This window comes from Shewanella sp. H8, assembly GCF_040285065.1.
Taxonomy (GTDB): domain Bacteria; phylum Pseudomonadota; class Gammaproteobacteria; order Enterobacterales; family Shewanellaceae; genus Shewanella; species Shewanella polaris.
In genome coordinates this window covers 2,537,541-2,652,883 of sequence record NZ_CP157213.1, presented here as the reverse complement: position 1 = coordinate 2,652,883, position 115,343 = coordinate 2,537,541, and the positions used below count along the sequence as shown (strand labels likewise).

100 protein-coding genes, 1 pseudogene and 1 riboswitch (2 of these 102 cut by a window edge) are annotated in these 115,343 nt (G+C 40.1%); of the genes and pseudogenes, 66 read left to right on the top strand and 35 right to left on the bottom strand.

Going from position 1 to position 115,343, the window contains the following annotated elements; translation table 11 throughout:
• From fabF to ABIS04_RS11445, 13 genes are all read left to right on the top strand, one after another.
• On the top strand, positions 1–109 hold the 3' portion of the coding sequence (fabF, locus tag ABIS04_RS11505; protein WP_137226784.1) for a beta-ketoacyl-ACP synthase II. It extends 1,133 nt beyond the left edge of the window; 109 of the gene's 1,242 nt are visible here — the last part of the coding sequence; its start codon lies beyond the left edge, outside the window; its stop codon occupies positions 107–109.
• Between the two features lie 115 nt (positions 110–224).
• Positions 225–713, top strand: a complete 489-nt coding sequence (locus ABIS04_RS11500; protein ID WP_137226785.1) for an acyl-CoA thioesterase — start codon at positions 225–227, stop codon at positions 711–713.
• Between the two features lie 13 nt (positions 714–726).
• Positions 727–1,602, top strand: coding sequence for an NAD(P)-dependent oxidoreductase (locus tag ABIS04_RS11495; protein WP_350431157.1), 876 nt, complete (start codon positions 727–729; stop codon positions 1,600–1,602).
• A gap of 398 nt (positions 1,603–2,000) precedes the next feature.
• Positions 2,001–2,336 (top strand): cytochrome c3 family protein, encoded by a 336-nt coding sequence (locus ABIS04_RS11490; RefSeq protein WP_137226787.1) that lies wholly within the window; start codon positions 2,001–2,003, stop codon positions 2,334–2,336.
• Positions 2,337–2,935: 599 nt separating this feature from the next.
• Positions 2,936–5,737 (top strand): molybdopterin-dependent oxidoreductase, encoded by a 2,802-nt coding sequence (locus ABIS04_RS11485; RefSeq protein WP_350431156.1) that lies wholly within the window; start codon positions 2,936–2,938, stop codon positions 5,735–5,737.
• Positions 5,737–6,642 (top strand): uroporphyrinogen-III C-methyltransferase, encoded by a 906-nt coding sequence (cobA, locus tag ABIS04_RS11480; protein WP_350431155.1) that lies wholly within the window; start codon positions 5,737–5,739, stop codon positions 6,640–6,642. Before ABIS04_RS11485 ends, cobA begins: the two co-directional genes overlap by 1 nt.
• Positions 6,635–7,813: a glycosyl transferase gene (locus tag ABIS04_RS11475; RefSeq protein ID WP_350431154.1), complete on the top strand. Its 1,179-nt coding sequence runs from the start codon at positions 6,635–6,637 to the stop codon at positions 7,811–7,813. Before cobA ends, ABIS04_RS11475 begins: the two co-directional genes overlap by 8 nt.
• A complete protein-coding gene (locus tag ABIS04_RS11470) occupies positions 7,801–8,409 on the top strand; it encodes an ANTAR domain-containing protein (RefSeq protein ID WP_350431153.1) in 609 nt (202 codons plus the stop codon). The genes ABIS04_RS11475 and ABIS04_RS11470 overlap by 13 nt, the downstream gene beginning before the upstream one ends.
• Positions 8,410–8,713: 304 nt before the next feature.
• Entirely contained in the window at positions 8,714–11,317 is a 2,604-nt protein-coding gene (gene nirB / locus ABIS04_RS11465; protein WP_350431152.1) for a nitrite reductase large subunit NirB, read from the top strand.
• The gene (nirD, locus tag ABIS04_RS11460) at positions 11,314–11,640 is read left to right on the top strand and encodes a nitrite reductase small subunit NirD (RefSeq protein WP_350431151.1); all 327 of its coding nucleotides are present in this window, start codon (positions 11,314–11,316) and stop codon (positions 11,638–11,640) included. Before nirB ends, nirD begins: the two co-directional genes overlap by 4 nt.
• Before the next feature lie 10 nt (positions 11,641–11,650).
• A complete protein-coding gene (locus ABIS04_RS11455) occupies positions 11,651–13,117 on the top strand; it encodes a NarK family nitrate/nitrite MFS transporter (RefSeq protein WP_350431150.1) in 1,467 nt (488 codons plus the stop codon).
• Positions 13,118–13,229: 112 nt separating this feature from the next.
• On the top strand, positions 13,230–15,017 hold the full coding sequence (locus tag ABIS04_RS11450) for a bifunctional protein-serine/threonine kinase/phosphatase (RefSeq protein ID WP_350431149.1): 1,788 nt from the start codon (positions 13,230–13,232) through the stop codon (positions 15,015–15,017).
• 246 nt (positions 15,018–15,263) lie between these two features.
• Positions 15,264–15,896 (top strand): LuxR C-terminal-related transcriptional regulator, encoded by a 633-nt coding sequence (locus tag ABIS04_RS11445; protein WP_350431148.1) that lies wholly within the window; start codon positions 15,264–15,266, stop codon positions 15,894–15,896.
• 77 nt (positions 15,897–15,973) lie between these two features.
• On the opposite strand, the gene ABIS04_RS11440 is transcribed toward ABIS04_RS11445, so the two are convergent.
• The gene (locus ABIS04_RS11440) at positions 15,974–17,734 is read right to left on the bottom strand and encodes a PDZ domain-containing protein (RefSeq protein WP_350431147.1); all 1,761 of its coding nucleotides are present in this window, start codon (positions 17,732–17,734) and stop codon (positions 15,974–15,976) included.
• Between the two features lie 203 nt (positions 17,735–17,937).
• On the opposite strand from ABIS04_RS11440, the gene hinT reads away from it, so the two are divergent.
• The 16 genes from hinT to ABIS04_RS11360 all read left to right on the top strand — a co-directional run bounded on the left by hinT (position 17,938) and on the right by ABIS04_RS11360 (position 30,683).
• Positions 17,938–18,291, top strand: a complete 354-nt coding sequence (hinT, locus tag ABIS04_RS11435) for a purine nucleoside phosphoramidase (RefSeq protein WP_350431146.1) — start codon at positions 17,938–17,940, stop codon at positions 18,289–18,291.
• Complete coding sequence (locus ABIS04_RS11430; protein ID WP_350431145.1) at positions 18,291–18,800, top strand: PaaI family thioesterase; 510 nt, start codon at positions 18,291–18,293, stop codon at positions 18,798–18,800. Before hinT ends, ABIS04_RS11430 begins: the two co-directional genes overlap by 1 nt.
• Complete coding sequence (locus tag ABIS04_RS11425) at positions 18,797–19,264, top strand: PaaI family thioesterase (RefSeq protein WP_350431144.1); 468 nt, start codon at positions 18,797–18,799, stop codon at positions 19,262–19,264. The genes ABIS04_RS11430 and ABIS04_RS11425 overlap by 4 nt, the downstream gene beginning before the upstream one ends.
• A gap of 63 nt (positions 19,265–19,327) precedes the next feature.
• Positions 19,328–19,720, top strand: coding sequence for a YcfL family protein (locus ABIS04_RS11420; protein ID WP_350431143.1), 393 nt, complete (start codon positions 19,328–19,330; stop codon positions 19,718–19,720).
• A 168-nt stretch (positions 19,721–19,888) separates the two neighbouring features.
• A riboswitch (TPP riboswitch) is annotated at positions 19,889–19,995 on the top strand.
• A gap of 57 nt (positions 19,996–20,052) precedes the next feature.
• Positions 20,053–22,254, top strand: coding sequence for a TonB-dependent receptor domain-containing protein (locus tag ABIS04_RS11415; RefSeq protein ID WP_350431142.1), 2,202 nt, complete (start codon positions 20,053–20,055; stop codon positions 22,252–22,254).
• 55 nt (positions 22,255–22,309) lie between these two features.
• Complete coding sequence (locus tag ABIS04_RS11410) at positions 22,310–22,570, top strand: hypothetical protein (protein ID WP_350431141.1); 261 nt, start codon at positions 22,310–22,312, stop codon at positions 22,568–22,570.
• 5 nt (positions 22,571–22,575) lie between these two features.
• The gene (pnuC, locus tag ABIS04_RS11405) at positions 22,576–23,286 is read left to right on the top strand and encodes a nicotinamide riboside transporter PnuC (RefSeq protein ID WP_350431140.1); all 711 of its coding nucleotides are present in this window, start codon (positions 22,576–22,578) and stop codon (positions 23,284–23,286) included.
• A 36-nt stretch (positions 23,287–23,322) separates the two neighbouring features.
• Positions 23,323–24,321, top strand: a complete 999-nt coding sequence (locus ABIS04_RS11400; RefSeq protein WP_350431139.1) for a phosphotransferase — start codon at positions 23,323–23,325, stop codon at positions 24,319–24,321.
• 69 nt (positions 24,322–24,390) lie between these two features.
• The gene (locus ABIS04_RS11395; protein ID WP_350431138.1) at positions 24,391–25,236 is read left to right on the top strand and encodes a DUF6279 family lipoprotein; all 846 of its coding nucleotides are present in this window, start codon (positions 24,391–24,393) and stop codon (positions 25,234–25,236) included.
• 88 nt (positions 25,237–25,324) lie between these two features.
• Positions 25,325–25,924 carry a DoxX family protein gene (locus ABIS04_RS11390; protein WP_350431137.1) on the top strand — a complete coding sequence of 200 codons (600 nt, stop codon included), beginning with the start codon at positions 25,325–25,327 and terminating at the stop codon, positions 25,922–25,924.
• A 109-nt stretch (positions 25,925–26,033) separates the two neighbouring features.
• The gene (locus ABIS04_RS11385; protein WP_350433425.1) at positions 26,034–26,582 is read left to right on the top strand and encodes an NAD(P)H nitroreductase; all 549 of its coding nucleotides are present in this window, start codon (positions 26,034–26,036) and stop codon (positions 26,580–26,582) included.
• Positions 26,583–26,602: 20 nt separating this feature from the next.
• On the top strand, positions 26,603–26,761 hold the full coding sequence (locus ABIS04_RS11380; protein ID WP_350431136.1) for a hypothetical protein: 159 nt from the start codon (positions 26,603–26,605) through the stop codon (positions 26,759–26,761).
• 473 nt (positions 26,762–27,234) lie between these two features.
• Positions 27,235–28,143 carry a hypothetical protein gene (locus ABIS04_RS11375; RefSeq protein WP_350431135.1) on the top strand — a complete coding sequence of 303 codons (909 nt, stop codon included), beginning with the start codon at positions 27,235–27,237 and terminating at the stop codon, positions 28,141–28,143.
• A gap of 162 nt (positions 28,144–28,305) precedes the next feature.
• The gene (locus ABIS04_RS11370) at positions 28,306–29,379 is read left to right on the top strand and encodes a DUF262 domain-containing protein (RefSeq protein ID WP_350431134.1); all 1,074 of its coding nucleotides are present in this window, start codon (positions 28,306–28,308) and stop codon (positions 29,377–29,379) included.
• Entirely contained in the window at positions 29,366–29,917 is a 552-nt protein-coding gene (locus tag ABIS04_RS11365; RefSeq protein WP_350431133.1) for a hypothetical protein, read from the top strand. Before ABIS04_RS11370 ends, ABIS04_RS11365 begins: the two co-directional genes overlap by 14 nt.
• A 109-nt stretch (positions 29,918–30,026) precedes the next feature.
• Positions 30,027–30,683, top strand: a complete 657-nt coding sequence (locus ABIS04_RS11360; protein ID WP_350431132.1) for a hypothetical protein — start codon at positions 30,027–30,029, stop codon at positions 30,681–30,683.
• 260 nt (positions 30,684–30,943) lie between these two features.
• On the opposite strand, the gene ABIS04_RS11355 is transcribed toward ABIS04_RS11360, so the two are convergent.
• Both ABIS04_RS11355 and ABIS04_RS11350 read right to left on the bottom strand, forming a co-directional pair.
• Positions 30,944–32,017, bottom strand: a complete 1,074-nt coding sequence (locus tag ABIS04_RS11355) for an IS91 family transposase (protein WP_350431131.1) — start codon at positions 32,015–32,017, stop codon at positions 30,944–30,946.
• Positions 32,014–32,904, bottom strand: a complete 891-nt coding sequence (locus ABIS04_RS11350; protein WP_350431130.1) for a site-specific integrase — start codon at positions 32,902–32,904, stop codon at positions 32,014–32,016. Before ABIS04_RS11350 ends, ABIS04_RS11355 begins: the two co-directional genes overlap by 4 nt.
• A gap of 217 nt (positions 32,905–33,121) precedes the next feature.
• Here ABIS04_RS11350 and ABIS04_RS11345 point away from each other — a divergent pair, with 217 nt between their 5' ends.
• The 5 genes from ABIS04_RS11345 (at position 33,122) to ABIS04_RS11325 (ending at position 36,046) form a co-directional block, all read left to right on the top strand.
• Entirely contained in the window at positions 33,122–34,375 is a 1,254-nt protein-coding gene (locus ABIS04_RS11345) for a DUF3644 domain-containing protein (RefSeq protein ID WP_350431129.1), read from the top strand.
• A 113-nt stretch (positions 34,376–34,488) separates the two neighbouring features.
• On the top strand, positions 34,489–35,085 hold the full coding sequence (locus ABIS04_RS11340) for a DUF4145 domain-containing protein (protein ID WP_350431128.1): 597 nt from the start codon (positions 34,489–34,491) through the stop codon (positions 35,083–35,085).
• A gap of 97 nt (positions 35,086–35,182) precedes the next feature.
• Positions 35,183–35,377 carry a hypothetical protein gene (locus ABIS04_RS11335; protein WP_350431127.1) on the top strand — a complete coding sequence of 65 codons (195 nt, stop codon included), beginning with the start codon at positions 35,183–35,185 and terminating at the stop codon, positions 35,375–35,377.
• Positions 35,370–35,717, top strand: a complete 348-nt coding sequence (locus ABIS04_RS11330; protein WP_350431126.1) for a threonyl-tRNA synthetase — start codon at positions 35,370–35,372, stop codon at positions 35,715–35,717. Before ABIS04_RS11335 ends, ABIS04_RS11330 begins: the two co-directional genes overlap by 8 nt.
• Positions 35,718–35,749: 32 nt before the next feature.
• Positions 35,750–36,046 (top strand): hypothetical protein, encoded by a 297-nt coding sequence (locus ABIS04_RS11325; RefSeq protein WP_350431125.1) that lies wholly within the window; start codon positions 35,750–35,752, stop codon positions 36,044–36,046.
• A gap of 1,230 nt (positions 36,047–37,276) precedes the next feature.
• On the opposite strand, the gene ABIS04_RS11320 is transcribed toward ABIS04_RS11325, so the two are convergent.
• Positions 37,277–37,993, bottom strand: a complete 717-nt coding sequence (locus tag ABIS04_RS11320) for a glutathione S-transferase (protein WP_350431124.1) — start codon at positions 37,991–37,993, stop codon at positions 37,277–37,279.
• A 237-nt stretch (positions 37,994–38,230) separates the two neighbouring features.
• Between ABIS04_RS11320 and ABIS04_RS11315 the strand changes: the two genes are divergently transcribed.
• The 3 genes from ABIS04_RS11315 to ABIS04_RS11305 all read left to right on the top strand — a co-directional run bounded on the left by ABIS04_RS11315 (position 38,231) and on the right by ABIS04_RS11305 (position 41,458).
• Complete coding sequence (locus ABIS04_RS11315; RefSeq protein WP_350431123.1) at positions 38,231–39,283, top strand: rhodanese-related sulfurtransferase; 1,053 nt, start codon at positions 38,231–38,233, stop codon at positions 39,281–39,283.
• A gap of 235 nt (positions 39,284–39,518) precedes the next feature.
• Positions 39,519–40,925 carry a molecular chaperone gene (gene yegD / locus ABIS04_RS11310; RefSeq protein ID WP_350431122.1) on the top strand — a complete coding sequence of 469 codons (1,407 nt, stop codon included), beginning with the start codon at positions 39,519–39,521 and terminating at the stop codon, positions 40,923–40,925.
• Between the two features lie 65 nt (positions 40,926–40,990).
• Positions 40,991–41,458: a CreA family protein gene (locus ABIS04_RS11305; protein WP_350431121.1), complete on the top strand. Its 468-nt coding sequence runs from the start codon at positions 40,991–40,993 to the stop codon at positions 41,456–41,458.
• Between the two features lie 236 nt (positions 41,459–41,694).
• Here the strand turns inward: ABIS04_RS11305 and ABIS04_RS11300 are convergent, their stop codons facing one another.
• On the bottom strand, positions 41,695–43,071 hold the full coding sequence (locus tag ABIS04_RS11300; protein WP_350431120.1) for an L-serine ammonia-lyase: 1,377 nt from the start codon (positions 43,069–43,071) through the stop codon (positions 41,695–41,697).
• Positions 43,072–43,304: 233 nt separating this feature from the next.
• Here ABIS04_RS11300 and nagZ point away from each other — a divergent pair, with 233 nt between their 5' ends.
• On the top strand, positions 43,305–44,330 hold the full coding sequence (nagZ, locus tag ABIS04_RS11295) for a beta-N-acetylhexosaminidase (RefSeq protein ID WP_350431119.1): 1,026 nt from the start codon (positions 43,305–43,307) through the stop codon (positions 44,328–44,330).
• A 73-nt stretch (positions 44,331–44,403) separates the two neighbouring features.
• Here the strand turns inward: nagZ and ABIS04_RS11290 are convergent, their stop codons facing one another.
• Genes ABIS04_RS11290 through ABIS04_RS11280 form a run of 3 tightly spaced genes read right to left on the bottom strand, consistent with a single transcriptional unit; the run spans position 44,404 to position 49,580 of the window.
• Positions 44,404–45,399, bottom strand: coding sequence for a peptidoglycan binding protein CsiV (locus ABIS04_RS11290; protein WP_350431118.1), 996 nt, complete (start codon positions 45,397–45,399; stop codon positions 44,404–44,406).
• Positions 45,399–48,926 carry a transcription-repair coupling factor gene (gene mfd, locus ABIS04_RS11285; protein WP_350431117.1) on the bottom strand — a complete coding sequence of 1,176 codons (3,528 nt, stop codon included), beginning with the start codon at positions 48,924–48,926 and terminating at the stop codon, positions 45,399–45,401. Before mfd ends, ABIS04_RS11290 begins: the two co-directional genes overlap by 1 nt.
• 54 nt (positions 48,927–48,980) lie before the next feature.
• Positions 48,981–49,580 carry a hypothetical protein gene (locus ABIS04_RS11280; protein WP_350431116.1) on the bottom strand — a complete coding sequence of 200 codons (600 nt, stop codon included), beginning with the start codon at positions 49,578–49,580 and terminating at the stop codon, positions 48,981–48,983.
• A gap of 157 nt (positions 49,581–49,737) precedes the next feature.
• On the opposite strand from ABIS04_RS11280, the gene ABIS04_RS11275 reads away from it, so the two are divergent.
• The 5 genes from ABIS04_RS11275 to ABIS04_RS11255 are packed head-to-tail and all read left to right on the top strand — an operon-like array spanning position 49,738 to position 53,802.
• A complete protein-coding gene (locus tag ABIS04_RS11275; RefSeq protein WP_350431115.1) occupies positions 49,738–50,982 on the top strand; it encodes a lipoprotein-releasing ABC transporter permease subunit in 1,245 nt (414 codons plus the stop codon).
• Entirely contained in the window at positions 50,982–51,701 is a 720-nt protein-coding gene (gene lolD, locus ABIS04_RS11270) for a lipoprotein-releasing ABC transporter ATP-binding protein LolD (RefSeq protein ID WP_350431114.1), read from the top strand. The genes ABIS04_RS11275 and lolD overlap by 1 nt, the downstream gene beginning before the upstream one ends.
• Positions 51,698–52,939 carry a lipoprotein-releasing ABC transporter permease subunit LolE gene (gene lolE / locus ABIS04_RS11265; protein ID WP_137226826.1) on the top strand — a complete coding sequence of 414 codons (1,242 nt, stop codon included), beginning with the start codon at positions 51,698–51,700 and terminating at the stop codon, positions 52,937–52,939. The genes lolD and lolE overlap by 4 nt, the downstream gene beginning before the upstream one ends.
• A 24-nt stretch (positions 52,940–52,963) precedes the next feature.
• Complete coding sequence (locus tag ABIS04_RS11260) at positions 52,964–53,545, top strand: GNAT family protein (RefSeq protein ID WP_350431113.1); 582 nt, start codon at positions 52,964–52,966, stop codon at positions 53,543–53,545.
• A gap of 14 nt (positions 53,546–53,559) precedes the next feature.
• Entirely contained in the window at positions 53,560–53,802 is a 243-nt protein-coding gene (locus ABIS04_RS11255; RefSeq protein WP_137226828.1) for a DUF3624 domain-containing protein, read from the top strand.
• A 58-nt stretch (positions 53,803–53,860) separates the two neighbouring features.
• Here ABIS04_RS11255 and ABIS04_RS11250 read toward each other — a convergent pair whose 3' ends face one another.
• The gene (locus ABIS04_RS11250) at positions 53,861–54,652 is read right to left on the bottom strand and encodes a siderophore-interacting protein (RefSeq protein ID WP_350431112.1); all 792 of its coding nucleotides are present in this window, start codon (positions 54,650–54,652) and stop codon (positions 53,861–53,863) included.
• Between the two features lie 200 nt (positions 54,653–54,852).
• Here ABIS04_RS11250 and ABIS04_RS11245 point away from each other — a divergent pair, with 200 nt between their 5' ends.
• A complete protein-coding gene (locus ABIS04_RS11245; protein WP_137226830.1) occupies positions 54,853–55,284 on the top strand; it encodes a MarR family winged helix-turn-helix transcriptional regulator in 432 nt (143 codons plus the stop codon).
• Between the two features lie 73 nt (positions 55,285–55,357).
• Here the strand turns inward: ABIS04_RS11245 and ABIS04_RS11240 are convergent, their stop codons facing one another.
• Positions 55,358–55,867, bottom strand: a complete 510-nt coding sequence (locus ABIS04_RS11240) for a DUF2062 domain-containing protein (protein ID WP_137226831.1) — start codon at positions 55,865–55,867, stop codon at positions 55,358–55,360.
• A gap of 31 nt (positions 55,868–55,898) precedes the next feature.
• Between ABIS04_RS11240 and ABIS04_RS11235 the strand changes: the two genes are divergently transcribed.
• From ABIS04_RS11235 to ABIS04_RS11215, 5 genes are all read left to right on the top strand, one after another.
• Positions 55,899–58,394, top strand: a complete 2,496-nt coding sequence (locus ABIS04_RS11235) for a DNA internalization-related competence protein ComEC/Rec2 (RefSeq protein WP_350431111.1) — start codon at positions 55,899–55,901, stop codon at positions 58,392–58,394.
• Between the two features lie 37 nt (positions 58,395–58,431).
• Positions 58,432–60,234 carry a lipid A export permease/ATP-binding protein MsbA gene (gene msbA, locus ABIS04_RS11230; RefSeq protein ID WP_137226833.1) on the top strand — a complete coding sequence of 601 codons (1,803 nt, stop codon included), beginning with the start codon at positions 58,432–58,434 and terminating at the stop codon, positions 60,232–60,234.
• A 16-nt stretch (positions 60,235–60,250) separates the two neighbouring features.
• The gene (gene lpxK / locus ABIS04_RS11225) at positions 60,251–61,258 is read left to right on the top strand and encodes a tetraacyldisaccharide 4'-kinase (protein ID WP_350431110.1); all 1,008 of its coding nucleotides are present in this window, start codon (positions 60,251–60,253) and stop codon (positions 61,256–61,258) included.
• Positions 61,248–61,424, top strand: a complete 177-nt coding sequence (locus tag ABIS04_RS11220; protein ID WP_137226835.1) for a Trm112 family protein — start codon at positions 61,248–61,250, stop codon at positions 61,422–61,424. The genes lpxK and ABIS04_RS11220 overlap by 11 nt, the downstream gene beginning before the upstream one ends.
• 275 nt (positions 61,425–61,699) lie before the next feature.
• Entirely contained in the window at positions 61,700–62,431 is a 732-nt protein-coding gene (locus tag ABIS04_RS11215) for a serine/threonine protein phosphatase (protein ID WP_350431109.1), read from the top strand.
• Positions 62,432–62,544: 113 nt separating this feature from the next.
• Here the strand turns inward: ABIS04_RS11215 and ABIS04_RS11210 are convergent, their stop codons facing one another.
• The 5 genes from ABIS04_RS11210 to ABIS04_RS11190 all read right to left on the bottom strand — a co-directional run bounded on the left by ABIS04_RS11210 (position 62,545) and on the right by ABIS04_RS11190 (position 72,712).
• Positions 62,545–63,426, bottom strand: coding sequence for an MBL fold metallo-hydrolase (locus ABIS04_RS11210; protein ID WP_140234420.1), 882 nt, complete (start codon positions 63,424–63,426; stop codon positions 62,545–62,547).
• Positions 63,427–63,569: 143 nt separating this feature from the next.
• Positions 63,570–66,644: an efflux RND transporter permease subunit gene (locus tag ABIS04_RS11205; protein WP_350431108.1), complete on the bottom strand. Its 3,075-nt coding sequence runs from the start codon at positions 66,642–66,644 to the stop codon at positions 63,570–63,572.
• Positions 66,641–69,892, bottom strand: a complete 3,252-nt coding sequence (locus ABIS04_RS11200) for an efflux RND transporter permease subunit (RefSeq protein WP_350431107.1) — start codon at positions 69,890–69,892, stop codon at positions 66,641–66,643. The genes ABIS04_RS11205 and ABIS04_RS11200 overlap by 4 nt, the downstream gene beginning before the upstream one ends.
• Before the next feature lie 12 nt (positions 69,893–69,904).
• Positions 69,905–70,978 carry an efflux RND transporter periplasmic adaptor subunit gene (locus ABIS04_RS11195; RefSeq protein ID WP_350431106.1) on the bottom strand — a complete coding sequence of 358 codons (1,074 nt, stop codon included), beginning with the start codon at positions 70,976–70,978 and terminating at the stop codon, positions 69,905–69,907.
• A 447-nt stretch (positions 70,979–71,425) separates the two neighbouring features.
• On the bottom strand, positions 71,426–72,712 hold the full coding sequence (locus tag ABIS04_RS11190) for a citrate synthase (protein WP_137226841.1): 1,287 nt from the start codon (positions 72,710–72,712) through the stop codon (positions 71,426–71,428).
• Positions 72,713–73,122: 410 nt separating this feature from the next.
• Here ABIS04_RS11190 and sdhC point away from each other — a divergent pair, with 410 nt between their 5' ends.
• From sdhC to ABIS04_RS11145, 9 genes are all read left to right on the top strand, one after another.
• On the top strand, positions 73,123–73,518 hold the full coding sequence (sdhC, locus tag ABIS04_RS11185) for a succinate dehydrogenase cytochrome b556 subunit (RefSeq protein ID WP_350431105.1): 396 nt from the start codon (positions 73,123–73,125) through the stop codon (positions 73,516–73,518).
• Positions 73,512–73,859: a succinate dehydrogenase, hydrophobic membrane anchor protein gene (sdhD, locus tag ABIS04_RS11180; protein ID WP_137226843.1), complete on the top strand. Its 348-nt coding sequence runs from the start codon at positions 73,512–73,514 to the stop codon at positions 73,857–73,859. The genes sdhC and sdhD overlap by 7 nt, the downstream gene beginning before the upstream one ends.
• Positions 73,860–75,626, top strand: coding sequence for a succinate dehydrogenase flavoprotein subunit (gene sdhA, locus ABIS04_RS11175; RefSeq protein WP_137226844.1), 1,767 nt, complete (start codon positions 73,860–73,862; stop codon positions 75,624–75,626).
• A 15-nt stretch (positions 75,627–75,641) separates the two neighbouring features.
• Positions 75,642–76,349 (top strand): succinate dehydrogenase iron-sulfur subunit, encoded by a 708-nt coding sequence (locus ABIS04_RS11170; RefSeq protein ID WP_137226845.1) that lies wholly within the window; start codon positions 75,642–75,644, stop codon positions 76,347–76,349.
• A 201-nt stretch (positions 76,350–76,550) separates the two neighbouring features.
• A complete protein-coding gene (gene sucA / locus ABIS04_RS11165) occupies positions 76,551–79,373 on the top strand; it encodes a 2-oxoglutarate dehydrogenase E1 component (protein ID WP_137226846.1) in 2,823 nt (940 codons plus the stop codon).
• A 28-nt stretch (positions 79,374–79,401) separates the two neighbouring features.
• Entirely contained in the window at positions 79,402–80,595 is a 1,194-nt protein-coding gene (gene odhB / locus ABIS04_RS11160; RefSeq protein ID WP_137226847.1) for a 2-oxoglutarate dehydrogenase complex dihydrolipoyllysine-residue succinyltransferase, read from the top strand.
• A 76-nt stretch (positions 80,596–80,671) separates the two neighbouring features.
• Entirely contained in the window at positions 80,672–81,838 is a 1,167-nt protein-coding gene (sucC, locus tag ABIS04_RS11155) for an ADP-forming succinate--CoA ligase subunit beta (protein WP_137226848.1), read from the top strand.
• Complete coding sequence (gene sucD, locus ABIS04_RS11150) at positions 81,839–82,711, top strand: succinate--CoA ligase subunit alpha (RefSeq protein ID WP_137226849.1); 873 nt, start codon at positions 81,839–81,841, stop codon at positions 82,709–82,711. It begins immediately after the preceding gene.
• Between the two features lie 71 nt (positions 82,712–82,782).
• A complete protein-coding gene (locus ABIS04_RS11145; RefSeq protein ID WP_350431104.1) occupies positions 82,783–83,709 on the top strand; it encodes an AEC family transporter in 927 nt (308 codons plus the stop codon).
• A gap of 88 nt (positions 83,710–83,797) precedes the next feature.
• On the opposite strand, the gene fur is transcribed toward ABIS04_RS11145, so the two are convergent.
• Entirely contained in the window at positions 83,798–84,229 is a 432-nt protein-coding gene (gene fur, locus ABIS04_RS11140) for a ferric iron uptake transcriptional regulator (protein ID WP_137227469.1), read from the bottom strand.
• A 352-nt stretch (positions 84,230–84,581) separates the two neighbouring features.
• Here fur and cobB point away from each other — a divergent pair, with 352 nt between their 5' ends.
• Together cobB and ABIS04_RS11130 are read left to right on the top strand one after the other, a co-directional pair.
• Positions 84,582–85,313, top strand: a complete 732-nt coding sequence (cobB, locus tag ABIS04_RS11135; protein WP_137226851.1) for a Sir2 family NAD+-dependent deacetylase — start codon at positions 84,582–84,584, stop codon at positions 85,311–85,313.
• A gap of 43 nt (positions 85,314–85,356) precedes the next feature.
• Positions 85,357–85,782: an AAA family ATPase gene (locus ABIS04_RS11130; protein WP_137227470.1), complete on the top strand. Its 426-nt coding sequence runs from the start codon at positions 85,357–85,359 to the stop codon at positions 85,780–85,782.
• 324 nt (positions 85,783–86,106) lie between these two features.
• Here the strand turns inward: ABIS04_RS11130 and ABIS04_RS11125 are convergent.
• The 9 genes and pseudogenes from ABIS04_RS11125 to ggt all read right to left on the bottom strand — a co-directional run.
• Positions 86,107–86,760 (bottom strand): annotated as a pseudogene (locus ABIS04_RS11125) (2',3'-cyclic-nucleotide 2'-phosphodiesterase); the annotation flags it as partial.
• Positions 86,761–86,968: 208 nt separating this feature from the next.
• Complete coding sequence (locus tag ABIS04_RS11120) at positions 86,969–88,279, bottom strand: cytochrome c (RefSeq protein WP_350431103.1); 1,311 nt, start codon at positions 88,277–88,279, stop codon at positions 86,969–86,971.
• Positions 88,280–88,290: 11 nt separating this feature from the next.
• Entirely contained in the window at positions 88,291–90,063 is a 1,773-nt protein-coding gene (locus ABIS04_RS11115) for a GMC family oxidoreductase (RefSeq protein ID WP_350431102.1), read from the bottom strand.
• Between the two features lie 2 nt (positions 90,064–90,065).
• Positions 90,066–90,779 carry a gluconate 2-dehydrogenase subunit 3 family protein gene (locus ABIS04_RS11110; RefSeq protein ID WP_350431101.1) on the bottom strand — a complete coding sequence of 238 codons (714 nt, stop codon included), beginning with the start codon at positions 90,777–90,779 and terminating at the stop codon, positions 90,066–90,068.
• A 1,387-nt stretch (positions 90,780–92,166) separates the two neighbouring features.
• A complete protein-coding gene (locus tag ABIS04_RS11105) occupies positions 92,167–94,344 on the bottom strand; it encodes a M3 family metallopeptidase (RefSeq protein ID WP_350431100.1) in 2,178 nt (725 codons plus the stop codon).
• 203 nt (positions 94,345–94,547) lie between these two features.
• The gene (locus ABIS04_RS11100; protein WP_350431099.1) at positions 94,548–94,943 is read right to left on the bottom strand and encodes a phosphate ABC transporter substrate-binding protein; all 396 of its coding nucleotides are present in this window, start codon (positions 94,941–94,943) and stop codon (positions 94,548–94,550) included.
• Positions 94,944–94,954: 11 nt separating this feature from the next.
• Entirely contained in the window at positions 94,955–96,178 is a 1,224-nt protein-coding gene (locus ABIS04_RS11095) for a hypothetical protein (protein WP_350431098.1), read from the bottom strand.
• A gap of 77 nt (positions 96,179–96,255) precedes the next feature.
• Positions 96,256–97,872, bottom strand: coding sequence for a methyl-accepting chemotaxis protein (locus ABIS04_RS11090; RefSeq protein ID WP_350431097.1), 1,617 nt, complete (start codon positions 97,870–97,872; stop codon positions 96,256–96,258).
• A gap of 439 nt (positions 97,873–98,311) precedes the next feature.
• Complete coding sequence (ggt, locus tag ABIS04_RS11085; protein WP_350431096.1) at positions 98,312–100,063, bottom strand: gamma-glutamyltransferase; 1,752 nt, start codon at positions 100,061–100,063, stop codon at positions 98,312–98,314.
• 113 nt (positions 100,064–100,176) lie between these two features.
• On the opposite strand from ggt, the gene ABIS04_RS11080 reads away from it, so the two are divergent.
• Complete coding sequence (locus tag ABIS04_RS11080; RefSeq protein WP_350431095.1) at positions 100,177–101,361, top strand: GNAT family N-acetyltransferase; 1,185 nt, start codon at positions 100,177–100,179, stop codon at positions 101,359–101,361.
• A 36-nt stretch (positions 101,362–101,397) separates the two neighbouring features.
• On the opposite strand, the gene ABIS04_RS11075 is transcribed toward ABIS04_RS11080, so the two are convergent.
• From ABIS04_RS11075 to ABIS04_RS11065, 3 genes are all read right to left on the bottom strand, one after another.
• Positions 101,398–102,015, bottom strand: a complete 618-nt coding sequence (locus ABIS04_RS11075) for a LysE family translocator (protein ID WP_350431094.1) — start codon at positions 102,013–102,015, stop codon at positions 101,398–101,400.
• A gap of 103 nt (positions 102,016–102,118) precedes the next feature.
• Entirely contained in the window at positions 102,119–103,159 is a 1,041-nt protein-coding gene (gene hppD / locus ABIS04_RS11070) for a 4-hydroxyphenylpyruvate dioxygenase (RefSeq protein ID WP_350431093.1), read from the bottom strand.
• A 72-nt stretch (positions 103,160–103,231) separates the two neighbouring features.
• The gene (locus ABIS04_RS11065; RefSeq protein WP_350431092.1) at positions 103,232–104,392 is read right to left on the bottom strand and encodes a homogentisate 1,2-dioxygenase; all 1,161 of its coding nucleotides are present in this window, start codon (positions 104,390–104,392) and stop codon (positions 103,232–103,234) included.
• A 218-nt stretch (positions 104,393–104,610) separates the two neighbouring features.
• Between ABIS04_RS11065 and ABIS04_RS11060 the strand changes: the two genes are divergently transcribed.
• Together ABIS04_RS11060 and ABIS04_RS11055 are read left to right on the top strand one after the other, a co-directional pair.
• Entirely contained in the window at positions 104,611–105,540 is a 930-nt protein-coding gene (locus ABIS04_RS11060; RefSeq protein WP_350431091.1) for a LysR family transcriptional regulator, read from the top strand.
• A 326-nt stretch (positions 105,541–105,866) separates the two neighbouring features.
• Positions 105,867–106,655 (top strand): TIGR00266 family protein, encoded by a 789-nt coding sequence (locus ABIS04_RS11055; protein WP_350431090.1) that lies wholly within the window; start codon positions 105,867–105,869, stop codon positions 106,653–106,655.
• A gap of 109 nt (positions 106,656–106,764) precedes the next feature.
• Here ABIS04_RS11055 and ABIS04_RS11050 read toward each other — a convergent pair whose 3' ends face one another.
• On the bottom strand, positions 106,765–107,178 hold the full coding sequence (locus ABIS04_RS11050; protein ID WP_137226862.1) for a YccF domain-containing protein: 414 nt from the start codon (positions 107,176–107,178) through the stop codon (positions 106,765–106,767).
• Between the two features lie 197 nt (positions 107,179–107,375).
• Between ABIS04_RS11050 and ABIS04_RS11045 the strand changes: the two genes are divergently transcribed.
• On the top strand, positions 107,376–108,353 hold the full coding sequence (locus ABIS04_RS11045; RefSeq protein WP_350431089.1) for a 1-aminocyclopropane-1-carboxylate deaminase/D-cysteine desulfhydrase: 978 nt from the start codon (positions 107,376–107,378) through the stop codon (positions 108,351–108,353).
• 226 nt (positions 108,354–108,579) lie between these two features.
• Here the strand turns inward: ABIS04_RS11045 and ABIS04_RS11040 are convergent, their stop codons facing one another.
• The 4 genes from ABIS04_RS11040 to ABIS04_RS11025 form a co-directional block, all read right to left on the bottom strand.
• Positions 108,580–108,753 (bottom strand): hypothetical protein, encoded by a 174-nt coding sequence (locus ABIS04_RS11040; RefSeq protein WP_167496011.1) that lies wholly within the window; start codon positions 108,751–108,753, stop codon positions 108,580–108,582.
• A gap of 708 nt (positions 108,754–109,461) precedes the next feature.
• Entirely contained in the window at positions 109,462–110,157 is a 696-nt protein-coding gene (locus ABIS04_RS11035) for a ChrR family anti-sigma-E factor (protein ID WP_350431088.1), read from the bottom strand.
• Positions 110,150–110,812, bottom strand: coding sequence for a sigma-70 family RNA polymerase sigma factor (locus tag ABIS04_RS11030; RefSeq protein WP_350431087.1), 663 nt, complete (start codon positions 110,810–110,812; stop codon positions 110,150–110,152). Before ABIS04_RS11030 ends, ABIS04_RS11035 begins: the two co-directional genes overlap by 8 nt.
• A gap of 169 nt (positions 110,813–110,981) precedes the next feature.
• On the bottom strand, positions 110,982–111,572 hold the full coding sequence (locus tag ABIS04_RS11025; protein ID WP_350431086.1) for an LON peptidase substrate-binding domain-containing protein: 591 nt from the start codon (positions 111,570–111,572) through the stop codon (positions 110,982–110,984).
• A 483-nt stretch (positions 111,573–112,055) separates the two neighbouring features.
• Here ABIS04_RS11025 and ABIS04_RS11020 point away from each other — a divergent pair, with 483 nt between their 5' ends.
• Complete coding sequence (locus tag ABIS04_RS11020) at positions 112,056–112,997, top strand: chemotaxis protein CheV (RefSeq protein ID WP_137226867.1); 942 nt, start codon at positions 112,056–112,058, stop codon at positions 112,995–112,997.
• Between the two features lie 14 nt (positions 112,998–113,011).
• Here the strand turns inward: ABIS04_RS11020 and ABIS04_RS11015 are convergent, their stop codons facing one another.
• Both ABIS04_RS11015 and ABIS04_RS11010 read right to left on the bottom strand, forming a co-directional pair.
• Complete coding sequence (locus tag ABIS04_RS11015) at positions 113,012–113,674, bottom strand: hypothetical protein (protein WP_137226868.1); 663 nt, start codon at positions 113,672–113,674, stop codon at positions 113,012–113,014.
• Between the two features lie 69 nt (positions 113,675–113,743).
• Complete coding sequence (locus ABIS04_RS11010) at positions 113,744–114,103, bottom strand: DUF2750 domain-containing protein (RefSeq protein WP_137226869.1); 360 nt, start codon at positions 114,101–114,103, stop codon at positions 113,744–113,746.
• Between the two features lie 240 nt (positions 114,104–114,343).
• Between ABIS04_RS11010 and ABIS04_RS11005 the strand changes: the two genes are divergently transcribed.
• A protein-coding gene (locus ABIS04_RS11005; RefSeq protein ID WP_140234401.1) for a lytic murein transglycosylase crosses the window boundary here: on the top strand, positions 114,344–115,343 show its 5' portion. The gene runs 302 nt beyond the window's last position; 1,000 of the gene's 1,302 nt are visible here — the first part of the coding sequence; it begins with the start codon at positions 114,344–114,346; its stop codon lies beyond the right edge, outside the window.

Sequence of the window (115,343 nt, the reverse complement as noted above, 5' to 3'; positions counted from 1 at the left end):
AGATTTTGTTGCCCACACATCTCGCCGTCATCAATTTGATTATGCCTTATGTAATTCATTTGGTTTCGGTGGTACAAACGGTTCATTATTATTCAAAAGAATGGATTAATATTATTTGCTCAAAAAAAGCGCCGATGGCGCTTTTTTTATCTCTTTTAATGATTGGTATTAATACAAAGTGTATCGTTAAGTTTCGATATATCTTGCGATGACTAGGAGGCTGTATGGCCGGACAAGATAGGCAGATTACATTACGTTTTTTAGCTGAGCCCGCAGATGTAAATTTCGGCGGTAAAGTGCATGGCGGCGCAGTAATGAAATGGATCGATTTGGCTGCTTATGCAGCCGCCGCTGGCTGGAGTGGTAAGTATTGTATTACAGTTTATGCAGGTGGCATCCGCTTTGTTAAGCCTATTCATGTGGGGAATATCGTCGAAGTGACAGGTAAAGTCATTTATACTGGTACGACATCCATGCACATTGCCATAGACGTGAAGGCGGGCGATCCTAAAGAGTCAGCACGTTATTTAACCACGCATTGTATTGTGATCATGGTAGCTGTCGACGATGAAGGGGAACCGACTCCAGTTCCTGAGTGGATCCCACAAACTGCCGATGATATTCGTCTACGTGACGCCGCTTTACGTTTAATGGATATGCGTAAACGCATTGGGGCAGAAATGGAAGCTCACGTTAAACCTTCAGTTGAATAAATAAGGGGAAAGTATGGCTAAGGTAGCATTTATTGGATTAGGCGTTATGGGGTTCCCAATGGCGGGGCATTTAACTCAGCAGGGTCATGACGTCACAGTGTATAACCGTACCAGCGCGAAAGCGAAAAAGTGGGTAGCACAGTATGGTGGTAAGTCTGCTGATACACCTAAAGATGCAGCTCAAGGTCAAGACATTGTTTTTATTTGTGTCGGTAATGATGATGACCTACGCCAGGTAGTATCGGGTGAGCAAGGTGCTGTTCATGGTATGCATTCTGGCGCAATTTTAGTTGATCATACTACGGCGTCTGCAGATGTCGCTCGTGAAATTGCCGCGCAAATTGAACCACTTAATATCGGATTTTTGGATGCCCCAGTTTCAGGTGGTCAAGCGGGTGCCGAAAATGGTGTATTAACCGTGATGATGGGGGGGAAACAAACTCACTTTGATGTGGTTAAACCTGTTATCGCTGCTTATAGCCGTTGTGCAGAATTGTTAGGGCCTGTTGGTTCTGGCCAGTTAACTAAAATGGTTAATCAAATTTGTATTGCTGGTGTGGTTCAAGGCTTAGCGGAAGGGCTTCATTTTGCCAAAAGTGCTGGTTTGGATGGCTTGAAAGTGATTGAAGTTATCAGTAAAGGTGCGGCACAAAGTTGGCAGATGGAGAACCGTTATCAGACTATGTGGCAAGGTCAATATGATTTTGGTTTTGCTATCGACTGGATGCGTAAAGATTTAGGTATAGCGTTAGATGAAGCTCGTCAAAATGGTAGTCATTTACCTGTCACAGCGCTAGTTGATCAGTTCTATTCAGAAGTACAGGCGATGAAAGGTAATCGTTGGGATACCTCTAGTTTACTTGCCCGTTTAGAAAAGTCGCGCAGTTAATATCGATTAATACTTTTGTCGTTCCATTCTAGAATCGCTCGATACTTTTTAAACAAGCCGGTTATGTGAGTAACTGGCTTTTTATGGGTATTTTTCTGTTTCTGGTTAGACTTTGCTAAATTAGTACTTTTTGTTGGTAAGTGGTTTGTTAGCTAAAAACCATCGATTTACATGATGTAGCGCACATATTCAAAGTATTAACACTGCTATTATTATTTGATATAAATTAATTTTGCTTAAAGTGGACTAATTAACTAAGTTTACATTGCCAATCAATTTTAGATTGTTTTGTATATAACGTTGTTGAGTAAACTCTCAAGTAAAGTGTCGTGTTGTAGTGTGGTGATCCGTATCAGATAAAAAGAATGCGGGCACATACTAAATTGGAGGAATGAATAGTGAGCAATAAATTACTAAGCGCATTGTTTGCGGCCGGTTTTGCGGTAATGATGATGTCTTCTGCATCATTTGCTGCTGATGAAACCCTCGCAGAGTTTCACGTTGAAATGGGTGGCTGTGAAACTTGTCACGCAGATGGTGAGCCATCAAAAGATGGTGCATATGAATTTGAGCAATGTCAAAGTTGTCATGGTTCATTAGCCGAAATGGATGAAAACCACAAGCCACATGATGGTATTTTAATGTGTGCAGATTGTCATGCACCACATGAAATCAAAGTAGGCGAAATGCCAACTTGTGATACTTGTCATGATGATGGCCGCGTTGCTAAATAAGCTATTTTAGTCGCTTAAAATTAGTAGCTGAAAAATACCGACATTATGTCGGTATTTTGTTTTTAACGGTATAATAATGAAGTAGACATCCAATACTTTTGTACTAATAAGATTAATTTATTCTCGCTTGTTAGTGGTAATGGTATATCCGCACAAAGAACTCTTCGATAGAAAAACTTCATAAACAAACTTATTCATCAATTTTCAATTTACTTGCGTTAATTAGAACGTTATTCCCTAATGTATTGCCTAAAATTCTCATTCAGCATGTATCAACTCATTCAGTTTTAATCTCGTATAATTTGGAAAAATCATCATTCCTTTTAAAAAATGTTTAATTAAAGGATGAAAGACGGTGAGTTAAACACTCATTTATATTACTCAATATATATTCGCATACCTCTTTATAGGTATTAAAATTCTTTTAATTTCAACTAGATGCGCAACAAAAGTGCGCAGGCATGCACTTTTGTTGCGCAAATGTTGATGTAATAAACTTAACTGAATTTCTATTTCTATTGTAAATCAGCATGTTAACTTTTTGGCACGGCTTTCGCAGTCATTTAATCATGAAATCGTTAATGTGAAAGGGTAGATGTATGTCAACAATCCAGTCTAGTTGTGCTTATTGTGGTGTCGGGTGCGGTGTTAGCGTGTCTTCGACTAAAGCCGATTGGGTTGATGTCGATGTGGCCGATGTATCATTAATGGGTGATAGTAATCACCCTGCTAATCAAGGGCATTTATGTGCAAAAGGAGAGCGTTTACTCGACAGTTTAGCTCAACCCAATGTGCTTCGTTATCCTAAACTTCGTTCAGGTAAACCACTTGATTGGGACAATGCGAGCACCTTGATTGCAGACACGTTTGCGCAAACCATTGCGGAACATGGTCCAGATTCCGTTGCACTTTACTTATCAGGGCAATTACTCACTGAAGATTATTATGTAGCAAACAAGTTTGCTAAAGGTTTTTTACAAACAGCCAATATTGATACTAACTCGCGTTTATGTATGTCGTCAGCGGTTAGTGCTATGCAGCGCGCTTTTGGTGAAGATGTGGTGCCAGGTTGTTATGATGACTTAGAACAAGCAGAGGTCATAGTGCTAGTCGGTGCTAATACAGCTTGGACTCATCCAGTGCTTTTTCAACGGATATTAACCGCGAAAAAAGCCAACAACGCGCATTTAGTGGTTATCGACCCTTTATCAACCGCCACCGCAAAACAAGCTGACTTACATTTAGCCATTAAACCGGGTGCTGACTTAGCGCTTTTTCATGGTTTACTCGGTTATCTAGCAGATCAAAATAGTGTTGACCACGCATACATTGCCGCACACACAGAAGGCTTTGATACTGTGGTTCCCCAGGCGCAACAATTAAGCGCCAATTTAACCCAACTTGCCATTGAAGTCGGTGTTTCAGTCACCCAGCTTACAGATTTTTATCAATTAGTCGTCAATAACAATAAAGTGCTTACGGCATCTTGTCAGGGGGTTAATCAATCAACCATCGGCACCGATGTGACGAATGCGATGATTAATTGTCACCTTGCGCTAGGGCACATTGGTCAAACTGGTTGTGGATTCTTTTCGTTAACAGGGCAGCCTAATGCTATGGGCGGCCGTGAGGTAGGAGGCTTAGCGACTCAGTTAGCGTGTCATATGGGATTTTCACAACCGGAGCAGCAGTTACTAGCTGATTTTTGGCAAACTGACAGAGTAGCAGATCAGAAAGGGTTAGCTGCGGTTGAGATGTTTGATGCCCTTGCCGAAGGTAAAATCAAAGCTATTTGGATTATGGGTACCAATCCTGTGGTGTCTTTGCCCAACAGTGAAAAAATAGCACAAGCATTAGCCGATTGTCCTTTTGTGGTGGTGTCTGAAATCAGCCCAGACTCAGATACAGCCAAGCTTGCTGATGTATTACTTCCTGCTCAAGGCTGGTCGGAAAAATGCGGTACCGTCACAAATAGTGAGCGTACTATTACCCGCCAGCGTGGCTTTATCACAGCCAAAGGACAAGCTAAACCTGATTGGTGGGCGCTTAGTCAGGTAGCGAAAAAAATGGGCTTTGATGGCTTTAATTTTGATGACAACGTTAGTGTATTTAGCGAGTTTGCAGCATTATCAGCTAAGGTTAAACAGGTTTTTCCGACTAAGATGTTTGATCTTACTGGGCTAACAGATTTATCCAAAGCACAATATGATGCATTAGCACCAACTCAATGGCCTATTGCTTTGTCGGCTCAAATTGGTCAACAAAACGTGCGTGTTTTCAGTGATGGTGTATTTGCTACCGCAACGGGTAAAGCTCAGTTTGTTGCGCCAGCCGCTAATGTTTCGCAGCAATTGTTACCGAGTAACACACTGTTACTTAATAGCGGCCGCAGTCGGGATCAGTGGCATACCATGACTCGCACTGGGCATATTGCTAGCTTACGAGCCAGTATTCCAGAACCTGTTGTTCTCATGCATTCATCACAACTCAGCACATTTTCTTTAACAGAAGGTGGCTTGGTCCGAATTGAAGCCATTCAAAATCAAATTAAACAATACTCTGCTGAGCTCACTAACCCTGATTTCATTATCCAACCTTCATTCACGGTCGCTCGCGCCGTTGTCGATGATGAAATACCGACAAATATGGCTTTGATGTCGATGCATTGGTCTGCACAGTTTTCGCTGACCAAAGGAGTGAATCAGGCATTAGATGCACGTGTCGATCCAATATCAAAACAACCAGGGTTTAAGTGTCAACCAGTGACATTAAGTCCTGTTGAACTGGCTCTGCAAGGTGTGGTTTTTGGTCAACACGACTCTTCTGCTCACGGGCTATGTTGGCAAGTAACACAAACGCTGGAGAACGGAGTGTGTCATCACATTGGTTTTACAGATATCGACGACGGTTTTGCCTACCAAGCGACAGCCCATTCACTAAAATGGACCTTAACGATAGATGGCCAGCCTTTATATATCCAATGCAATATGGAGAAAGGGTTACTGAAAGCACTAAAGTTGTTATCTGACACTAAAGTGGATGTCGCGTTAACCCAAATGAATGCGTTTATTGGTAAACCTTTAGATAACCAGCTCATTAAGCAATTACATCAACAAATAAAGGCGGGCAACAGCCCATTAGTGTGTGCTTGTACTGGTGTAACCGAAGCGAAGATTAGCGCCGAAATGAATAACCAATTTAATGATCAAGTGATGAGTGATGGTGTCGCTAACATCAGTTTTGAACAGGCATTAGACAGCACTCAATCATTATTAGGTTGCGGGCGTCATTGTGGTAGTTGTAACAGTGAAGTAAAGCAGTGTGCCAAGCAAAGTTGGCAGGATGCATTATCGTACACCGAAATTGAACATCAACATGCAGTAGAAGAGGAAGTTGCCTAATGAATAGCGTAGACGCAATGATAAAAGGTCATCAGCCAATTAACTCTTTAGGCAGTATTACTGATGGATTACATACCCGTGAACTGCAAGCTGGCGAAGTCGCCATTGTTGGCGCTGGTTGTGGTCAGTTGGATTTGATGACCATTAAAGCTGCTCGAATTGTCGCCCAAGCAGATGCATTAGTGCTTGATAGCCTTGTGAGCAGCGATATTTTAACGTTGGTGACGCCATCTTGTCAGCGCCACTTTGTTGGTAAACGTTGCGGTCAGCCAAGTGTTAAGCAAGAAGATATTAATACATTATTACTGAGTTTGGCTCAGCAAGGATTAAAAGTAGTACGTTTAAAAGGCGGAGACCCACATATTTTTGGCCGAGGTTCTGAAGAGGCGCTTTACTTGGCACAGCAGGGGATCCGGTCACAGTTTATTGCCGGTGTTACCGCGGCGTTAGGTTGTGCATCAAGTACAGGGATTCCATTGACTTTTCGTGGTATGGCGCGCAGCGTAACCTTGATAACTGGCACTAAGATGACCGATGCCGATAATGTAAATGCGCCTACGCAGTGGCAGGCATTATTAGCGGCACAATCGACCTTAGTGTTTTATATGGGTAAAGAACAAGCAGCAAGAATTTCACTAGGGCTAATTGATGCACAATGTTCTGAAGATTTGCCGGTAGCACTCGTTACCAATGGTGGTAGACCAAACCAAATTGTCACTTATGCTACCGTTAGATCTATGGCTGATGCCGCGTTAACCATAAAAGACTCGGGGCCAACATTAATCATTATTGGTGAGGTTGTGAGTGTCGGGCAACAACTTGGGGTTTTACTCGACGATATCGACTTTGCTTCACCATTGTCAGAGTCACAGTCAGAATATGAGTATGAGGCACTATATGCCTAAAATTGGCGAGTTAACCCTGACATCAGCCGATGAGTTTGATTTTCGGTTATTGATTAAAGCCTTGGGTAAGGGTGAGAAAGGCTCGCGGACGTTAACGTTTGCCGAGGCTAGCTTATTGCTTGAAGGTTTTGCCAAAGGAAAAGCGACCCGTGCTCAGATGGCAAGTGCCATGATGTTAATGCGCGTTCGTGGTGAAACGACAGCAGAAGTCGCTGGAATGGTGGCTGGTTTGCGCCATACCCTAGATGAAGGTTGGAGTTCATTAGCGGTTGATATTGATTGGCCTGTATATGCGGGTAAGCGTGAACAATTACCTTGGTTATTATTGGTAGCAAAATTATTGGCGAGCAAAGGCATTCGTGTCATGTTGCATGGCGACAGCCAAGCTTTGCCACATCGTCGCCATGTTGAATCTTGCATAGAAGCATTGAATATAACTTGTTGTACTTCACCGCAAAGCGCTAATACCGCGTTGATGTCAGATAACATTGTGTATGTACGCGCGGGTAATTTAGCGCCAGTACTGGATGAGTGTCGTCAATTACATCAAGAATTGGGTTTACGCAGTTTAATTCAAACGGCAGCGCGTTGTATCAACCCTGCTAATGCGCCGATAAGTCTGCGCAGTTATTTTCATCCGGGGTTAGATAATCTGCACCAGAGTATTTGTGAGGTGTTATTTACAAACGGTGAATACCATGATGCCAGTATTGCTATTTTTAAAGGTTTACAAGGCGAAACAGAATGTAATCCAAGAGTGTCGACCACGATAACGGTCGTCAACGGACAAGCAGAGCATACTGAGGTATCGAGCTTCTCTATTCCTACGATATTAGATGGATTTTCTGGTGCAAAGGTAGGCCAAGCAGAATTGTCTAATGAAATTCTTGCGCTGTTATGGCGCGAAAAACAACCTTATTTGGCAAATGAGCTCACAGCATTAATGTCGCGCACCATGATTGAGCAAGCGCTTAGCAGTATTACGGCTACTTTGGCTGCGGTACTGCTATTACTGAGCCGAAAATCAACTATGACGGAACCCAACAAAAATGTAGTTATTACAGCAGAACAAGCGGTTGATTTAAGCCTGCAATGTTGGGAAAACCGTTTTAGTCCAATAGATAGTCCACTCGAGCAATGGCAAAACAAGGAGTGGTTATGCGCAGTTTAATATTTTGTGATCCGAGTTTTTCCGCCGTACCAGTAGTTGATTGTGATGTTGTGCAATATCAGGCTTGTTTGGCGGCATTTGGCCACGTTACTGTACTGTCTTCTGTAAGCCAAGTTGAGCAACGATTACATCAACAAACATTTGATACTTTATTGGTATTAACCAACACATTAGACAATCAAATCCAAGGCCTAATTCAACGCACTTTAACAAATAAACCTATGGTGATAATTGTTAATGCCAAGACTTGGCAACAGGCAGCGTTAACTGATTTGTTGGATTGTGGTCGCATTACTTTTATCCCAGAAATGTTAACGGTAAACCGATTAACCAGCGTGATAAGTTTAGCCCAAGCTAGGTTTAATGCCGCCAGTAAAACCTTAGCTGAATTTAATAAATTAGATAACGAGATCCGCAGTATAAAATTACTCAGCCAGGCAAAATTGATTGTTATGCAGCAGGGGTTTGACGAAGCTAAAGCACATCAAATTATTCAACAACAAGCGATGCAAAAAGGGTTGTCTTTGGCAAAAATGTCAGCACAAATTATCGCCCTAGTCAGCAAGCCAAATAGTGCCGAAGTAACAGGAAGTTAAATATGATCAATGATGGTGCGCTTTATATTGGTGCAAACACCCCAAAGGTGGACGTGTTATCGCCACGGGATACAGTATGGGAACTACAAAGTAATAATTAATCAATGAGTTAAAGTTTTTTATTTGTTGGCACAGAGCCTGCAATATAACAATATGATACTGAATGACGATAATGGTGAAAGCCACTTGTGCTCAAACAGTAAAATTTTAAAAATCGGGATCGTAACTGGCAATGGCGCCAACTCTTTAAGCGGAGTTGGTGCCATTTTGTTTTTATACGGTCCTTGGCATGAAGGAGTAGGATATGGCAGTCTCAAAACCCAAATTAGTGGTCGTAGGTAATGGCATGGTAGGTCATCACTTTATTGAGCAATTATGTAGTTTAGGGCTCAATGAAACGTTTGATGTGCATGTATTTGGAGAAGAGCCTCGTCCAGCCTATGACCGAGTGCAATTGTCAAAATATTTTGAGACCGGTAGCGCCGATCCCTTGATGCTGACCAGTGCGCAAGACTATCAAGATTGGGGGATTTCGCTTCACTTAAATACCCCAATAACCGCAATTGATATTGCCACTAAAATGGTCACAAGTGGTCAAGGTGACCATTACCAGTATGACCGCCTCGTACTGTCTACTGGATCATTTCCATTTGTTCCACCTATTCAAGGTAACGACCGTGCTCAGTGTTTGGTATATCGCACCATTGAAGATCTTGAGGCCATTCAAGCTGCAGCGCAAAACAGTCAAATTGGGGTTGTTGTTGGCGGTGGATTATTAGGGTTAGAAGCCGCTAATGCCATGAAGCAACTTGGAGTGAAAACCCACGTTGTGGAGTTCGCGCCACAATTGATGCCCGTTCAACTTAATGATAAAGCGGGAGATTTGTTATGTAGCAAAATCGAACAACTTGGCGTGAGTGTACATACCTCAAAAGCCACCACTGCAATTATCGACGGTGAAACGGCATTACATAGAATGACCTTTAATGATGAATCTTATCTTGAAACCGACATGATTGTCTTTTCTGCCGGTATTCGTCCACAAGATTCATTAGCTCGAGTGTCAAATATTAATATTGGTGAACGTGGCGGTATTGAAATTGACGATTACTGTCTAACTTCTGCACCAGATGTTTATGCTATTGGTGAATGTGCATTATGGCAGCAAAAAATATTTGGTTTAGTGGCTCCTGGTTATCAAATGGCCCGTGTTGTGGCTTCCCATATTGCTTCATTAACATCAAATACTGTTTCACAGTCATTTACCGGTGCAGATATGAGCACCAAACTTAAGTTACTGGGTGTTGATGTGGCAGCTATTGGTGCGAGTCGCGGTTTTGATAATGCCCAATTTGTTGAGTTGTCTGATAACCAAACGGGAATTTATAAAAAATTATGGTTAGATGAAACGGGTAAGTTTTTAAAAGGTGCGGTGTTAATTGGTGATAACAGCGATTATAGCCGATTACTTGATACCTATTTATCTCAAGACGAAATAGAAGGTTCTGCGGTTGAGTTATTGCTAGCAGGTGCTGAAAACGAAGCTGATTTAAAAGACACCTCTATCGTGTGTTCTTGTCATCAAGTGACCAAGGGTGACATTGTTGAATCTGTTAATGCGGGTAACCATAAAATTTCCGAAATCAAATCTTGTACTCGCGCGGCATCAGGTTGTGGTGGCTGTGCGCCGTTAGTTCAAAAAATTATTGATCAAACGTTGCAAGCTGCAGGGCTCGATTTTAATGCTGGGATTTGTGCCCATTTTGATCATGACCGACAAGCCTTGTATCACTTATGCCAAGTCGAAGGCATTAATGATTTTAATACCTTAATCACTCAGCATGGCAACCCCTCTGCCAGTGGGCACACATATGGTTGTGAAATTTGTAAACCTGCAGCCGCATCTATCTTTGCAAGCCTCCAAAACCAATATGTACTCAATCAAGATAATGGCCATGTACAACTGCAAGACACCAATGATGCTTACTTAGGCAATATCCAAAAAGACGGTACTTATTCTATTGTACCGCGAGTAGCGGGTGGCGAAATAACCCCAACAAAACTAATCGCTATGGGCCAAATTGCCCAAGAATATGACCTGTATACCAAAATAACAGGTGGACAGCGCATTGATATGTTTGGTGCACCGCTATCGCAGTTACCTGAAATTTGGAAAAAACTCATTGATGCTGGTTTTGAAACTGGCCATGCCTATGGCAAATCACTAAGAACAGTTAAGTCATGTGTTGGCAGTACTTGGTGTCGTTATGGTGTGCAAGACGCAGTCGGTTTCGCTATCGATTTAGAAAATCGTTACAAAGGCTTACGCAGTCCGCACAAATTAAAATTTGCCGTGTCAGGTTGTACTAGGGAGTGTGCAGAAGCCCAAAGCAAAGATATCGGTATTATCGCAAGTGATAAAGGTTGGAACTTATATGTTGCAGGTAATGGCGGTATGCGCCCACGTCATGGGGATTTATTTGCTACCGACTTGTCGACCGAAGATCTCTATAAATACATTGACCGCATCTTGATGTTTTATGTCAAAACCGCAGATAAATTACAACGTACTTCCACATGGATGGATTCGTTAGAAGGCGGATTAGATTATCTAAAATCGGTTGTTATTGATGATGCGCTTGGGATTAATGACGTACTAGAGCAACAGATGGATCTTATTGCCGACACTTACCAATGCGAATGGAAGACCAGCCTTGAGCAGCCTGAATTTTTGGCGCGTTTTAATGAATTTGTAAATCCAGATGAAGCACCGCTAACAAGTACCAATACTTATCAACGTATTCGGGAGCAACGCTTCCCAAATATAAAAGATGCAGGGGCTGGAACCATTGCCATTAAAGATATAACCGATGTAATCGAACAACCCGTTTTGGAGGAATTAGTATGAGTTGGATAAACGTGTGCAACGAAGCAAGTATGCCAAAAGGCACCGGAGTAGCAGCTTGGGTAGCGGGACGTGCAGTGGCTATTTTTAACCTTGGTAATGACGGTTTATTTGCCCTTGATAATGTCGATCCTGCCAGTGGTGTGAGCTTGTTAGCTAGAGGATTAATTTGTGAAATTGACGGTGAGCTTTGTGTTGCTTCACCGCTTTATAAGCAACATTACCGTTTGGATACGGGGCGTTGTATTGAAAATACTGATTTAGTCGCTAAACCATTCGATATTAAAACTGAGCAAGGCAATGTTTTTGTCTTAGCTCAGTCGTAAAGGAGGCAACATGAGTGCTGAAAAATTTAATCTGTTTTCTTTTCACGGCAAAATGAAAATAATGCATTTAAGCTGGATGGCCTTTTTTATTACTTTTGTGGTGTGGTTTAACGCCGCTCCATTAGTCAGCGTAATTGCCGACAGTTTAGGGCTGACTAAATCGCAAATTAAAACATTATTGATCCTCAATGTGGCGTTAACCATTCCCGCACGGATTATTATCGGCATGGTTACTGACAAATATGGTCCAAGGATCACTTATTCAGCATTGATGGGAATTTGTTCTATACCCTGTTTTATGTTTGCAGTGGCAGATACCTTTGAGCAATTAGCCTTGGCGCGTTTTCTGATTGGTTTTATTGGCGCTGGTTTTGTGGTTGGAATTCGTATGGTGAGTGAGTGGTTTCCGGCTAAAGAGTTGGGCACTGCAGAAGGTATTTATGGTGGTTGGGGTAACTTTGGTTCAGCCGCTGCAGCCTTTAGTTTACCCGCTATTGCCCTTGCTTTTGGTGGCCCTGATGGCTGGCGTTATGCCATTGGCATTACCGGTTTAATGAGCTTATTGTTTGCGTTTGTGTATTACTTTAACGTTACCGACACCCCAAAAGGTTCAACCTACTTTAAGCCGAAAAAAGGTGGTGGATTAGAAGTGACTAGTAAAAGTGATTTTGTGCTATTAATCATTATGAAAGTCCCTATGTATGCAACATTAGCCTTGCTAGGTTGGAAATTGTCTCCTGCTGGTGTGAGTATGTTTACTCAAGATGTTACTTATCTAATTTACCTTGGCTTAGTTGTGGTGTTTTTGTTTGATTATTATCAAACGTATCAAGTGAACAAACACTTGTTTTCAATTGAAGTCCCAGAATTTGAACGTTATGAGTTTAAGCAAGTTGCTGTGTTGAATATTTTGTATTTCACTACATTTGGATCAGAGCTTGCTGTTGTGTCGATGTTGCCATTATTTTTTGCCGAAACGTTTGAATTAGGCATGGCACAGGCTGGTATGTTGGCTTCAAGTTATGCCTTTATGAATTTAATGTCTCGTCCTGGTGGTGGCTGGTTAAGTGATAAGTTTGGTCGTAAAACAACTTTGCTTATCCTCACAGCGGGTTTGGCTATCGGTTATTTATCGGTAGCGCAAATTGATTCATCTTGGTCATTAACTTTAGCTGTAATGGTTGTCATGGCTTGTTCGTTCTTTGTTCAAGGTGGCGAAGGCGCTGTATTTGCCGCGGTACCTCTCATTAAACGCCGTTTAACCGGACAAATAGCCGGTATGACAGGGGCTTATGGTAATGTTGGTGCAGTCTTTTTCTTAACGGTTTACTCGTTAGTGTCTACTCAAGTGTTTTTCTATGTGATTGCAGTGAGTGCCATATTTGGCTTCGTGACATTATTTTTTATGAAAGAACCCAAAGGTCATATTGCTGAAGTAAACGAGCAAGGTGAAGTAACGTTAATTAGCGTGAGTTAGTATTTGATTTAAATAATATTTACAGACTTTGTGATTAACACTCAAACTGCTTGTATTCATGCAGTTTGAGTTTTTATTTAACAAACATGTTAACCAAACAACGAGAGCTTATATGGCTGAAAAGTCGTTAGAAAAAACACTGGATAGTACAGATGATATGTTTCCATTTGCAGCAACATTGCAACTTGTTGTTGGTCAAGCTTCCGAAAAAGGCCGCAAGTTACAAAATGAAGATGCAATAGGAATTCGTATTCCTTCTGGGATATCACTCATGTCGAAGGGCGTTGTGAGTGTTATCAGTGATGGTGTCAGTACCGCTGAGGGTGGTGCACATGCTTCAGCCATTAGTGTCAGTAACTTTCTAGCAGATTACTACTCCACTCCAGAGACGTGGAGTGTACAAACATCGAGCACTAAAGTCTTAACGGCATTAAACCGTTGGTTATATGGGTTAGGGCAAGATTATCGGGATGCTAGGCGTGGTTTTGTTTGTACCTTTAGTGCATTGGTATTTAAGTCTTGTTCTGTGCACATGCTGCATGTGGGAGATTCGAGGATTTATCGTTTTCGTCGAGGTGAGTTACTTCAATTAAGTCATGACCACAGTGCCAACATTAGCTCATCAAACCAATATCTTACTCGTGCATTGGGGATGGATGTAAAATTAGATGTTGATTACAAAACCTTGTCGGTAGAAGTCGGTGACCTGTATTTAATGACAACAGACGGGGTTCATGACCAATTTACTGAGTTTGTTATACATCAAGAGTTAAGTGAGTTTTGCCAATCATATCCTCTGTTAACCGATGACTTATGTGAACAATTTTGCCAATCTTTGATTAGAAAAGCGTTTGATTCTGGTAGCAAAGATAATCTTAGCGCGCAGCTTTTAAGTGTGAGTCAATTACCTCAGCAAGCCATAGATGATGTTTATCACAGCTTATCTCAGCAGCCATTCCCACCACCGTTAAGCGAAGGGATGAAGCTAGATGGTTATCGGGTTACTCATATTATTCATCAATCACAACGCAGCCAGGTATATCGGGTAGTCAATGAGCTCGACCAAGTTTTTTGCATGAAAACCCCTTCGGTTAATTACTTAGACGATGCTGCTTATATTGAACGATTCATGTTAGAAAGTTGGACGGGTCAACGTATCAATAGTGCACATGTGGTCAAGGTGGTCGAGCAACAGAAAACGAAGTCTGCCTTGTACTATTTAACTGAATTCTTATCAGGAATAAGCTTAGCAGAGTGGCTGACTCAGCATAAAAAAGCGCCAGTGGAAGAGGTGTTATTACTGCTCAAACAAATCGAATTAGGCATTAGAGCATTTCATCGCCGTGAAACGCTGCATCAAGATTTAAAACCCGATAATATTTTTATTACGCGTGAGGGAGTGGTAAAAATTATCGACTTTGGTTCTTGTTACATTAAGGGTATTGCCGAAATAAGCAGTCCGCTAAAGCGTGATCGCATTCTTGGTACTGCAGATTATACCGCGCCAGAAGTGATGCTTGGTTATCAAGCTGATGGGCGCGCCGATTTGTTTTCTTTGGCGGTTATTGCTTTTGAGATGTTAGCCGGGCAATTACCTTTTAAAGGTAAATTAGAACGTTGTCGAAATCGGCAAGATTATTTACGATTAGAATATGTTAGCGTGCATAAATTAAATCCTATGGTGCCAGAGTGGATTGATCAGGCATTAAGAAAAGCACTTAATATTGAACCTAATTTACGTCAAGCTGATACCTGTGAGCTTATTCATCAATTAACCACAGCAAGTATAAATCGAAATACTAAGCATTTTGTTCCGCTAATTAACCGTAACCCAGTACGGTTTTGGCAAATCACTTCTATCGTTCTGTTTTTAGCATTGATGGCCAGTTTACTTATTTGATTAAGCGATTAACGATAATTGCTGACTTGAGTAATGCATTAAGCTTTTATGTTATCTAATGTATGCATTATCCAATCAAATTAACTAGAATATTGAGTGTTCATCATCATAGTACTAAAGTCTATTTTTGTGTTTATCGTTATCCTTTTGGCTTATTTGCAGATGAGGTGCCGATTGTTAGTATTATCGTATATGAATATAGGCTTGACATTGAGTCATGTATTTTAATCACATGGAGTGTATGAAATGTTTAAAGTCGTAAATTGGATGATAGTGTCAAGGTCTCAACTGTTAACAGACTTATTGGATTGTCGTTGGCCGCAAGAGTTTTTAGTTAAATTATCTAAAAGCCACCCAAGCTCTATGGCCAAAATATTGTCTGTAGAACCGATTTCGATAGTCTTTTTTGACTTATCAAGCATTGACTTACAACAGGTATATCAATTACAGCGTCTTATTGAACGTGAGTATTGTTCTATCCATACAGTCTTTATCAATTTCCCTAAACAACTTGATACTCGGTTTCTTATCCACCCTTCGACGACTTTAGGGGTATTTTATGCTGACAGCAGCTTAAGTGAAATCAGTCTTGGTTTAAATAACATCATGAAAGGTCGAAGAGTTATTCCTCAAGAATTATTACATTCAACCGCGAGCGATGAAAATGACGATGACAGTGAACAGTTAACCATTCGCGAACGCGAAGTATTACAGACTTTATTATCTGGCAGCACTAATCTAGATATTGCTAATCAGTTATTTGTTAGCGAATCAACGATAAAAACCCATTTATATCGAGCTTTTAGAAAGATTGGCGTTTCTAGCCGCGGACAAGCAATTGCGTGGGCGCAAACTCATATGCATGAAGTAAGAATATAATATCTTGACGTGTTTATAAAAGTGCAGGTTTATAAAAATGGGTATCAATCGATACCCATTTTTATGTCTATTTTAGTTTAACAATCAAACCATAATTGTGTTTTTGTGGCATCAATGACGCTAAGCGAAACCGTGTCTAAAGCAGCTTGTTGAATTGGCAATTGTCCTTGCATTAATTCATCACGTCTAAACCAATGTAAGGTAAGCTCCTCGCCAATGGGTAAGTTCTGTAGTTGCTGTTCAAATAGTGCGGTAACTTGTAAGTTATCTGCTGCAATCAGTAAATCTCCAGCGCTAAGGCCAGCTTGATGTGCCGGACTATTTTGGATTACGCTTAACACTTTTAAACCCAATGATTCAGTCTTTGTTTTTGCACCAAAGCCAATGATATACCCTTTAGCGTCACCGCCACCTAAATCAGTATTACCTTCACTGGCACGAAGAGTCATCGACACCCCAACTTGAGCCAATAAAGCTTCAAGCGGAATATCATCACAGTTATTAAGGTAGGCAAATAGATCATCACAAGGGCGATTCAGTATCGTTTCGACAATTCGCTGATGACTAAGCGGATCGGTTCCGATACCGGTTAAGCCGTATTGTTGCCAAAGCGTTCGCATTACATCATCTAGGCTCTGTTTACCTTGGGTTTCAATACGGATGGTTAAATCCAAAAATAACGCAAACAATGCACCTTTGGTGTAATAACTGACAATGGCATTGGCGGCATTTTCATCTTGCTTATAAAATTTGGTCCACGCATTAAAACTTGATTGCATTAACGTTTGCTTAAAACGACCTTGGCCTCGGTATACCCGAGTCATAATTTGGCTGAGCAGGGTAAGATAACCTGCATGATCAATACATTGTGATTTAAAAGTAATTAAATCATCGTAATATGATGTGATGCCTTCATAGGCCCACAATTGAGACGTATATGATTCTTGTGATAAATCAAACGGGGTAAATTCAGCCGGTTTAATTCGTTTTACATTCCATGAGTGAAAATATTCATGACTGCATAATGATAAATAAGTGCGATAGCCTTTATCCACAGGTGCATCAAGTGATACAGGTAAATCGTTGCGAGAGCACATTAAAGCGGTTGATGCTTTATGTTCTAAGCCGCCAAAACCATTATCCAAAACAGTGGTCATGAACACATAACGCTTAAACGGCGCTGGAGTGTCAAATAAATTGATTTGATATTCGCAAATAGCTGTTAAATCATTGGCTAAACGAGTCATGTTGGCTCGGTGTTTACCACTGAGTACGATATCATGTGGAACACCAGCTGCATAAAAAGTTTCAATGGTGAGTTCACCCATTTCAACGGGATGGTCAATTAAGTCATCGTAGTTTTCAGCACTAAAATCACCAAAACCAAATTGCTCTCCAGAGACTCTTGTCATGCTGGTGGCCAATGTCCAATGGGATAATTCAACCAGTGCTGGTTTAGCAATGGTGACGCTATGGTGCACAGACTCAAGTCCTTTTGCCGCTAAAAACACACTGCTGCCATTAAAGAAACCATGGTTAGTATCAAGATGAGCGGTACGAACAGATAAATCCCATGCGTAAATCTGGTAGCACAAGGTAACATCGCTACCTTGGTTATTTAACTGCCAAGTCTGTTTGTCTAATTGAGTAACGCATAGCGATTGTTGATTTTCTTTGGCATCAATTTCTATGATGTTTTTAGCGAAATCGCGGATCATGTAGCTACCAGGTAACCAAGCGGGTAAACAAAATACCTGTGCAGGCGATGCTGCCGTAACCGTTAGAGTAACTTCAAATAAATGAGCTTTTGGGTCGACCGCATGAATATGATAATGCATAAAGAATTCCGAATGAGTGGCAAGTCGCAATCAAAACGATTGAGCTATAATGACCAATGCTGCCAAAATTGACTCACTTAAGCAAACGAATCCCATTTTAGGCAAAATATTACCCATAAAAAGTGTTTTTACTGGAGTGATAGTTCAAAGAGTTGATAGTATTATCAATAGCATCAATGCAGTTATCTAATGAGGGTCCCCTAATGGCCGAAGAAACCATATTTAGCAAAATTATCCGTCGTGAAATTCCAGCGGATATTTTATATCAAGATGAGTTAGTTACCGCATTTCGGGATATTGCTCCGCAAGCTCCTACGCACATTCTGATTATTCCTAACCATTTAATCGCGACAACTAATGATATTAAAGCGTCTGATGAAAAAGCATTAGGGCGGATGATAACAGTAGCAGCCAAACTTGCTGATGAAGCCGGTATTGCTGAAGATGGTTATCGATTAATCATAAATTGCAACAAGCATGGTGGCCAAGAGGTGTTTCATATTCATATGCATCTTTTAGGTGGTAAACCCTTAGGCCCTATGCTGAGTCGTGGATAATGAAAATTAACAGTGATTTTTTTCCGTTAACGGAAGTTGCGACACGCTTTGTTAATCAACTTGCTCAATGTCGTCGTTTAGGACTTACGGTCCAAGAGGCCAGCGAGCATCACGTGCTTATTGAGTTGCCTTACAGCCAAGACATTATTGGTTACCCAGATACAGGGGTAATCCACGGCGGGGTTATTACCACCTTAATCGATACTGCTTGCGGTACATCTGTTGTGTGCGCTATTTTGAAAAAGTATCAGACCTTAGAATTGTCACCAACATTAGATTTACGGGTCGATTATATGAAACCAGCAGAACCTCATAAGTCTGTTTATGCTTTTGCTGAATGCTATCGTTTATCGTCAAGCGTTGCTTTTACCCGTGCCATTGCCTATCAAGACAGCATTGATGAGCCTATTGCTCATGCCGTGGGGTCATTTATGCGCATTAGCCCTGAAATGGTCGGCGAAGAGTTTCGTCAAGCGTTAATGGGTAATTTGCCGGGGGTGAAATCATGAGTGAGTCAACCCAAATAGATCCAGCAAAAGGTTTAGATGTTCAAGATGTGGTTAAACGCGCCATTGAATTGAATGATTACAGCTATTTACTTGAGAAAGTACCTTACTCACAATTCATTGGTATGTCCGTGGCCCGTTTTGGTGACGAAATGGTATTTAGACTACCCGCTAAAGATGACAATATCGGTAACCCAATATTGCCAGCGATACATGGCGGAGTGATTGCTGGTTTTATGGAAATGTCGGCTATTGTGCAATTAATGGTATTTATGCAAGCCAAAAAAGTACCTAAAATTATTGATTTTTCGATTGATTACTTACGTGCGGGTTTACACCAAGATACGTTTGCCGAATGTAAAATTACTCGCCAAGGTCGTCGAGTTGCGAACGTGAGCATTAACTGCTGGCAAACCAACCGTAAACAACTTATTGCCACAGCACGAGCTCATTTTTTACTGGATTAGCAATATAGTGAGCTTTATTGTTCCACAAGATTATTTTAATCAGTTTATTAGAAGGACTATAGTATGAAAATAACATCATTATGCTTTATCGCTTCTGCACTGTTACTGAGTGCATGTGCACACAATACTGCGGGCATTTCTGTCGATTCTAGTGGGCTGGTTAGAGTTGATAGCACTTCATTTGCAAGTGATATTAACGTGACAAATATATCATCACATAGGGTGGCTGATTTACTTAAAGCATCGGCATTAATTCAAAGTAAATCCAGTACCGATTTACGGGTACAATACAAATTTACTTGGTTTGATGCTAACGGATTGACTGTTGAAGACGAAGCAAGCAGTTGGAAGTCGGTTAAATTGCATGGCATGCAACAATTGCAAGTGAGTGGTGTGGCGCCAAATGCCCAAGCAATTCGCTTTGAGATTTACGTACGCGAAACGTTTTCTTATTAATTAGATAACGTCAGTGTTGTTAACCTAACTCAAGTTAACTAACACCTTGAAAATAATTAAAGCTAACACTTTATTTATCTTCAAGGTGTTAGCTTCAATACCCAGAATATTTTGTGTTATTAAAATATATGACTGTTCGTGTAATCAGATTGTAGATAGTTTATAATCGTCGTCGCCAAGGGGTGTTCAGTAAAACTGAACTGAGATGTCTATCAGACAAACCCTTAGAACCTGATCCGGCTTATACCGGCGTAGGAATGGGCCACACAATTGTTATGTGCACCTCTTATTCGCTACTCTTGCCGGATCTCAAAATAATTATTTGAGGTCCTATGTTCACGAAAAATTCTACTGGGTTATCCCACACGCCAATTGCTTTAGCTGTTATTACAGCATTGAGCTCGCCTGTTGCTATGGCTAAAACCGCCGATGTTGAGCGCGTTACACCTGAATCTGAAAAAATGGAAGTGATAGTTGTTAACGCTGACTTTAGTAATATCAGCCTTGATAAAATGCCATCCAGCGTTACCGTTATTGATGCTCAACAATTAGAAGATGAAGGCGCGCAACATTTTGAAGATGTGCTTAATTCAATTGCTAACTTTAATTGGTCTGGTGGTAGTTCTCGTCCTAAATATTTCCAAATTCGTGGTGTGGGTGAACAAGAGCAATATCAAGGCGCGCCAAACTCATCGGTTGGCTTTGTAGTTGATGATATTGATTTATCTGGACTTGGCATGGTGTCGAGTATGTACGACATGCAGCAAGTTGAAGTCTTGCGCGGTCCACAAGGTACCCAATATGGAGCGAATGCGTTAGCTGGATTAATTTACTTAAAAAGTAATGATCCTACTGAATCATTTGAACATGGGGCAAAAGTCAGTTTAGGTGACGACAACCTTCGCACGCTTTCAGGCTTTAGTTCTGGTCCACTCAATGATTCAGGTAAATTACTCTACCGTGTATCACTAGAACAACACAATCAAAATGGTTACCGTGACAACCTTTATCTTAACCGCGATGATACTAATGAACGCGACGAGTTAACGGCAAGGGCTAAGCTTCGTTGGTACGCTACAGACGACCTTCAAGTTGATTTGACCTTATTGCATGCCAATTTTGATAATGGTTACGATGTGTGGACATTGGACAATAATCTTACTAACACGTTAACTGACGAACCTGGGGTTGATAGCCAAAAAACCACAGGGGCAGGAATTAAGTTTATTTATACTGGGATGCAAGAATTCGATTTCACTTCGTTAACGTCATTTGCACAAACAGATCATCACAATGGTTATGATGGTGATTGGGCAAACCCAGACTATTGGGCAAGCAAGCAATGTACTGCATACGATGATGACTATAATTCTATCGGTAGTGAGCCATGTGTTTACGATTATACTTGGGATAAAAAGGGGGACCGTAAAACGGTAACTCAAGAGTTTCGTTTGTCTTCAAAAACGGCTGGACGAATTTGGGCGGGAAGCACCGACTGGTTAGTGGGTGTATACGCGATGAATTTAAAAGAAGATAACGACTTATACTCAGAGTACAACTCTTATCCTGATGAAGTATTACAGTCGAGTTATGATGCGACAAATTATGCCGTATTTGGCCAATTAGACAGTCATCTAGGTGACGATTATTTATTGTCGACTGGATTGCGATTTGAACGTCGTGATAGTGATTATAGTGACAGTAACCAAGATGATTTTGCGCCATCAGAAGATATGTGGGGTGGCCATATAGCGCTTTCTAAAGCCATTAACAATAATCAAAATGTCTATGCTCGTATTGCTCGCGGTTACAAAGCGGGTGGATTTAATATGACACTTCCTGCGGAATTATCTAACAAGAAACAGTTCGACACTGAGATTTTATATAACTATGAAGTCGGTGTTAAATCGAGCTGGTTTGACGGAGAAGTGGATTCCACCTTGGCGCTATTTTATATGGATCGCCAAGATCAACAAGTTGCCGCATCTTTACAAGACCCAGATAGCCCGCAGCGGTTTATTCTGTTTACAGAAAACGCTGGCAGTTCAAATAACTACGGTGCTGAACTCGATGCGAAATGGTATTTGACCGAAAGTATTGAATTTTATGGTAGTTTTGGTTGGTTAGAAACTGAATATGGTCAATATCAATACAATGACAAATACGGTTCTACCATTGATTTATCTGGACGCGACTTAGCGCATTCGCCTAAATTTACTTACAGTGCCGGTATGACGTATGTTGCTGATTCAGGTTGGTTTGCAAATGTGAATGCCAGTGGTAAAAGTCAGTTTTATTATTCTGACAGCAATGAATCGCAGTCAGAAGCCTATACCATTTACAACGCCCGCTTAGGTTATGAAACGCCAACATGGTCGGCATTTTTATGGGGCCGCAATTTGTTTGATGAACAATATGGTGTGCGAGGCTTTTACTTTGGCAATGAACCCGATCAAGATTGGGCAGACAAGCAATATATTCGTTATGGTGACCCACGCCAACTGGGTGTAACTTTAGAAGTTCAATTTATGTAATAACATAAAGCCGTTGTGACTTATGTTTCAACGGCTTTTGATAAGGAATAAAAAAATGAAATTAACTGCAGAAATCAGCATGTATCCGTTTAATGAGAACTATCTTGATCCTATTCAATGGTTTATCGCCAGAGTGGATAGTTATGACAATATTCAACGAGTGACAAACGCGATGGCAACCCAAGTCTGTGGTGAATATGCTGATGTTATGTCAATGTTGGCTGTAGAAATGGAGGCCGCCCATAAAAAGTGGGGCAAAGCCGTGTTTGTGTGTAAATTTTTAGGTGGCGAACTTGACCTTTCACATAGCGAATAAACGTCATGAATGATGTGTTATTAACTATCCAGCAAGCTTTTAATGAGGCGTCTTTTATGACGTTTTGGGAGGCTATTGCGGTTATGTTGGCACTTGCTTACTTAATTCTTGCTATGCGGACTAACATTTGGTGTTGGTCTGCTGCATTTATTAGTACCGCCATTTATACAGTACTATTTTGGAATGTCTCTTTGTTAATGGAGTCTGTGCTGAATATTTATTATATGGGAATGGCGGTATATGGTTATTGGTTGTGGTTGCAAGTCCCGCCTTCACAACAAAGTAATTTGCACAATTCTGAGCTGCATAATGGTACTCAGCACAATATAGAAACACATCACCTTAATATTACTAGCTGGTCTTTTGGAACTCATGCTTGGCTCGTCGGCGCAACATCACTAATATCTTTGCTGGTGGGTTATGGTATGGCTCATTACACGTCGGCAGCATTTCCGTATGTCGATGCGGCAACCACGTGTTTTGCTATAGTAACAACCTATCTCGTGGCGAAAAAAGTGCTGGAAAATTGGCTCTATTGGGTCGTCATTGATTTTGTGTCTATTTACCTTTACTTCCAAAAAGGCTTAATGTTGACATCGGGTTTGTTTGTTTTATATGTCGCGATGGCGGTTGGTGGATACATGATGTGGCGTAAGAAATATCGTCATAATATAATAACGCAAGACAATACGAGCCAAGAGGTGGTTGGAGTATAGCCAACCACAATAGCATTTCATTAGAGAAAATATTAGATGTCCCAGCCCTTGTTATCTCTACCCGTTGATGTACTTGATATCATGATGAAAACGATGCCAATAGCGTTGTTTAATAGACTTGAAACACAATGTACCGCCATATCATTGCTCAACGCAGGGATAAGTAATCTTAATATTAAGTTATTTTGTGATGATGGCGATAAGGTTTTAAGGGTTAATCAACATCACAGTAATTGGTGTGATAGGGCACTTGAAATAGAATGTTGGCAAAAGGCTATTGCGGCTCACATTGCCCCAACCCTAGTTTGGGCCAGTGATGATAACCAACTATATTTAAGTGAGTTTATCGAACAGCCAAGCATCGACTGGTCAATTTTTTCAGCGATTAACAGTTACTCATCTTTGCAGAATGGACAAAACAAGCCAATTTTAACCGTTGATGCTGTTCCTTTACTAACAACTCTATTTAGCACACTTATTACCTTACCAGCACCCAGTAAAAGTATTACCGTGACTGAACAGTGGCAACAATATGCGAAGCAGTTAGACCAATTAAGTTCGTCGCAAATCGCTCCGCAATGGCATGATGCTTGGCAGCAATTGTTACGTTTAAATGGGCTTGTTCGGTGTTGGTTATCGCAGTTAGAAGCCTGTGTGCTACTGCCCACTTTTTGTCATCGAGATTTAACCCCCCACAATATATTGCTTAGCGGTAGTGCCTCTCATCAACTGCTTTGTATTGACTATGAATATGCTGTTGCAAGTCATCCGTTGTTCGATTTAGCTAGCGTAGTGGCAAGCCATCAGTTATCAACGATACAAGTGAACCAATTAATTGATAACGTGATCAGACAATATTGTCAGGCTGCTAGTCTTACCGATGTGGCAGCGGCAAAAGCTGCATTACCCGCCGCAATAAACTGTTTTTGGTTGTTTTCAGCAATGTGGGCATTACTGATGGCAGCCAAAGAGCCACAAAAAGTCACACAATACTTACAATATTTTACACATTACTTTACATTAATCACTTGCTAATATGCTCCGATAACGTAAAAGGTTCTTACAAAGTATAAGTGAAGCACATTTTTGATAAAGGAATTATCTGTGTCTAAAAAATTGATAACCCTACTATTATGCAGTTTATTTTTTGTTGGTTGTTCCACAAAAGTCAGTTATTTTTTTCTAGATTGGGCGATAGAGTGGGAGGTCGAAGAGTACGTAGACTTTACCTCAGAACAACAAGATAAATTTGATATCATTATTGAATCGTTTTTAGTCTGGCATCGCCAACAAGAATTGCCGCGGTATCGTGATCAACTGTCGTTATTATCAACGTTAACTAATCAACAAACAATGACCCCAGAGCTATGGCTTAATCAAGTGTCAATGGCAAAGGCACATTGGCACCGTATTTTTGATTTTGTTATGCCTGAACTATTACCTATTATGGCAAGTTTCACCGATGAACAAGTTAACCAGGTATTAACGCAGCTTAAAAAAGAACAACAAGAATTAATTGAAGAATATGCCGGTAAAGATCAAGCTGAATTGATAAAAGACTCAGACAAAAGAATTGCCAAACAGTTATCTGAATGGACTGGTGACGCTACAGATGAACAAAAAAGTATTATTCATCAAGCTAATACTGAACGTTTAGCCACGTTAGACATGTGGCTTGAGTATCGCCATGAATGGCTAAGTCAATTCGAACAAGCGCTGAAACGCCGTCAGCAAACTGACTATTTTACTCAACAAATGAAGTTATTGATGATCTCGCCTGATCAATTAAAGTCTACAGTTTATCGCGATAATGTTGATGAAAACACGCGTAAATTTGGCACCATGCTGATTGCGCTCAATCAAACATTCAGTCAAAAACAACGTCAGCACTTCGACGAAAAACTAACTGAATTAGTAGATGATTTAACTGAGCTACACTTAGATAAATAATAAAGGTTTATATAAGTAAGTGGCCTAAGCTGAAATGTTTTTTATCTTTAGCGGGTCTCTTACAACAACGATTTAGTCAGGATGATTTATGCAAACACTAAGTGGGTTATATCAACAGTTTTTAAATGCGATAAAACATATAGAAGGCTTTGCGCCATTAGCGTTAAGGATTTATTTAGCGCCAGTACTCATGCAGGCTGGTTACAACAAATTATCACATTTTGAAGATACAGCTGCTTGGTTTGGTAATCCAGATTGGGGATTAGGCTTACCTATGCCAGAAGTCATGGCCGCTATGGCTGCGGGAACTGAATTGTTTGGTGGCTTTTTGTTATTAATTGGACTTGCGACCCGCATCGTCGCATTGCCTATGATGGCCACCATGGTTGTCGCTGCTTTTGCGGTACATTTACCTAATGGTTGGTTAGCGATTGCCGATCCTAGTTCTTGGTTAGCTAATGGACAAGTATTGGCTTCGGCAGAAAAACTATCTGCCGCCAAAGTCATTTTGCAAGAGCATGGTAATTATGAATGGTTAACCAGTTCAGGTAGTATTGTTATTCTAAACAACGGAATTGAGTTCGCCATTACTTATTTGATCATGCTGTTTGCTATTTTTGCGATGGGCGGTGGCCGTTACACTAGCGTAGACTATTTAATCTCACGTCGATTTTTAAACAATACCTAAGTGGTATCGGCCTCATTAGAAATCAATGATTAAACTTTGAATATATCCCACCCTCTAGGTGGGATTTTTGTTAATATCGCCACAATATTTTACTCAAGAGGATTATGCCTTGGACGCTAAACAACTGTTATTGACTCGCCAATCGACGCCTCGCTTAGTTGCCCCAGCACCGAATGCTGAACAACTCACTTTTTTGCTTGATGCTGCAGCAAGAGTGCCAGACCACGGCGCATTAACGCCTTGGGAGTTTATTATTGCGGTAGATGATGGCTTAGCTAAGTTGGCAGATATTTTTGTTGATGCGGCTAAAAAAAGTGGTGCAGACGACACTTTTCTCACTAAAGTCGCCAACATGCCTTATCGTGCACCTATGGTGATTACGGTAGTCGCCAAAACACAAGCGCATGACAAAGTACCTGCTTTAGAACAGCATATTGCAGCGGGTTGTGCGACGATGGCAATGCAGCAAGCTGCTTTTGCGATTGGGATAGGTGCTGTATGGCGTACCGGTGATTTTGCTTTTGATACTAATGTGAATAAGGCATTAGGATTAGCTGCAGACGATCAAATTGTGGGCTTTTTATATGTCGGTACGCCAGCAGTAGTCGCACCCACTAAACCGCTTAAAAGTGGTCAGCAATTTGCGCGTTATTTGTAAGCATTGCAAGGTTGGGGGTTATGACCAATGGCCATCTTCATTTTGATGAATGGCCTGCGGCCACCAACGTCGTGGCGCTTCGCCCACACCAGAGCAAAGGGGTAAAGCGCATTCTTGTTCATAAATCGGCCTTTGTAAACCCACTGCTCTCTAGACGAAAAATGATGAAAAACGCATAATTTTCGATGGGGAACGATCCAGCTTTAACCTCATCTGTAACCGACTTACAAATGTCGGATAAATATCTAGTGTCAGCCATGTCTCCCACCTTTATGTAGTGTGTACTGTGTATAAAACCAGTTGTAATGGTTTTTGGCGTGTTGTTAAGTTGAATCGGCTAATAAGTAAACTAAAGTAGTACTAGTAATAAATCGATAACTTTGTAATGCATTGAAATTAATGTGTTTTTATTTTTTTTCGAATATTGAGTCCACTTTTAACGCGCAAGCTCGCTTTTATTTGCCAGTGGAGTTAAATAAAATGGCTTTACATCAATAAGATACTAAATGTAGGATGATATTAATCAATAACTTAAACGGTCGACTTTAAATCTCTTTTGCCGTTCAATAAGCTGTTATACCCTTAATTTGAGAATATATATTAACGGTGGGGTTATCTATTAATTTTACAAAAAAAGGAATCGATAGTTAAAATGAAAAGGATAAATATAGAGTTATCTCAATCTACAATGTATTGGTATGAATTATTAGTTTCAAATTTCCAAGATTTTGATACACCAAAGCTAATTAAAGATGATTTAAAGAAGCAAAAAAAAGAATTAAATAGTAATTTTAAAAAACATTTTATTTATTTCATTTGCTCTAGAAAAAAAATAAGATTTGATATAACAAAAAAAATAAAAAAGGTATGGTTTAAAGATAAAGTTAGAATACCTCTCATTATTGGAAAAGAAAAAAAGAAAACTTCTATTGATATTACTTTTATAGATAGAGCTACCGGAAAGTTCACCCTCCCCAAAATAGATCTTTATGATAAATTCATTACTATTCATGACTTAGATGGCAACAAAGAAAGTTATCCCATACACAATTTTCTAGAAAAAATGGGGCTTGATATTGGGTTTCCAAGTAAAGTCGAGTATGTCGGTTATACAATGAATCCAGATACAAGACCTACAAATGGTGCACATACGGGGCTAAGTGATGCTTTATATAAAACAGATAATGATGATGTAGACATTCTTTTATATTTTAATACGTTTAATACCATTTGCACTTCTAATCAAAATGGCGTTGATGTGTCTGTTGAGAACGCAAAAGCAAAATGGCTAAGCGTAAAAGATGAAGGCTTTTTTATAGAAAAAAGCTTTATATTTTACTTCGACTCAGTAAATCAATTTAGAAATAAAGAAAATGAAAGTAAGGAGTTAATAAATCTTCTTAAAAAATTTAAAAGTAGGAATAAGATAGATAACGTATTGTTTTACTATGAGTTTATTCGTGATACAGAATATTGGGAGCTTACATCTACTAAATGTCTGCCCACAAGAAGTCATAGGTTTAAAGTATCTCTTAACGGTGGTAAATGGCAGATAACTTAGATATATCAGGGTATAACAAGTTGCTTAAACGGACAAAAAACAGCTGGCTTTTGCTCGTTCCTCGCCAATTTTAGCCAGCTATTTTATTGCCGCTTAGCAAAGCGTTACACGGCAGTTACTCTTCAATTGGGTTTAGCTTAATTAAATATACAAAGGAAGAAAATGAAAGATAGCTTTAAATTCGACAATGACTATGACGAAGGGATCGATATATCGTCAGAAGATTCGTTTTCAAAAATCACTTCATATTCAATTTCATATAATGTTGCAACATTACTAGATTTGATTGAGCACCAAGAACTTGAATTAGAGCCTGAGTTTCAAAGGAATTTTGTTTGGAACAAACAAATGGCAAGCCTATTTATAGATTCGTTATTAATCGGTTTCCCGACCCCTAATTTATTTTTTGGTCGTAACTCCCAAAGAGAAGACTTTATAGTCATTGATGGACTACAAAGATTAAAAACTATTTATTTTTTCATTAGTGGGCAATTTTCTACTGGAGGTAGTTCAAGTCAATTTAGGCTTGAAGGACTTAATGGACGTTCTTGGAATGGTTGCACCTTTAATGATTTACCACTTAATTTACAGCGTAGACTTAGAAATACGATACAAAATGCTACAGTTATAGATGATATTGATTTTAATCCTGAGATTGTTCATGAGTTATTTTTTCGCATAAATACAGGGGGCATACCACTAACTAACCAAGAAGTTAGGAATTGTGTTTACATAGGTCCTTTCAATCGAACATTGCATGAAATAAATCTTAATGAAGATTGGCGTAATATTTTAGGAACGGAAAAACCACATGCTCGGTTAGCTGATATTGAACTAATACTCCGTATATTGTCACTTATCGATAATCATGAAAACTATCGCCCACCAATGCATAAATTCTTGAGTTATTTTCAGAATGAAAATCGTGATGACGATATGCATCGCCTATCAGATTTATTTAATAAAATTTGTAACATCATTGTTTCAAGTTCCCAAAGCAATATTTTTAGAAAAAAACATATTGTAAAGCGATCATTGTTAGAAACAGTATTCACCGCTTTAGGCATTTTGATTCAAGAAGGCCACTCTTTTAATGATGTAGAAAGCCATATTGAAAACTTAGACCGGATACTCTCAGAGCAAAAACTTTTTAGATCTGCAAACTCATCTAGCGCAGTTGTAAGAGAGAAAATTCAAATAGCTCTTAATGTATTTAGGGGTGATGATGAATTTTAACGCACCTGAAATACAAACTTTCAAGAGTAACTTAGACGGATGTATTAGGTCTGCAGTACAACATCAGCCAAGTTCTTATGCAGCTATTAAAATACAAGCTCTAGTGGATATAACGGTTTATATGATGGCATGTCGGTTTCTTGAAGGCTCAGTTAAACATGTCGTATACCAATGTATGGTTATGAGAGGGTTAAATCCTCTTCAGTTAAGTGAGCTTTCTGCCCGACTTAAGCGGTTTAATAACCCAGAATACGCAAATATTAAACAACTAATTGAAGATGAGCTTGGGTATGATATATCTACAGATGTAAATAATGGATATGCCCCAAGGGATATTTCATATTTAAATGAGGTTTGTAAGAATAGGCACAGGAATGTTCATGCAACAGAAGATTCTCGTGACTGGTATAATACAAACCTAAAGAATATAGAAGATTTTAATCGGGAATATGCAGGGTTATTAAATATCGTGAAATATTTAGACGGTTTGGTTTTTGATCAAGAGTCTAATACATATTTACTTCAAATAGCCGTGTAACAAGTTGTTTAAACGGACGTGAAACAGTTGGCTCGCGCTCGTTCCTCGCACATTTTAGCCAACTATTTCACGCCGCTTAACGAGGCGTTAAGTTCTTCAGGAGGATCTTGTGAAAGATTTGGAATCAATGTTAAGTTTAATTTCTAAAGGTATGTCTAAAAAAACAGCTATCATTTTGATCCTGACTGTAGTTTCTATATTATTATCTTTTTCTTCAATTAAACCTTTTGCTGAAGAACTTCCTGTTTTAGTAGTTTTAAGCCTACTTACTGGGTTTTATATTGCTTTATATTTATTGATTTTTGATATTATCTCTTGGGTATTTAATCGGCTGAAGATTATTTTCAAGTTCCTTATAAGAAGCTCAGCTAAAAAATATGCTGAATTTAAATTATCGTTGCAAAGCAAAAAGAAGCATTATCTAGTTCAAAGGTTATTTATTGAAAAAGTAGGTGAAAATGAGATTAAATATCTATCGCTTTTTTTTGGAAAATCTACTGAATCTATAAAAAATCAGCATGGGCTAATCCCTAAAGAAGTAATTACATATTTTGAAGAGTTATGTAGTAATAGTTTGATGAAGAGAGAAACTATTACTAATACAAGCTATATATTTTCTCTGGATAATAGTTTTGCGCAATCTCTACAAAAAAAATTGTATTCAGGATCTCAGCTTTGTTGTTCGTTAACTTTAAACTTCACAGAAATTCAAGCTAATATTGTCACTACTGGTGGCGGATTAGCGAATGGAAACACCAGAACTTAACAAATAAGGATAGGCCGCGCGAAGCCGCGTCCTTATCCCAAGTGTTGAACAAGCCCAAACACCAGAGAGTGACTCTTTATTATGTAAATAACAGCTCGAGAAAACGCGCTGTTTGATGTGATGGTTATCTGGTAACTTTTCTGTAGCCAGCAGGTTCCCTTAGCTCATCTGCTAATGGTTTAACTCGATATATTTTAGTGCGTTAAATTAATCCTCCATGGCATTCAGTTAGGCCATTATCCTTGTTATCATTTTCAACATTAGCTTGAGGGCATTAAGTTTGTCGGTCGTTTCACTATGCCCATAAAGCGCATTGGCTGCTGACAGCAGGGGCAACTGCGCGTTGCTAATCTACGCTTTATCTCGGGAATGATTGGAAACACGGCCCCTGCAACTGCCAGCATAAGCTGTATTTGTAGCCTGAGCTTTTTGGCGTTACCTCTGAGTAATCCATAGTCTCTTACTCGTCTTAATCCCTTCGGTAATACGTGTTGCAGTATTAACCAGAGAAATTCTGTGGCAGGTAGAGTACGAATTTTCTTCGATTTGGTTTGGCTGTCTTCATATTCGAAACCCACTTGACCATCGACAAGACTGACGATGCTTTTATCGGGCAGTACGCCACGATAAAGATAGCGTGATAGATACTGCAACGCAGGCAAGCCTTTGCCCACATGCTGGCAGTCTACCACCCATTTTTTTGGCAGTGAGGCTGGCCGTTTGAGATTCAGTTTTGCCAACTGTTCCAGTAAACGTGCGCGCCACACTTTAGCTAAATTGAAAGCGTTGAACAGGTATTTGCCCTTATTCTTTTTCCAGTGTTGTTGGGTTTTGTTGAAACTGCCCGCTGGAATAATAAAGTGAATATGCGGATGTAAAGCTCGCCGCCGGCTGTGGGTATGTAGCACGCCAGTGAAACCAATATCACCGGCAAGTTTTGGTGAGTTAAGCGCAAAGTCTTTGAGCACACTGGCAGCCACTGAAAACATGGCTGGATAGAGAGCTTCCGGTTGATATTTAGCCACAACACGCAGTTCATATGGCAAAGTAAATGTCACCATAAAGTAATCGACAGGCAAGAGTTTAGCCTGTTGCTTAGCTAACCAATCTGCCGTGGTGTTGTACTGACATTGCGGGCAACTGCGATGCCCACATGACAGTGGAAAGTCAGCGGTATGAGTACAAGCGTGACAAGCCCAGTGGCTGGCTCTTTGGGTGTTAGTGCGGCAGCTGAGCATGGCATTAATCGCTTGGCGCATTGATGGGGTTATTTGGCCATCATAAGCCTGATTAAAGGCATTAAGATGGTCACGTAAAATATCGATGAACGTCATGAGTCACACTCCCACTTAAGTACCAAATTATCAGTGAGCTGGTTAACTGACAGGACAGTGTTCTTGCGGGTGATAGATGTTAGACGGGTATAGCGTGCGGTAGTGTTAAGGCTGTTGTGGCCGAGCAAGTGCTGTACTGAGCGTAAATCTAACCCTTGTTCGAGCAGATGAGTCGCATAGCTGTGACGTAAATTATGTGGGCTAATGGATTTGTGGATGTTGCACTCACGAATGACTCGCTTTAGTGCTTTTTGAATACCGCCTTTATCTATCATTGAACCTGGCTTACCGTCTTTACCGGGAAACACATGGCGAGGATGACGATGAGTTTGCCAGTAATAACGCAGCGCTAACAATGTTCGTTGTGGTAAAGGTACTAGCCTATCCTTGCCGCCTTTGGCGTCACGGATATGCACCTGCATCAACGCTGAATCAATATCGCCAACCTGCAATGAAATGGCTTCGCCGAGGCGTAACCCCATACTGTACAAGGTTAAAAAGCACACTTGATATCGCAGCTTATGGGTGAGACTAATAACAATAGAGACTTCGGCAGGAGTCAAAATATCGGGTAAGCGTTTTACCTGCGGTGGCTTAACAATACTCAGCCACTCCCAGTGTTGGTTAAGGACATATCGATAGAAAAACTGTAATCCATTACGGTCGAGTTTTACGGTACTCCAGGAGTGAGAGGCAATTAAATCAGCAAAATAACGCTTCAAATCATCGGTTGAAAGGTTATCAGGGCAACAGTCAAAATAAGCACTAATACGCCTAACTGCGCGACTATAAGCATCGATGGTAGCAGGCCGCTTGCCTTGCAGCGTTAAATTGGTAAGATGTTGTTCATAAAGAAAATCAAAGCGTTGTTGTTCATGAGTTTCCATGGTGATACTCCTAGGTAATGCCAAGATAGGCAGGGTCTAGTAAGTATTTATGATGGTGCTAAAGATGTGTTTTTATCTTTTCTGCCGCAGAGCGGCTTCGTTCAACAAGACGTTTAAACGGAACTAAAACAGTGGGTTACGTTTTGCTTCACTACACATTATAACCGACAATTTTAGTCCGCTTAATGCGGCGTTAAATGGCACATGGAATCGCGCAATGAGTAGATACGATAAAGTTGATTTAGCTTACGATTTTTTAGTAACAAAAGAAAAAGATACAGAAGCATTTACCATTGCACAGTTAGCTGAAGCTACAGGTTGGAGTACGGGTACATGTAGTACATATCCTTCTAAACGCTGGCACCAATATGTGGTAAAAGATGGAACTCAATATTCTAGCTCTGGTATTTCATATCTTAGTAAAGAAGAGTTTCGGAGTGTACATAGCCAAAAGCTTCAAAAAACTACCGACCTATCAACAAAAGGAATCTTGGTTCATAAAGCGAAAGAATTCGCTTTACTTGCTGTTTCCACTTACAACAACCCGTATACAGAATTTAAGACTTATGGTTTTATTGTAAATATAGTTATTGCTTATACATCACTATTTCATGCAATCTTTGAAAAGCGAGATTCTGATTATTTCTACCTAGACAACGATGGAAATCCAATACTGATCGACGGAGAAGAGAAAGCCTGGGAACTTGGTGAGTGTAGTGATGCTTATTGGCAAGGTGAGTCAAATGCCGAAAAAGCCAATATTAAATTTCTTATTGGCTTAAGGAACAAGATTGAGCATAGAAGTTTACCTGCCATTGATTTAGCTGTTTGTGGAGAATGCCAATCGGCATTAAGCAATTTTGAAACTTTGCTTGTCGAAGAATTTGGCGATGACCATGCTTTGACTGCGAGTTTAGCTATTGCGATGCAATTAACCAGAATAAGTGAGCAAGCTCAACTTGATTCACTAAAACAACTGCAAAAAGAGAATTATAAAGTTGTCCGTGAATACATGGAAACTTATAGAAATGACCTAAATGATGACGTTGTTCAAAGCCAAAAATATAGAATTAGGGCTTTCTTGGTTCCGAAGTTAGGTAATCATGCTACGTCAGCTGACATTGCGGTAGAGTTTTTAAATGTAAATAACTTGAGTGAAGAAGAAGTTGCAAACTATGAGCAAGGTGTTGCTTTTATTAAAGGGATTGAAAATCCTTTTAAATTAAAACCGTCAAAAGTTGTTGAGTTAGTCGCTAAGAAAAGTAAAGGTTTTAATATGACCCTGCATACGAAGTGCTGGAAGTTTTATGAAGCAAGACCTAGAGAAATTGATGCTACTTTTAAAGGTGAATATTCGAGTTATATCGAAGGTTTTGACCACTACTTATATTCAATGAAGTGGGTGAATTTTTTGATAAAAGAATTAAAAAACAAACAAAAAATGGCAGAAGTAAAAGCACAAGCCATTTAACAAGCGCTTTAAACGTAACTAAAACAGTTGGCTCAGTTTCGCTTCGCTGCACATTATAGCCAACAATTTTAGTCCGCTTAAGCGGACGTTATATTTTTACAGGATTATAGATCGTGCCAAAACTGAATAATCAACTAGAACTTAATCGTTGTCCTCATTGTAGTGTTGATAACCCAAACCTACCTCTTGTGTGGCTAACAAACACAAATTCGCACTCCGGTGGCTCGCAACGATTTTGGCGTGTTTATGCGTGCGCAAGCTGCGGAGGTCTTATTACTGCCGCTGCAGTTAAAGACGGAGGAGATATAATAGAATATTACCCATCAGGTTTGGTTATAGACGAATCAATATCCGGTACTGCTGGCGAATATCTCAAACAAGCGACAGATACAATTTATGCGCCAGCGGGGTCTGTAATGTTGTCTGCAAGTTCAGTAGACGCCATGTTAAAAGAGAAGGGCTATCTTAAGGGTAGCCTGTATGCTCGCATCAATTCCGCCGTTGAAGATCATTTAATAACAGAGGAAATGGCCCGCTGGGCACATGACATTCGGCTGGATGCTAATGATCAACGTCACGCAGATACTCAAGCTCAATTACCTACGGATAGTGACGCTAGAAAATGTATCGACTTCGCAATGGCATTAGGTCAATTTCTGTTTGTTCTTCCAGCACGCGTTGAACGTGGTTTAGCGGAGGCTGAAGGTTAATAAATATAACAAGGCACGCCAGTCGCGGCACAAAAAGTTTTGCTTTTTGCGCCGCTGCGTTTAGCGTTAACTGACTCGATGAATATGGAGTATAAAATTGAGCGACGATAAAGATAAAAAAGATAGAACAGAAGAGGAGAACACTCGAACCACTGGTGCGGCGATGGGTGGTGCTATCTTTGGAGCTTCTATAGGCGGCCCTGCGGGAGCAATTTTTGGTGGGATAATTGGTGCTATTTTAGGGGAAGTTGCAAACGACTCTAAAAAGAAGGGAGATAATGATAATGGATAAAGCCATTTTGATCCCTTCGGTTGTTCTTGCAGCGGTAATGATAGGTATCTATCTTTTTCGTTGTTGGCGGTCAGGTAAAGAAGCTAATAATGCTGTCTTAATTAGTTCGGTATTAAACTCTAGTGGTATTGTTTGCGGTTTAGCTTTAGCTGCTAGTCCTTTCTTTCCTTATGTTAAAGGACTCATTGGTGGTATTGATATTTATATTGTCATTGGAGGTGTGGCTGTTTTATTTGTATCAAGTCAAGCTGTCCATAAAGACGTAATTAAATCTACTCGCAATACAACAGTTAACAAGTCAAGTAACTCGGACGGCGATAAAGCTGCTGCCGGTTCTTGAGGCGTTAGCATTACAAGGATTTGATGAATTGTATGACTCCAAAATTTAAAGTGTTTTCTTTGTCTCTAATATTATTTATGGTTTGTGCATGCTCTTCTACGCCACCAATTGTAGTTCATGACGAATACGGTGAGATGCTCGCTGATAATGAATTGTTCGTAAAAGAAGCGAGTGAATGCGCATTAAAAGCTAAACAAGGTGTTAGTGGTGCAACTTTAACTCAAAATTCAGAGAAGCATGATGTAGCTTTTGCTAGTATTCAACTTTTTTCATTTTTTAGCGAAAATGATTCATGCATAAAATCAAAAGGTTGGCGAATTAAAGAGTAATGCTAACACATATGAGCCTTCCGCCAGTCAATAGGAGAGCCTAACTTATTTGACTGCTTTTGCAGTCAAATAAAAATCAATCAACAAATTCATCTACTTCGTCTGTCATTTAGCTGTCAAATCGTCGTGCTTTTCTAAATAACAGCATGCAAACACATATAGAGGCTCTCTTAGTGCGATCTTATCGCTGCCTGACGCTTTCCATTCCTTTGAAATATCAGAGGTACTACGACTAAATGGATTTAGGAGGTAAAGTGACGCAGGAAGCCAAAGCCGAGACATTTATCGGTTAACCCTAAGATGGCACTATTCAAGTCAGAGGTGCTTTGTGCACAGTTAGTTACAGGCTCATTTAAATATGTAGGGCCAGTGTAAACTTTAATTTATTACCGTACATTTCCTAATCTCACAGCTCATTTTTAGACCTTTTGGACTAACAAACTTTTTTCCAACAATGATTCAGTCATGCTTTTAAACGCCTAAATTCAACTCTGAACTTGAGGTCGTTGAAGAAAATAGCGTGAGCCTGACAGGATGTCAGGTTAGCTTTCGGTGGCCATGGATGGTCGATCGGAAGCGTTAGCATTTTCGAATAAGACTGAAGAACAATAAAATGATGTTAAAAGCTGGATAAATGCCCATGGCGACTTTTCGCAGCTCTTGTTTGGTTAAATAGCGAAAATGTAGCTGGAACGGCAGGGGGGATTGCTGTTGATCCCCTTTTGGCCCGTGCAGGGTGGAACCTTGCGATCTAATTCTTATGTGGCCGTATCTTAAACACACTTCTGTTCAACAATGTATAAAGAAACAATCAGACTTTATTCACTGAACTTCAAATCAAAGCGCTAAAAACATCTAATCGTAAAATTCGAGGGGTAATATATTTTGATAAACGTAGTAACCTAGCGGGCCCATCAGAAGGCTGAGCATAGACCACAGTATACGTTGGGCATTTTTGATATGTGCTTTCGAGGTAAAAGCTCGATAGCAAAAGTGAATATGTAAAACCAGTAATGCGATAAGCATTAAGACTAACGTAATATCCATATTGTCCATGTCATGTTCCTTTGCGTTCCAGCAATGACTTATTTTAGTATAATCCTAAATTAGAAATCTGCAGTAAAAAATAAAAATCCATGTTCTTAAACGGTTATTTACTGTAAGTAAGATTAATTTACGTTAAAAATTAACGAATTAATAGTCTATAAACCATTAAAGAGTCATAATTTTTTAATTGTTGCACAAAGGTACTACTTGTCCATCATCGCTTATCGAATATTTGAATTGAATCATATTTTGTTGGGGTAACCACAATGGATATTTGTACATGGTCACATTAAATAGTGGACTATTCACTAACGTGTTCAACCAAGCACTTACTTTTGGGTAGGGCATGGTGTTAAACCATACAGGTTCAACATTAGCAAATTGACGGATAAACGGAAAAATAGCCAAATCAGCTAATGTAGGGCTGTTGGTGCACAAATAGTTTTGTTGCTGTAATTGTTCTTCCAGCAACTGAATAAATTGTTCAGCTTGTTGTCGATACCAAAGCTGACTGTACTCAGGGGATCTATCTGCATATTTGTATTTATCTAACCAGGGTTTAAAGTCATTATCGTTAGCATTAATAAGCGACTCAGTTGCTGGATTATCTAACCAATACTGTAATAATTGATACTCGTTTGGTGTTAAGTATTTTGTATCTGGCGCAGGGTATTGGGTAAAGGCAAAACGCATGATATCAAGACTTTCACTGATAACTTGGTTATCTGCAGTCACTAAGACAGGTACTGTACCTTTGGCCGAAATAGCCAACATCTCATCAGGTTTATTTTTAAGTTCAATCTCGCGTACTAACGGATTTAGTTGACTTAAATGAAGCCCAAGGCGTGCCCGCATGGCATAGGGGCAACGACGAAAAGTGTATAAAATCGCAGAGTTCATTAGGTGTCTATATAATTAAATCTTAATAATAGAGTAACGCTTTCTGGCTCAATACCGCAAAATAAAATCTTAATCACAAAGTAAAAACATGGTTTAAATTGTTTTAGTATTTTTTTGAGTGTGACTTAGGTATACTTTCCGCCGTTTTTTTGAGCCTGTGCACAATGCGCAGGCCTTACTATATGCACTGTAATATGCACTGGAAATTAAGTTCCAGCCAGCGGAGACCTCATTTTTATGCAACAACCTAAACCAGCGTCTAAACAAGCACCTATTCAAAAGGCCATACAAGCATCATCTCAATCCCAAGTTGCTGTGTGTGCGTTATATAAATTTGTTGCGTTGCCTCATTTTGAGGCCGTTCGTCAGCCATTGCTTAGCGTCATGGAACAAAACGACATTAAAGGGACTTTGCTACTTGCTCAAGAAGGCATTAATGGCACGGTTGCAGGAACGTCATCAGCGATTGACATTTTATTGGCTTGGTTGGGCACACAACCTGGTTTAGATAATATCGTGACTAAGCTATCTTTTGACGCTGAAATGCCATTTTATCGCACCAAAGTGAAGCTGAAAAAAGAAATCGTCACTATGGGGGTTGAAGGTATTGATCCACGTAAAGTCGTCGGAACATATGTAAAACCAAAAGACTGGAATGCACTAATTTCAGATCCTGATGTGGTATTGGTTGATACTCGTAATGATTACGAAGTGCAGATTGGCACTTTTAAAAATGCCGTCAATCCAGTAACAGAGACATTTCGCGAGTTTCCTGAATATGTAAAACAAAACTTAGATCCCGCTAAGCACAAAAAAGTGGCGATGTTTTGTACTGGTGGTATTCGCTGTGAAAAATCGACTGCCTATTTAAAAGAGCAGGGCTTTGATGAGGTATATCATCTTGAAGGCGGCATTTTAAAATATCTTGAAGAAGTAGAACAAGAGCAAAGCTTATGGGAAGGCGAGTGCTTTGTGTTTGATAACCGTGTTGCGGTAAATCACAGCCTAGAAAAAGGCCAATATGATCAATGTAATGCTTGTCGTATGCCAATAACTGAAGCAGAAAAGCAAACTGAAGCTTATGTTCAAGGTGTCAGCTGTCCTCATTGTATTGATAAAGTGCCACAAGAACAGCGTCAACGGTTTATTGAGCGTGAGCGTCAAGTACAATTAGCCAAACAACGTGGTGAAGCGCATATTGGCAGTGATGTGAAGCAAGTTATTGATGCGAGACGTCAGAAAAAAGATGCACAGCGTAAAGCGCAAGAAAAAGTAAACAATAAAGGCTAACTAGAGCCTTTGTTGTATTGAAAGCCCATTCTTATTAAGAGTGGGCTTTTTTGTATTTTACAGAGTATCAATTGTTTAATTTAGGTTATTTAAGATGTCATTTAAAAACTTGATACCCAATATACTGCTTCAGACTTCACTTGAGCTTGCGATAAACTGTGATAAATGGTTTAGCAAGCGCCATAAGTGTGTTATTTTGAGCGCTTTTTTCGATTAGACGACTGAAGGTAAGCTCATGTTTGTTGGATTTGATTATGGTAGTGCCAACTGTGCAATAGGGGTAATGATTGATGATGCGGTGACACTACTACCGTTATCAACTCACTCTGACTTTATGCCTTCAACGTTATACGCGATGGATCGTGAGCTAATTGCCGAAGCGGTATATCAAGGTTTGCCTGAACACCAAAAAGCAGAATATTCCCATCTGCGTAGTTCGCAATTAATGCGCGCAAAACAAATGCGTCATGAATTGGATTTACAACCAGACGAGCAAGCCGTTTTTGTTGGTCAAGCCGCTGTTGATGCCTATTTAGATATGCCTGAAGAAGGTTTTTATGTCCGTTCGCCAAAATCATTTTTAGGCGCCAACGGCCTACGACCTGATCAAATAGGCTTGTTTGAAGATATCGTCACATTAATGATGCAACACGTTAAAACCTCGGCCGATAAAGCATTACATGCTAAGTCTCTGACCGCAGCATCTCATGCTGTGATCGGTAGGCCCGTTAACTTTCAAGGCATTGGTGGCGAAGAGAGTAATCGTCAAGCTGAGGCTATTTTACGTCTTGCTGCTTCTCGAGCCGGTTTTACTGAAGTTACCTTCTTATTTGAACCATTAGCAGCAGGAATGGATTTTGAAGCTAATCTGGAAACCGACAATACCGTACTCGTTGTCGATGTTGGCGGCGGCACCACAGATTGTTCTGTTGTAAGAATGGGTCCATCGCACATTAAACAACAAGATCGCATTTCCGATTGCTTTGGTCATTCAGGGCAACGTATTGGTGGTAATGATTTAGATATCGCCCTCGCCATGACGGGGTTAATGCCAAGTTTTGGCGCCGACACCTTAATGATAAATGGTAAGCCGACACCAAGGGCTCCTTTTTGGAATGCGGTAGCGGTAAACGACATTAGCGCCCAACGTGAGTTTGTCAGTTTAGCGTCGCGTAAGTTAGTCGAGTTGTTAATTAAAGAAGCGCAACAACCTGAACTATTAGTCCGTTTACAAAAAGTACAAAAGAATCAAATGAGTTATCAAGTAGTGCGCCAAGCTGAAGCGGCCAAAATTAGTTTGTCAGACAGCGATAGCACCCAATGTGCTTTAGATTTCATCGAAAAGGGATTGCTTGTACCATTAACTGCGGCACAATTTGAACAAGCCATTAATGAACCGCTTAATAAAGTAGAAGCTTTGATGCAACAAGCGATACAAACCGCTATCACTAAAGCAGAGCAACAAGATTATGATATGCCAAGTACTCCTGATATTGTTTATGTCACTGGCGGCACCGCACGCAGCCCTGCGATATATAATAGAATTGCGAGTGTGTATCCTAATGCTAAAGTGGTAGTGGGTGATCACTTTGGCTCAGTTACCGCAGGATTGACTCGGTGCGCTCAAACGGCCTTTAGTTAATTTAAATGGCTGTTAACCAACAAGGTTAACCCAATAATAAACACTTAACACTACAAGGTTTTCCAATGAAAAAATTACTCATGGCAGTGTGTTTAACGACACTGCTTAGCGCTTGTTCTGACAACGAAGTTGGTGATGTTTCACTTGGAATGTTTACTACACAAGATATAAAACTAAACATTTTAAAAGATGAAATTGTATCAGGAGTTACGTGTCACATCGCCTCAATAGAAGAAAACCTCAGCTTTTCAGATCCCAGTGATAGTTCTATCTCATGCAGGCAAACAGGGGAAATAACCGCGGATATGATTGCAAGAATAGATAAGAGTAAATCCGGTGAGGTGGTATTTAAAAAATCAAAAAGTATCTTTTTCAAGACAATGAAAATTAGAAGAATATTTGATGCTGATAATCAAACCTTAATGTATGTCTCATACTCCACCAAAGAAACCTCGGGAAGCTTCAAGCACAGCCTTTCAACAGTTCCACTTTGGGGAACCAAAGCCTATATTGAGCCAACACAAGTTAAATAATAACAAAATAACCTTTTGATTAAGGTTTTTTTTTAGGCATTATTTACAGTGAGGTTATACGCTGTAAATATATAAAAAAGCTAATGTTTTCATCAACTCACTATCACTATTGAATGGTTGGTTTTGTGCCAAAATGATTTATACACCGTATGGAATCACTTTGAGTTTGATACAAAAAAGCCTGTTAGAGTGACTAACAGGCTTTTGCAGTTGAATCTGGTCAGTTTATGGCTGAGTTAACATTCGACGATATTGACTGCAAGACCACCTTTGGCGGTTTCTTTGTATTTACTGCGCATATCCTTACCGGTATCCATCATGGTCTTAATGACTTTATCCAATGATACTTTGTGGTTACCATCGCCGCGTAATGCCATACGTGAAGCGTTAATGGCTTTTACTGCGCCCATAGCATTGCGCTCAATACAAGGTACTTGTACTAAGCCGCCAACAGGGTCACAGGTTAAGCCTAAGTTATGTTCCATACCAATTTCAGCGGCATTTTCAACATGCTCAACCGTACCGCCCATTATTTCAGTTAATGCAGCCGCCGCCATTGAACAAGCCACACCCACTTCACCTTGACAACCTACTTCAGCGCCGGAAATAGAGGCATTTTTCTTGTACAAAATACCAATGGCTGCAGCGGTGAGTAAATAACGACTGCAAACATCAATATCGACTTCTTGCACAAACATATCGTAGTAACACAATACTGCGGGGATAATTCCTGCCGCGCCATTGGTTGGGGCGGTGACAACACGATCGCCTGCTGCGTTTTGCTCGTTAACCGATAACGCAAATAAATCGACCCAATCCATTGCTGTTAATGGGTCAATGTTATTACGACCTTCTGCTTTTAAGCGTCGATATAGTGCAGGTGCCCGTCGACGCAATTTTAGTCCGCCAGGTAAAATACCTTCTTTTTGGTAACCACGGTCGACGCAATTTTTCATGGTTTGCCAAATATTCCATAAGCCTTGCTTTACGTCTTCTTCGGACGCAATACTCAACTCGTTAGCCATCATTAGAGACGAAATACTTAAGCCGTTATCGCAACATAGTTGCAGTAACTGTAATGCACTATTGAAATCATAAGGTGCTTGTTCAATGGGGGTTGCCGGAGAGGCATTTCGTTGGGTGATTTCATCTTCATCAAGCACAAATCCGCCACCAACAGAATAATAAGTTCGTTGAAAAATGCATTCTCCTTTTGACAATGCATATAACGTCATGGCATTTGCATGGGCAGGTAAGGTTTTGCGTCTGTGGTAGGTTACCCCCTCTTCGCGAGAGAATTTAACCTGCTGTCCATTTGCCAAGGTTAATTTTTGACTTGTTGATACGGTTTCTAAAATGGCATCGATACCATCGGTATTAACGGTTTCGGGATCTTCACCCATTAAACCTAAAATAACCGCTTTACCTGTACCATGGCCTTTACCTGTTTGGCCTAACGATCCAAATAATTCTGTTTGTAATTCATCGGTTTTATCCAATAAATTAAGATCTGCGACATGCTGGATAAAAATTTTACCCGCCTTCATCGGGCCTACTGTATGTGAGCTAGAAGGACCGATACCAATTTTGAACATGTCAAATACGCTAATCATGTTGTTTAACCCTTGCTGAGTCGTTTATTGTTTTAGTTATAAGTGAGTATAATCGTCAAATGTAATGTTGGCGGTTTATCTCATATTCTTGGTAGAGTATCCCACACATTAATCGATGACAGTTCATTAGATTTTTTTATGCATTATTTTCACATTAGCCAGCCTTATACATAATGTGTAATGTGACTTGTTTAACCTGACGTAATAGTCAGCTTTATAGATAGGGGAATGGTTTGAGCTATTTAATGATGGATCTTGCAGGCTTAACAGTATCTGCACTTGAAACTGAGCAATTACAGCATCCACAGGTGGGTGGAATTATATTGTTTAGTCGAAACCTAGAAAGTAAAAGTCAATTAATTGAATTGGTTAAAGAAGTTCGTCATATTCGACCTGAGCTGTTAATTGCCGTGGACCATGAAGGTGGCAGGGTTCAGCGTTTTCGTGAAGGCTTTAGTTTAATTCCTGCGATGGGGGATATTTTACCTGCCGCGAAAGGTGATATGACATTAGCTAAACAATGGGCGAAAGAGTGTGGTTTTTTAATGGCTATAGAGTTACTCGCTTGCGATATTGACCTTAGCTTTGCACCTGTCTTAGATGTAAATGGTATAAGTGAAGTGATTGGTAAACGCAGTTTTAGTGCCGATCCTGTTGAAGTGAGTGCATTGGCGGAACAGTTTATTGTTGGCATGAATGAGGCGGGCATGGCCGCAGTAGGTAAGCACTTTCCTGGTCATGGTAGTGTCGCCGCTGATTCACATATTGCGATGCCGGTTGATCCGCGTAGCAAAGAGCAGGTAGAAGCTTTTGATATGTTACCGTTTAAACAGCTCATTGCTAGCCAACACCTGCAAGGAGTTATGCCTGCACATGTTGTTTATACCAATATTGATCCTAATCCTGCAGGTTTTTCTACTTACTGGTTACAAACAGTTTTACGTCAACAATTAGGTTTCGATGGGGTGATTTTTTCTGATGATTTAGGCATGAAAGGCGCCAGTTTTGCTGGTGATTATGTTGGACGAGCCAAAGCAGCATTAGATGCGGGCTGTGATATGATTTTGCTGTGTAATGACCCTATTGGTGTTAATGTTTTATTAACTGAGTTTGATTGGCCTGCGGCAGAACCTATGCACACTGCATTATCGCTAAAAGGCAATAACTCACAAACTTTGCTGGCGCTCGATGACCAAATACGTTGGCAAGCTGCACAGCAATTGACGATGGACATTAACGTCATTGTCCAGTCGTTATGAAGATAAAGTGATCAGTCTATTAAGCAAAAACCGGATCAATTGATCCGGTTTTTTGTATTTTATTATTTGGCGATTAACCGGTATAAGGTACTGGTTGTGCAGAAGAAGAAGAAGGCTCGATTAAATCAATAGGCTTAACATTAGTCGGCTGAGCCATTTTACGAATTTGCATCACAATACCCAGCTGTGGGTTATCAAAATAGTGGATTTCGCCACTGCGAACTCGGCGGTTTTGAATTAACGGAATGCTCTCTAAGTAAGGCGCTAATTGCTTTTTACCTTCAATCTCGAGTGCGGCATATTCGTTAAAGGTCAATGGGCTTGATTCAACCATCTTTTGGGTTACTTTACGCAAGACCAAATTATTTTCAATATACAGATAATGGCTGAGATAAATGTTAATTGAACCGTCTAACTCCCATACTGGAGTGATTTTTGGCGCCTCATAAAAACTGCCTAATGCACTGAAGTCGGTGCTAGGCATAGCATCAATTTGAGTTGGCTTTTTAACACTTAAACCATGATATTCAAAACTTTTAGAGAAATCCTGGCCGCCAAAAATTCGGATAGGTTTTGAACGTCGGCGTGATTGCATATTTTGTTGCCACGTTAGATGCACTAGGCTTTTAACATAAGGTTCACGTTGAATAGTTCGAATGATATCGTTAAATTTGCCTTGGCTTTGTGCTAACAGTAATGGCCCTTGACCTAAGTAAGCCGTTTGTGGCTTGCTGGCTGCAATATTAAACGGTACTTGGCTTGGGTATGTGGTTGTAATATTACTGACTTTAGGATCATTACAGTTGCTAGCATCGCTGGCCCAGTCGGTTGAAGAACAACCGTTTAAGCCAACGGCAACCCCAGTAATGTCGGTACTGATCACAGGGGTAATAATATCCACGGTGTCTTTACGTAGCTTAGGCGGAGTTGCATCTAACCACTTTTCAACTGAAGTTTGTTGGCGTTCAAATACAAAAACTTCTACTTCAAACCATGATTCTGCATGGGCTGAAAAGCTGTGGGATAGCGCTGTGATAGCGGCGATAGTCATCGCAATTTTACGTAGCACTATTTAGTCTCCAAAATTTGATGTTTAGCAAACTGTTCAAGCAAGGTGTTGATTAACTCAAGACGCTCTTTACTTGTCTCAGCAGGAATGTTGAACTTTAACTTATTTGGCCCGTCCATTCGATAGATTTGTGGCTGATTTTGCAACAAACCAATGATAAACATTGGATCAACATGATTTTCCTGGCCAAATTCGACACTACCACCTTTAGCATGCATTTCTATTTTAACAATACCTAATGCGGTTGCTTGATGTTTGTATAAGGTAATGGCCATTAAATTACGGGTTGGAGTCGGTAGCATCCCAAAGCGATCAATAAATTCGACTTTTAGCTCATCGAGCATGGCTTCTGTTTCGCAATTGGCAATCCGTTTATATAAGGATAAGCGCATGTTGACGTCACTGACATAATCTTCTGGCAATAACGCCGGAATACGTAAATCAATTTCTGCTTTGGCGCTCATCATATAGGCTAGCGAAGGCTCTTTACCTTCTTTGAGGGCTTTCACCGCAGACTCAAGCATTTCCATGTATAAACTGAAGCCAATTTTTGAAATATGACCACTTTGTTCATCACCCAGTAACTCTCCAGCACCACGGATTTCTAAATCTTGGGTAGCCAGTAAAAAGCCTGCGCCAAGATCTTCAAGTGCATCTATTGCAGCAAGACGTTTACGTGCGTCAGCGGTCATGCGTTTAGGATGCGGGGTCATCATATAGGCATAGGCTTGATGATGTGAACGTCCAACACGACCTCGGAGTTGATGCAGTTGCGCTAAACCGAACATGTCAGCTCGGTCGATAATGATGGTATTGGCACTGGGTACGTCGATACCCGTTTCGATAATAGTGGTACATACTAAAACATTAAAACGTTGATGATAGAAGTCTGACATGACTTTTTCTAAGTCACGTTCGCGCATTTGCCCATGGGCTGTGATCACACGGGCTTCTGGAATTAATTCACGAATATTTTGTGCCGTTTTTTCAATGGTCTCAACATTATTATGTAAATAATATACTTGGCCGCCGCGCAAAATTTCACGCAAAATGGCTTCTCGAGCGGTGGCCTTATCATATTCACGGACAAAGGTTTTTACTGCCAACCGTTTAGCCGGAGGGGTAGCGATAATCGATAAATCTCGCATGCCTGACATGGCCATATTAAGCGTACGCGGAATAGGCGTGGCCGTTAAGGTTAAAATGTCGACATTGGCGCGTAGGGCTTTTATCTTTTCTTTTTGTCGGACACCAAAGCGGTGTTCTTCGTCGATGACTAGTAAACCGAGGTTGTCGAAGTTAGCTTCTGATGACAGTAATTTATGGGTACCGATAACAATATCGACTTTTCCCTCTGAGAGCTGTTGGACCACACCAGTTTGTTCTTTGGTGGTTCTAAAGCGTGACATGACTTCAATAACAATCGGCCAATCGGCAAAGCGGTCTTTAAAGTTTTCGTAGTGTTGCTGAGCAAGCAAGGTGGTCGGCACTAACACCACCACTTGTTTACCAGCATTAACAGCGACAAATGCCGCACGCATGGCCACTTCTGTTTTACCAAAACCTACATCGCCGCATACTAAACGATCCATCGCGGTTGGTGCTTGCATGTCTTCAAGTACGGCATGAATAGCACTTTCTTGATCGACCGTTTCTTCAAACGGAAAACCTTGGCTAAATTGTGCGTATTCTTGTTCATCAATATTCATCGCTTCACCCGGACGAGCTTGGCGACGGGCATAAACATCGAGTAATTCTGCTGCTACATCCCGAATTCGTTCGATGGCTTTTTTCTTGGCTTTGGCCCAGGTTTCGTTACCCAGTTTATTTAAATGGGCATCACCATCACCACTGGCGTTAAAACGGCTAATTAAATGCAATGAAGAAACCGGAACATACAGTTTGTCGCCACCGGCATATTCCAGTTTTAAATATTCGGCCACTAAACCGCCGGTATCGAGAGTCTCTAATCCTTGGTATAAGGCAACACCGTGTTCAAGATGCACGATAGGTTGGCCGACTTTAAGCTCGGCTAAGTTTTTAACTAATACATCTGAGCTAACTTGTTTTTGTTTTTCGCGTCGACGTTGCTGTGAGATACGTTGACCAAAGAGTTCGGTTTCACAGATTATGCTTACAGCACCTTTTGCGGTGTCTGTTAACACACAACCACGGGCTAAAGGTGACACGATTAAACCGATATTGTCTTTGGTTGCTAGGTAGTCGCTTAGGTGCTCAAACAGTTTGGGTTTAATGCCAATTTTTGCAAATAAGTCTAATAAGGCTTCACGGCGGCCTTCAGATTCAGCACTGAACAGTAGTTGTGGATGTTTTTGACTGTATTCTTCTAATGCTATAAGAGGTTGTTTGAGTTTGTGATTAGCATTGATATCGGGCAACTTTTCAACATTAGCAATAAGGGCATGTGTTGGTAGTGCGACTTCGGCTAACGGTTCACCGGCATTATTGGTGTCGGTAGCAATATGTTGCTGTAATAACTGGGTTCGATTGTAAGATTTAAATGCCGCAAATAATTCATCATTGAGCAGATAAAGTTCTTTCGGCGCCAGTAATGGGCGCAGAGGATCGACTCGTCGATCTTCGTAGCGCACATTAATTTCATGCAAGTGGGCTAAGCTGGCTTTTTCAATATTGCCTATGGTGATGAGTTGACTGTTTTGTGGCAAGTAATCAAACAGCGTGGCGGTTTCATCGAAAAACAGCGGTAAGTAGTTTTCAATGCCTGCAGGCATTAAGTTACGGCTGACGAGTTGATAAACCGATTCTGCCTCTTTTGAGATCACTTCAAAGCGACGACGATAACGTTGTCTAAAGCCTTCAATAGCATGGTTGTCGGTTGGGAATTCTTTTGCTGGCAACATCCTAATAGTGTCACGGGCCATACCTGAACGCTGAGTATCAACATCAAAATAACGGATTGATTCGACTTCGTCATCAAATAACTCTATGCGTAAAGGTTGTCTAGATCCTGTCGGAAAAATATCAATAATAGAGCCACGAATAGCAAACTCACCGTGTTCGTATACTTGATCAACTAAATGATAACCCGTGTCTGTAAGGTGTTGCCTAGCTTGTTGCAATCCGTAGGTGTCGCCTTTTTTTAACACCATAACGTTAGCGGTCATAAATGATTTTGGCGGCAAACGAACCATTAAGGTGTTTACGGGCACAATCACCACATTATGTTGGCTTTGGCTAATATTAGCTAAGGTTTCCAGTCGTTGGGAAATCAGGTCTTGATGTGGCGAGAAGCTATCGTAGGGCAGGGTTTCACGGTCGGGAAACAGGCACACATTCACATTGATGTGATTTAATAAATAACTCAGCTCGACCTCAAGTGACAAGGCACTGGGCGTGTCATGGGTGACAATAATACTGGTGCCAGGATGGTTATTAATTAAATTGGCTAGGGTGATGGCTTGTGAGACCCCACCTAAGGTTGCCAAAGTTTGTGTTTGTTGGCCTTTTTTTACACTCGGCGGCGTGAGTACACTAAATAGGTTCATTAAAATCTTTTTCAGTTCCGTTTTCGATCAAATCGTATTGAATGAGGCGAGGCTTCAGCTGCGCTGCTTATCGATATTCTGTTTACGTTTTTTGAGCATTTTTTGCTGTACATTCAAACTTGCTCTGACTAGTTGTTCAATATCATCTTCAAGTATTTGACTAAATTCAAGTTCACAACGCCAAAAAGCAGGATCCGTGTCGTCATCAGTTTGTAAAGGGGTACAGGTTTTTATTTGGCAAACACACAATAATGCGACTAATTCAGTATGCAAATAAATGTGGGTTTTAACGTGTTCATTCAACTCGAGTGGTCGTGATGAAATAATGCTGACCCCACTGCCACCAAATTGATCGCCTTTAAATAACTCACCATCCTGAACTTCTTTTTCTAACACATGCTGTAATACTAAATCGACTTTACGTGATTGTAGCTTTAAAAAGTCGACCACAGCTTTTGCATCATTGTCTAAATTTCGTAGCTGCAATAAGCAACTGGCTTCAAGACTTTTCACTTCTGTCAGCAGTTTTAAACCGACAGATTGCATATCGCGAAGTTCATCATCTGTGGGTAAAGGATGATTTTGGTCCCACAAAGTGAGGTACACATTAAAGTGGTGAGGCACACTAAAATAAGAATTGCTGTCAGGTATCAAGGTTTGCCTCTTTATTTATCACACTAATAGCCCTATTATCGTGCCCAAGTTAATGATTTAGCAAGTCATACAGGCTGGCTTATTGTTTTCATTTCCATATTTCGCCTGATTGTCTGATTAATACGCCCAAATGGGCACACAGGATTAGTATTTTTTTATGAATTTAGGATTTTCATTTTTCATCGGCTACCGCTATTGGCGAGCCCGAAAAGCAAATGCTTTTGCGTCTTTTATTACCTTTTTTTCGGTATCGGGTATTTTTCTTGGTGTTGCGGCATTGATTGTTGTCAGTTCGGTGATGAATGGGTTAGAAGGTCAGCTAAAAAATCGCATTTTAGGTGCGGTGCCACAACTGACTCTAATCAGTGACGTTGGCTTTAGGGATTGGCAACAAACTACGCAACGTTTGTTGGCTGATAAAGATTTATTGCAGAATATTCGTGGCATTGTGCCAAGTGCGACAACCCAAGCCATGATCCAATCGAGCAGCAACATTCAGGCGATACAAATGTACGGAGTATACCCTGAACAGGAGCAATCGTTGTCGAGCATTGCATCTCATACCTATTCTGATGCCTTTTCATCGTTACAAGCTGGAAAGTATTCAATTGTGCTTGGTACAGACCTAGCTCGTAAATTAGATGTTCGAGCGGGAGATAAGGTGAGGGTGTTAAGCGGTGATGGGGTGGTGTATTCACCTATGGGGCCCGTTCCTAGTCAGCGTAAATTTACTGTTGCCGGTGTATTTGAAATGGGTTCGCAAGTCGATTCGAGTGTGGCTTATGTGCATTATAAAGATGCGCGTAAGTTGATGCGTCAAGACAGTAATAGCGTTAATGAATTACGGGTGTATTTGAACGATCCTTTTTCTGCGCCTGCGATAGCACCGAAAATAGTGGCTGCATTTGCTAAGCAAAATATTGAGATTCAAACCCGGGACTGGCGCCAAGACTATGGCCATTTATTTGCCGCCGTCAAAATGGAAAAAAACATGATGTCGTTGATGCTCAGCTTAATTGTGGCCGTGGCTGCATTTAATATTGTGTCAGCGTTGGTGATGATGGTGGTGGATAAAACCACCGATGTTGCGGTGTTAAAAACCCAAGGATTAACCACCACTTCGGTGATGAACATTTTTATTGTTCAAGGTTCGCTAAATGCATTGTTAGGGTTAATGTTGGGTGCCGCCGTTGGCATAGTGTTAACGCTCAATTTAAATGAAATATTAACAACTTTGGGTATTTCTATTTTAGGCGTAGGCCAGACATTGCCAGTGCAATTATCGCTAACGCAATTAAGTTTTATCATTTTAGGCACTTTGTTTATTACCTTAATTGCCACCCTTTATCCTGCATTGTCCGCCGCAAGGGTTCAACCTGCTACTGCTTTGAGATACGAATAATGAGTCAGACACAACAAGCGTTATTACAAGTTCAACATGTTAGTAAGCATTACCATGACGGTGAAGTGACCACTCAGGTATTATCTGGTGTTGATTTAACCGTATACAAGGGAGAACAGTTAGCCATTGTGGGCAGTTCTGGGTCGGGTAAAAGTACGCTGTTACATATTATGGGCACCTTAGACATGCCCACGTCTGGAACTGTGTTGTTAGACGGCGAAGATTTATATCAATTGTCTAGTGCGCGTCAGGCGCAAATACGTAATCAAGATTTGGGCTTTATTTACCAGTTCCATCATCTTTTACCTGAATTTACCGCGATTGAAAATGTGGCGATGCCTGCATTCATTCAAGGTAGAGATAAAAAGCAATCCTTAATCGATGCGCAGAATTTACTTGAACGTGTGGGGTTAGGCCATCGTTTACAACATATCCCAGCGCAGTTATCGGGCGGTGAGCGTCAACGTGTCGCGATTGCCAGAGCGCTTATCAACAAACCAAAGTTAGTATTGGCCGATGAACCTACAGGTAATCTGGATGCCAGCAGTGGTGATAATGTTTATGCGATGATCCGCGAGTTAGCACAACAATTTGGAACTGCGTTTGTGGTGGTGACACATGATCATAAATTAGCCGCTAAAATGGATCGTCAATTGACAATGAAAGACGGCATTTTGCAAGTTGTTGCGTCTTCATCTCTTGCAGGGTTAGCCGAATGAGTAAGTGGTTACCGTTAACAATTGGCTGGCGTTTTTTCCGTGCGAGGCAGTCTAATGGCTTTATCGGTTTTATTTCGTTTGCGTCTACTGCAGGCATTGCCCTAGGTGTTGGCGTGCTAATTGTGGTGTTATCTGCCATGAATGGTTTTGAAAAAGAGTTACAAGACCGTTTATTAGGCGTGGTGTCTCACGGTGAACTGGTTGGCGTTAATCAACCGATTGCCGATTGGCATGATATTGCTAAAAGCGCCGCAAATATGCCACAAATCACCGGTGTTGCTCCGTTTGTTCGTTTGCAAGGTTTAGTGCAGAAACCTGGCGGTTTTCAAGGGTTAATCGTTAACGGTATTGATATTAACTATGAATCTGATGTGTCGAGTATTGCTGACTATATGTCTGCCGATGCGTGGCAGTCATTAGCGGGTGATGAAAATCATATTGTGCTCGGTCGTAGTTTATTGGTCAAGTTGGGCTTAAAAGTAGGCGATACTCTGGCAATGTATACCCCTGACGCCAATAACAGTAAGTTAACCTCGGCCAAAAGCCACCGTTTTGTGGTATCTGGTGTGTATAATTTAGGTGGGGAAATTGAATCGACCCAAGCTTATGTGTCACTTAACTATCTAGCTGATTTACTTGAGTTAGGTTCCGCAGTTTCTGGGGTACGAATTCAAGTCGATAATGTGTTTAATGCGGCGAGTATTACCCGTGATTTAGGCTTTGCTCAAGAGCAATATCTTTATATCAATGATTGGACTCGCAGTCAGGGACATTTGTATCAAGATATTCAGTTAGTGCGTTTAATCATGTATTTAGTGTTAGCGCTCGTTATCGCCGTGGCATGTTTCAATATAGTGTCGACACTTGTTATGGCTGTGCGTGATAAAGCTTCTGAAATTGCAATATTAATGACCATGGGGTTATCCCGTGGCGCCATAATGACCATATTTATTTTACAAGGTGCGTTAAATGGTGTGATGGGTTGCACTATTGGTGGCATATTAGGGGTTACTCTAGCCTATAATTTAAGTGCAATTGCTAGCAGTATTGAGCAATTACTAGGTGTTCAGTTATTGGCTTCTGATATTTATTTCATTGATTTCTTACCATCTGAATTACATTACCAAGATGTATTTGTGGTGCTGTTCATGGGGTTATTTATGAGTCTTGTTGCCACGATTTATCCAGCGTGGAAAGCAACTAAAATCGCGCCAGCTACTGCATTAGCGGGTAGATAGATTTTATAAACGAATGAGGTTGATATGGACAGTGATTCAAGTTTATGTTCACTAAAATGTCCTACGTTAGCCTCGGGTAGTTTAATCATCAGGCCATTTACTCTGGATGATTTAAGCGCATTTACTGCCTATCGAGCGGATCCTAATGTTGCTCGATATCAAAGTTGGACGGATTATCACTATCAAGATGCACTAAGGTTATTCAATTCAATTAATTACCACGATTTTGCTAAAGCAGGGCAATGGTATCAATTAGCCATTAGTGATCAGCATGCGTTGTTAATGGGTGATCTGGCAGTGCATTTTATTGACGACAATCAAGTTGAAGTGGGTTTTACTGTCGCTCCAGCATTTCAAGGGCAGGGTATTGCAGCGCAAGCGCTAACTCGTTTATTGCAATACTTGTTTGTAGACTTATCTCGTCACCGAATTATCGCTCAAACTGATTGCCTTAATCTAGCCAGTGCAGCACTTTTAGAAAAATTGCAGTTCCGTCGTGAAGGCCATTTTATTCATAATGTGTTTTTTAAAGGTGCATGGGGTGATGAATATCTGTATGCCATGTTGGCGAGCGAATTTGATAATCAATATCTTGATCATGAATGATAAAGAAAACTGTTATGGCTTGTAACCAATGCACTGATTCAATATTTAAACAAAAAATTGGTCGGTGTAAACGCTGCATGTGGCAACTAACGCTACTGAGCTTGTTTACTTGGCCCGTTTGGTGGTATTGCTACGCTGATACTCCTAAGTCAGTAGAATCTATCGCATTACTTTTCTTTGCTATTAGTTTTACGGGGTTACTTACCCTGCACCTGATCGTGTTGACTTATCGTACTCTGACACAACAGAATCAGTAAAATGGTTCAATCTATTTCAGGATAAAAAATGAGCGTTATATATTATCCTGAGCGAAGCTTAGAGCGGATTGATCTGCTTTTGTTGACCAAAGGTGTCAGCGTCAGTACCGAGCTTCCAATAGCCCGTGGCACTGATAGCGCTTAACGCTAACGACTGCTGTTCTATGAGGTGTTGCTTCACTAATCTAACTTGCGATGCTTCTAAGCCTATAAATACTTGTGTCTGTGCTGTTAAGTCCTCAAGATGTTTTATTCTATCAAGTAGCCAAGCAGCTTGTTGTTCTGCGGTTGTATTTGTCTTTACCACTAGCCATTGAATTTGTATTAGTGGATGTGGCGCCAATAATTGTTTCTCTCGTTCACTATTCACTAACATTATAATGTAACCCGTTGTTGTTAACGAAAGTCGGTTAACTATTCCATTGACTGCATTAATTGAGGTTGAGTCACCCAATAATAGATAGTTATTAGCATCGAATTTATTCATTTTGAGTAGTCCTGGCCCCGCAATGGCAAGCAAATCTCCAATATTAGCTGATTTAGCCCAATCAGTGGCTGGCCCATGATGTTTGTTAATGACAAAATCTAAGCTGAGTTGTTTGTGAATAGGATCAAATTCTCTAATCGTATATGATCGTTTAATGGCAGCGTTAGGGCCATTGAATGTCATATTTTCTGCCGATGAACCGGGTCGTGGCAATAGCACTTTCACATGAGCCCCTTGTTTATCGGCAGGGAAATCGCTTAACTGCTCGCCACTTAACACCAATCTACGAAGATAAGGGCTGATTTCGATGATGTCACTGATATAAGTTAATCTAGGTGGTTTTTTTTCTTTTGGGCTATTCATGATAACTGGCCTATCGTTGGGTGTCGCAAATAGTTGAGATTAAGTTTTGGGTATGTAGTGATTGTGTTAACATTGTCTTTGGTTGATAATATCAACTATATTGATAATTGTTGATGAAGTCAACTAGTTTGTATTGTTGCCGCTCTCTTTAACCTGATGCCGTTGTTGGTGAGGTATTTAAATGAGCTTGAGGATGTCTTATGTCTGAAAATATTAAAGAGCCACTGTTTAATTTATTGCACAGTGTAAAACGTTCATTGCGACAAGCTATTGATAGTGAAGGGTTTGGTTTAACACCTTTACACATGCGAGTGTTGAAACTCATTGCTAGCCAAGATAAAGAATATACAGCAAATGATATAGTGCAGAAAACCTTGATTGATAAGGCGCAATTGGCGCGATTAATCAAAGAACTGATTCAGTTGGAATATGTTGTAAAGATAAATAATCCACATGATAAACGCAGTTATTTTTTAGGATTAAGTCCTGCAGGTTCTGACGTTGTTACGGTTTTGTCTGCGGCAGAATCTCGCGTTAATGAAATAATGAAAAGCGGATTAACAGACCAAGAGATTGCAGATTTTTCTCGTTTGGCAAAGTTGATGGCAAAAAATTTAAATCGACATCTGTAAGTGATAAAAATATAACCCATAAAAAAGTCACGAGAGTGACTTTTTTATAATAAATGAATCAATTTTTTGAACGTTATTGGCCTTTACGTTTTTGCCATTTAAATAGAATTGAATAACGCCACATGCTTTTTATGACAATAAAGCCAATCAATGCACTAATAATACCTAACGCAATGCAACCAACGAGGAAGGGCGGACCTATAGTTGATAACGAAGCTTCAATCCATGCCCAGCTGGCTTCAAATTGAAATGCCTGTGCTTTATGCCCGAGGATTTTAGTGCCTAATAAATATGCACCATAAAACATAATGGGCATGGTTAGCGGATTAGTTATCCACACTAGTGCCACTGCAACGGGAAGATTTACGTTAAACAGTATTGCCAGTCCAGCAGCAGCTACCATTTGAAATGGCATCGGTAGCCACGCCACAAATAGTCCAACCGCAAATGCCCCAGGGGCCGATTTACGATTTAACGCCCAAAGATTAGGCTTGTGTAATAGCGTGCCAAACACCCGTAAATACTTATGATTACGGAGTGTTTCTGGTTTTGGCATATATTTTTGTATAAATTTTTTTGGCATATTTGTCGATTAATGTCTTAACTAATTCATTATGAATCGATTTATCTATGGCTTTTGCGCCTGTTCTTTATCAGCGATGTTGTGGCCTTCGCTGGCACCTATGTGGTGTGTGCCTATTTTATTCTTAGTTATGCTTGTTTGCATTCGCAAAGGGCCGCTTATGGCTGGTTGTTTATTCGCAGTCATTTGGCTTAGCCTGTTGTTTCATAGCTTATATATGCATCAATATGCTGAAAAGTCGCAACAAATCGAGTTTAAGGCGCAGATAGTATCACTAGTTAGCCAAAACAGCGACTGGATTAGTTTTGATGTGCGCGTTATTGCCGAACCAAAGCAAGACGCTTTTTTTGAGACGTTGGCGCTTAACAATGTGCAGCGATATTACCGATTAACATGGCAAAAGCCAGATAAAATTGTGATCGGCCAAATATGGCAATTTAGTGCGAAGTTGAAAGGGATCACAAGCATCCAAAACCAAGGAGGTTTTAATCAACAAAAGTACTTCATTAGTAGGCACATTATTGCTAAAGGTCGAATTAAGCAAGCTGAGTTGATTAGCAATAGTGTGTCTATGCGCCAACAAGTCATGCTTGTGTCATCGCCGATATTGTCACAATTTTCTCAGGGCGACATTTTACAAGCGTTAATCTTTGGCGATAAAAGCATGTTAACCGCGCAGCGTTGGCAACAATTACGCCAGACAGGAGCAGGGCATTTAGTTGCTATTTCAGGTTTACACTTATCGGTCGTCTTTGGTTTATTTTACGCCATAATGATTGGATTGAGCCGTTATGCTTTTTCTTGGCAACATTTAGGTAAAATACAACTCGCGATGTTGATTGCGGCACTATTTACGTTGGGTTATGGCTATTTATCTGGTTTTGCTATTGCTACGCAACGTGCGTTATTGATGCTATTTTTATTGCTGATATTTAGTTTTATAAAACAATTTAGCCATCATTGGGATCGGCTGGCATATGCCTTATTTTTTGTACTATTAGTCGACCCTTTCGCATCACTTGGTGCAGGATTATGGTTATCGTTTGGCGCATTGATGATCATTTTATTATCGGTTAAGTCAGATGTCACTGAGCAACAGGCAATCTTGGATGCAGATTATACCCATCAAAGCATTGATTCCCTCCAACCCCATAACGCAAAGTTTTGGGTAAATAAATTCAAGTTAATAAAAAATAAAATACTCCGTGGACTGAGTGTATTGTGGTCTATTCAATGGCGTTTAGCGCTATTACTTGGTGTATTGCAGGGCATATTGTTTGGTGGGATCTCCCCTCATAGTATTTGGCTCAATATGCTGTTAGTTCCCTGGTTTAGTTTGGTGGTTATTCCGTTAACCATGCTGAGCTTCTGCATTTGGTTGGTGGCTTTGTCTGTTATGTTGTTAGTGGGAGTTGATGCTGGGGCACATCAAAATATTGGCCTGATGATATTTCAATGGGCCAATTTAAGTCTGGAGCCATTTGGATGGTTATTACAGCTGAGTGATCACTTGCCCCTAAAACAACTGGTGTTGACAGAACAAGAACTGGCAGGGTTATTATTTTTTATTTTGGCGACCATGTTATTGATGTTGCGCGGCTATGTACCTAACAAGCTTAGATCTGTTTATCGTTTAATCGTCGTTATTTTGGTGTTACCGATTATCATGGTGAAGCTAGTCGCTCATGATCTTTTACCTACGCCTAAGTCGACATTACGCTCAACACCTTGGCAACTGCATGTAATTGATGTAGCTCAAGGTATGGCCGTGGTTTTACAGCAAGGACAGCACGGTGTTATTTACGATACTGGCGCAGCATATGGAGATTTTAGCTATGCGCAACGCGCTATACTGCCATTTTTGGCTAGTCGAGGTATTCGTTATATTGATTTTATTGTGATAAGCCATGATGATAATGATCATGCTGGTGGATTAAATGTGTTATTGAAGCAATTTCCGCAGGCGGTATTGATAGCAGATTTCCCTATGGCTGCATCGATCTTGTCAGGTTTATCACGACCCGTGAAAACTTGTGACAGTCAGTTAAACTGGCGTGGGGTACAATTAGGTTTTATCAGTAACCAGTTAACGACAAATAGTAATGATAATAACCGTTCATGTGTTGTTAAATTGTTTGATGGTCAATCTTCGGTATTGTTAACCGGCGATATTGAAGCCCCAAGAGAACATATGTTACTGATGGATAATGCTAATATTCAGGCCGATATCTTATTGGTTCCGCACCACGGTAGCCGAACTTCATCTACAGCGGAGTTTATCGATAGCGTTAATCCCCAATTAGCCATTTTTACTGCTGGCTTTTCTAATCAATACGGTTTTCCTAAGTCAGATATTGTGGATAGGTATCAACTTCATGGCAGCAACATTTTACAGACGGGCCACGTTGGCCAAATTAGCATCAGCTTTACTTCTGACGGCTATAAAGTCGCCACTTATCGTCAACAAATTGCCCCATTTTGGTACAACCGTTTGTTTAGATTTGGTGAGTCACTTAAAGCAGAGTAGAATATCATTTATGTTTGTTAGTTAAGTATTGGATTCAATGTCAGCATCACCTAAAAATGAAATGTGGGTCGTTTTCAAACGTTTGATGACCTATGTCGTACCAATGAAAACCATGTTTATTATGGCTGTACTAGGTCTTATCACCTATGGTGCTGTAGATGCGGCGTTTATTGCATTTATTAAACCATTTATCGACGAGGGATTTAGCCAAACACCGACAATAGTTGCGGGTGTCGACTTGCCGACTCATGGTGGTTTTAACGCCAATAAAGACATTATGTTAATGGCTCCAATTGCGGTCATTCTGATGTTCAGCTTACGTGGCGTGGCTAACTTTGTATCGACTTATTGCGTGTCGTATATGAGTGCACAACTCATTATGGATATGCGCCAACAAGTGTTTGAGCATTATCTGCGATTACCCGTGAGTTATATCGACCGTGAAAATAGCGGTAATTTGATTTCGCGCGTTACGTTTGATACGGAGCAAATAGCCCGAGCATCTGGTAGTGCGTTAATTTCAATTGTCCGTGACAGCATGACAGCCATCGGGATGTTAGGCATTATGTTTTACTATTCTTGGAAACTATCATTATGCATATTGGTAATAGGCCCAATAATGGGAATAGTGATCAGTATTGTTAGTAAGCGCTTTCGTAAAGTGTCTAAACAGATTCAATCTGCAATGGGTGGGGTGACTGCTACTACTGAGCAGATGATTAAGGGACATAAAAACGTATTAGTGTTTGGTGGCCAAAAAACAGAGGTTGATCGTTTTTTCCAAGTTAACGATCGTAATCGCTACCAAAATATGAAACTTGCAGTCGCACAGTCAGTTAGCCAGCCGCTTATTATGGTAATTGGTTCGTTCGCATTGGCATTTGTACTGTATGCAGCCACTTGGGATAGCATGAAAACTGATTTAACGGCTGGTACATTTGCAGCTATTTTAGGTGCCATGCTAGCTATGCTTCAACCGATTAAAAACTTAACTCGAGTTAATGCTGAATTTCAACGCGGTATAGCAGCTTGCACAACAGTTTTTGAATTATTAGATACCGCACCAGAACCCGATAATGGTGAGTTTAGTATTGACCGAGTACAAGGTAAGTTGACCTTTGATAATGTCACCTTTACCTATCCTGGCCAAGAAAAGCCCGCTTTAAATGGGATTGACTTTGAGGTTAAGCCGGGTAAAACCGTCGCACTCGTTGGACGTTCTGGTTCTGGGAAATCGACTATCGCCAGTCTGATCACCCGCTTTTATGGTAATTTATCAACCGGTGACATTCGTCTTGATGACACCAGTATTTATGACTATCAGCTTAAATCATTACGTAATCAAGTCGCGTTAGTGTCGCAACAAGTGACCCTGTTCAATGACACCATTGCCAATAACATTTCTTATGCCTATCCAGGTGACGTCACACGAGAGCAGATTATCCATGCCGCTGAATTAGCTTATGCGATGGAATTTATCGAAACCTTACCAGAAGGACTAGATACTCAAGTTGGCGAAAATGGCGTGTTGCTTTCGGGCGGTCAACGTCAACGTATTGCTATTGCTCGCGCTATGCTCCGTGATGCACCAGTATTAATTTTAGATGAAGCAACTTCTGCTCTGGATACCGAATCAGAAAAAGCGATTCAAAAAGGCTTAGATAATCTGCGTCATAATCGTACTTCGATTGTGATTGCCCATCGCTTATCAACCATAGAAAGTGCTGATGAAATTTTGGTTATTGATCAAGGGAAAATTGTTGAACGCGGTAATCACAGTGAGTTAATCGCTCAAGCAGGTATTTACGCTAATCTTTATCAAATGCAGTTCAGTCAATAATGATTAGGTGTTTGTGATGCAACAGCTTATTCATCGCATTTGGTACCAAGGTCATCAAGCCAAGTGGTTCTTATTACCTTTGTCTGGATTGTTTTGGTTAATATCCACGATTAGGCGAGCCCTATTTAATTACGGATTTAAGCACGCACAAGTGTTGCCTGTACCCGTAATTGTTGTTGGTAATATAACGGCGGGCGGGAGTGGTAAAACGCCCACGGTGATTTATTTAATCGAGTTATTGCGCCAACATGGTTATAAACCAGGTGTGATAAGTCGAGGTTATGGAGTTAATATTGATGGCGTTGCTGCCGTTAATATTAATGCAAAAGCCAGTGATGTAGGTGACGAGCCTGCAATGATTGTTGCTCGTACTCAAGTACCTATGGTTGTAGGCAGTAAAAGAATAGCGGCTGCACAAACGTTATTAGCAGACTTTGATGTTGATGTGATTATCAGTGATGATGGTTTACAACATTATGCGCTAGGACGCGATATTGAAATAGCACTCGTTGATGGTGAACGGCGTTATGGAAATCACTGCTTGTTACCCGCAGGTCCCTTGAGAGAGGGGTTATGGCGGTTAAATTCAGTTGATTTCGTGATAAACAATGGCGGGCCTGCTCTGAACGGTGAAGTGCTGATGACACTAGAGCCAGCTGCACTTTGCCAGGTTGATAGCAACCTACACGATGAATTTAGTCAACAGCACAGTGTCGTGGCTATGGCGGGCATTGGTAATCCGCAACGTTTCTTTAATAGTATTAGCCAGTTAGGTTATAAAGTAGTACAAACAATTGAATTTACAGACCATCAAGCTTTTGACCCAAAGCAATTAAATGAGTTATCTGTGCAGCATTCATTATTAATGACTGAAAAAGATGCGGTTAAATGTCGCGATTTTGCACAATCAAACTGGTGGTATTTACCTGTAAATGCGAAGCTTAACTCAGAATTTGATCACGCAATGTTGAGCCGATTACAACAAGTGGCTCAAACTAAAAAAGGATTGTCTCATGGCATTTGATAGAAAATTACTCGAAATTGTGGCCTGCCCAGTATGTAAAGGAAAGCTAGAATACGACAAAGAATCACAACAGTTGATATGTAAGTTTGATAAGTTAGCTTACCCAATTACTGAAGGCATACCAGTATTATTGGAAAATCGCGCTACGGCACTGGTGATAGAGTAACTTATTTATCGCTTTTTTGAGTAGAGATGACTAAGCGCCCGGAAGGGCGTTTTTTTGTTGGTCAATATTTAAAAAGTGAATGTTATTGCAATTAATATCAGCGGTGAAAAATGTATCTTTTGTGTTTTTAGATTGTATAAAAGGTATGTATAGATTTGCTATTGAAGGCTATAAATTCATAAATAAGCATTAAAAAACATTAATTTAATTGAATGTTTTAAAACTGAGGAAGATAATTTAGCAATCAGTAATAGTAAGTTGTTGAGTAGGTTTTTATGGCTGAAAATGATAGCTTTCAACAATGTGTAGCGAGTGTCTTTCGCGAGCATCGTGGCGAGCGAGTGGTGTCATTTGAGTTTCAGGGGAAACGTTATTGGTTGAAACAAGTTGAACAGCTTGCCGGTGCAATGCGTTTGTTAAAGCAAAACTCTGCGGAGGCACTAAATAAAGAAATTGGGGTGTTAAACACCTTAAGTCATTTAGGTGCTCCTGTGCCTGCCGTTGTTGATTTTGGCGACGGTTATATGGTGGTCGAGGATGTTGGTGAGACCATTAATCATGTTCTTGAACATACAAATGAAATTTTGTGGCAACCAATTTTAAACGATGCCAGTGCTGCGTTGGCTAAACTTCACAGTATGCAGCTTGCTCATGGTCGTCCTGCATTGCGAGATATTAGCTGGCAAGCCGGTGAGGTGAAGTTTATTGATTTTGAAGCGAATCAACAACACAAATCTGTTGTTTCTCAACAAGTTCGTGATTTGTTAGTCTTTATCCATAGCTTATATCGTTACATTGGCCCCAAGAATAGTGCGATTAATCTAGCTATTGATTGTTATCGTAAAGCCGGTGGAGAAATGATATGGCAAAAAGCCAAGCAGTTTTTAGCTTCTTGGCAATGGTTATATTATTTTGCTAGACCATTTCGTGACATTGGTGGAAAAGATTTGAAGCCGGTATATTGGGTATTATGGCATTTCAGACAGGCGCCTTTGATACTAGCATAGTGGCTGTTCTGTCTTTAATTATGTTGATGTTTATACAAAAAGCTTGCTTAGAACAGCAAGCTTTTATATGTAAGTTGACAGTGATATTTATTTTACCGAGATAGGTTAGCCATTTAAGTTTTTGTGGATAGGTCTTGATATAAGGTTTCAATCCATTTGTCTGCAGAGATAAATCCCCAAGCCCAATTAGCGTATTTTGCTGGCACGCCCTGTTTTTTGATGGTAGCTAAATCATGGCCCATTTCTATTTCACCACGCATCCAATTAATACTGTCATCAAGCATATGCTTAAATTTTAACAGTGCATTTTTATCGGCTAACGCGCCATGACCGGGTATCACTTTAGTCTTATTGTCTAAACGGTCGAGTATTAAACTAACATTTTCTCGGTAACCCGTCACAGAACCTCCCGCCGCTAAATCAATGTACGGAAAGCGGTCTTTAAAGTATAAATCGCCCATGTGAATGATATTTGCTTTCTCCCACATTACAACACTGTCTCCGTCGGTATGGCCGGGGCCTAGGTGGATAACTTCTAAAGTATCGTGATTGAAATGTATTGAGATGTTTTCTTCAAAAGTGATAACAGGCAGTGCTGAGGTGGGCGTACTGTTATCTTCACTAAGACGTTTGAGCACATTATGATGGGCTAGGATTGTACCTTGCTCGCCAAAATGAGCATTACCACCAGTATGATCACCATGGTAATGAGTATTCACTATGTATTTCGGTACACCGGGTTGAATTTGATTGAGCGCGGCAGTAATTTTATCGGCTAATGGTGCAAATTGGTCATCGATGATCAATATACCGTCGTCCCCTGCAGAAACACCAATATTGCCACCGGCACCCATAAACATATAAGTATTATTATCTAGTTTTTTCGAGGTGATAGTAACATCACTCATGGTGTCATCTGCCACTAAAACGTTGCTGAAAGCCAACATTGCAAAAGCACTTAATCCAATAATTTTTCGTTGGAATCTCAGTTTCATGTTTGTCCCTTTTATTTACTGTCTTAGCGAGCTAGTTGTTATCAATACTACTAATTCAACGTATTAGATCACATAGCTGTTAAGGCTTTGTGGTAGCTTGTCGTTAACGCAATAGCTAATGTAGTCGCATTATTCTAAGACGATTAACGACTAGTATTAGTCCAAGGTAACAGTTTTTGAGCAAAAGTGTTGGCTAAGCCTAATCGAATAGCTGCCTTATGCCTCATTAAGTAAAGAGCTTGGTAGCACAATGGCACTAAATACAAACTGGTTACCGTTGAAAAAGTTAACCCACCAATGATCGCAATGGCCATTGGTGAATAAGGTGGTCCACCACCACCTATTTGGGTGTCTCCCATGGCTAACGGAACTAAGCCTAACACTGTTGTTGCAACTGTCATTAATACTGGACGCAAACGGGTAATACACACGGTGACAATAGTGTCGCTTAGCTTATCTAAATCCGGAGTCATTTGGTTGATTTGATCAACCAACACAATACCATTATTCACCACAATACCCATTAAAATAAGTATGCCAATCATAGACATTACCGACATCGGCGTACCTGTTAACCACAATGCCCAAAATACACCAGTTATGGAGAACATGATCGAGGTAATGATAGCTGTTGGTAAAAGCAGTGATTCAAATAATGCCGCCATAACAATATAAATCATCGCAATGGCTAAGATCATATTCACCGCCATGATTGACTGGTCTTCATCTTGACGTTCAAACCCACCCCGAAGCGAATAGCCGTATCCATTTGGAAAGTTAACTGAATCCATTACTTGAGTTATTTTGGTTTGTGCTTCTTCTGTGGTGAAGTCTTCTAAGTTTGCACCGATTGATAAAGCTGTTTGGCGATTAAAATGTCGAATGGTATCAAAACGTGGAACCACGGTTGCTTCAGCTAAACTGTCTAGGGTATAAACTCGGTCACCTTGACGAATAATCGGTAGTTGCTTAAGTTTTTCCAGCGATTTTTGCCAGCTTTTGTCATAGGCCAGTTCGATACGTAATTCGCCGCTAGGATCATGACGAAATGAACGTAGTTGTGAACCTCTTAAAGCAATTGCAATGTTCGATGCTATATCACTTAAGGTCAAATCCAGTCTGGCAGCCATTTCTCGGTTAATGACGACAATAACTTCCTGTTGTGAACCATTTACTTCAGAACGTACATCGACTAGGCCTTCTATATCTTCGAGTAGTGGCATCACTTGCTCACTGATACGAATTAATTCGGTTGTTGAGCGTCCAGTTAACGTCACACGAATACCGTTATTTTCGTTGCCCCAACCAAATTGTGGCGTAGCAATCGAAAACTTAGGAAAGCCTTCACGGATCATTTTCTTTAACTCACCAATGTCTATTGGGATGTCTTTTTGCAATAAAATGGTTGATAGTGCATCTTGTGGGGCGTAGTAACTGTAAACCGCATCAATATAAAACTTGTCTTTATTGCTGTATAAATACGTTTCCATGCTATTAATCATGGCTTCAGTGACCGCTAGATTATGGCGACCTTCTAGCTGGTAATTAATGTATAAACGGTCATTACCTTCACCATCACCTTGATCTTGTTGCACCATGCTTAATGGCAATGCTGTAGATACCAATATCATCAAAGCGATGATACCAGAACGTTTCGGCCGGGTTAAAATCCAGGTGAGGCTGCGTTGATAAAAACGCCCTAAGTGATTATTGCCATTAGCGGCTTTCACTTCAAAATGAAAGTGATTAAGCATAAGTGGAATAAGGGTTTTTGCAACTAACAATGAAGCCGCCAGCGAAATACAAATGGCGACAGCAACGTGTTCTAAAAAGATGGTCAGTTGAACTTTAACACCAAAAATATTGGGTAAAAATACAATGGCGGTGGTTAATGTGCCTGCTAACACTGCCAATGAAACTTTTTCTACGCCGGTTAACACGGCTTGTTGGTTGGCTTTTAGCTGGCAAGTGTCGTCAATGTGTGCTGCTTGTTTCTCTTGCAGTACGCTTTCGGTCACCACCACCGCATTGTCAATCAACATGCCGACTGCTAATAGTAGTCCCATCATCGACAAAATATTTAAGCTGTAGCCTAAAAAGTACATACCAGCCAATGTCATACATAATGAAATCGGCACAGATGAGATAACCACTAAGGTCATTTTAAGGTTACGTAAAAAAAGATACAGCACGCCAAATGACAATACCGCACCCATTAAGCCAGACAGTAGTAAGTCTTTCAATGACGATTTAACACCATAGGCTTGATCTTCCATGATAAACAGTTTGATGCCATTAAATTGCTGATCTTGCTTAACCTGTTCGATAACGTTTAATACTCGATCAGACACCTCCACTAAATTAGCACCAGACTCTTTAAATACGTCAATGCCCACTGCATATTTTTGGTCTAAATGTCGTCCTTCTATTTTCTCGGGCAGGGCATAATTCACCATCGCAATATCTTGCAGGCGAATACCTGGCACTATGACCAAATTGTTAATATCATCGAGACTGGTAAATTCGCCTTTGGGTGATACTTGATACACTCTTGAGTTTTCTCTAAGGGTGCCTGCACTGATGACGAAGTTTTCAGCCAGCAAACGCGTGCGTAGATCGAGACTATTAAGGTTTGAAGCTATTAATTTATCGGCATCAAGCCGGATTTCAATCTGCTTTTGTTCAACGCCATAAAGGGTGACTTTTGATACGCCATCAACGCGTTCAAGTGGCTTACGCAATTGTTTGTCTAATAAATCAAATGCATTAGAGAGTTCACGCTCGCTTGATATGCGAATGGTCAGAACCGGCATATCGGCGGTAGAAAACTGTTGGATCATCACGCGTTCGACATCTTTTGGTAATAAATGTCTTACCGAGTCGATTTTCTCACGTGCTTCAAGACTTTTGGTGGCAACGTCTTGACCCCATTTCATGTTGAGTCGAATAAAAGCACCGTCTTGGGTTGAATCAGAACGCACCTCTTCAATACCACTCATGGTGGCAAGTGATTCTTCCAGAACTTTAGTGATATCCCGTTCAACTTCTGCAGGACTGGAGCCTTTATACGGAACTTGCACCAGAATTTGTGGAATATCAATCCCTGGAAACATTTCTAATGGCAACATTCGACTGGCCGCCATACCAAATAACATGATGGCCAAGAAAAACATACAGGTGGTGACAGGGCGCTTTATTGCCAGTTGAGTTATGTTCATGCTGGCGTCTCCGCAGTATTAAGCTCAACGTCGCTTTGGATATATTGTTTACGATCAAATAACGCATATAAAGCAGGGATAACTAACAATGTAAGCAAGGTTGACATGCTTAAACCGAAAATCACAGTAATCGCCATTGGCGCACGAACTTCACTGCCATCGCCAATCCCTATTGCCATGGGCAATAAACCTAAAGTAGTGGTTAGGGTTGTCATCATGATAGGACGTAAACGAGATTGCGCAGCATCATTAATCGCAGTTAGCTTATCCTTGCCTTCTTGGCGTAATTGATTAATACGGTCAACTAATACAATCGCATTGTTGACCACAATACCTGCCAGCATAATTAAGCCTATAAATACCACCACACTTAAATGGGTTCCGGTAATAAATAAACCAATAATGCTGCCTGCAACGGCCATAGGCACGGCAATTAAAATTAAGAGTGGATGTAACAATGACTCAAACTGACTGGCCATCACTAAATATACTAAGAAGATAGCTAGAACCAAGGCTATTTTTAACGAATCAAATGATTGTTCCATTTCTTCATTTTGACCGCCAAATCTGGCCTGTATCGAACTCGGGAACTGCTGTTTAGTCAGTATTTGTTGTGCTTGAAGCACCGCTTCGCTTAAATCACCATATGCCAAATTAGACGACACAATAGCGACTCGCTGTTGACTGATACGATTAATCGCTGAAGGACCAATTTGCAAATCTATTGTGGCGATAGCACTTAATGGGATCGGTTGGGCGCTATTGGGATTAATAATTAACGATTCAATGTCGCTGATCTGATCGCGTTCGCTTAACTCACTGCGCACCAAAATATCCACTTTACGATCACGTACCGTAAACTGGCTGGCAATAGTACCACCTACGCGTTGGGCTATACGGTTAGCGACTGTCGGCGCATCCATTCCTAGCGCTGCTAAACGGGCATGATCAAAGCGAATACTGATCTCTGGTTGGCCATCACGTAAGCTAGTATTGATGTCACTAAAACGGTCAGATTCAGACAAGGCATTAACCAATTGGTCTGCGCTTTGTTTGAGTTGAGCTAAATCATAACCTGATAATTCAATTTCAAGTGGGGTTTTAAAACTGAATAACTCAGGATGTTCAATTTTAGCTTCTAGTTCAGGAATGTTTCTTGCTGTGTTTCGCAATACCTGACTAACAACGTTAAAGGCTAAAGGGTCTGCGAGTACCACTTGTAATCGGCCCCAGTTTTCACCGCCGCGAGCGGTATCTGATGTCATTAATCCACCGCTACCCGCTTGGCTATAAGCATGTTTCACATCTTCACGGTCTTTAATCGACAACGCTAGTTTTTGTAATACAGCATCAGTTTCACTGACTTCGGTGCCTGGTGGTAATAAAATTTCGACATAAAACTCACCTTGATTCATCGGCGGGATTAACTCGACACCTAACTTAGGCAGTAAACTGCTTGACGCTAGGGTCACCAATAGTGCTAACACAATGGTGAGTACTTGGTGGCGTAGGGCGTGATGTAACACCCGGAAATAGATAGATTCTACTATGCGATATAAGTAGTTAAAGCCTGCACAGATGGGCTTGAGTAACAGCCCAAATACACTGCTGATAAAACGGCTAATGACAATAATGGCGGTTAACAATCCGGCAGGCAAATAGCTAAACAAGAGTTTAAATGGAAAGCTAAGCACTGCCAGTAAGTAGTAGGCTATTTTTCCTTTACGGCTTGTTGGCTTAGGCTTTTTGGTCACTTCAACCTGTGGCGGCAGGCTAGTAAAACCTTGACGAGATGCCAACATGGGTATGGCTGTTAAGGCAACAAATAATGAGGCAAGTAGGGCGAACGTGACGGTGAGTGCTTGGTCAGAAAATAAGGCTCCAGCAATGCCGTCGACAAAAACTAAAGGTACAAATACTGCCAACGTCGTAAGTGTAGATGCAAAAATAGCCCCAGAGACTTCTTTACATCCAGTGACGGCAGCTTCCATTTTATTCATGCCCTGCGCTTTATATCGGTCTATGTTTTCTAATACCACAATGGCATTGTCGACCAATAAACCAATCGCTAATGCAATACCGCCCAGAGACATAATGTTTAAACTGATATCTGCAAAATACATCATGTTAAAGGTGGCAATAACCGAAAAGGGAATAGAAATAGAAATAATGAGTGTGGCAATAATGTCCCGTAAAAATAGGTAAATAACCAGCATTGCCAATAAGCTACCGAATAATGCCGCAGAAGTTACCTCATTCACTGCACTTTCAATAAACTCTGATTGGTCGTAAATAACTTTTAATTTATTATCTTCATTAGCTTGGTTGATTTTTTCAAGTTCAGATTGTAGTTTTTGCGCAACAGCAACGGTATTCGCGTCACCTTCTTTGTATATTGCTAGCTCAATAGATTCTACTTCGCCGATACGAGTAATATCACTACGTTCTTTGTAGGCATCGCTAATCACCGCAATATCAGATAATCTGACTAAGGTTTGGCCATCTCGGTAGACAATGACTTGACCTAACTCATCTAATGAGTTGAATTGATTTAAGGTTCTGACTAAATATTCTTTATCACCTTGAATAACTTTACCTGCGGATAGATTGATATTTTCTTCATTTATTCGGCGCTTAATTTGGTCGGCATTAAGATTTAATTGGCTCAGTTTTTGTTGGTTTAACTCAATGTGAACTTCTTGCTCTAAACCACCAGATAACCTTACGGCAGCAACACCAGATAAGGCTTCTAAACGTCGTTTTAACTCTTCATCAGCAAAGGTTCTCATTTGCTTTAACTGTTCCGCATCGGCATTGGGTACAGAAAAAGCTAAGCGCATGATGGGATCTAGATTGGGGTTAAAGCGCAGTAATAATGGTTTATTAATGTCTAAAGGAAGCTCAATGGTGTCGATTTTTTCTCGTACTTCAAGGCTAGCCATATCCATATTGGTGCCCCATTCAAACTCGAGCACAACATCAGACATACCAGAACGTGAAATTGAACTGATTTTCCGTAGTCCTTTCACCACCCCAACAGCTTCTTCAATTGGTTTTGATACCAGCTGTTCAATTTCAACCGGAGCGGCACCGTCGTAGGCTGTGCGTATTGTCACGCTGGGATAACTCAAATCTGGCAAAAGTTTAACTGCGAGACGTGAAAATCCGACCATGCCAAAAAGCATCACAGCTAGCATGAACATCCACACAGTGACGGGGCGTTTAACCGAAGTAATAATTATAGACATTATCCCGCTCCGTTATCGAATAGCAGCGAAGCTAAGTGGGGTAATAACCTCTACCAAGGATTGATCTTTAAGGTTTTGTTGGCCACGGATGACAATTTGTTCACCATCTTCCACACCCGATAAAATTTCAACCGTGTTATTTTCACGATATCCCAAGGTGACTTCACGTCGTTGTGCCTTGGTGTCTTTTATCACATACAAAGCCTGTGTGTTGTCTTGGTTGATTAATGCGTTATAAGGCACGGTAAGGACATCAAGGTGGGTGTCGTATTTTAGTTCAACGCGTGTAAACATACCTGCTTTTAATGTTGCGTCTTTATTGGGTACCGATAGTGTCACTTTAAACGTACCACTTTGAGCATCTACTATCGGACTGATGCGTAACACGTTAGCGGTAATAATTTTAGCGTTTGCAGTTTGATGTTGCTGAATAATACTCGCATGTTGACCAACACTTAGGCTGGCAAGTTGTTGTTCTGGTAAGTGTAATATTCCGTGAAGTTGGTCTTGGTTAACGACATAAAATAGTTCTTGGAACTCTTTGGCCATATTACCGGTTTTAACATAACGCTCGGCAATGACACCATTAATAGGTGAGGTAATTTGGCTTTCCTTAACTTGTAGCTCGGCCAAGTCCCGTTGAGCTTTAGCCGCTTGTAGATTGAACTCAAGTTTGGCCATTTGATCTTGGCTAATAAACTCTTTGTTGTTCATTTTGTTTAAACGATTTAATTCTTGCTGAATAATCTGCACTTCGGCTTCTGAGCGATTGAAGTCATAGCGTTGACGTTTGGCATCAATTACCGCAAGTATTTGCCCTTTGGTGACTCGATCGCCTTCTTCAACGTTAATCTTTTCGATTATCCCAGCTATGCGGCTCATCACATGAGACTCTTCTGGTGCCTCAAGTGTGGCGGTGGTGCTGTAAAAAGAAGATACATTGCCTGTAGTGACTAGTGCGGTTTCAACTGGGATAGCAAATTTTTCATCTTCTTTTGCTTGCTCTGTTTCATCACCACAACCGCTAAGTGCTGCGATACAAAGTAAAGGGATTGCCATTTTTTTTATGTTGATGAACCTGTCCATGGGAGTACCTGCCAATTATTATTTTTTTGAATTAAATGACGCTAATGTACTTAGTGTTATATTTAAGCAGTTAAACGTCACGTTATCATTTGTAATCAATGTTAATTACTCACCATATAGCATTAACCATGCCATGTTAAATACATGTTATGCAGCAATGATTTATGTTGGTTTAATGTTTGGTGTTAGTGAGTTTGGTAATGTTAAATTAGTTAAAATGGTTAACTTATGGTGTGATTGGTTATTCCTGCATGATGGGTTATGAAAAAGATTTAATAACACGAACAATAAAAAAGTAAATTAATTAGGGAATAAGAGGTAGAACGACTTCGAGGCTATGGTTGCATGCTAGTAGTAAGTGTATTTAATTCAATGGGGACAAATGAATGGGCTTAAAATACAAAAAAAGCGCCTTTCGGCGCTTTTTTATCACATTAATCAAAACGATTAACGTTTATCAAGACTCACAAATTCACGTGCCGATTCACCAGTGTATAACTGACGTGGACGGCTGATTTTATGGCCTGGTTGATCTAACATTTCTTTCCAATGTGAAATCCAACCAACAGTACGTGACAATGCAAATAGCACAGTAAACATACTGGTAGGGATACCAATGGCTTTCATGATGATACCAGAGTAGAAATCAACGTTCGGGTATAGCTTCTTAGAGATAAAGTATTCATCTTCAAGGGCGATACGCTCAAGTTCCATTGCTACATCTAATAATGGATCAACCACTTTAAGTTCTTTAAGCACGTCATGACACGTTTCACGCATCACTTTAGCGCGTGGGTCGAAGTTTTTGTAAACTCGATGACCAAAGCCCATTAAGCGGAATGGATCGTTTTTGTCTTTCGCTTTCTCGATAAACTCAGGAATGCGATCAACGCTGCCGATTTCTTCTAGCATTTGCAGACAAGCTTCGTTAGCACCACCATGAGCTGGGCCCCACAACGAAGCTATACCCGCTGCAATACATGCAAATGGATTAGCGCCTGATGAACCTGCTAAACGTACTGTTGATGTTGATGCATTTTGCTCATGATCAGCATGCAGTACAAAAATACGGTCCATTGCTTGTTCAATCACTGGGTTGACCTTGTACTCTTCACACGGAGTAGCAAACATCATCGACAAGAAGTTACCTGCATAACTTAAATTGTTACGTGGGTAAATAAATGGCTGCCCCATTGAATATTTGTAGCACATTGCAGCAATGGTCGGCATTTTAGACACTAAGCGATAAGCTGCAATTTCTCTGTGCTCTGGATTGTTAACATCTAGAGAGTCTTGATAGAAAGCAGATAATGCACCTGTTACACCACATAGCATTGCCATAGGGTGTGCATCACGACGAAATCCTCTGAAGAAGAAAGCAATTTGCTCATTAACCATAGTGTGTTGTTTCACTGTGGTGACAAATTGTTCGTAATCGACTTTAGACGGTAATTCACCGTAAAGAAGCAAGTAGCATAAATCTAAGTATGTCGATTCAGTTGCAAGTTGCTCAATTGGATACCCACGATGTAACAAGATACCTTTATCACCATCGATATAAGTAATTGCTGACTCACAAGATGCAGTAGCTAGAAAGCCTGGGTCGAAGGTAAAATACCCTTTTTTTCCAAGTTTACTGATGTCGATAACATCAAAACCTTCAGTACCTTTTTTAATAGGTAGGTCGATTGAATCGTTTCCTGGTAACTCTAATTTGGCTATATTATCAGCCATACCCCGTTCTCCTTACTTCATTCTTTATATGAGTGCGGCATGTTAAGCGGTCATTACTTTACAGTGGATCGGGATCACATTTCAATTTAAATAAGCGTTTAAATTTGTTAGACCATGGTATATGTCCTCTGAAAACCGCTCTGCGCTTGGATTAGAATAAAAAAACACTAAAAAAACTTATTTTGCATAATGTGAGGTTTGTATTTGACAATTCCCACGAGTATACTTGCCTGCGTCCCTAATGGCGACGAGCGTCACAGTTTGGAAATGATTAAATTATAAACTAATTGTTGTTTTCTCAACTGTTTTAGGCGTTAAGAGCAGTCTATTTTTTGTTTAGAGAATGCTTTGCTATGTGCAAATTATTAATGGTTAAGCAAAGAATAGATTTATAACAAAAATAAGGCTCAATGGAGCTGAGTGAGCAGAACGTGAAAAAGCAAAGACCTGTCCATCTAGACCTGCAGACGATTCGCTTTCCTGCGACAGCGATCGCGTCAATACTGCACCGCATCTCCGGTGTGATCATGCTATTTGCTATTGGTATCCTTCTTTGGTTGTTAAATTCGACTTTAACATCAGCAGATGGTTTCGCTAGCGTACAATCCTTGTTCGATAGTTTCGTGATGAAGTTCATCCTTTGGGGAATTCTAACTGCGTTGGGTTATCACTTATTAGGTGGCATACGCCATTTGGTAATGGATACTGGTCGTTGGGAAGAGTTAGCTTCAGGTACTGCATCAGCTAAGGCTACTTTTGCTTTAGCAGCGGCCTTTTCAATCATAGCGGGGATTTTGGTATGGTAATAAATGCATCAAGTTTTGGACGCAGTGGTGTTCATGACTATATTCTATTACGCGCAAGTGCAGTGATTCTCGCTTGTTATACTATTTTCATAGTTGGCTTTATCGCGTGTAGTGCCCCATTAACTTTTGAAATTTGGAGTGGTTTGTATAGCTCACTTCCGATGAAAGTCTTTACCCTAATAACCTTGCTTGCTTTACTTATTCATGCATGGATTGGTGTATGGCAAGTATTGACTGATTATGTCAAAAATACTGCATTACGCGGGGTTTTACAGTTTACCTTTGTTTTGATCGCATTAAGTTATGCAGCATCAGGCATTGTAATAATGTGGGGTGTTTAAGTGAGTATTCCAGTACGCGAATTTGATGCAATCGTAATCGGCGCCGGCGGTGCGGGTATGCGAGCAGCATTACAGATTTCTAAAGAAGGTAAGAGCTGTGCGCTTTTATCTAAAGTGTTTCCAACTCGTTCACATACCGTTTCTGCTCAAGGTGGTATCACCGTAGCATTAGGTAACGCGCACGAAGATCATTGGGAACAACATATGTACGATACGGTTAAAGGTTCCGATTTTATCGGTGACCAAGAAGCCATTGAGTTTATGTGTCAAACCGGTCCTGAAGCCATTATCGAACTTGAGCAAATGGGATTACCTTTTTCTCGTTTCGAAGACGGCACTATCTATCAACGTCCTTTTGGTGGCCAATCAAGAAACTTTGGTGGCGAGCAAGCAGCACGTACTGCAGCAGCAGCTGACCGTACAGGACATGCACTGCTTCATTGTTTATATCAACAAAACGTTAAACATAAAACTGACGTTTATTCTGAGTGGTATGCCTTAGATTTGGTTAAAAACGATGATGGCGTGGTTGTTGGTTGTACTGCAATTGAAATTGAAACAGGCGATATTGTTTATTTCAAAGCCAAAGCAACAATTTTAGCAACAGGTGGAGCAGGGCGTATTTATGCTTCTACCACTAACGCCCATATCAATACTGGTGACGGTGTGGGTATGGCGGCACGTGCTGGTGTTCAGTTACAAGATATGGAAATGTGGCAGTTCCACCCTACGGGTATTGCTGGCGCAGGTGTTTTGGTTACTGAAGGTTGTCGTGGTGAAGGTGGATATCTTCTAAACAAAGACGGCGAGCGTTTCATGGAACGTTATGCACCAAACGCGAAAGATTTAGCATCACGTGACGTGGTAGCACGTTCAATGATGACTGAAATTCGTGAAGGTCGTGGTTTAGATGGTCCATTAGGTCCGCATTTGTTGCTGAAGCTTGATCATTTAGGCAAAGAGACCCTAGAAGCTCGTCTTCCTGGTGTTTGTGAATTGTCACGTACCTTTGCTCATATCGATCCAGCCGATGGTCCAATCCCTGTATTACCAACGTGTCACTATATGATGGGCGGATTACCGACTAAAGTGAGTGGTCAAGTTATTCGTAAGAATGATGATGGCACTGAAGAAGATGTATTAGGTTTGTTTGCTGTCGGTGAGATTGCTTGTGTATCCGTACATGGAGCGAACCGTTTAGGTGGTAACTCACTGCTTGATTTAGTGGTATTTGGACGTGCTGCAGGTCAGCATTTAGGTAAAGCGTTAGATGCAACACCTGATCCAAAAGCAGCATCAGACGAAGACATTAGTGCTTCACTTGCTCGTCTTAATCGTTGGGAAAGCAACAAAGACGGTGAAGACCCTACGGTTATCCGTAAAGATCTTCAATTGTGTATGCAGTTAAATTTCTCTGTTTTCCGTAGTGGCGAAGCCATGGCAGAAGGTTTAGAACAGCTTCAAGCGATTCAAAAACGCCTTGAAAATGCTAAGTTATCTGACAATTCTACCGAATTTAATACTCAACGTATTGAGTGTTTAGAATTAGATAACTTAATGGCAACTGCGCTCGCAACAGCTTATGCCGCTAACTTCCGTACAGAAAGCCGTGGTGCGCATTCTCGTGAAGATTATTTAGAACGTGATGATGAAAATTGGTTATGTCATAGCTTGTTTAATCCAGTGACTAAAGCGATGAGCAAACGCGATGTCAACATGTCACCTAAATTACGTGAAGCGTTTCCACCGATAAAACGGACCTACTAGGCAGGAGTTGCAAAGATGAAATTAACATTTGCATTGTATCGTTACAATCCTGATGTAGATACCAAGCCTTACATGAAGGATTTCACCCTGGAAGTGCCTGATGGCTCTGACATGATGGTGCTGGATGCGTTAATTAAACTGAAAGAACAAGACCCAACGCTTGCGTTCCGTCGTTCATGCCGTGAAGGTGTGTGTGGTTCTGACGGTGTTAACATGAATGGTAAAAATGGATTAGCGTGTATCACGCCATTATCGACCTTTAAAGGGAAGAAAATTGAAATCCGTCCTTTACCAGGCATGCCAGTAGTTCGTGATTTGGTCGTTGACCTCACTCAGTTCTACAAGCAATACGAAAAAATTAAGCCTTATCTGATCAATGATGAAAAGGCGCCTGTTCGCGAACATTTACAATCACCTGAAGAGCGTGCTCATTTAGATGGTTTATATGAATGTATTTTGTGTGCATGTTGTTCTACCGCTTGTCCATCTTTCTGGTGGAATCCGGATAAGTTTATCGGTCCAGCTGGTTTATTACATGCTTATCGTTTCTTGATTGACAGCCGCGATACGGCAACTGAGGAGCGTTTATCTGAACTAGATGATGCTTACAGTGTGTTCCGTTGTCATGGCATTATGAACTGTGTTGATGTTTGTCCTAAAGGATTAAACCCAACTAAAGCGATTGGTCATATCAAGTCAATGTTACTTAAGCGAGCCGTATAATGCATAAAGAAGAGCAAAATAGTCTGACTTATTAGCTCTGTTGAGAGTCATCTTCATTATGGAGATGGCTCTTTTGTGTATTTATGCAATACCTCCTGACATTATCTTGTTAAGATAATTTCAGTCTACGTGTGATGTAACTTAAGTTACTCACTGTTATGTTTATGGCTAGTACGTGTATCAAGTTTGAAAGGAATAACAATGCACCAAGGCATCATGAAAGCCTGGCTCGAGTCGTCATATTTAAGTGGTTCGAACTCGACCTACGTAGAAGAGATGTATGAAGCCTATCAAGAAGATCCACAGTCAGTGTCTGCTGATTGGCAGGTCGTTTTTGATAATCTCCCTCCGGTTAATGGTACTTCAGTAGATGTACCCGAAACTGCCCACTCTAAAGTTCGTGACTATTTCCGTAGCTTAGCCCTAGAAGGTCGCTTAAAAAACGCTAACAGCGTCAGCGATCCAGAGCTAGATGCGAAACAAGTTAAAGTCCTGCAATTGATCAATGCCCATCGTTTTCGTGGCCATCAAAATGCCAATTTAGATCCATTAGGATTGTGGAAGCGTGAAGTTGTTCAGGAGCTCGACCCTGCTTATCACGGCTTAACCGCTGAAGACATGCAGCGTCAGTTTAATACTGGTTCATTCGCCTTGGGCGGAGAGACCATGAAGTTGGCTGATATTATTCATGCATTAAAGAGCACTTATTGTGGCTCAATTGGTGCTGAATACATGCATATCACTGATACCGATGAAAAACGTTGGATCCAGCAACGTCTTGAGCCGACATTAGGTAAAGCCAATTATGATAAAAACGTTAAAAAGCGAATTCTTGAAGGGTTAAATGCGGCAGAAGGTATCGAAAAATACCTAGGTGCTAAATTCCCTGGAGCTAAACGTTTTTCATTAGAAGGTGGTGATGCGCTTGTTCCTATGATGCGCGAAATCATTTATCGTGCTGGCGAAGCAGGTACTAAAGAAATCGTTGTAGGTATGGCTCACCGTGGTCGTTTAAACTTACTTATTAACGTGCTAGGTAAACGTCCTGCTGAACTGTTTGATGAGTTTGCGGGTAAACACGCCGACATCCATGGTTCTGGTGACGTTAAATATCATCAAGGTTTCTCATCTGATTTTGAAACACCAGGCGGCAATGTTCATTTAGCCTTAGCCTTTAACCCATCTCACTTAGAAATTGTGAATCCTGTGGTCATTGGCTCTGTGCGTGCGCGTCAAGACCGTCGTGGTTGTAAAGATGGTCTTCAGGTAATGCCTATTACCATTCATGGTGACTCTGCTATTACCGGGCAAGGTATTGTGCAAGAGACATTTAACATGTCTCAAACACGTGGTTTTAGTGTGGGTGGTAGCATTCGAATTGTTATCAACAACCAAGTCGGTTTTACCACATCAAATCATGCTGACACTCGTTCAACTGAATACTGTACTGACATTGCTAAGATGGTTCAGGCACCCATTTTCCACGTCAACGCTGACGATCCGGAAGCAGTTGCGTTTATATCTCAACTTGCCGTGGATTACCGGAATGAGTTTAATCGTGATGTGGTCGTTGATTTAGTGTGTTATCGCCGTCATGGCCATAATGAAGCTGATGAACCTAGCGCTACACAGCCGCTAATGTACGCTAAAATCAAAAAACACCCTACGCCACGTAAAATCTATGCTGATAAATTAATCGCTGAAAATAGTATTCCAGCCGATGAAGTGACTGGTTTGATTAATCATTATCGTGATGCATTAGATGCTGGTGATTGTGTGGTGAAAGAATGGCGTCCTATGACGTTGCACACCGTTGACTGGACACCGTATCTTAATCGCGAATGGGATGAAGAATACGCTGGTTCAATGTCTATGGAGCGCTTACAGAATTTAGCCAATAAGTTGGTTGATATTCCTGAAAGCCACACATTACAGTCACGTGTTGCTAAAATTTGTGCTGATCGCGCCTCTATGGCGGCAGGAGAGAAATTATTAGACTGGGGTTTTGCTGAAACATTGGCTTATGCTTCTATCCTTGAAGACCAAAAGCGCGTACGTATTACTGGTCAAGACTCTGGTCGCGGCACATTCTTCCATCGTCATGCTGTGTTGCATAACCAAAATGACGGTACTACCTATTTACCTTTGCGTAATGTGGCAGATGAACAAGGGCCAATTGATATTATTGACTCAGTATTATCAGAAGCCTCTGTATTAGCGTTTGAATACGGTTACGCAACTGCAGAACCTGGTGGATTAACCATTTGGGAAGCGCAGTTTGGTGACTTTGTTAACTGTGCTCAAGTAGTGATTGACCAGTTCTTATCATCTGGTGAGCAAAAGTGGGGCCGTTTATGCGGTTTGACTATGCTGTTACCTCATGGTTATGAAGGTCAAGGCCCTGAACATTCAAGTGCACGTTTAGAGCGCTTCTTGCAATTATGTGCTAACCACAACATGCAAGTGTGCGTGCCATCAACTCCGGCGCAGGTTTATCACATGTTGCGCCGTCAAGTTGTTCGCCCTATGCGTCGTCCATTAGTGGTCATGTCGCCTAAGTCTTTACTTCGTCATCCATTGGCTGTGTCTAGCCTAGAAGAGCTTGCTGAAGGGACTTTCCAAAATATCATTGGTGAGATTGATACTTTAGATGCCAGCCAAGTGGACCGCGTTGTATTTTGTAGCGGTAAGGTTTATTTCGAGTTACTCGAAAAACGTCGCAAAGAAAATGTCACCAACGTTGCCATTGTACGTGTTGAGCAGCTGTATCCGTTCCCTGATGTGGAACTGCGTGCAGCATTAGCAACATATCAACATGTTACTGATTTTGTTTGGTGTCAGGAAGAGCCGCAAAACCAAGGTGCATGGTACTGTAGTCAACATCATTTCTGGGCTAATATTCCTGCAGGTGCTCAATTAACTTATGCCGGTCGTGAAGCTTCTGCTGCACCAGCATGTGGTTATCCTGGGTTGCACGTACAGCAGCAAGAATCATTAGTAAATAGCGCATTAAAACTGTCGTAATAGATAATTTATATAAGGGAAGCTTTCCATGAGTATCGAAATTAAGGTACCCGTATTACCAGAATCTGTTGCTGATGCAACTATTGCTACTTGGCATGTTAAACCTGGTGAGCAGGTGACTCGCGATCAAAACTTAGTTGATATCGAGACTGACAAAGTTGTATTAGAAGTGGTTGCGCCAGAAGACGGTTCAATCTCTGAATTGTTATTCCAAGAAGGTGACACCGTCTTAGGTGAACAAGTTATTGCTAACTTTGTTCCTGGTGTTGTGTCTGGCCAAGAAGTGACTAAAGCTGAAGCATCAGCGCCTTCTGCTGCTGCCTCTGACGCTTCTACTGATGAATCTAATGATGCATTAAGCCCATCAGTTCGTCGTGTTATTGCTGAACATAATCTTGATGCCAGTAAAATTAAAGGCACTGGTATTGGTGGACGTGTGACCAAGGATGATGTTGATGCATTCCTTAAGTCAGCACCAGCGAAAACTGCTGCGCCAGTTGCACCTGTAGCGCCATTAGAAGGCCGTAGTGAGAAGCGTGTGCCAATGTCACGTCTTCGTAAAACCATTGCAACACGTCTTTTAGAAGCGAAAAATTCCACGGCTATGTTGACGACGTTTAACGAAGTCAACATGAAGCCAATTATGGATATTCGCAAACAGTATCAAGAAGTTTTTGAAAAACGTCATGGTATTCGTTTAGGCTTTATGTCTTTCTATATCAAAGCCGTGACAGAAGCGTTAAAACGCTTCCCAGATGTTAACGCATCTATTGATGGTGATGAGATTGTTTATCATAACTATTTCGATATCAGTTTTGCCGTATCAACACCTCGTGGGCTGGTAACACCTGTCTTACATGATACTGATACCATGAGCTTGGCTCAAATTGAAAAAGCAGTTCGTGAATTAGCCATCAAAGGTCGTGACGGTAAATTGTCTGTTGCAGACATGACTGGCGGTAACTTCACTGTGACTAACGGTGGTGTTTTCGGCTCACTAATGTCGACGCCAATTTTGAACCTGCCACAAAGCGCAATTTTAGGCATGCATGCCATTAAAGATCGCCCTATGGCAGTTAATGGTCAGGTTGTTATTCAGCCTATGATGTACCTAGCACTCTCTTACGATCACCGTATTGTTGATGGTCGTGAGTCAGTTGGCTTCTTAGTTGCTATTAAAGACTTCTTAGAAGATCCAACTCGTCTACTACTTGATTTATAAGACAGTAGATAAACCCCTCGTCGCTGGCTCAATATGAGCCAGTTGGATTTGATTTGAAGTATATGGATAGATCATCATGAATTTGCATGAGTATCAGGCAAAATCTTTATTTGCCGAATATGGTTTACCAGTCTCTGAAGGCTTTGCATGTGATACTGCTCAAGAAGCAGTTGAAGCAGCTGGTCACATTGGCGGAAATTTATGGGTTGTTAAGTGTCAAGTACACGCTGGCGGCCGTGGTAAAGCAGGTGGCGTAAAAGTTACCGGTAGTAAAGACGAAATTAGAGCATTCGCTGAACATTGGCTAGGCAAAAATTTAGTAACATACCAAACTGATGCTAAAGGTCAGCCAGTTGCTAAAATTCTTGTTGAAAGCTGCACTGACATCGCCAATGAATTGTACTTAGGTGCAGTTGTTGATCGTAGTAGTCGTCGCATTGTGTTTATGGCGTCGACTGAAGGTGGTGTAGAAATTGAAAAAGTGGCTGAAGAAACGCCAGAACTTATTCATACCGCTATCATTGATCCGTTAACAGGTCCTCAGGCTTTTCAAGCTCGTGACCTTGGTTTCAAGTTAGGTTTAAACCCAACTCAAATGAAGCAGTTTACCAAGATCTTTATGGGTTTAGCGAACATGTTCACTAATTATGATTTCGCATTATTAGAAATCAACCCACTTGTTATCACAACTGAAGGTAACCTTCATTGTTTAGATGGCAAGATTAGTATTGATGGTAACGCGTTATTCCGTCAACCAAAAATCAAAGCGATGCATGACCCATCACAAGATGATGCTCGTGAAGCGCATGCTGCTAAATTTGAATTAAACTATGTTGCTTTAGACGGTAACGTAGGTTGTATGGTTAACGGTGCCGGCCTAGCAATGGGTACAATGGACATCGTAAACTTACATGGTGGCAAGCCAGCAAACTTCTTGGACGTTGGCGGTGGGGCAACTAAAGAACGTGTTGCTGAAGCCTTTAAAATCATTCTTTCTGACAGCAATGTTAAAGCAGTATTAGTTAACATCTTCGGTGGTATCGTACGTTGCGATATGATCGCTGAAGGTATTATCGGTGCGGTTAAAGAAGTTGGCGTTAAAGTTCCAGTGGTTGTTCGTCTTGAAGGTACTAACGCCGAATTAGGTCGTGAAGTATTGGCTAAGTCTGGTCTTGATATCATCGCGGCTTCAAGTCTAACTGACGCGGCTGAACAAGTTGTTAAAGCTGCGGAGGGCAAATAAATGTCTGTTTTAATTAATAAAGATACCAAGGTGATCTGTCAAGGTTTCACTGGTGGTCAGGGTACTTTTCACTCTGAACAGGCGATTGCTTATGGCACGCAAATGGTTGGTGGTGTTTCTCCTGGAAAAGGTGGTCAAACTCACCTAGGTCTTCCAGTATTCAACACTGTTAAAGATGCCGTAGCTGAAACAGGTGCAACTGCAACTGTAATCTATGTACCTGCACCTTTTTGTAAAGACGCTATCCTTGAAGCAATCGATGCAGGCCTTGAGCTAATCGTTTGTATCACTGAAGGTATTCCTACACTTGATATGCTTCAAGTTAAAGTGAAGCTTGAAGAAACTGGCGTTCGCATGATCGGTCCTAACTGTCCAGGTGTTATCACACCTGGTGAATGTAAGATTGGTATTATGCCTGGTCACATTCACAAGCCTGGTAAAGTCGGTATTGTTTCTCGTTCTGGTACATTAACGTACGAAGCGGTTAAGCAAACTACTGATGAAGGTTTCGGCCAATCTACTTGTGTAGGTATCGGTGGCGACCCAATTCCTGGTACTAACTTCATCGACGTATTGGAAATGTTCCAAAACGATCCACAAACAGAAGCGATTGTAATGATCGGTGAAATTGGTGGTAATGCTGAAGAAGAAGCGGCTGAATATATCAAAGCACACGTGACTAAGCCTGTGGTTTCTTACATTGCTGGTGTTACTGCACCAGAAGGTAAGCGTATGGGCCATGCTGGCGCTATTATCGCTGGTGGTAAAGGTACTGCTGCTGATAAGTTTGCTGCTTTAGAAGCTGCTGGTGTAACTACTGTTCGCTCTTTAGCTGACATTGGTAAAGCATTACGTACTAAAACTGGCTGGTAATTAATTACCTTGCTAGATAAAAGGCGCTTAGGCGCCTTTTTTATTACCTTTTTACATGAGTTTGATTATTTATGGCCATCATGAGTATCATTTTTCCAATCATTTTTATGGTGGCTTTAGGCTATTTATTAACTTGGAAAGGCTTTTTTACTAAAGAGCACATTGCCGGAATTAGCAAATTCACTTTTTTTGTCTGCATCCCTGCTTTTTTATTTACTAATATGCTGGCGGCACCACTAGCGCAAAGCATCGACTTATATTCATTAGTGGCTTTTTACCTCCCTGTGTTGGTGATATTTACGTTGGGTTATCAACTTAATCACTACTTCAGCCCTAGTGATCAGCAAACACGTGATGCTAGTGCGGTTTTCGCCTTAGGGTGCAGTTATTCCAATACGGTTTTAGTTGGGTTGCCTATTATTACCGCTTCGTTAGGTGAGGCGATGATTGGGCCTGTATTGATGATCATTACTTTTCATAGCGCATGTTTGTTCGCGTTAACGTTTGTTTTAGCGGCTCGGGCGGAACAACAAGGGTTTTCTTGGCGTCGCTTTACGCGCTCTATGGTATTAAATCCAGTGGTGTTAAGTATTGGGCTTGGCATCATCGCTAATGGGTTAAGCATTGATTTAGGCAAACAACTTGATGATGGGTTAGCACTATTAGCTAAGCCTGCTCTGGCATGTGCATTATTTGTACTCGGTGCCAACCTCAGTTTCTATCGAGTAGGTGAAAGTTGGCGCTTAGCATTAATGGCCAGTTGTATAAAAATTTTATTGTTACCCGCCTTTGTTTACGTAATGGCTGCAGTGGTATTTCAACTTTCGGCACAAAATACGGCTATGTTGGTGTTATTGAGTGCTTCACCGTTAGGTATCAACGCTTATTTCATTGCAACTGAGATTAAACAGCATGAATCAACTTTAGGTAGCACAGTGGTATTATCAACATTACTATCTATATTGAGCTTTAGCTTATGGATTACTTGGTTGGTATAAAGTATCGAATTCTTGCAAACAGGTATTTGAACCAATAAAAAACCAGCATATACGCTGGTTTTTTGTTGATTAACATCTCGGGAGAGATTTATTCATCTGCATGGTCGCAAGTATCGTTAGTGCAGTGACCATAAAGATACAAACTATGGTGAGTGAGTTTAATATTATGACGCATCGCAATTTCATCTTGGCGACGTTCAATCACATCATCAGTAAATTCAATCACTTTGTCACAGGTTAAACACACCAAATGGTCATGGTGCTGCTGTGTTGACATTTCAAACACCGCTTTACCACTTTCAAAATGATGGCGATTTAAAATGCCTGCATCATCGAATTGGTTAAGTACTCTATATACGGTAGCAAGGCCAATTTCTTCACCTATTTCAAGTAATTTTTTATATAAGTCTTCCGCACTGATGTGCTGATTTTCTGGTTCTTGCATCAGTTCTAGAATTTTAACTCGCGGCAGGGTTATTTTTAATCCGGCTTTTTTGAGCGCTTGATTTCCATCTGTCATTGCTAATCTCTTGATTGCAGAACCCATCGGTTCATCGGTGGATAATGTAAGCATTATATGTCTTGAATTTAAAAACATAAACCTCTTAAGGCGCTTAATCAACTTATATACAGAATAATTAGTAAAACACGCACTTATGTTGATATTATTTGCGATATATCACTAAAAGGTATTCAATAAACTTACTTATACTAAGGGATTATTGCACCACTTAGGTAATAATATATGATCAATTGGCTAGACCATATGTCCATTTGGGGAATTAATTGACAAATGTGCTCGATGATCTTGTACGATAAAGAGATATATTTACAGAATAAAAGCGGTGTTTAATAACAATAAAGGACATAACATGTACCGGCGAATAGTGGTACTGACTGGCGCGGGGATTTCTGCTGAGTCAGGCATTAAAACATTTCGAGATCAACATGGATTATGGGAAGAACATCATATTGAAGATGTTGCAACACCCGAGGGATATGCTCGAGATATCGATTTTGTTGAACGATTCTATAATACACGTTTGGAGCAATTAAATGGTGGTGACGTTGCCCCTAATGCTGCGCATGTTGCTTTAGCTAAACTCGAAGCTGAATTTGATGGTGAATTGTTAGTCATTACTCAAAATGTCGACGATTTACACGAACGAGCAGGCTCGCTGCGTCTCTTACACATGCATGGTGAACTTGCCAAAGGGCGTTGCCCACAATCATTACAAACTTTTGTGTTACGAGAACCTTTTGGTGTCGATAATTGCTGTACGTGTTGTATTCCGGCAAAACGTTTACGACCTCATATTGTTTGGTTTGGTGAGATGCCATTTGGTATGGATAGAATTCATGATGCATTAGACCACTGTGATTTGTTTATTGCCATTGGCACATCTGGGACCGTATATCCAGCTGCCGGTTTTGTCGATGCAGCTAATCACCATGGCGCGCAAACTGTAGAGGTTAATTTAGTCGAAGCCGACAGGCACAGTCAGTTCCAATACCATTTAACCGGTAAAGCAGGGGAGATTGTCCCACAATTAGTAGAACAAATTTTGGCAGGCAAGGTGATAGGCAGTGACAAACCAGACTAGTCATTCAACATGTGATACTAATAATCCGAAAGTGGCGATCATTATGCGTGGTCTGCCAGGCAGTGGTAAGTCACATTGGGTGGAGCATTATATTGATTCATTAGGCGCAGACTTGTCGATTCATATTCGTCAGCACGGTTACTTTTCAACTGATTTTTATTTTTTTCATCAAGGTGAGTATCGGTTCAATCCGCAAAAACTTCCTCAATATCACCAAGCTAATTTAACGGCTTTTATTGTGGCATTAGCCCGTAGTGAACCTGTAGTGATTTGCGATAATACTAATGTTGCTAAGTGGGAGTTTATGGCTTATGAAGCTGCGGCTCGAGCGTTAGGTTATCAAGTGAGAGTGGTGTTAGTGGGTCAGCCCAAAAATGCTGAACATCAACAATTGTGTGCATTACGGAACCAACATCAGGTGCCCCTAGAACATATTCAAAAGATGGGGCATTTGTTTGAGTTAGATTAGGGCCTGTTGATCTTTCAAGGTTGTTTTTACAGCGAATTGTTGTTCATTTGTACAAGGCAGAGACTTTGTGGTGTAGTTATTCTACATAAAAAGTCGATAACGCAGTAAAAATGACCAACAAACGCTGCCCGAAGGGTTCGGCTAAAAACGTTTTACTCTTTGTTGAGCGAATTTAGCTTAGATTGCTAGGCAGCAATCCGCTCGCCTCGATTAAAACGTTTTTATCTCGAACAAAATTTAACCTGCAAAGATCAACAGACCCTAGTCGCTAAAGATATAAAAAAAGGCGCATAAAGCGCCTTTTTGAATTTAGTCCGCGAGTAATTACTTCGCAGCAACAGGTGTAGTTAGGTCTATGCTATAAATCGCCAAGCCAGCTACAACATCAGCTGTTTTAGGTAACTTAACCATTTTACGTTGTTGATTATCAGCAACAAACTGATCAGCAACAGCACTATCTTGAGTTTCAAAACGAATATCTAATGCAACAGTGGCATTGTCGATTGTTTTAAAATCCCAGTTATAATCAGCGGTTGGATCAACCATAGCGTCATATCCGCCAGTTGTATTAGGTTGTGATTCTACAGTGATATAAGCAGATAGTGCATCACGGTTAGTGTCTGGTAGTTCAAGCACTACGTGGTCAGAACCCGTGCTCGCAAATGAGCAACCAAAGGCACGGTAGTTATTTGATGCGACTACAAAAGACATTGTCGCTAACTCATCACCAGTAATAACCGTTCCATCAGCTGCGGTATATGCTAAGTCGACAATGCGATTGGCATCAGCATCAACCACTTCACAATTGCGATCAAACTTAGTCGGTTGAGTGTCATCAATTTTGTAAGTTAAGCCATCTATGACGTAGAAGTTATAGGTTGGATGACCAGTGCGATTAATCAGGTTTTGTGGTGCACTGACGCTTGGGTCAATTTGATTAAATTGATTAGCGGAACATTCTAACCAATTTTTTAATTCAACAGCGATTAAGATGCTTCAACATTTAATAAGTGAATCACAAACATCCTATTAAATAAGTGGGGATCCCTCATAATTTGACCCACTTATTGTTAAGATAAATCTACAACAATAGAAAGGTTTATATTTATCAGATAGAAATGGAGTAGTAGGTTTAAAATTAACGTTTAAAAACCATACTACCCATAACTTTTGTTAATATGAATTATCAATAAACTTGAGGTGCACTTTTATTTAATACTTCACTGGAGATTGTTTGCCTTATTTCTTTAACCTCATCAGCGTCAACTTTTGTTGCATTATTTCTCCATGATTGACGAACAAATGTCGCCAATGTCGCAACTTCCTTATCGTTTAACCGCCAACCAAAGCCGGGCATTTCGATTGCTTCAGGGGCATTCGTTGTTGAGGGTAATCGTGCGCCCGCTAAGATGATATGAATTAACCCATCTGGATTTTCTGCATTCACCAAAGAATTGTCATCAAGTTGTGGGAAAACATGTGGGGCACCCGCACCATCAGTAAAGTGGCATGCATTACAATTATCTAAATACAATCGTGCACCGGAGTTAATATCAACCTTAGCGGAATTAAGTAACTTTGTGGTGTTTCCTGGGGCAGAAGTGTCTTCGCTTTTTGCACTCTTCTGGCCAGATTGACTTTTTAAATAAATTGCCATGGCGTGCAAATCATCTTTAGTTAAGTGACTTAAACTATATTGAATAACATCGGTCATTTCACCTGCTACTGCTGAATAATAATTTCGTCCAGTGCTAAAGTAATCCATTAGATCTTGTACAGACCAATGTTCTAAATTGGTGTTGTTTCCTGCACGCAAGCTTGGAGCATGCCAAATACCAATATCTGCACCAGATAAGAAGCTTTTATTAGCATGGTCGTAAGATTTTTCCTGATAGATAATGCCCCTTGGTGTGTGACAACTACCACAATGACCTAACCCTTGAACTAAGTAAGCCCCACGGTTGTGTTCTTCCGATTGTTTAGGATCAGCCACAAATGCGCCATCATCTGTCGCTACCCAATCCCAAAAACGGATCCCCCAACGTTGATTAAAAGGAAAGCTTAGAGATGTTTCTATCGCTTCAACATCGACAGCTTTAACCCCATGCATGAAATACGCATACATGGCTTTAGTATCTTCATCAGTTATTTTTTGATAACTAGGATAAGGCATTGCAGGGTATAAAAAAGCACCGTCTGCACGAATACCGTGCCGCAAAGATTGTTCAAATTCTTCGTATGTGTAATTACCGATCCCGGCCGTTTTACTTGGGGTTATATTGGTGGAGTAAATGGGACCAAAAGGGCTGTCAACGGCTCTTCCGCCAGCAAATTTTTCACCATTTTCACTGGTATGGCAAGCAACACAGTCGCCAGCATTAGATAAATATTCCCCTTTTTTAATGAGATCCTGCTGTAAATCTTGAGCCATAGACGTACTACTATAACTCCCCATTGCTATTGCCAAACTTAGTAATGAGAATAATGATAACTTCATGTTCACTGCTCCTATACTTGTACCAATGGGCCAGGGTTAGGTAAATATTTTTCTCGAATTGCCTTCGCAGACCAATAGGTTAACGCACCGACTAACCCTGTTGGGTTATATTGAATGTTTTGCGGGAACGCACTGGATCCCATGACAAATACATTATGTACATCCCAACTTTGTAGGTAGCGATTTAATACGCTCGTTGCCGGATCCGTGCCCATAACAGCGCCGCCAACATTATGAGTGGTTTGATAAGGACGGACATCGTATTCAGACCCAAAGTCTTTAAAACTATAATCTACATGATCAGGCTTCATAACCTCGACGATACCTTCAATTTGTTTTTTCATAAATTGAGTCATGCGGATATCATTTTCTTTCCAATTAAAAGTCATCGATAACATTGGCAAGCCATGTTTATCTTTATAGGTTGGATCCAAACTTAAATAACAATCTCTATATGACATATTGGAACCGTGTGTTCCTATCGTCATAGTATGACCATAATTAGCTTTAACGGCCTTTTTCCACTCAGCTCCCCAGCTCGGAGTTCCTGAGGGCAAAGGCATATTCCTAATCGGCTGGCCGTTTGTCATTGCGGCAAAAATATACGAACCACCAATGAAACCTTCTTTTTTAAAATCAATTTGATTGGTACCAAAATCATCTATTACGGTAGCATTGCCACCCGCACCAATAAATGGATTAAAGTTTTTGTCTTTAAAAAATAACGTTGCTCCACCGACCATTTGATAAGCGTAATTACGTCCAACGACTCCTGTATTACTGACAGGGTCGTAAGGTTTACCTATCTCAGATAATAATAATAAACGGACATTGTGATAAGCGTAACTACCAATAATGACTAAATTGGCGGGTTGAAAGACTTCGTCACCATTGGGATCAATATAAGTAACGCCAGTTGCTTTTTTACCAGAACTGTCTTTATTGATTTTGATCACCTCACACCCAGTTCGGTATGAGAAATTTTTACGTTGCTTTAATGCACCTAACACACAAGTTTGAGGAGAGGCTTTTGAGTTGTTAATACACCCATAACGTTCACAGAATCCACAATAGTTACAAGGGCCTAATTGCATTCCATAAGGGTTTTTATAGGCTTCCGATGCATTGGCTGCAGGCAGAGGGAATGGGTGAAAACCTTTTATTTTAGCTGCATTTTCAAAAACAGTATCATTGAGGGTTCGTTGTAATGGGGGAAGCGGAAAAGGTGCTTGTCTAGGGCCTTCAAATATGTTGCCTCCGGGTTGTATTTCACCTTTGATGTTACCCGCTGTACCTGACACACCCAAAATCTTTTCAAAGAAATCAAAATGAGGCTCTAATTCCTCATAGGAGACTCCAAAATCCTGAATTGTCATATCTTCAGGAATAATATCGGCACCAAATTTCTCTTCTACATAACTGCGTAAACGTAATTCTTCTGGCATTGGTCGCCAAGTATGACCATTCCAGTGAGTTCCGGCCCCACCAACGCCATTACCAGGTAAAAAGGAGCCTAACTGACGATAAGGTACGGCAACATCTTGAGATGAGTGGCGAACGGTTACTGTGCTGTCAGCAGGGGCTGACATCAATTTATAACGTACTCCATAAGTCAATTCATCTGCCATTTGAGGATAAGCAAAATCGGGTACAGTATTTTGATCTTTACCACGTTCAAGAGCGAGTACCTCTAGACCCGCTTCAGTCATTTCCATTCCCATAATTGAACTTGTCCAACCAAGTCCTACTAGTACAACATCTACAGGTTTATTTTGACGAATCATATTTATCCCCTCTCTCCTTCAATACTTACAGGTCCAAGTGGGTATTCAACATTAGGGTAAGCTACCCATTCTTTGAATGAGGCTCTAGCCCCTGGAAAACCAATCATTTTCCAACTCGCTAAATTTTTATTGCCGCTATGAATAGGATCTGCAAAGTAGCCTTCTTTGGTATTCTGTAATAAGAAAGAGAAAAACTGCATTGAGCTAAGATCAGAAAATTGAATTTCACCTAATTGTAACTGACTAAGCACCATGTCTTTTTCACTGTCTGATAGTTCTGCAAAGGATTTTTGATAGGTTTGATGGCAGTAATCTTCTGTTGCTTTAATCCCTTGTCTGTAGGTTTGCGCAGGTGTAAGAGATGATTGATAGCCCATTTCTGGTTTAGCAGATAAAAATGGCGGTTGCATATACCAATCTAGAGCGTTACCGAATCTCCCTTGCATTTGCTTGTCAATAAATACCGGAACATTAGTGTCTAAAGCACCGGGTCCAGTAGCATCTGCAGGTATAAGGCGATCGGTTGCTGCTAGGATGAATGCCCATTCATTAGCAGAAAAGTAGCTTGGTTTATATTCCCCTAAATCAATATCTAAAGGTTGAGCAAGGGTTGGTATAACTAGATTCGGGGCCATAGCGACTACTGAAATAGCGATTGTCGCTTCTTTTAAAAATTTTCTTCTGGAGTTGTTTAGCGGTTTTATTATATTCATCATCTTTCCTAAATAGATAACGTACCAATATAGATACCGTACCAATATAGAACACTATATTTACTATATAGAATAATAAATATAGTGTTTTCAATCAGTATACGAAATCAGGCTAAGCTAATAAATACATTAATGAGTTAATATGATTATTCTCGATTAATAATTATTTAACTGAGTGCTTTTGTAAATTCCCGGTGTTATTTAATTCATCTATGTAACAAAAGTAATAATATTTATAAATTATTTAACATTATTAATGTACCAGCTAGATTTTGCCATTAGCTATAACGTTGATAAAATTATAAATTAAAGAATAAACTGATATTTAAAGATAATCACGGAAGTGTCAGAATGTAAACTTAACTGTAATTTAAATAGTTAAGCTGACGTACATATGATTAACTTATTGTTTTTATGGAGATATAACGCTGATCAGCACCTTCGCTGTTAATTAGATTAGCGTGAAGACTGTTAGTATTTATCATTTTTCACTCATTAGAAACTTAATTTAATAAGATATAACTTTTATTAATATAAAGAAGTTGTTTTATTTAAATCATATTATCATATCATTTTTATAGCTAGTTAAGTTAACCTATTCCCACTTATATTTTTGATACCTTTAATAAGTTGGCCTAGAGAAAGTTTATTCTAATTTTTAAAGGGCGCCCATTTTCTTTGTGTATATGTAGAGTCAGGCCCCGAGGCGAATTCTTTTCATTTAAGTCTATTACGCAATGTTAGCATTCCTTACCTATATTAATAATAAAATGAAAAAATTCGTATTATAAGCATAATTAATGAATCAATTGTGGTGAAGCCCTAAATATACTTATTCAAAAAATTATCTGGTCATTCAGCGGGCGTTCTGCGCCTTTTTGGCCAGTAATAGGATAAGCATAGAGTTGTTCTCGGCAACAGCTCCTGCGTTGCTCTATCTCCTGCATCTGACCGCTATGGATGGTGGGAATATGTTTTTGTAAGGAAAAAATAGACCATGCAGCCGTACGTCAAAATCCTATTAAGCAGCATAGAAGGTGCAAAAATCTGTCCTTGGGAGCCACTCAGGCTTTCCTTTTATTTGTTGTATTGTTTTACAAGGGAACAACCATTTTTTCAACAATGCGCCTTAAACTGAAAAACTGAGTCTGTTTGCACAATTAACCAGCATCAAAGATGATGGGTGACAAGGGGATTGTTTTAATGAATATTAAATGTGTGATTTTTCAGTAGAAGCGGACTGCTATATGCAAAATTTATTCGTTGTGATAAATACCGTTAAATGTAAATTGTCTTTTAAAGTGGAATTTTTTAACTTTAATGATAAAAAATTCGCAATGCTACAAAAGCCATCACGAATAATATTGTAAAAAAGAGTTAAGTCAAAATATTAAGATTTGTCTTTTAATAAACCTCTGCTGCGTAACAGTGGTTCTATGCCGGCTTCTTTTCCTCTAAATTGTTTATATAACAACATAGGGTCTGCACTGCCACCTTTGGATAAAATATTGTCACGGAACTTTTGTGCGGTTTCAGGATCAAATATGCCATTTTCTTTGAAGGCTTCGAAGGCGTCGGCCCCGAGAATATCTGACCACAGATAGCTATAGTATCCAGCCGAATAACCGCCTGCAAAAATATGTGAAAAGTAAGTACTGCGATAACGGGGTGCTATTTCATTAATCAATCCCATTTTGTTTAATGAGGCCATTTCAAACTTGGCCGCATCACGAACGTTGCTATCTTGCAGCGAATGCCAATCAAGATCTAAATAGGTTGCCGCCATGTATTCAACCGTGGAAAATCCTTGGTTGAATTGGCTTGCAGCTTGAATTTTTTCAATCAATGACTGTGGTATTACTTCACCCGTTTGATAATGTTTAGCAAATTGGGCCAACACTTCTGGTTGCGTCATCCAGTTTTCCATTACTTGTGAAGGAAACTCAACATAGTCGCGGGGCACAGCGGTACCAGATTGTGAGCGATATTCCACATTTGATAACATGCCATGTAAGGCATGGCCAAATTCATGGAACAGGGTACTTGCTTCATCAAAGGTTAATAACGCAGGTTCGTTGCCGGCAGGGCGTGGGAAGTTAAGTACATTAACGACAATGGGTTTTGATTCAACATCGTTCATATTATATTGACGGCGGTACGAGTTCATCCATGCGCCACCGCGTTTACTTTGACGGACAAAATAGTCCCCCATAAATACCGCCATCAAACTACCATCTTTATCGTATATTTCCCAGGTGCGAACGTCTGGGTGGTATTTGGGCAAATCTGTACGTTCTTTTACGGTAATACCATATAAACGATTAGCAGTGTAAAACACGCCTTTTAATGTACTTTCAAGTGAAAAGTAAGGCTTGGTTTGTTGCTCATTAAAACTGTATTTTGCCACTCGAATTTTATCTGAATAGTACCACCAATCCCATGCTTCTATGGCGAAGCCTGCACCTTGAGCATCGACAAGTGCTTGCATATCGGCCACTTCATTTTTAGCTTGATTTAATGCAGCTGGCCACACTTTATCTAATAAGCCATAAACATTTTCTGGGGTCTTAGCTGTACGTTCTTCTAACACAAAATGAGCATGAGATTGATAACCCATAAGTTGAGCTCGTTGCGCTCGTAATGAGGCAATGTTAGCGAGCACTTTTTTGTTATCGAATTCATTATCATTATTGGCTTTAGAAACATACGCTTTATAAAGTGTTTCACGCAACTGTCTATTATCTGCATAGGTCAAAAAAGGTGTTATTGATGGGCGATGAGGTGTGAAAATCCATTTGCCAGGATGGCCAAGTCTAGTCGCTTTGCGTGCTGCCGTATCAATCACATCTTTTGGTAAACCAGATAAATCATCTTGGTTATCGATGATAAGTTGAAAGTCATTGGTTTCGGCTAATACATTGTCGCCGAATGTTAGACTTAGCTTACCAATTTGTTCATTTAAGCTTCGAAGTTTCAGTTTATCATCTGCAGATAAATTGGCGCCGCCGCGGGTAAATGATTTGTATGTATCGTCGAGTAACTTAGCTTGTGCAGTATTAAGCGGCAAGTTATCACGTTGCTCATAAACGGTTTTAACCCGTTTAAACAGTTTGTCATTAAGGTAAATATCATCTTGTGATGATGATAGTTTAGGTGAAATCTGTTTGGATATGGCCTGTAGTTCGTCGTTTGTATCTGCTCCGGTTAAATTAAAGAAGACGTTGGCTACACGGGTTAATAAGTTACCTGAAAACTCCATCGCTTCAATCGTATTGGAAAATGTTGGCGCTTGTGGATTGTTTGCTATAACACTAATTTGTTGTTGGAGTTCAGCCATACCAGCTTCAAAAGCGGGAAGATAATCATCTGTGGTGATATTTGCAAAATCAGGTATTTCGAAAAATGTGCCGTAAGGTTTAAAAAATGGATTGTCGGCATGTTGCTGTTTTATTTGCGTTACAGATAAAACCATCTCAGTGGTTGTTTCTGCCGTTGGGGAAGAGCATGCACTTAAAGCGAATACAACGGCAATACCAGCGAAAAGTGGTTTAAGGGATGAGCCCTTCATAGTTTTTCCTTTTTATGTTAAGCCTTTAGTCGCAATAAAGCGACTTGTTAACGAGCTTAATTTGATATTTATGTTTTTTTCAGAGTAAATACTACCTATTTTTATTCACTATTTTGTGATTAGTTTGTAACAAAAAAACCGAGCACCCTTAGGTTGCTCGGTTTTTTTATAATGGGTTTGTTGATTTAAAAAAACACATTATATTAAGGCTTTAAAATTACCTTTACTGAGGCATCAACATCTGCTTCGTCAATATAACCAATAGCATTGGGATTGCTGGCAACCGCTGATTTCATCGCAGCAGCATTAGGAACTGTTGTCGGTGGAGTCCCTTTACCAGTAAAGACTTGTTTTGACCAAAATGCTTTAAGTTGGGCATCAGACTTACCAGTCACGGCTTGGTGAAACTCACTGCGTGTGGCGTTGCCTTCTTCAAGTTCATAAACCACAACAGATGAGTTGCCTTTACCTAAAAAGGCTTTCTTTGCATCACTTGCTGACATATCGCCAGAAGCGCTGTTGCCAATAACCACTACGGCAGCGTTTGCTGAAACAATGGCAGACAAGCTTAGTGCTAATACACTGAATAACGTTTTCATTTCGACACTCCTTAGAATACTGCGTCAAATTTAACCGTGTAAATCAAGGTGTCATCGTAAGTGAATTTACCTGTTGTTGTGTCGATGCTGTTGCCCGAGAATCCGCCAGAGGTGTCACCAAAATCATCAGCATAAGTGACATCAAACTTAATAGCTAAGTTATCAATTGCATCCCAACGTAAACCTAAGCTATAGGCCATACGTTCAGCATTGAATGCCACCATTTGTATTGCTGCCGCTTCTGATACTGGTAAACGTTCTTCGTTATCTTGAGTTTTCATATAAGCCACAGTGACATAAGGCGTAAATTCATTTATGCGGTAACCTAATGTTAAATATCCAGAATCAGTATCTGGGCTAACGTTATCGACTTCAATTCGAGTCAACTCTGTAACTGCAATAAATTCACCGTTATCGTAACTTGCGCCCACACCAGCGAAGGTACCTTTTTCGTCATTCAGCTCCAAAACCGTGTAGTCTGCTTTAGTTACCACGCCAGGTGCTAACGTCACATCTACCTCGCTATTAAGATCTCCATCTAATTTAGCTTGACCGTAAACAGCACGTAAAGTCCATGTTTCATCTGTCCAGTTAACATTTGCCCCGATTAAATTACTGACATCAGTGCCAGTAGCTTTAATTGTTGATTCGCCGCCAAACATTTGCATTGTTAGAGTTGAGTCATCAAAATCAACATCATATGATACACCCGCACCTGTGTATGACGAGAACGGTACCGCGCCGTAAACTTCTACTGGTGGGCGTCCGAATGGTTGTGCGTAACCGACGTCTAAGTAGTCTGAATACATGAATAAAGGCACACGTAATTTACCACCACGGACTTTAATACCATTTTCGAAACGGTGTGATAAATAAGCCCATTCAGCTTCTACTTCCCAATCATATTTACCGCGCATCATTAGCTGTAATACAGCTTGAGTATTGTCAGAAATATCAAATGTTGCTTGCAGACCGAATTTGCTTTCCTCAGTGAAGTTAGCACCCGTATCTGCATTATTATATCCTGCATCATTATCGGAACTGATATAAGCACCACTGATAAAACCATTAAGTTTAACTTTGTCAGCTAGGCTTGCATTTTGTTGCGACTGCAAAGCTTGAACTCGTTGCTCTAATTGAGCTATTTTAGCATCAGCAGCTTCATCTGCAATTGCTAAACTTGGAATCATTGCCACTGATATGGCAACTGATAATATTGTTACTTTAAATTGCATGGTGTTACTCCTTGTTCATCATTCATATGCCCTTTGGGCTTATATTTTTGTTTCTGGTACAGCATTTACAATCAATCTTAAACCTTAAATTGATTTGTAATTGATTGTAGTTTTTCACTAATACTTTGGATATCAACACTAATACCTCCCATATCAGCGGTTGTCGCCCTGACTTTTTGTGCGCCACTTTCCATTTCGCTCACATATTGCTGGATCAAAACAGAAGTATTGTGTTGCTCTTCAGTAGCAGTGGCAATTTGGTCATTTACTTCAGATATTGCACTGACTTTATGTGTAATACTTGTAAGAGCATCACCTGCCATTGAGGTTGATTGAACACCTTTATCTGCCGTTTTAATACCTCGTTGCATAGCATCAACAGCTTGCTTTGAGGTTGTAGTTAACTCTTTAAGTACTTTTTGTATTTCTTGTGTTGATGTTTGTGTGCGAGAAGCTAGTGTTCTTACTTCATCGGCAACTACTGCAAATCCACGACCATGCTCACCCGCTCTAGCTGCTTCAATTGCGGCATTTAAAGCCAATAAATTCGTTTGGTCTGCAATGCTACTTATGCTCCCCAAAATATCGTTTACCTTATGGGTAAAAGCATCTAATTGGTTCACCACAACTGCTGTTGTTTGCACTTCATCAGCCAACTCTTTGATGATATTTACAGCATCATTAACGATGACAAATCCATTTTTTGCTTCTGTGTTGGCATTCTCTGCTTCTAATGAAGCACTCGATGCGTATTCAGCTATATGTGTAACACTGACAAACATTTCTTTCATAGCATGAGAAATCTGTTCGATAGCAGCATTTTGCTGAGTCACATTGACTTCACTTTGTTGACTGCCGTTAAGTAATGCACTGGCTACTTCATTTAAATGATCTGTTGTATGCTTAGTATCGGCAAAGGAAGATTGAAGTTTAGTAATAAATTGATTAAACCAATAAACAAGGTCAGCTATTTCATCTTTACCTTGGTATTGAATACGTGACCGTAAGTCTCCTTCGCCTTCAGAAATATTTCGTAATGACTGGGTCACATTGTCAATAGTACTAATAATAGATCTATTGACTAAAAGACCTACTGCAATCATCACAACCGTAGCTACAATACCAATAAGCATGACAATGTTTTCAGCTTGTTCAGTACTGGCAATAGTGGTTTGTATTTGTTGTTCAAACTGCTTAGCTAATTCTTGTTTCTTTTGTGCAAATTGTTTTACTAAGGTTTGGTAGCGTTTAGCATTTTCTGCAGCTTGAGCTTGTATTTTACTGAAATCGACATCATCTTTAATAAACTCAGCAGCTACGCTTCTGGCATTGTCATAATAAAGCGCAATGTCTCGTATCCATTGCTGGGTGTTATTGGCTTCGGTTGGCAATAATGTTGCTAGCTGATTTAAGTTATCGGTAATTTGTTTAACCATCGTTTTCGCAACATCTAAACTGTCTTCTTCACCAGTGGTTATTGCTGACTGAATTGTCTGATCTAATTGCAGTAATAATCCTTGGTTTATGGTCGCGAAATTAAGGGCTGGATATAACTGAGTTTGAAGTCCATTTAATCGTTGTGCATTATCTTCCCCTGTTTGATGGTTGATTATTAATGAAATAATAAATGACACAATAGCGACAAGTGTTAGTAGGGCAATTCTATGCCTGATTTTAAAATTAATTAGTTGCATGGGTCCTTTATTTATTTAAGTGTTGAATATTGATTATAATAACAGCTTCAATAATTACATAAAATTATTAATTATTACTTAATAGTGAATTAACTTAATCAAAGAGGTAATTATTCTGACAGTAAATATTTAAAAAACTAACACTACGTTTTAAACAAAAAACTATTATTTGTCTTGTTAGATTTTTTGCATGCAACCTGTTGATTTGCAGTTTATTATAAATCGATTATTTACTTTTAAATTCCGATTGATAATCTTGAACGTTTATTTGGTATTGTTACTCACAAGGTTTATACAAAATAATTCTTATTATAAAAAATTGATCTTAGATATCGATATCGGAAAAATAATAATTAAATTGTATGAATTATAAACAGTAATGATAACGACTTTAGATAAATAAAAATCGTTATCATTCTATAATTGGCCGTTTACGAAGTTAGTAGCCGATAGCAGCAGAACCTGAACGTCTTGGATCTGATGCACCAAAAAGACCTTGTTCTGTCATCATTATTGATTGAGTACTACCAATAGAGTTTTGGATTTTAATTTTATGCCCTTTTGCTTCAAGTAATGAAATAGTATCTTGATTCAATGTGTGTTCTACCCAGATAAAATCGGGTAACCATTGATGATGCATACGCGCAGCGGCTGTTGCTTCAGCAATATTAAAGTTATGATCAATAACGTTCATAATCATTTGCAAGGTAATTGTAATAATTCGCGAACCACCCGGACTACCAGTGACAATATAGGGTTTGCCATCTTTCATCACCATAGTCGGACTCATTGAACTGAGAGGACGCTTATTGCCTTCTACAGCATTAGCGTCACCACCAATTAAGCCATAACCATTGGGTGTGCCGGGTTTAGCTGAAAAGTCATCCATTTCATTGTTTAATAAAATGCCCGTGCCTTTAGCAACTAAGCCAGAACCATAACTAAAATTAAGAGTATAAGTATTAGCTACCGCATTGCCCCATTTATCAATAACCGAAAAGTGGGTGGTTTGATCGCTCTCATATGGCGCGAGATTTCCAGGTTTAATTTCACTACTGGGGGTCGTTTTATTAAGTGATATTTTACTGGCAATATCTTGAGCATATTTTTTGCTGATCAATTGTTTAACTGGCACGGTTACAAAGTCTGGGTCGCCTAAATACTCACTACGATCAGCATAAGCATATTTCATCGTCTCGGCCATAAGATGTAAAGTGTTTGCGGTATTGTGGCCTAATTTATCAATGGGAAATTGCTCGAGCACATTGAGCATTTCAATAATATGAATACCACCTGAAGATGGCGGCGGCATAGATACTACTTCATAGCCTCGATAATTACCCCGTACCGGTTCGCGCTCAACCACTTTATAGTTAGCTAAGTCTGTTAAACTCATTATGCCGCCGGCATTGTTAACTGTAGTCACTATTTTTTCAGCCGTTTCACCTTGATAAAACCCTTTACTGCCTTTCTGGGCAATTAACGATAATGAATGGGCCAATTCTGGCTGTTTAAGGATTTCATTAACTTGATAGTCGCTCCCATCGGCATGATAGAAAACCTCTGCAGAACTAGGCCATTGGGTAATGCGTGACTTAAGGCCACTCAGCGAATTTGACAAGTCTGAGGTGACCGAAATACCATTTTTAGCTAATGTCATCGCAGGGGCGATAACTTGTTTCATGCTCATGGTGCCATATTGTGTTAACGCAAGCTCCATTCCCATGACGGTACCCGGAACGCCGACGGCTAAACCATGTTCACGGCTCAGTTTCTCTACGGCATTGCCTTGTTCATCAAGGAAGATATCTTTGTGCGCTTTTGCTGGTGCCGTTTCACGGTAATCGATAGCAATGGTTTTATTTTGCTCGGCTAAATGCACTAGCATAAAACCACCTCCGCCAATATTACCCGCGCGAGGTAAGGTTACTGCTAGTGCGTATGCTACCGCTACGGCTGCATCGACTGCGTTACCACCTTGTTTTAAAATATCTACGCCAATTTGACTGGCTAATGCTTCTTGGCTTGAAACCATGCCATGCTTAGCATAAATTGGCTGAGCAGTTGCCATATCACTAAAAATAGACGTTTCATTTGCTTGGCTGTCAGCAATATAAACGGCCGGGTAGCAAAGTGTTAGTGTTAGTGCCGTACTTAAAAAAAGTGGTGTTAATTTAGGGAATCGTGTCACGATTAATCCTTGGCGTGAATGTAAAAATATACTGTGATAGAACATGCCACAGGATAGCAAAAATTGGTATGAGTTTTAACGCTTGAGTGTTAATTATTATAGGGTAGGTGTGGGTGGAACAAACACAAACGCGAGTTTATCAATATAAATTTGTTAATAGTATTAGCAATATAGATTCTTTAGTATGGAATACCTTTTTCGGGTCATCTCATCCTTTTACGCGCCATGAATATTTATCCGCTCTTGAAATGAGTCGCTGTGTTTGTGCTGAAACGGGCTGGACACCGATGCACCTTATGGTGTTGGATGGCGATAATATTATTGCATTAATGCCGCTTTACCTTAAAAGCCATTCTTGGGGTGAATATGTTTTTGATTGGGCTTGGGCTGAAGCATATGAACGCCATAATATAGGCTATTACCCCAAGCTTGTGAGTAGTGTACCTTTCACTCCCACTTCTGGGCGGCGTATTGGCATTGACCCAAGATTACCAAAACACGATCAGCAATCCTTGATTGACGGTATTAAAACCTATCTATCACAAACTGTCGTAAAACAGGGTTGGTCATCTTGGCATTGTTTATTTACCAATACCGAGCAACATCGACAGTTTGCACAAGTTGGGGCAATGGAGCGTGTTGGTTGTCAGTTTCATTGGCATAATCAAAATTATGCCGATTTTAATGACTTTCTGAGTACATTAACGTCACGTAAACGTAAAAATATTACTAAAGAGCGAATTTCTGCAAGGCAACAACTACAATTTCGATTTATTGATGGCGATAAGGCAAGTGCAGAGCAGTGGCAGAATTTTGTGCGGTGTTATCAAAATACTTATTTAAAGCGGTCTGGTCATAAAGGGTATTTGTCGGCAGCATTCTTTGAGCAAATTGCAGCAACTATGGGCTCAATGATACGACTATTATTGATTGAAAATAGTGACGCACAATTAGTGGCATCAGCATTATATTTTGTTTCAGACACACATTTATATGGTCGCTATTGGGGAGCGTTAACTGAATGTGACCATGTCCATTTTGAAGCATGTTATTACCAAGGCATTGAGTTCGCTATCGCTAATCAATTAAGCGTTTTTGATGCTGGTGCACAAGGCGAACATAAAGTAGCGCGAGGATTTCGCCCGGTTAAAACTACCTCAAGTCATTTTATTGCCCATGAAGGCTTTAATGATGCTATCGGTGATTTTTGTAAACAAGAACAATCTCATATCGACATTTATATGCAACAAATGTGTGAACAACTACCGTATAAGTCAATTGATAATACAAAAACATAATATGGAGCAATTTACACATCCATTGCTCTTTAGGGGTTAGCTTAGTGCTAACCAAATACCAACCAAAATCATCAAGCTTCCGGCAATACGATTCATCCAGCGGATATTATCGCCACGGCTTAAAAATAACCGTAAGCTTTTACCGCCGCTAGCATAAGCCAGCATAGACACACTTTCGGTGACCATTATTATACCAAGCAAAACGGCGAGTTGTGGCCCGACGGCATTATCGACATTTATAAATGGCGGTAATAACGAAATCATAAAAGCCCACCCTTTAGGGTTGGCAATCGCGGTAATAAATCCTTGGCTGATTAAACTCATGCGACTGGTTTTTACTTCAAGGCCAGTAATGATGGCCATTTTGCCTTTTGCGCGCCACATATTAATGCCAATGTAACCAAGGTATGCGCCACCCACCCATTTAAGAATATCAAAAACCTGTGGGTAATTTAGCATAATGCTGGCAACCCCAAGTACTGCTGCAATAGCGACCAAGGCCACGCCAACTAATTCGCCTAACATCATCCACAATGTTCTACGGACACCAATGCTCATGCCTAGGGTCATGGCTAATGTCATGCACATACCGGGGGTGATAGACACAAAAAAGAACGTTGGAATAAACACGGCGAGAACGGCGTAATCTGGCATTGGAAAGGTCTTTGATTAGAATGTAGATGGCAGAGTGTAAAGGCCTAAAATGATAAAAACCAGCATTTTGCTGGTTTTTATGTATCACTTCGTGTCTATAAAATTACAGCACGCCGCGTTTCATTTGGTCGCGTTCAATCGATTCAAATAACGCAGTAAAGTTACCTTCGCCAAAGCCAAGGTTGTTTTTACGTTGAATGATTTCAATGAAGATTGGACCAAAAAGGTTTTTGGTGAAAATTTGCAATAAATATCCATCTTCATCACCATCAACCAATATCTGGTGATGTTTGATACGGTCGTGATCTTCGCTCACCTGTGGCAACTTCTCGAAAATGGTGTCGTAATATTCTGGAATAATATCCAGAGTTTTGATTGACGTACCTTCCATTGCATCGAGTGAGGCCACAATATCACGACTTCTAAATGCGAGATGTTGAACGCCAGGGCCATTGTATTCGCCTAAGTATTCATCAATCTGATTTTTGTCATTGCCTTTACCTTCATTAATGGGGATACAGAAGCTGCCATCCGGTGAACGTAGTGCATAAGATACCAATGCAGTTTGAGCTCCGCTGATATCGAAATAACGCACTTCGGTAAAACCAAAAATGTCTTTATAAAAGTTAGCCCATTTTTCCATAGTGCCTTTGTAGACATTATTGGTTAAATGGTCGACTTCCATAAAGCCTTTCTCTGGCGTTACGATAGGCAGCTCCAAATCAACAAAGTCAATTTGATAGATATTGTTTTGTTCACCAAAAATGTCAATAAAATAAATTAAGCTATCGCCGATACCGTAAATAGCTGGGTAGGGCATGTCTTTATTGGCATCGTCGGCGGGTTTTGCACCGCGGGCTACCGCTTCTGAAAATGCAAACTGTGCATCTTCTACTCGCCAGCCCATCGAGCAAATGGCTGGACCATGAGATTTAGCAAATTCAGCAGAAAAGCCTGCCCGGCCTTTATTAAGTAAAAAATTGATATCGTTTTGTTGGTAGTAAACAATGTCATTATTTTTGGCTTTTTTTAACATCGAAAAACCAAAATCAATAAAGACTTGATGCATGTATTCCGTATCTGGACTGGCAAATTCGGTGAATTCGATACCTAAAAGTCCAAGTGGATTGAGTTCGCTAGCCATTTTGTTTTCCTTTATTTTTATGTCAACACGCCATCACTCTTAGGTGACTTGGGTTAGTTAAATTATGTGGTCTTAGTTTTCTAACCAAGAGCGGTTGTAATCATCACTCATGCAATTTTTTACATGAGACGTTAAGTTAAGTGGGTTGAAGGTATCTACCATCACCGCATATTCGTAGGTTTCTGTTTTACCTATAGAGGCTTCTGTGCGCCCAGGTTGTGGACCATGCGGCACACCTTTTTGATGCAATGTCATGTAGCCAGCTTCAATACCTGTGCGGCTCATAAAGTCACCGTCGACGTAATATAAGACTTCATCGCTGTCTATGTTGTTGTGGTAATAAGGTGCTGGAATCGATTTAGGATGAAAATCGTATGGGCGTGGAACAAAGTTACAAATGACAAAATTGTGTGCAGTAAACACTAAATGCTCGGACGGTGGTAAATGAATTTTGCCAACTTTTGGCGCATATTCACTGATATTAAATGCCCAAGGATAGACGCAACCATCCCAGCCAACTAGGTCAAATGGATGCCATTGCAGTGTCATTTTTTGATAGCGGTCACCAAATTTACACATTAACGGAAACTCACCTTTTTCAACCACGGCATCAGCCAAGGTTGGCGTACGAATGTCTCGTTCACAGTAAGGTGCAGATTCAAGCATTTGGCCGTATTCGTTTCTGAAATGCTTTGGCACTTCGACCATTGAAGATGATTCAATAACAAACAAGCGTACATTTTGATAATCGTTAAATTTAAGTTGGTACGTGGTCCCGCGTGGAATAATTAAGTAATCCCATTTATTGGTATCAATGACGCCGTATTCACTCAATAATTGGCCTTCACCCTCGTGAATAAACACCACTTCGTCAGCATAGGCATTTCGATAAAATTCATTGGTGTCTTCTGTCACCTTAGCCGTGTACATGGCGACATCATTATTGAAAAATATTTTATTTCGGGCGCTAAAAAAGTTGCCTTGGCAGTCGGCTTGGCGAGAGTCTAATTTGTAATTTTGAATTAAAGAGTCTTGCCATTGCTCACCATGAGATAACGAGTAAGGTTGAACGTCTATCGCTTTGGTTGGCATATTGTGATGATATTTATTGGAATAAATATTGGAAAAACCATGGGTTGAAAATAATTCTTCACGGTACAACTCGCCATTGCCTTTTTCGAAGGCAATGTGGCGTTTGGTCGGGATTTGACCTTGCTTAACATAGAATGGCATGTGATTGTCCTATGGTGAATCGACTGCGAATGTCGTGGCGTTTATGTTATTTATTGTTATGGCCTAATCGCATTAGGTAACCAATATGTGATCTAACTATCAATTTAGTGGTAAAGATCAACAAAAAAAAGAATAATAAATAACTCAACTTAATCAATTTTTTAGATGGTTGTGTTAACTTTACGGTTGTGTATTGATAATGAGACAGTGGAAATTCTATGCGGATAGATATAGATACCTTTAATGTATTGCAAGTACTTGTTGAGGAAGGAAGTTTTTCAAAAGCTTCAGAGCGATTACACAAGGCACAATCGGCGGTGAGTTATCAGGTTAAAAAACTGGAGCAACATTTAGGTGTTACTTTATTTAATAGAGAGCATTATCGCGCCGAGTTAACACCGGAAGGTAAGGTGATATTGGCTGAAGGGCAGCGCTTACTGCAACATTTAGCCAATATTGAACATCTTGCTAGCCGCTTTAGTGAGGGTTGGGAGCCCAAACTTGAACTGGTGATCGACGGCGCTTTACCAATGGAACCGATTATGGCGGCGCTTAAACGGATGTCAGAGCATAATATCCCTACCAAAATCCAACTCAATATGGAGTTTTTAGGCGGGGTGCAACACCGTTTTGAGCGTGATCAAGCGGATTTAATGTTAGTTAAAGATTACCGAACGGGACCGTCTTATTATCCTAAAGCACTGCCAACGATTACCAGTGTGTTGGTGGCATCATCACAACATCCATTAAGTCTGTTAAAGGCCATTAGTTTGCCTGAGTTACAACAACATGTTGAGTTAACCATTGAAGACTCATCCCCAGGTAAACGCGACCGTGATGAAATGCAGTTTGGTGGTGATAAAGTCTTTTACTTGTCTGGTTTTATTATGAAGAAAAATGCATTGTTAAAAGGCTTAGGATTTGGCTGGATGCCTAATTTTTTAATTGCTGAAGAATTACATCAAGGGCAACTGATTGAAGTCGATTTTATTGGTGGTAATCGGTTTAGTTTTACACCGCAATTAGTGTCCACACATGAACGTCCGCTGGGGCGAGCTGGGCAGTTGTTTACCAAACTAATTTTAGAAGAGTTTGCACAATATCAACAGCAACAACAATCAGGATTAAGTGGTGCTGGATTGGGTTAACATTGCCTGTAAATTATTGATACGGCTAGAAACAAATAATGTCTCACAAAGTTAACATGTTCAAAGCATCAACATCTTGTTAACCTAAAGCTACCATTATATCGAAAACAACAACTCCATTGGTATTTACACCAATTGGTTGTTGCCGTTACTAGGGCTTGTTGATCTTTCTAGGTTTTTTTGCAGCGAATAGTTGTGCATTACTTAAACATGAGCAACAAGGCATAGGCTTGGTCGTGACGTTATCCTACATTAGAAGCCGATAACGCAGTAGAAAAGAAAACAGGCCCTAGCATCATTATTCTATTTATTTGAAGGAGCAAAAGATGACCAAAAAATGTCACGAAGTCGATTACGAGATCATTGGTTCAAGTATGCAACTGGTGGAAGTGGAACTCGACCCCAATGAGTCGGTGATTGCAGAAGCGGGTGCGATGACTTATATCGAAGAAGATATTTGTTTTGAAGCCAAAATGGGTGATGGATCTGAGCCTGAATCTGGTTTTTTTGGCAAGTTACTTGGCGCCGGTAAACGGGCTATTTCGGGTGAAGGCATTTTTATGACTCACTTTAGTAATGAAGGTCAAGGTAAACGCAAAGTGGCATTTGCCGCACCATTTCCTGGCACCATTTTGGCGATTGACTTGTCCGAGCACCAAGGCGAACTTATTTGCCAAAAAGACAGCTTTTTAGCGGCAGCCTTAGGTACACAAGTGAGCATGAAGTTTAATAAACGCTTAGGCACTGGTTTTTTTGGTGGTGAAGGTTTTATTTTGCAAAGCTTAAAAGGTGACGGTATGGCGTTTGTCCATGCAGGCGGCACTTTAATTAAAAAAGAGCTTCGGGGTGAAACATTGCGGGTCGACACTGGTTGCTTAGTGGGTTTTACCCCGGGAATAGATTATGACATTCAACGAGCCGGTTCATTAAAATCAATGGTATTTGGCGGCGAAGGTTTGTTTCTTGCGACCTTACAAGGCCATGGTACTGTGTGGTTACAAAGCTTACCGTTTTCTCGAATGGCTGACAGAATTATTGCTCATGCACCTTCTAGTGGTGGTAAAGATCAAGGTGAAGGTTCTGTCCTTGGTGGTATAGGCAGAATGATTAACTAACTTTATGTTGCCAAAACGAAGGCATTAATAATTAGTTTTTAATAAAAAGCCGACAACATAAAGTTGTCGGCTTTTTTATAAGATTTACATAATAAGATTAGCGCTATTATTAATAGGTCGGTTTGGCAATAACGGTTTGACCAATAGGGGTTAAACTTAATAAGGCCAGTTTCATGTGTTGTATTGCAAAAGGAATACCAATAATGGTGATAAAACAAGCCAATGCATGCACTAAGTGACCTATGGCCAACCAGATCCCAAAGAATAAAAACCACACAATGTTACCCACTAATCCCAATGTACCCGTGCCAATGTCTTCTTCGCCAGAAACGTGTTTACGGTTAACCGTTTCTTGTCCGAATGGCCAGAAAGCCAGTTCGCCAATAACAAAACATGCACGACCAAATGGGATGCCTATGATACTAATAAAGCATAATGCTCCTACAAACCACCAAGCGAGGCCCATAACAAATCCACCCATTAAAAACCAAGCAATATTAAAGATTAAGCGTAAAAGTGACATTTTCATTCCTATCAGTAGTCAATATTGATTAATATATAGCGATATCCATGCCATGTTTTTAAAGCATTGATTTTGTAGATTAAAGTATGGTTTTACCTACTTGATTTTCTTTGGTAGTTATCATTAATACAAATGAATCGATGAGATTTATCATTTTTTAGTTAAAATGCTCATATTACAGTTGATTGAGACAATTCATGTTTTCGATAAGCCCAGTACAAGCGATGAACTTTGCGGGACGCAACATCTACATTAAGCGAGATGATTTATTACATCCTGATTTTAGTGGTAATAAAGCACGTAAGTTTTATCATTTTTTACATCATGACTATTCGCATATTACTAAGCTAGTTGCGTCGGGATCTACACAGGCTAACTCATTATATTCAATGTCAGTGCTTGCTAGGCAGCAAGGTTGGACATTTGATTATTATGTCAGTCATATTAGCGACTTTTTATTGCAAAATCCGCAGGGTAATTATGCTGCCGCGGTACAAAATGGCGCTAATATTGTTGATATCGGCAATTTGGCTTATGCAGAAAATCTTACTGGTATGCATTTAAACGATGCGATGCAATATATTGTGTCATCAGATCCCATCTACGCTGATAAAAAGCATTTATTGTATATTCCAGAAGGTGGACGTTGTCAGTACGCCGAAACTGGGATCGAGCAACTGGCTGCTGAAATAATTCAATGGGCACAAGAACAACAGAAAAATAAGCTAATGGTATTTTTACCGTCTGGTACGGGGACTACTGCAGCATATTTAAATAAGCAATTAATTCAACAGCTCGCTCAATTATCAATAGTGGATGTATTTACTATAGAGGTCATAACTTGCAGTACTGTCGGGGGTGATGAATATTTACGTCAACAATTCTCAGTGTTAGTTGACGAAATATATTATCCAAAAATTATTAATGATGGTCATAAATATCATTTTGGAAAATTATCACGACGTTGTTTTGATATGTGGGAAAAAGTATGTCAGTCAGGAATTGAATTTGAATTATTGTACGATCCCGTTGGATTTTTAGTGTTACAACATTATTTAAATGAGAATGCTAACAGCACAACAGAAATTTTATATATACATCAGGGTGGGGTGTTAGGAAATAAAACAATGTTACCTAGATACCAACGAAAGTTTTCTCGGATAGTACAAACTTAGAATGAATGTTGGAAAGGTACACTACTTTTAAGTGGTTGATAAATTTGTGTTTAAGGTGTTTTGAGGTTTTATTTGAGAGTTAATACTGAGGAATTATTTAAGATTATGTTGATGAGTAAATTCATTTTACTCTGTTTTAATAAACATCCGGTAATTGAGAGGAGAATACCGAGAAATGAGTTTATTAAATAACAGAGTAAATGATTAACGCAAAGCGTTAGGGATCTTACTTATTGGCAGAGATTAACCATTTCATGAAGTTGATTGCTTCAATGCGCTTTGAAAATGTTTTTTTGTTTTTACCAAGGCTGTCGGTAAAAGCAATTGAGTTTTTATTTGACGAAATAGAATTAACTGGAAAGTTAACTGAAATATCGTGTCCATTCATGTTGTATGACATTGGTCACACTCCTTCTTGTATATTCACCATTTGGTGAGAAAATTGTTCAATAAAATATCCTTGGCATTTTTTAGTGTTGCAAAAGATTAATGTTTCGAGATTTAACTTAACCTATCTTTTACTCACTAATCAAGTGTTGTGATGTAAATAGTTGATTAAGGTTTATTTTATGTTAGCAACATTGATGTTACTTCATAACCTTAAGATACTTGATACACACTGAGCACTTAATTTTGTAAGTTGAACATAGTTTTATGACAGCAAGATTACGTGGGTATAACTTAAATCACCAACATAATTAATTGAAAATCAAAAACGATGTACAGAAGCTTGTCTTGGGTTTATTTACGAAGTGAAGTTGAGCAGACTTACAGGTAGGTAACCAAAATTAACAAGAAAACTAAATCTGTGTGGATAATATACTGAGTGTTTGCATATGGCAATAGTCTTTTTCAAATTTTAAGCAAATAAATACTGTTTTACCTTAAAATATGTCTCGGTGTGATTCATATCACTAATAAATACAGTCAATCGGGATGCTATTTATGCACATACATAGTAAAAAATTAACACGGATGATGAAGTCCTCATCATCCGTGTTCAAAGGTCATGGGTTAACGCGGTAAGCTATGCTATCGACTCAATTGATCAACCAGTTCTAATTCGTCAATACTTAACTGCAATTTATTACGTTAATTAAGCTAATGGCTAATACAGTAAATCGCCAATTGGATTGAGTAACTTACTGAATCCTTTAGTGAAGTATAAAGGCGCATCCACTATGGTGTAACACAAACACCCTTCAAGTGTTTTAGGTGAATGTTGATGCTCTTTATCAAGCAACATGAAATCACCAGGTTTATAAGTGTTATAACAATCACTGAATTCTCCAGCGAGTAGCAAGGTGAGTTCAGCCCCTTTGTGGGTATGTTCAGGAATTTCACCATTGGCAGCTATGTGTAACAAGCTTGCTCTTGCTTGTGGTTCTCCTGTATCGAGTCTTAAACGACTGACTTTGCCAATACCTTGCCACGATGCATTAATTTGTTTGCGAAATACCCGAGGTAGCGGGTAATGCTGACCTTTGATATTAACACTGTTATCTTTACTTTTTTCTTCACTATGTTTATCTGTATTAGGTTGCTCAATGTCTAACGTATCTAGGGTTGAACTCAATAATTGATTAAGTAATGCATCTAATTGGAGATCATTAATGTTGTCTGATTCAGGCATTATGACCGAGTCAAATTGTTGTACAGACATTGCAATGGTCATCTGATCAAGTTGTTGTTGGCAATGTGAGCAAAATTCGGCGTGGGCAGAAATCGCAATCGACATTGATAACGGCAATTCACCTTTTGCATGGAGAGACAGCAGATGCTGATCTGGGTGGTAATTAATCATAGTGTTTCTCCATAAAGCTTTTTAATTTTTCCAAACCTAGTCTAAGTCGAGACTTAACCGTGCCAATAGGAATATCAAGTTTGTCTGCTAATTCTTGTTGCGTGAGTTCTTGCATGTAAATACCTTGTACTACTTGGCGTTGTAGTGGTGGTAATTCTTTTACGTGCTGCAATAATGTCGAGGATAGTAAGAAATCATCATCTTTGTTTTCAGCTTCATCAGACTCAAATAATGGCCAAATATCATCACCAAATGAATCTTCGCGGTTATGTTGTACTTTACGAAGCATGTCAAAACATTGATTACGCATAATGGTAAAGACCCAAGTACTTACCGCGGCTTTATCGGCATTGTAAAGGTGTGCTCTGGTCCAAACTCGTGTCATCGTCTCTTGAACTAAATCTACGGCTAAACCTTGCTGGCTTAGGCGCTGAACGCCAAAAGAATTAATTTTGGGGCCAAAATGCGAAAAAAGTTTTGCAAAAGATGTTTTGCATCGATGGTTAGCCACTTGCATCATTAATGCTGCAAGTTCATCTGCCATTGGATTAGGTTCTTTTGATTTCATAGCACCGTTTCGTTTAATTAGGGATCTTTGTGCAAGATGACCCTTATCATAACGATTTTGTGCGCTTTGTAATTGAACATTTTCCATTATTTCACTCGCATTCAATAAATAAGTCATTGAGCATAAGTAATTTTGTCATTTATGCCGTGGCTAATCTCTGCTAAAACCTGATCTAAATTCTTTTAAAAAATAGTTAAAACAAGTTCGATTGGTTAGTTTATACGTGACATTCTTGTGTTCGGATCACTGCTGAGTATTATTTTATAATATCGATTAACAATGATTTAGCTAATTGATGGTCATGACTATTTATACACTGGTATTTTTCTTTTGAACTCAATGGGATAATTTCAAGCCAACGCTGGCATACCCAAGAAATATCATTAAAGTTTTCTTCAGTATAATGAGCGAGGTGTTGTGGATATTGTTGTAAAATTTGCTTCAACGTATTGCTAAGCACCTTATCTTTTTTATGCTCAATTGATGCTATTTGTGACTGCGATGTTTGTGGTTCAATGATATGGCTCGGCCAAGTGTCGATTAAACTAACGTCAGCACGCTTTAAACCGTCTGGTTCTATGGTGATTTGATCAATAGTGAAAGCTTGTTGCCCCTGAACACTGATACCGAGTAAACCGTCTTCAAGCGTTTCAAAGTCAATAATTTTAGTCAGTGTGCCTATGGGTAAAATGGTTTTATTATCGTCGGCCAACATGCATAAACCAAATCCAGTATCACTTTTGAGTGATTCAGACACCAATCGTTTGTATCTAGGTTCAAAAATACGTAATTGAGTATATCCCTGTGGTAATAAGCAGATGGTTAAAGGAAATAGTGGGATAAGCATAACTGCCTCTGTATGAATGTAATCAAATAATCTGAAGTGTTATACGTTCACAAGCGGATTATCGATCACCTTGTGCTGCAGTCTATACACCCAAAATCAGATTTTCAGGATCTACAACCCAAACAGATAATCTGATCATATCGTTGTCAGTTTCAGCATTAATGACAGCTGTTGTTGGCAATTTCCTTCTGTATAGATCGTAACCTGGAATGTTGAGTATTTTATCGATCAGCTGCTTAAGTGTTGTTTTGATGAGAGAGTTGAACCAATTGGAGTCTCTATCCTTGTAAAAGCAAAACAAATACACAGATGTGTAAAAATATATGTAAAGTACTATTTTGCTGACTATTTTGCTGATATTTTTATTTTTTGTGGCATAAGTCTTGGTTCGACACTGATAATTAATATTTTTTTAGTATAATCAGCTTTATTATTGTCAATACAGCTTTGATATTGCTGGTTTGTTTTAGGTGGAACTCATTCATGAGAAAAGTACTCGATACGGTTGATCAAAGAACTAAGTTAGTGGGCGAGAATCGTTTAGAACTATTGTTATTTCGCATTAACTCAACCCAGTTGTTTGCCATTAATGTATTTAAGGTAAAAGAAGTGGTTAAGTTACCGCCGTTAAGTTCCTTACCAGGCAGTAATCATAATATCTATGGTGTGGCTAATATTCGCGGCATATCAATTCCAGTAATCAATTTACGAGAAGCAATAGGCTTTTCGCCGATGCCTGTAACAGAAGACAGTAACTTGATTATTACCGAATACAATCGCAGCGTGCAGGGTTTTCTAGTCGGTAAAGTCGAGAATATTGTTAATATGACGTGGAGCGATATTATGCCGCCACCTAAATCGGCTGGAGGGCATAATTATTTAACGGCGATAACTCGTATTGAAGAAGAAGGACAAGCACGGTTAGTGTCTATCATTGATGTTGAAAAAGTGTTAGCAGAAATCATTGATTATGATGTGAAGATATCTGATGGTGTACTTGATGAATCACTTATCTCTTATATGCCTGGTCGTAAAATCCTCATCGTTGATGACTCTTCCACTGCTCGCAAACAAGTCAGAGACACATTGAGTCAGCTTGGACTTGAAATTATTGAAGCATCTGATGGGTTGCAAGCATTACGATTATTACAATCGTGGGCAGATGAAGGCCGAGATGTTACAGATGAATTATTAATGATGATTACCGATGCTGAAATGCCAGAAATGGATGGCTATAAGCTGACATCAGAAGTACGTCATGACCCTCGAATGGCGAAGCTATATATTACTCTCAATACCTCTTTAAGTGGAAGTTTCAATCAAGCAATGGTGGAAAAGGTTGGTTGTGATAAATTTATCTCTAAATTCCAACCTGATTTATTAGTGGGTGTAGTCCAAGAGCGTTTGCGTACTATTCTTGGCTAGACGTTGCTGAGTTTTTAGGGCTTTTCTTGGTCCATATCTTCGATTAGCTCATCAAGAATTTGTCGCTGATGCCCAGGAGTAATACCGATATTGATCCGAGCTATTTTTACGGCATGACCAAATTTTGCTTTGCCGAGTAAGGTAATCAACCGCTGTAAAAAACCACTGTCTAAAGACAATGTTTGGCTATAGTGACTAATGGCTTTTGTTAATGAAGTAAACAAAATACCGTCAAATTCAAAACCAGTTTGATATTGACTGACATCGCCTGCTATTTCGCCCTCGAGTAATACTCCATCAAGACTGAGAGGCCATCCCTGTGCATTGATTCTGCCTTGGGCTATTTGATACATCATCCAAGCACTTTTTTTGAAACCACCAAAAATCATACAATCAAATTCTGACTCTTCGAGTTCTTGTTTGGTCCAGTTAATGCCAATGGCTAAGTCTTTACGATATAGATGCATTAAATTGTCTTTGACCGCATCTCGACAATCCCAAATAGAGGTCAGCAGATTCTTTTTGGCTAACATATGGCATTCTTTACAAGCAGGAATACCTAGAGAGGGATGGGGGGTATGAGTCATTCTATAGTAATCAAAAATATGATTACTGGGTTCGTTACAAAACCAACATATGTGGCGTTTGTCAAAAGGAATATCAATCAGTGTAGGCATAGGCACTATAATATCAAAAAGCTGTTCAATGGCTGAACAGCTTAAGTAGTAAGATCAAATTAGTAATGATTATTCTTTTTCGAAATCAACTAATTCTTTGGCTAATACGATAGGATCAACCTCTTGGCATTCTTGATCAGCTTCCCAATCAACGCCAATTAATACACCATCATCATTTAAATCACTTACCCAGTATTCTAAAAAGTCGGTGAGTGTAATCGTCACCGCTTTATAGTCAGCCCATTCATCAGTGCAGTGGCTTGTTGCAGCTGCTTCGCTTGACCAAAGTGGCATAACATCAGTTTCTTCAAATTCAGATGAGTCGCATACAACCCAACCTTCACCAGTTTCATCCTGTAAGCCCCATAAGACTTGATGTTGTTTTACGTTTTCGATAAAGCTTGTTGGTGCTGCTGTCTGTTCAGTCATGATAAATCGCTTAAATGAGTGAGAATTAGTTTCATTATACGGACTCAATGAATAAGGAAAAGGCTTAATTAATGACAATTTTGTTTAATAAGATTTTAGCTGGGTAATTTAGCAGCATTTTTATTTTTAATGATGTATTTAGCATAAATAAACAGGGATTAATGTTACTAGCTCTTGTTTCCTGATGGGCGATGAGTCACGATATTCATCATTCATTTTGTCTTAATTAAGTGTTGTTTCATGACCAGAAAAAGCCGTGTTGCTGTATTTGTTGCTTCAATCATTTTATCTTGCACGGTGTTGAGTGCTTGTGCTGCTTCGGCGGCTCCTGCGACATCAACCCCTACAACGACTCTAACATCAACGCCGATACCCAAGGCTGCTGCTTTGGTCAAGATCGCCGACCCCATAATACCGACAGAAAGTTTTGCCCAATGTGTGGTGCGATTACAACAAAAAGCCAGGGATGCAGGGATTTCACAACACATTATAGATACTACGGTAGCAAACTTAAAATATGTCCCTCGAGTCATTGAGCTAGATAATCAACAGCCAGAGTTTACCACCACTTTTGGGGATTACTTTGATAAACGTGTGACCCCTTGGCGAGTCGAGCAAGGCCGAAAATTAATGGCTAAACATCATCAATTGCTAAGCCAATTAACCAAAGAATATGGCGTTCCTGGTCAGTATATTGTTGCTTTTTGGGGGCTTGAAACTAATTTTGGTGGTTACAAAGGCAGTATGCCAGTACTTAATTCACTTGCTACTTTGGCGTGCGACCCACGCAGAAGTGATTATTTTACTGGAGAACTATTACAAGCATTAAAATTGAAACAACAATACCAATTTGCTGACAGTAAAATGGTTGGTTCTTGGGCTGGCGCTATGGGCCACACTCAATTTATGCCAACTAACTATCGAAAATATGCCGTTGATGGTGATGGTGATGGTATTGCCGATTTATGGAACAGTGAGGTGGATGCATTAACCTCAGCAGCAAATTTTCTACAACACTTAGGTTGGAAAGCGGATGAACGGTGGGGGCGTGAAGTACTGTTGCCTGCTCATTATTCATTTGCTTATTTAGGCGGTAAGCAACCGTTGCCATTAGTGAAATGGCGTGAGCTGGATATAAAGAAATCCAATGGGCAACCACTTTCTACACCAGACATGCAGGCGGCATTGTATTTACCTGCTGGGCATACCGGACCTGCTTTCTTAGGATATGACAACTTTA

Coding starts and splice junctions, on each gene's coding strand:
- lpxK (WP_350431110.1), top strand. CDS start 60,251: ATGCAACAGCTTATTCATCGCATTTGGTACCAAGGTCATCAAGCCAAG.
- ABIS04_RS11090 (WP_350431097.1), bottom strand. CDS start 97,872: ATGCAACTAATTAATTTTAAAATCAGGCATAGAATTGCCCTACTAACA.
- ABIS04_RS11400 (WP_350431139.1), top strand. CDS start 23,323: ATGTCCCAGCCCTTGTTATCTCTACCCGTTGATGTACTTGATATCATG.
- ABIS04_RS11440 (WP_350431147.1), bottom strand. CDS start 17,734: ATGCATTATCATATTCATGCGGTCGACCCAAAAGCTCATTTATTTGAA.
- ABIS04_RS11445 (WP_350431148.1), top strand. CDS start 15,264: ATGTTTAAAGTCGTAAATTGGATGATAGTGTCAAGGTCTCAACTGTTA.
- ABIS04_RS11015 (WP_137226868.1), bottom strand. CDS start 113,674: ATGCCTACACTGATTGATATTCCTTTTGACAAACGCCACATATGTTGG.
- ABIS04_RS11040 (WP_167496011.1), bottom strand. CDS start 108,753: ATGTCATACAACATGAATGGACACGATATTTCAGTTAACTTTCCAGTT.
- ABIS04_RS11250 (WP_350431112.1), bottom strand. CDS start 54,652: ATGAATAGCCCAAAAGAAAAAAAACCACCTAGATTAACTTATATCAGT.
- cobB (WP_137226851.1), top strand. CDS start 84,582: ATGTACCGGCGAATAGTGGTACTGACTGGCGCGGGGATTTCTGCTGAG.
- ABIS04_RS11130 (WP_137227470.1), top strand. CDS start 85,357: ATGCGTGGTCTGCCAGGCAGTGGTAAGTCACATTGGGTGGAGCATTAT.
- ABIS04_RS11485 (WP_350431156.1), top strand. CDS start 2,936: ATGTCAACAATCCAGTCTAGTTGTGCTTATTGTGGTGTCGGGTGCGGT.
- cobA (WP_350431155.1), top strand. CDS start 5,737: ATGAATAGCGTAGACGCAATGATAAAAGGTCATCAGCCAATTAACTCT.
- ABIS04_RS11245 (WP_137226830.1), top strand. CDS start 54,853: ATGTCTGAAAATATTAAAGAGCCACTGTTTAATTTATTGCACAGTGTA.
- ABIS04_RS11190 (WP_137226841.1), bottom strand. CDS start 72,712: ATGGCTGATAATATAGCCAAATTAGAGTTACCAGGAAACGATTCAATC.
- ABIS04_RS11025 (WP_350431086.1), bottom strand. CDS start 111,572: ATGCTTATCCCACTATTTCCTTTAACCATCTGCTTATTACCACAGGGA.
- ABIS04_RS11365 (WP_350431133.1), top strand. CDS start 29,366: ATGATGAATTTTAACGCACCTGAAATACAAACTTTCAAGAGTAACTTA.
- ABIS04_RS11380 (WP_350431136.1), top strand. CDS start 26,603: ATGACCAATGGCCATCTTCATTTTGATGAATGGCCTGCGGCCACCAAC.
- ABIS04_RS11050 (WP_137226862.1), bottom strand. CDS start 107,178: ATGTCACTTTTACGCTTAATCTTTAATATTGCTTGGTTTTTAATGGGT.
- ABIS04_RS11330 (WP_350431126.1), top strand. CDS start 35,370: ATGGATAAAGCCATTTTGATCCCTTCGGTTGTTCTTGCAGCGGTAATG.
- ABIS04_RS11425 (WP_350431144.1), top strand. CDS start 18,797: ATGAGTGAGTCAACCCAAATAGATCCAGCAAAAGGTTTAGATGTTCAA.
- odhB (WP_137226847.1), top strand. CDS start 79,402: ATGAGTATCGAAATTAAGGTACCCGTATTACCAGAATCTGTTGCTGAT.
- ABIS04_RS11430 (WP_350431145.1), top strand. CDS start 18,291: ATGAAAATTAACAGTGATTTTTTTCCGTTAACGGAAGTTGCGACACGC.
- ABIS04_RS11110 (WP_350431101.1), bottom strand. CDS start 90,779: ATGATGAATATAATAAAACCGCTAAACAACTCCAGAAGAAAATTTTTA.
- mfd (WP_350431117.1), bottom strand. CDS start 48,926: ATGAACCTATTTAGTGTACTCACGCCGCCGAGTGTAAAAAAAGGCCAA.
- ABIS04_RS11095 (WP_350431098.1), bottom strand. CDS start 96,178: ATGCAATTTAAAGTAACAATATTATCAGTTGCCATATCAGTGGCAATG.
- sdhC (WP_350431105.1), top strand. CDS start 73,123: ATGGAGCTGAGTGAGCAGAACGTGAAAAAGCAAAGACCTGTCCATCTA.
- ABIS04_RS11470 (WP_350431153.1), top strand. CDS start 7,801: ATGCGCAGTTTAATATTTTGTGATCCGAGTTTTTCCGCCGTACCAGTA.
- ABIS04_RS11305 (WP_350431121.1), top strand. CDS start 40,991: ATGAAAAAATTACTCATGGCAGTGTGTTTAACGACACTGCTTAGCGCT.
- ABIS04_RS11060 (WP_350431091.1), top strand. CDS start 104,611: ATGCGGATAGATATAGATACCTTTAATGTATTGCAAGTACTTGTTGAG.
- ABIS04_RS11010 (WP_137226869.1), bottom strand. CDS start 114,103: ATGACTGAACAGACAGCAGCACCAACAAGCTTTATCGAAAACGTAAAA.
- ABIS04_RS11200 (WP_350431107.1), bottom strand. CDS start 69,892: ATGTCTATAATTATTACTTCGGTTAAACGCCCCGTCACTGTGTGGATG.
- ABIS04_RS11215 (WP_350431109.1), top strand. CDS start 61,700: ATGGCTGAAAATGATAGCTTTCAACAATGTGTAGCGAGTGTCTTTCGC.
- ABIS04_RS11170 (WP_137226845.1), top strand. CDS start 75,642: ATGAAATTAACATTTGCATTGTATCGTTACAATCCTGATGTAGATACC.
- ABIS04_RS11260 (WP_350431113.1), top strand. CDS start 52,964: ATGGACAGTGATTCAAGTTTATGTTCACTAAAATGTCCTACGTTAGCC.
- ABIS04_RS11410 (WP_350431141.1), top strand. CDS start 22,310: ATGAAATTAACTGCAGAAATCAGCATGTATCCGTTTAATGAGAACTAT.
- ABIS04_RS11065 (WP_350431092.1), bottom strand. CDS start 104,392: ATGCCATTCTATGTTAAGCAAGGTCAAATCCCGACCAAACGCCACATT.
- ABIS04_RS11255 (WP_137226828.1), top strand. CDS start 53,560: ATGGCTTGTAACCAATGCACTGATTCAATATTTAAACAAAAAATTGGT.
- nirD (WP_350431151.1), top strand. CDS start 11,314: ATGAGTTGGATAAACGTGTGCAACGAAGCAAGTATGCCAAAAGGCACC.
- lolD (WP_350431114.1), top strand. CDS start 50,982: ATGAGTCAGACACAACAAGCGTTATTACAAGTTCAACATGTTAGTAAG.
- ABIS04_RS11500 (WP_137226785.1), top strand. CDS start 225: ATGGCCGGACAAGATAGGCAGATTACATTACGTTTTTTAGCTGAGCCC.
- ABIS04_RS11075 (WP_350431094.1), bottom strand. CDS start 102,015: ATGCCAGATTACGCCGTTCTCGCCGTGTTTATTCCAACGTTCTTTTTT.
- ABIS04_RS11390 (WP_350431137.1), top strand. CDS start 25,325: ATGCAAACACTAAGTGGGTTATATCAACAGTTTTTAAATGCGATAAAA.
- ABIS04_RS11105 (WP_350431100.1), bottom strand. CDS start 94,344: ATGAAGGGCTCATCCCTTAAACCACTTTTCGCTGGTATTGCCGTTGTA.
- ABIS04_RS11355 (WP_350431131.1), bottom strand. CDS start 32,017: ATGACGTTCATCGATATTTTACGTGACCATCTTAATGCCTTTAATCAG.
- ABIS04_RS11320 (WP_350431124.1), bottom strand. CDS start 37,993: ATGAACTCTGCGATTTTATACACTTTTCGTCGTTGCCCCTATGCCATG.
- hinT (WP_350431146.1), top strand. CDS start 17,938: ATGGCCGAAGAAACCATATTTAGCAAAATTATCCGTCGTGAAATTCCA.
- ABIS04_RS11345 (WP_350431129.1), top strand. CDS start 33,122: ATGAGTAGATACGATAAAGTTGATTTAGCTTACGATTTTTTAGTAACA.
- ABIS04_RS11120 (WP_350431103.1), bottom strand. CDS start 88,279: ATGAAGTTATCATTATTCTCATTACTAAGTTTGGCAATAGCAATGGGG.
- hppD (WP_350431093.1), bottom strand. CDS start 103,159: ATGGCTAGCGAACTCAATCCACTTGGACTTTTAGGTATCGAATTCACC.
- ABIS04_RS11315 (WP_350431123.1), top strand. CDS start 38,231: ATGCAACAACCTAAACCAGCGTCTAAACAAGCACCTATTCAAAAGGCC.
- ABIS04_RS11370 (WP_350431134.1), top strand. CDS start 28,306: ATGAAAGATAGCTTTAAATTCGACAATGACTATGACGAAGGGATCGAT.
- ABIS04_RS11375 (WP_350431135.1), top strand. CDS start 27,235: ATGAAAAGGATAAATATAGAGTTATCTCAATCTACAATGTATTGGTAT.
- sdhD (WP_137226843.1), top strand. CDS start 73,512: ATGGTAATAAATGCATCAAGTTTTGGACGCAGTGGTGTTCATGACTAT.
- ABIS04_RS11350 (WP_350431130.1), bottom strand. CDS start 32,904: ATGGAAACTCATGAACAACAACGCTTTGATTTTCTTTATGAACAACAT.
- fur (WP_137227469.1), bottom strand. CDS start 84,229: ATGACAGATGGAAATCAAGCGCTCAAAAAAGCCGGATTAAAAATAACC.
- sucA (WP_137226846.1), top strand. CDS start 76,551: ATGCACCAAGGCATCATGAAAGCCTGGCTCGAGTCGTCATATTTAAGT.
- ABIS04_RS11035 (WP_350431088.1), bottom strand. CDS start 110,157: ATGATTAATTACCACCCAGATCAGCATCTGCTGTCTCTCCATGCAAAA.
- ABIS04_RS11210 (WP_140234420.1), bottom strand. CDS start 63,426: ATGAAACTGAGATTCCAACGAAAAATTATTGGATTAAGTGCTTTTGCA.
- ABIS04_RS11235 (WP_350431111.1), top strand. CDS start 55,899: ATGAATCGATTTATCTATGGCTTTTGCGCCTGTTCTTTATCAGCGATG.
- ABIS04_RS11325 (WP_350431125.1), top strand. CDS start 35,750: ATGACTCCAAAATTTAAAGTGTTTTCTTTGTCTCTAATATTATTTATG.
- ABIS04_RS11455 (WP_350431150.1), top strand. CDS start 11,651: ATGAGTGCTGAAAAATTTAATCTGTTTTCTTTTCACGGCAAAATGAAA.
- ABIS04_RS11045 (WP_350431089.1), top strand. CDS start 107,376: ATGTTTTCGATAAGCCCAGTACAAGCGATGAACTTTGCGGGACGCAAC.
- ABIS04_RS11100 (WP_350431099.1), bottom strand. CDS start 94,943: ATGAAAACGTTATTCAGTGTATTAGCACTAAGCTTGTCTGCCATTGTT.
- lolE (WP_137226826.1), top strand. CDS start 51,698: ATGAGTAAGTGGTTACCGTTAACAATTGGCTGGCGTTTTTTCCGTGCG.
- ABIS04_RS11275 (WP_350431115.1), top strand. CDS start 49,738: ATGAATTTAGGATTTTCATTTTTCATCGGCTACCGCTATTGGCGAGCC.
- ABIS04_RS11220 (WP_137226835.1), top strand. CDS start 61,248: ATGGCATTTGATAGAAAATTACTCGAAATTGTGGCCTGCCCAGTATGT.
- ABIS04_RS11300 (WP_350431120.1), bottom strand. CDS start 43,071: ATGATTAGCGTATTTGACATGTTCAAAATTGGTATCGGTCCTTCTAGC.
- ABIS04_RS11420 (WP_350431143.1), top strand. CDS start 19,328: ATGAAAATAACATCATTATGCTTTATCGCTTCTGCACTGTTACTGAGT.
- ABIS04_RS11450 (WP_350431149.1), top strand. CDS start 13,230: ATGGCTGAAAAGTCGTTAGAAAAAACACTGGATAGTACAGATGATATG.
- yegD (WP_350431122.1), top strand. CDS start 39,519: ATGTTTGTTGGATTTGATTATGGTAGTGCCAACTGTGCAATAGGGGTA.
- nirB (WP_350431152.1), top strand. CDS start 8,714: ATGGCAGTCTCAAAACCCAAATTAGTGGTCGTAGGTAATGGCATGGTA.
- ABIS04_RS11195 (WP_350431106.1), bottom strand. CDS start 70,978: ATGGACAGGTTCATCAACATAAAAAAAATGGCAATCCCTTTACTTTGT.
- ABIS04_RS11145 (WP_350431104.1), top strand. CDS start 82,783: ATGGCCATCATGAGTATCATTTTTCCAATCATTTTTATGGTGGCTTTA.
- ABIS04_RS11240 (WP_137226831.1), bottom strand. CDS start 55,867: ATGCCAAAAAAATTTATACAAAAATATATGCCAAAACCAGAAACACTC.
- msbA (WP_137226833.1), top strand. CDS start 58,432: ATGTCAGCATCACCTAAAAATGAAATGTGGGTCGTTTTCAAACGTTTG.
- ABIS04_RS11205 (WP_350431108.1), bottom strand. CDS start 66,644: ATGAACATAACTCAACTGGCAATAAAGCGCCCTGTCACCACCTGTATG.
- pnuC (WP_350431140.1), top strand. CDS start 22,576: ATGAATGATGTGTTATTAACTATCCAGCAAGCTTTTAATGAGGCGTCT.
- sucC (WP_137226848.1), top strand. CDS start 80,672: ATGAATTTGCATGAGTATCAGGCAAAATCTTTATTTGCCGAATATGGT.
- ABIS04_RS11475 (WP_350431154.1), top strand. CDS start 6,635: ATGCCTAAAATTGGCGAGTTAACCCTGACATCAGCCGATGAGTTTGAT.
- ABIS04_RS11115 (WP_350431102.1), bottom strand. CDS start 90,063: ATGATTCGTCAAAATAAACCTGTAGATGTTGTACTAGTAGGACTTGGT.
- ABIS04_RS11415 (WP_350431142.1), top strand. CDS start 20,053: ATGTTCACGAAAAATTCTACTGGGTTATCCCACACGCCAATTGCTTTA.
- ABIS04_RS11495 (WP_350431157.1), top strand. CDS start 727: ATGGCTAAGGTAGCATTTATTGGATTAGGCGTTATGGGGTTCCCAATG.
- ABIS04_RS11020 (WP_137226867.1), top strand. CDS start 112,056: ATGAGAAAAGTACTCGATACGGTTGATCAAAGAACTAAGTTAGTGGGC.
- ABIS04_RS11055 (WP_350431090.1), top strand. CDS start 105,867: ATGACCAAAAAATGTCACGAAGTCGATTACGAGATCATTGGTTCAAGT.
- ABIS04_RS11030 (WP_350431087.1), bottom strand. CDS start 110,812: ATGGAAAATGTTCAATTACAAAGCGCACAAAATCGTTATGATAAGGGT.
- sucD (WP_137226849.1), top strand. CDS start 81,839: ATGTCTGTTTTAATTAATAAAGATACCAAGGTGATCTGTCAAGGTTTC.